At 72.3% G+C, this 115,343-nt stretch carries 89 protein-coding genes and 7 pseudogenes (2 of these 96 only partly in view); 38 read left to right on the forward strand and 58 right to left on the reverse strand.

Annotated elements, in window-relative coordinates:
- From hpnH to BN1555_RS03660, 14 genes and pseudogenes are all read right to left on the reverse strand, one after another.
- Nucleotides 1–648 carry the 5' portion of an adenosyl-hopene transferase HpnH gene (gene hpnH / locus BN1555_RS03595; RefSeq protein WP_093797772.1) on the reverse strand. The gene continues 375 nt to the left of window position 1, outside the view, so the window shows 648 of its 1,023 coding nt (coding positions 1–648); its start codon is at nt 646–648; its stop codon lies off the left edge, out of view.
- 5 nt (nt 649–653) lie between these two features.
- Entirely contained in the window at nt 654–1,307 is a 654-nt protein-coding gene (locus tag BN1555_RS03600) for a phosphorylase family protein (RefSeq protein WP_093797774.1), read from the reverse strand.
- Nucleotides 1,307–3,325 (reverse strand): squalene--hopene cyclase, encoded by a 2,019-nt coding sequence (shc, locus tag BN1555_RS03605; RefSeq protein WP_093797776.1) that lies wholly within the window; start codon nt 3,323–3,325, stop codon nt 1,307–1,309. The genes BN1555_RS03600 and shc overlap by 1 nt, the downstream gene beginning before the upstream one ends.
- Before the next feature lie 112 nt (nt 3,326–3,437).
- Nucleotides 3,438–4,499: a polyprenyl synthetase family protein gene (locus BN1555_RS03610; protein WP_255305856.1), complete on the reverse strand. Its 1,062-nt coding sequence runs from the start codon at nt 4,497–4,499 to the stop codon at nt 3,438–3,440.
- 29 nt (nt 4,500–4,528) lie between these two features.
- Nucleotides 4,529–5,887, reverse strand: a pseudogene (hpnE, locus tag BN1555_RS03615) (hydroxysqualene dehydroxylase HpnE); the annotation flags it as partial.
- A gap of 183 nt (nt 5,888–6,070) precedes the next feature.
- On the reverse strand, nt 6,071–6,991 hold the full coding sequence (hpnD, locus tag BN1555_RS03620; RefSeq protein WP_093803147.1) for a presqualene diphosphate synthase HpnD: 921 nt from the start codon (nt 6,989–6,991) through the stop codon (nt 6,071–6,073).
- 26 nt (nt 6,992–7,017) lie between these two features.
- The gene (hpnC, locus tag BN1555_RS03625; protein ID WP_093797782.1) at nt 7,018–7,938 is read right to left on the reverse strand and encodes a squalene synthase HpnC; all 921 of its coding nucleotides are present in this window, start codon (nt 7,936–7,938) and stop codon (nt 7,018–7,020) included.
- Nucleotides 7,939–8,376: 438 nt separating this feature from the next.
- Nucleotides 8,377–9,162, reverse strand: coding sequence for an ABC transporter ATP-binding protein (locus BN1555_RS03630; RefSeq protein ID WP_093797784.1), 786 nt, complete (start codon nt 9,160–9,162; stop codon nt 8,377–8,379).
- A complete protein-coding gene (locus BN1555_RS03635) occupies nt 9,155–10,090 on the reverse strand; it encodes an ABC transporter permease (RefSeq protein ID WP_093797786.1) in 936 nt (311 codons plus the stop codon). The genes BN1555_RS03630 and BN1555_RS03635 overlap by 8 nt, the downstream gene beginning before the upstream one ends.
- 94 nt (nt 10,091–10,184) lie before the next feature.
- Nucleotides 10,185–11,057: a glycosyltransferase family 2 protein gene (locus BN1555_RS03640; protein WP_093803148.1), complete on the reverse strand. Its 873-nt coding sequence runs from the start codon at nt 11,055–11,057 to the stop codon at nt 10,185–10,187.
- Between the two features lie 17 nt (nt 11,058–11,074).
- Nucleotides 11,075–11,854, reverse strand: a complete 780-nt coding sequence (locus BN1555_RS03645; protein WP_093797788.1) for a CDP-alcohol phosphatidyltransferase family protein — start codon at nt 11,852–11,854, stop codon at nt 11,075–11,077.
- The gene (locus BN1555_RS03650) at nt 11,832–12,893 is read right to left on the reverse strand and encodes an iron-containing alcohol dehydrogenase family protein (protein WP_093797791.1); all 1,062 of its coding nucleotides are present in this window, start codon (nt 12,891–12,893) and stop codon (nt 11,832–11,834) included. Before BN1555_RS03650 ends, BN1555_RS03645 begins: the two co-directional genes overlap by 23 nt.
- Nucleotides 12,881–13,618 carry a phosphocholine cytidylyltransferase family protein gene (locus BN1555_RS03655; RefSeq protein WP_093797793.1) on the reverse strand — a complete coding sequence of 246 codons (738 nt, stop codon included), beginning with the start codon at nt 13,616–13,618 and terminating at the stop codon, nt 12,881–12,883. Before BN1555_RS03655 ends, BN1555_RS03650 begins: the two co-directional genes overlap by 13 nt.
- Nucleotides 13,615–15,135: a DUF5941 domain-containing protein gene (locus BN1555_RS03660; RefSeq protein ID WP_255305859.1), complete on the reverse strand. Its 1,521-nt coding sequence runs from the start codon at nt 15,133–15,135 to the stop codon at nt 13,615–13,617. Before BN1555_RS03660 ends, BN1555_RS03655 begins: the two co-directional genes overlap by 4 nt.
- 90 nt (nt 15,136–15,225) lie before the next feature.
- On the opposite strand from BN1555_RS03660, the gene BN1555_RS40075 reads away from it, so the two are divergent.
- From BN1555_RS40075 to idi, 5 genes and pseudogenes are all read left to right on the forward strand, one after another.
- The gene (locus tag BN1555_RS40075) at nt 15,226–15,468 is read left to right on the forward strand and encodes a hypothetical protein (RefSeq protein WP_255305860.1); all 243 of its coding nucleotides are present in this window, start codon (nt 15,226–15,228) and stop codon (nt 15,466–15,468) included.
- 248 nt (nt 15,469–15,716) lie between these two features.
- A complete protein-coding gene (gene galE, locus BN1555_RS03665; RefSeq protein WP_093797797.1) occupies nt 15,717–16,700 on the forward strand; it encodes a UDP-glucose 4-epimerase GalE in 984 nt (327 codons plus the stop codon).
- A gap of 143 nt (nt 16,701–16,843) precedes the next feature.
- A complete protein-coding gene (locus BN1555_RS03670; RefSeq protein WP_093797799.1) occupies nt 16,844–17,785 on the forward strand; it encodes a cation diffusion facilitator family transporter in 942 nt (313 codons plus the stop codon).
- Between the two features lie 240 nt (nt 17,786–18,025).
- A pseudogene (locus tag BN1555_RS03675) lies at nt 18,026–18,730 on the forward strand (class I SAM-dependent methyltransferase); the annotation flags it as partial.
- 141 nt (nt 18,731–18,871) lie between these two features.
- Nucleotides 18,872–19,465, forward strand: coding sequence for an isopentenyl-diphosphate Delta-isomerase (gene idi, locus BN1555_RS03680; RefSeq protein WP_093803150.1), 594 nt, complete (start codon nt 18,872–18,874; stop codon nt 19,463–19,465).
- Here the strand turns inward: idi and BN1555_RS03685 are convergent.
- Entirely contained in the window at nt 19,431–19,910 is a 480-nt protein-coding gene (locus BN1555_RS03685; RefSeq protein ID WP_093797801.1) for an ATP-binding protein, read from the reverse strand. The genes idi and BN1555_RS03685 overlap by 35 nt on opposite strands.
- A 94-nt stretch (nt 19,911–20,004) precedes the next feature.
- Entirely contained in the window at nt 20,005–20,601 is a 597-nt protein-coding gene (locus tag BN1555_RS03690) for an HdeD family acid-resistance protein (RefSeq protein ID WP_093797803.1), read from the reverse strand.
- 81 nt (nt 20,602–20,682) lie between these two features.
- On the opposite strand from BN1555_RS03690, the gene BN1555_RS03695 reads away from it, so the two are divergent.
- A complete protein-coding gene (locus tag BN1555_RS03695) occupies nt 20,683–21,441 on the forward strand; it encodes an enoyl-CoA hydratase/isomerase family protein (RefSeq protein WP_093797805.1) in 759 nt (252 codons plus the stop codon).
- Here BN1555_RS03695 and BN1555_RS03700 read toward each other — a convergent pair.
- Both BN1555_RS03700 and BN1555_RS03705 read right to left on the reverse strand, forming a co-directional pair.
- The gene (locus tag BN1555_RS03700; RefSeq protein ID WP_093797807.1) at nt 21,428–22,066 is read right to left on the reverse strand and encodes a DJ-1/PfpI family protein; all 639 of its coding nucleotides are present in this window, start codon (nt 22,064–22,066) and stop codon (nt 21,428–21,430) included. The two genes, BN1555_RS03695 and BN1555_RS03700, sit on opposite strands and share 14 nt — an antisense overlap.
- A 46-nt stretch (nt 22,067–22,112) precedes the next feature.
- Nucleotides 22,113–23,111 carry a GlxA family transcriptional regulator gene (locus BN1555_RS03705; protein ID WP_093797809.1) on the reverse strand — a complete coding sequence of 333 codons (999 nt, stop codon included), beginning with the start codon at nt 23,109–23,111 and terminating at the stop codon, nt 22,113–22,115.
- Nucleotides 23,112–23,220: 109 nt separating this feature from the next.
- Between BN1555_RS03705 and BN1555_RS03710 the strand changes: the two genes are divergently transcribed.
- From BN1555_RS03710 to BN1555_RS03715, 3 genes are all read left to right on the forward strand, one after another.
- Complete coding sequence (locus tag BN1555_RS03710; RefSeq protein WP_093797811.1) at nt 23,221–24,081, forward strand: SCO6745 family protein; 861 nt, start codon at nt 23,221–23,223, stop codon at nt 24,079–24,081.
- 103 nt (nt 24,082–24,184) lie between these two features.
- A complete protein-coding gene (locus BN1555_RS40080) occupies nt 24,185–24,331 on the forward strand; it encodes an LPFR motif small protein (RefSeq protein ID WP_255305861.1) in 147 nt (48 codons plus the stop codon).
- Nucleotides 24,332–24,425: 94 nt separating this feature from the next.
- The gene (locus BN1555_RS03715; protein WP_093797813.1) at nt 24,426–26,813 is read left to right on the forward strand and encodes a Tex family protein; all 2,388 of its coding nucleotides are present in this window, start codon (nt 24,426–24,428) and stop codon (nt 26,811–26,813) included.
- 111 nt (nt 26,814–26,924) lie between these two features.
- Here BN1555_RS03715 and BN1555_RS03720 read toward each other — a convergent pair whose 3' ends face one another.
- From BN1555_RS03720 to BN1555_RS03745, 6 genes are all read right to left on the reverse strand, one after another.
- Nucleotides 26,925–28,295 carry an FAD-binding oxidoreductase gene (locus BN1555_RS03720; RefSeq protein WP_093803152.1) on the reverse strand — a complete coding sequence of 457 codons (1,371 nt, stop codon included), beginning with the start codon at nt 28,293–28,295 and terminating at the stop codon, nt 26,925–26,927.
- Nucleotides 28,296–28,504: 209 nt separating this feature from the next.
- A complete protein-coding gene (locus BN1555_RS03725; RefSeq protein ID WP_093797815.1) occupies nt 28,505–30,142 on the reverse strand; it encodes an ABC-F family ATP-binding cassette domain-containing protein in 1,638 nt (545 codons plus the stop codon).
- 85 nt (nt 30,143–30,227) lie between these two features.
- Complete coding sequence (locus tag BN1555_RS03730) at nt 30,228–31,247, reverse strand: oxidoreductase (RefSeq protein WP_093797817.1); 1,020 nt, start codon at nt 31,245–31,247, stop codon at nt 30,228–30,230.
- Nucleotides 31,248–31,495: 248 nt separating this feature from the next.
- Nucleotides 31,496–33,211 (reverse strand): BCCT family transporter, encoded by a 1,716-nt coding sequence (locus BN1555_RS03735; RefSeq protein ID WP_093803153.1) that lies wholly within the window; start codon nt 33,209–33,211, stop codon nt 31,496–31,498.
- Nucleotides 33,212–33,328: 117 nt separating this feature from the next.
- Nucleotides 33,329–34,615 (reverse strand): M14 family metallopeptidase, encoded by a 1,287-nt coding sequence (locus tag BN1555_RS03740; RefSeq protein WP_093797819.1) that lies wholly within the window; start codon nt 34,613–34,615, stop codon nt 33,329–33,331.
- Entirely contained in the window at nt 34,615–36,522 is a 1,908-nt protein-coding gene (locus tag BN1555_RS03745; protein ID WP_255306357.1) for a Xaa-Pro dipeptidyl-peptidase, read from the reverse strand. Before BN1555_RS03745 ends, BN1555_RS03740 begins: the two co-directional genes overlap by 1 nt.
- A gap of 243 nt (nt 36,523–36,765) precedes the next feature.
- Here BN1555_RS03745 and BN1555_RS03750 point away from each other — a divergent pair, with 243 nt between their 5' ends.
- A complete protein-coding gene (locus BN1555_RS03750; RefSeq protein WP_093797823.1) occupies nt 36,766–38,277 on the forward strand; it encodes a M1 family metallopeptidase in 1,512 nt (503 codons plus the stop codon).
- A 143-nt stretch (nt 38,278–38,420) separates the two neighbouring features.
- Nucleotides 38,421–39,452, forward strand: coding sequence for a LacI family DNA-binding transcriptional regulator (locus BN1555_RS03755; protein ID WP_093797825.1), 1,032 nt, complete (start codon nt 38,421–38,423; stop codon nt 39,450–39,452).
- Nucleotides 39,453–39,488: 36 nt separating this feature from the next.
- Here BN1555_RS03755 and BN1555_RS03760 read toward each other — a convergent pair.
- Nucleotides 39,489–42,295: pseudogene (locus tag BN1555_RS03760) on the reverse strand (glycosyl hydrolase).
- Between the two features lie 502 nt (nt 42,296–42,797).
- Between BN1555_RS03760 and BN1555_RS03765 the strand changes: the two are divergent.
- On the forward strand, nt 42,798–43,730 hold the full coding sequence (locus tag BN1555_RS03765; protein ID WP_093797827.1) for a nitroreductase/quinone reductase family protein: 933 nt from the start codon (nt 42,798–42,800) through the stop codon (nt 43,728–43,730).
- A gap of 90 nt (nt 43,731–43,820) precedes the next feature.
- On the opposite strand, the gene BN1555_RS03770 is transcribed toward BN1555_RS03765, so the two are convergent.
- The gene (locus tag BN1555_RS03770) at nt 43,821–44,687 is read right to left on the reverse strand and encodes an oxygenase MpaB family protein (RefSeq protein WP_255305863.1); all 867 of its coding nucleotides are present in this window, start codon (nt 44,685–44,687) and stop codon (nt 43,821–43,823) included.
- A 308-nt stretch (nt 44,688–44,995) separates the two neighbouring features.
- Between BN1555_RS03770 and sph the strand changes: the two genes are divergently transcribed.
- From sph to BN1555_RS03785, 3 genes are all read left to right on the forward strand, one after another.
- On the forward strand, nt 44,996–46,015 hold the full coding sequence (gene sph, locus BN1555_RS03775; RefSeq protein WP_093797829.1) for a sphingomyelin phosphodiesterase: 1,020 nt from the start codon (nt 44,996–44,998) through the stop codon (nt 46,013–46,015).
- Between the two features lie 105 nt (nt 46,016–46,120).
- Nucleotides 46,121–47,305, forward strand: coding sequence for an NAD(P)-binding protein (locus BN1555_RS03780; protein WP_093797831.1), 1,185 nt, complete (start codon nt 46,121–46,123; stop codon nt 47,303–47,305).
- Nucleotides 47,306–47,383: 78 nt separating this feature from the next.
- Complete coding sequence (locus BN1555_RS03785; protein ID WP_093797833.1) at nt 47,384–48,379, forward strand: cation diffusion facilitator family transporter; 996 nt, start codon at nt 47,384–47,386, stop codon at nt 48,377–48,379.
- A 147-nt stretch (nt 48,380–48,526) separates the two neighbouring features.
- Here the strand turns inward: BN1555_RS03785 and BN1555_RS03790 are convergent, their stop codons facing one another.
- On the reverse strand, nt 48,527–50,077 hold the full coding sequence (locus tag BN1555_RS03790) for a PstS family phosphate ABC transporter substrate-binding protein (protein WP_176709942.1): 1,551 nt from the start codon (nt 50,075–50,077) through the stop codon (nt 48,527–48,529).
- Nucleotides 50,078–50,570: 493 nt separating this feature from the next.
- On the reverse strand, nt 50,571–51,050 hold the full coding sequence (locus BN1555_RS03795; protein WP_093797835.1) for a macro domain-containing protein: 480 nt from the start codon (nt 51,048–51,050) through the stop codon (nt 50,571–50,573).
- Nucleotides 51,051–51,171: 121 nt separating this feature from the next.
- On the opposite strand from BN1555_RS03795, the gene BN1555_RS03800 reads away from it, so the two are divergent.
- Nucleotides 51,172–51,900: a MerR family transcriptional regulator gene (locus tag BN1555_RS03800; RefSeq protein WP_093797837.1), complete on the forward strand. Its 729-nt coding sequence runs from the start codon at nt 51,172–51,174 to the stop codon at nt 51,898–51,900.
- 45 nt (nt 51,901–51,945) lie between these two features.
- Here the strand turns inward: BN1555_RS03800 and BN1555_RS03805 are convergent, their stop codons facing one another.
- The 4 genes from BN1555_RS03805 to BN1555_RS03820 form a co-directional block, all read right to left on the reverse strand.
- A complete protein-coding gene (locus tag BN1555_RS03805) occupies nt 51,946–54,120 on the reverse strand; it encodes a 3-hydroxyacyl-CoA dehydrogenase NAD-binding domain-containing protein (RefSeq protein ID WP_093797839.1) in 2,175 nt (724 codons plus the stop codon).
- 35 nt (nt 54,121–54,155) lie between these two features.
- Entirely contained in the window at nt 54,156–55,370 is a 1,215-nt protein-coding gene (locus tag BN1555_RS03810; RefSeq protein ID WP_093797841.1) for an acetyl-CoA C-acetyltransferase, read from the reverse strand.
- A 58-nt stretch (nt 55,371–55,428) separates the two neighbouring features.
- Nucleotides 55,429–56,571, reverse strand: a complete 1,143-nt coding sequence (locus tag BN1555_RS03815; RefSeq protein WP_093797843.1) for an acyl-CoA dehydrogenase family protein — start codon at nt 56,569–56,571, stop codon at nt 55,429–55,431.
- A 125-nt stretch (nt 56,572–56,696) separates the two neighbouring features.
- Nucleotides 56,697–57,842 (reverse strand): CaiB/BaiF CoA transferase family protein, encoded by a 1,146-nt coding sequence (locus tag BN1555_RS03820; protein WP_255305865.1) that lies wholly within the window; start codon nt 57,840–57,842, stop codon nt 56,697–56,699.
- 132 nt (nt 57,843–57,974) lie between these two features.
- Between BN1555_RS03820 and BN1555_RS03825 the strand changes: the two genes are divergently transcribed.
- Nucleotides 57,975–59,201, forward strand: coding sequence for a saccharopine dehydrogenase family protein (locus BN1555_RS03825; RefSeq protein WP_093797847.1), 1,227 nt, complete (start codon nt 57,975–57,977; stop codon nt 59,199–59,201).
- Here the strand turns inward: BN1555_RS03825 and mmpA are convergent.
- Together mmpA and BN1555_RS03830 are read right to left on the reverse strand one after the other, a co-directional pair.
- Complete coding sequence (gene mmpA, locus BN1555_RS38415) at nt 59,188–59,418, reverse strand: morphogenic membrane protein MmpA (protein WP_141662805.1); 231 nt, start codon at nt 59,416–59,418, stop codon at nt 59,188–59,190. The two genes, BN1555_RS03825 and mmpA, sit on opposite strands and share 14 nt — an antisense overlap.
- Nucleotides 59,419–59,469: 51 nt before the next feature.
- Complete coding sequence (locus BN1555_RS03830) at nt 59,470–60,171, reverse strand: endonuclease V (protein ID WP_093797849.1); 702 nt, start codon at nt 60,169–60,171, stop codon at nt 59,470–59,472.
- Nucleotides 60,172–60,204: 33 nt separating this feature from the next.
- Between BN1555_RS03830 and BN1555_RS03835 the strand changes: the two genes are divergently transcribed.
- Nucleotides 60,205–60,504 (forward strand): YciI family protein, encoded by a 300-nt coding sequence (locus tag BN1555_RS03835; RefSeq protein WP_093797851.1) that lies wholly within the window; start codon nt 60,205–60,207, stop codon nt 60,502–60,504.
- Between the two features lie 20 nt (nt 60,505–60,524).
- Here BN1555_RS03835 and BN1555_RS03840 read toward each other — a convergent pair whose 3' ends face one another.
- A complete protein-coding gene (locus BN1555_RS03840; RefSeq protein WP_255305866.1) occupies nt 60,525–61,613 on the reverse strand; it encodes a beta propeller repeat protein in 1,089 nt (362 codons plus the stop codon).
- A gap of 173 nt (nt 61,614–61,786) precedes the next feature.
- Here BN1555_RS03840 and BN1555_RS03845 point away from each other — a divergent pair, with 173 nt between their 5' ends.
- The 3 genes and pseudogenes from BN1555_RS03845 (at nt 61,787) to BN1555_RS03855 (ending at nt 65,378) form a co-directional block, all read left to right on the forward strand.
- Nucleotides 61,787–62,203, forward strand: coding sequence for a spore wall synthesis regulator SsgD (locus tag BN1555_RS03845; protein ID WP_093797855.1), 417 nt, complete (start codon nt 61,787–61,789; stop codon nt 62,201–62,203).
- Nucleotides 62,204–62,525: 322 nt separating this feature from the next.
- Nucleotides 62,526–64,140 (forward strand): annotated as a pseudogene (locus tag BN1555_RS03850) (ABC-F family ATP-binding cassette domain-containing protein).
- 263 nt (nt 64,141–64,403) lie between these two features.
- Nucleotides 64,404–65,378, forward strand: coding sequence for an acyl-ACP desaturase (locus BN1555_RS03855; protein WP_093797857.1), 975 nt, complete (start codon nt 64,404–64,406; stop codon nt 65,376–65,378).
- Nucleotides 65,379–65,575: 197 nt separating this feature from the next.
- Here the strand turns inward: BN1555_RS03855 and BN1555_RS03860 are convergent, their stop codons facing one another.
- The 3 genes from BN1555_RS03860 to BN1555_RS03870 all read right to left on the reverse strand — a co-directional run bounded on the left by BN1555_RS03860 (nt 65,576) and on the right by BN1555_RS03870 (nt 68,563).
- Nucleotides 65,576–67,171: a GMC family oxidoreductase gene (locus BN1555_RS03860; RefSeq protein WP_093803156.1), complete on the reverse strand. Its 1,596-nt coding sequence runs from the start codon at nt 67,169–67,171 to the stop codon at nt 65,576–65,578.
- A gap of 89 nt (nt 67,172–67,260) precedes the next feature.
- Nucleotides 67,261–67,506 (reverse strand): WhiB family transcriptional regulator, encoded by a 246-nt coding sequence (locus BN1555_RS03865; protein WP_093797859.1) that lies wholly within the window; start codon nt 67,504–67,506, stop codon nt 67,261–67,263.
- Nucleotides 67,507–67,573: 67 nt separating this feature from the next.
- Nucleotides 67,574–68,563: a multicopper oxidase domain-containing protein gene (locus tag BN1555_RS03870; RefSeq protein WP_093797861.1), complete on the reverse strand. Its 990-nt coding sequence runs from the start codon at nt 68,561–68,563 to the stop codon at nt 67,574–67,576.
- Nucleotides 68,564–68,736: 173 nt separating this feature from the next.
- On the opposite strand from BN1555_RS03870, the gene BN1555_RS03875 reads away from it, so the two are divergent.
- Nucleotides 68,737–71,226, forward strand: a complete 2,490-nt coding sequence (locus BN1555_RS03875) for a ThuA domain-containing protein (protein WP_093803157.1) — start codon at nt 68,737–68,739, stop codon at nt 71,224–71,226.
- 60 nt (nt 71,227–71,286) lie between these two features.
- Nucleotides 71,287–73,449, forward strand: a complete 2,163-nt coding sequence (locus BN1555_RS03880; RefSeq protein ID WP_093803158.1) for an OmpL47-type beta-barrel domain-containing protein — start codon at nt 71,287–71,289, stop codon at nt 73,447–73,449.
- 21 nt (nt 73,450–73,470) lie between these two features.
- Here the strand turns inward: BN1555_RS03880 and BN1555_RS03885 are convergent, their stop codons facing one another.
- Together BN1555_RS03885 and BN1555_RS03890 are read right to left on the reverse strand one after the other, a co-directional pair.
- The gene (locus tag BN1555_RS03885) at nt 73,471–74,580 is read right to left on the reverse strand and encodes an ABC transporter permease (protein ID WP_093797863.1); all 1,110 of its coding nucleotides are present in this window, start codon (nt 74,578–74,580) and stop codon (nt 73,471–73,473) included.
- Nucleotides 74,581–74,868: 288 nt separating this feature from the next.
- Nucleotides 74,869–76,299, reverse strand: a complete 1,431-nt coding sequence (locus BN1555_RS03890; protein ID WP_093797865.1) for an FAD-dependent oxidoreductase — start codon at nt 76,297–76,299, stop codon at nt 74,869–74,871.
- A gap of 257 nt (nt 76,300–76,556) precedes the next feature.
- On the opposite strand from BN1555_RS03890, the gene BN1555_RS03895 reads away from it, so the two are divergent.
- Entirely contained in the window at nt 76,557–78,524 is a 1,968-nt protein-coding gene (locus BN1555_RS03895; protein ID WP_093803159.1) for a DHA2 family efflux MFS transporter permease subunit, read from the forward strand.
- Between the two features lie 27 nt (nt 78,525–78,551).
- Here the strand turns inward: BN1555_RS03895 and BN1555_RS03900 are convergent, their stop codons facing one another.
- The 3 genes from BN1555_RS03900 to BN1555_RS03910 are packed head-to-tail and all read right to left on the reverse strand — an operon-like array spanning nt 78,552 to nt 81,402.
- On the reverse strand, nt 78,552–79,661 hold the full coding sequence (locus BN1555_RS03900) for an HTTM domain-containing protein (RefSeq protein ID WP_093797867.1): 1,110 nt from the start codon (nt 79,659–79,661) through the stop codon (nt 78,552–78,554).
- Entirely contained in the window at nt 79,658–80,284 is a 627-nt protein-coding gene (locus BN1555_RS38830) for a DUF5819 family protein (RefSeq protein WP_093797869.1), read from the reverse strand. Before BN1555_RS38830 ends, BN1555_RS03900 begins: the two co-directional genes overlap by 4 nt.
- A gap of 59 nt (nt 80,285–80,343) precedes the next feature.
- Nucleotides 80,344–81,402 (reverse strand): PucR family transcriptional regulator, encoded by a 1,059-nt coding sequence (locus BN1555_RS03910; RefSeq protein WP_093797871.1) that lies wholly within the window; start codon nt 81,400–81,402, stop codon nt 80,344–80,346.
- A 197-nt stretch (nt 81,403–81,599) separates the two neighbouring features.
- On the opposite strand from BN1555_RS03910, the gene BN1555_RS40085 reads away from it, so the two are divergent.
- A complete protein-coding gene (locus BN1555_RS40085) occupies nt 81,600–81,734 on the forward strand; it encodes a hypothetical protein (RefSeq protein ID WP_255305867.1) in 135 nt (44 codons plus the stop codon).
- Nucleotides 81,735–81,738: 4 nt separating this feature from the next.
- On the opposite strand, the gene BN1555_RS03915 is transcribed toward BN1555_RS40085, so the two are convergent.
- A complete protein-coding gene (locus tag BN1555_RS03915) occupies nt 81,739–83,703 on the reverse strand; it encodes a potassium channel family protein (protein WP_093797873.1) in 1,965 nt (654 codons plus the stop codon).
- 319 nt (nt 83,704–84,022) lie between these two features.
- Between BN1555_RS03915 and BN1555_RS03920 the strand changes: the two genes are divergently transcribed.
- Complete coding sequence (locus tag BN1555_RS03920) at nt 84,023–84,874, forward strand: hypothetical protein (protein ID WP_255305868.1); 852 nt, start codon at nt 84,023–84,025, stop codon at nt 84,872–84,874.
- 309 nt (nt 84,875–85,183) lie between these two features.
- A complete protein-coding gene (locus tag BN1555_RS03925) occupies nt 85,184–85,801 on the forward strand; it encodes a TOPRIM nucleotidyl transferase/hydrolase domain-containing protein (RefSeq protein WP_093803162.1) in 618 nt (205 codons plus the stop codon).
- Between the two features lie 404 nt (nt 85,802–86,205).
- Here BN1555_RS03925 and BN1555_RS03930 read toward each other — a convergent pair whose 3' ends face one another.
- The 6 genes from BN1555_RS03930 to BN1555_RS03955 form a co-directional block, all read right to left on the reverse strand.
- Complete coding sequence (locus BN1555_RS03930) at nt 86,206–86,469, reverse strand: hypothetical protein (RefSeq protein ID WP_093797875.1); 264 nt, start codon at nt 86,467–86,469, stop codon at nt 86,206–86,208.
- A 228-nt stretch (nt 86,470–86,697) separates the two neighbouring features.
- A complete protein-coding gene (locus BN1555_RS03935) occupies nt 86,698–87,399 on the reverse strand; it encodes an HhH-GDP family DNA glycosylase (RefSeq protein WP_093797877.1) in 702 nt (233 codons plus the stop codon).
- Nucleotides 87,396–87,737 carry a DUF3140 domain-containing protein gene (locus BN1555_RS03940; RefSeq protein WP_093797879.1) on the reverse strand — a complete coding sequence of 114 codons (342 nt, stop codon included), beginning with the start codon at nt 87,735–87,737 and terminating at the stop codon, nt 87,396–87,398. Before BN1555_RS03940 ends, BN1555_RS03935 begins: the two co-directional genes overlap by 4 nt.
- A gap of 155 nt (nt 87,738–87,892) precedes the next feature.
- Nucleotides 87,893–88,345 carry a YchJ family protein gene (locus BN1555_RS03945; protein WP_093797881.1) on the reverse strand — a complete coding sequence of 151 codons (453 nt, stop codon included), beginning with the start codon at nt 88,343–88,345 and terminating at the stop codon, nt 87,893–87,895.
- Between the two features lie 79 nt (nt 88,346–88,424).
- Nucleotides 88,425–92,153: an NACHT domain-containing protein gene (locus tag BN1555_RS03950; protein ID WP_093797883.1), complete on the reverse strand. Its 3,729-nt coding sequence runs from the start codon at nt 92,151–92,153 to the stop codon at nt 88,425–88,427.
- A 60-nt stretch (nt 92,154–92,213) separates the two neighbouring features.
- Nucleotides 92,214–93,206, reverse strand: coding sequence for a helix-turn-helix domain-containing protein (locus BN1555_RS03955; protein WP_093797885.1), 993 nt, complete (start codon nt 93,204–93,206; stop codon nt 92,214–92,216).
- A 52-nt stretch (nt 93,207–93,258) separates the two neighbouring features.
- Here BN1555_RS03955 and BN1555_RS03960 point away from each other — a divergent pair, with 52 nt between their 5' ends.
- From BN1555_RS03960 to BN1555_RS03980, 5 genes and pseudogenes are all read left to right on the forward strand, one after another.
- A complete protein-coding gene (locus BN1555_RS03960) occupies nt 93,259–93,681 on the forward strand; it encodes a cupin domain-containing protein (protein WP_093797887.1) in 423 nt (140 codons plus the stop codon).
- A gap of 56 nt (nt 93,682–93,737) precedes the next feature.
- Complete coding sequence (locus tag BN1555_RS03965) at nt 93,738–95,021, forward strand: VWA domain-containing protein (protein WP_093797889.1); 1,284 nt, start codon at nt 93,738–93,740, stop codon at nt 95,019–95,021.
- The gene (locus tag BN1555_RS03970) at nt 95,021–95,812 is read left to right on the forward strand and encodes a hypothetical protein (protein ID WP_093797891.1); all 792 of its coding nucleotides are present in this window, start codon (nt 95,021–95,023) and stop codon (nt 95,810–95,812) included. The genes BN1555_RS03965 and BN1555_RS03970 overlap by 1 nt, the downstream gene beginning before the upstream one ends.
- 152 nt (nt 95,813–95,964) lie before the next feature.
- Nucleotides 95,965–97,286 (forward strand): annotated as a pseudogene (locus BN1555_RS03975) (MFS transporter).
- Nucleotides 97,287–97,294: 8 nt separating this feature from the next.
- Nucleotides 97,295–98,542: an anhydro-N-acetylmuramic acid kinase gene (locus BN1555_RS03980; protein ID WP_093803163.1), complete on the forward strand. Its 1,248-nt coding sequence runs from the start codon at nt 97,295–97,297 to the stop codon at nt 98,540–98,542.
- Between the two features lie 562 nt (nt 98,543–99,104).
- Here BN1555_RS03980 and ligA read toward each other — a convergent pair.
- Entirely contained in the window at nt 99,105–101,198 is a 2,094-nt protein-coding gene (gene ligA, locus BN1555_RS03985) for an NAD-dependent DNA ligase LigA (protein ID WP_093797893.1), read from the reverse strand.
- A 68-nt stretch (nt 101,199–101,266) separates the two neighbouring features.
- Here ligA and BN1555_RS03990 point away from each other — a divergent pair, with 68 nt between their 5' ends.
- Nucleotides 101,267–102,487 carry an ROK family transcriptional regulator gene (locus tag BN1555_RS03990; protein ID WP_093797895.1) on the forward strand — a complete coding sequence of 407 codons (1,221 nt, stop codon included), beginning with the start codon at nt 101,267–101,269 and terminating at the stop codon, nt 102,485–102,487.
- A 6-nt stretch (nt 102,488–102,493) separates the two neighbouring features.
- Here the strand turns inward: BN1555_RS03990 and xylA are convergent, their stop codons facing one another.
- Nucleotides 102,494–103,666 carry a xylose isomerase gene (gene xylA / locus BN1555_RS03995; RefSeq protein ID WP_093797897.1) on the reverse strand — a complete coding sequence of 391 codons (1,173 nt, stop codon included), beginning with the start codon at nt 103,664–103,666 and terminating at the stop codon, nt 102,494–102,496.
- A 129-nt stretch (nt 103,667–103,795) separates the two neighbouring features.
- On the opposite strand from xylA, the pseudogene xylB reads away from it, so the two are divergent.
- Nucleotides 103,796–105,272: pseudogene (gene xylB, locus BN1555_RS04000) on the forward strand (xylulokinase).
- A gap of 185 nt (nt 105,273–105,457) precedes the next feature.
- On the opposite strand, the pseudogene BN1555_RS04005 reads toward xylB, so the two are convergent.
- The 3 genes and pseudogenes from BN1555_RS04005 to BN1555_RS04015 form a co-directional block, all read right to left on the reverse strand.
- Nucleotides 105,458–106,265 (reverse strand): annotated as a pseudogene (locus BN1555_RS04005) (SAM-dependent methyltransferase).
- 60 nt (nt 106,266–106,325) lie between these two features.
- Nucleotides 106,326–106,562 (reverse strand): DUF397 domain-containing protein, encoded by a 237-nt coding sequence (locus BN1555_RS04010; protein ID WP_028815506.1) that lies wholly within the window; start codon nt 106,560–106,562, stop codon nt 106,326–106,328.
- Entirely contained in the window at nt 106,562–107,422 is an 861-nt protein-coding gene (locus BN1555_RS04015; RefSeq protein ID WP_093797899.1) for a helix-turn-helix domain-containing protein, read from the reverse strand. Before BN1555_RS04015 ends, BN1555_RS04010 begins: the two co-directional genes overlap by 1 nt.
- A 207-nt stretch (nt 107,423–107,629) precedes the next feature.
- On the opposite strand from BN1555_RS04015, the gene BN1555_RS04020 reads away from it, so the two are divergent.
- The 3 genes from BN1555_RS04020 (at nt 107,630) to BN1555_RS04030 (ending at nt 109,909) form a co-directional block, all read left to right on the forward strand.
- A complete protein-coding gene (locus BN1555_RS04020) occupies nt 107,630–108,070 on the forward strand; it encodes an ATP-binding protein (protein ID WP_093797901.1) in 441 nt (146 codons plus the stop codon).
- An 8-nt stretch (nt 108,071–108,078) separates the two neighbouring features.
- On the forward strand, nt 108,079–108,537 hold the full coding sequence (locus tag BN1555_RS04025; RefSeq protein ID WP_255305869.1) for a hypothetical protein: 459 nt from the start codon (nt 108,079–108,081) through the stop codon (nt 108,535–108,537).
- A 121-nt stretch (nt 108,538–108,658) separates the two neighbouring features.
- The gene (locus BN1555_RS04030) at nt 108,659–109,909 is read left to right on the forward strand and encodes an SGNH/GDSL hydrolase family protein (protein WP_093797903.1); all 1,251 of its coding nucleotides are present in this window, start codon (nt 108,659–108,661) and stop codon (nt 109,907–109,909) included.
- A 61-nt stretch (nt 109,910–109,970) separates the two neighbouring features.
- Here BN1555_RS04030 and BN1555_RS04035 read toward each other — a convergent pair whose 3' ends face one another.
- Complete coding sequence (locus BN1555_RS04035; RefSeq protein ID WP_093797905.1) at nt 109,971–110,831, reverse strand: alpha/beta fold hydrolase; 861 nt, start codon at nt 110,829–110,831, stop codon at nt 109,971–109,973.
- 287 nt (nt 110,832–111,118) lie between these two features.
- Here BN1555_RS04035 and BN1555_RS04040 point away from each other — a divergent pair, with 287 nt between their 5' ends.
- A complete protein-coding gene (locus BN1555_RS04040; RefSeq protein WP_093803164.1) occupies nt 111,119–112,393 on the forward strand; it encodes an MFS transporter in 1,275 nt (424 codons plus the stop codon).
- Nucleotides 112,394–112,469: 76 nt separating this feature from the next.
- Here the strand turns inward: BN1555_RS04040 and BN1555_RS04045 are convergent, their stop codons facing one another.
- Nucleotides 112,470–115,097 carry an ATP-binding protein gene (locus BN1555_RS04045; protein WP_093797907.1) on the reverse strand — a complete coding sequence of 876 codons (2,628 nt, stop codon included), beginning with the start codon at nt 115,095–115,097 and terminating at the stop codon, nt 112,470–112,472.
- Between the two features lie 135 nt (nt 115,098–115,232).
- Nucleotides 115,233–115,343, reverse strand: the 3' end of a protein-coding gene (locus BN1555_RS04050) for an MFS transporter (protein ID WP_093797909.1). The gene runs 1,206 nt beyond the window's last position; 111 of the gene's 1,317 nt are visible here — the last part of the coding sequence; the start codon falls outside the window, past its right edge; its stop codon occupies nt 115,233–115,235.

Genomic DNA, 115,343 nt, shown 5'->3' on the forward strand with positions numbered 1-115,343 from the left:
GACACCGAGGAAGTGCTCCTGGTCGGGGGCCTTCTCGTACGCGTAGGCGGGCGAGATCATCATCTCGTCCACCTTCAGGTCGTCATTGAGGTAGTTGAGCACCTCGACGATCGTCTGCGGGGTGTCGGTGTTGAAGAAGGTGGAGTTGGTGGTGACCCGGAAGCCGCGCTTCTTGGCCTCCTTGATCGCTTCCACCGCTTCGTCGAACACGCCTTCCTTGGCCACCGATTCGTCGTGCCGCTCGCGCAGTCCGTCGATGTGCACGGCGAAGGCGAAGTACGGCGAAGGCGTGAACTTCTCGATCTTCTTGCGCAGCAGCATCGCGTTGGTGCAGAGGAACACGTACTTCCTCCTCGCCACCAGCTGCCGCACGATCTCATCGATCTGTGGGTGCATCAGCGGTTCGCCGCCCGCGATGGAGACCATCGGAGCGCCCGATTCGAGTACCGCGCCCACGGCCTGGGCCACGGGCATGCGCTGCTTCAGAACCCCTGCCGGGTGCTGGATCTTGCCACAGCCCTCGCATGCGAGGTTGCAGGCGTAGAGGGGTTCCAGCTCGACGATGAGCGGAAACTTCTCACGCTTGCGGAGCTTCTGTTCTACGAGGTACGTCCCGACCCTGATGGTCTGACGGAGTGGCATGGCCATCTAGCTCACCTCCTGGGGAGCAGCAAAGAACGGTGCCATTCGAAGAAAGCCGGAAGGACTGCGCGAAGAACACGGAAGGCCGATATTCCACCCCGGACCGTCCCCATGCGCACGAGCTCATGTTCCGGAGCGTCCACGACCACTCGTACGGCCGCAACCGGACGCGGCCCCGCCCGCAGCGCGCTCCAGAGCGTGGCGGCGGATTCCATGTCCACCGCGATGGCCCCGGTGGCCCGCAGCCCGGCCCGCTCGTGACCGCGCACGACGTGGTCGGAGCCGGTCAGCGGGCCGGTGTGGACGGTGCGCCCGGGCACCGCCCTGGCCAGCGCCCCGGCCAGCAGCTCCACGCCCGTGCAGGCCGTGCTGCCGCGGGGGCCTCGGGTCTCGTCGGCGACGACCAGGTCCCCGGGGTGCATGCCGGGGGCGAGTCCGGCGCAGAAGCCGGAGGCGATGACGGCGGCGGCCCCGGCCGGGCGGCCGGGGCCGAGCGCCCTGCTGACGGCCGCCTCGGCCGCCCTGGGACCCATGCCCGTACGGAGTACGGTCACGGGCCCCGGGGCCCCCTCCCGGTCGCCGCCGCGCAGCGCGAACCGCTCGATGCCGAGCGCGCAGGCGATCAGCAGCGGCACGGACCCCGGGAGCACCGGGGACCGGCTCATCAGATCCCCTGCCGAAGGCCCGCGAAGCTGGGCTCCCCGTGGACGTACCGCCCGAGAGCGGTGAGCGGGAAGACCTGGCGGTAGAGGTTGTAGTTGATGGAGAAGTCCCAGGGGAACCCGGTGCCCGTGAAGTACGGCTCGTCCCAGGAGCCGTCCTCCCGCTGGGTCCCGGCGAGCCAGGCGACCCCCCGCTCGACGGACCTGCGCTCCCGCTCCCCCGCGGCGAGCAGGGCCAGCAGCGCCCAGGCGGTCTGCGAGGCGGTCGAGACACCGTGCCCGGCCCACCGGGCCTCCCGGTACGACCGCAGGTCCTCGCCCCAGCCGCCGTCGTCGTTCTGGACGGACTCGAGCCAGCCGACGGCACGGCGGATCGCCGGGTGGGCGGCGGGCAGTCCGGCCGCGGTCAGCGCCGGCACCACCGATCCCGTTCCGTACACGTAGTTGACGCCCCAGCGGCCGAACCAGGCGCCGCCGGGTTCCTGTTGCGCCAGCAGCCACTCGATGCCGCGCCGGGTCCGCGCGTCGTACGCCTTGCCCTCGACCGCCAGCATCTCCACCACGTGCGCGGTGACGTCGGCGGACGGCGGGTCGATGACCTCACCGAAGTCGCAGAAGGGCAACCGGTTGGGGAAGGGGCTGGTGTTGTCGGCGTCGAACGCCGCCCAGGCACCGTTCTTCGACTGCATTCCGAGGTTCCAGCGGACGGCGCGCTCGACGGTTGCTTCTATGCGCCCGCGGTCCGGGTGCGCGACGCGACGGAGCGCCAGGACGACCTCGGCGGTGTCGTCGATGTCCGGGTAGTTGTCGTTGTGGAACTCGAACGCCCAGCCGCCCGGCTCCAGTCCGGGCCGGCGTACGGCCCAGTCGCCCGGCCGCACGATCTGCTCCCGCATCATCCAGTCGGCCGCCTTGACGAGCGCCGGGTCGTCGGGGCGCACCCCCGCGTCGGCCAGGGCGATGGTGGCGAGGCAGGTGTCCCAGACCGGCGACTGGCAGGCCTCGATCATGCGGGAGCCGTCCTCGCGCCACACCGTGAACCGGTCGAGCGATGCGAGTCCGGCGCGCATCACCGGATGGTCCAGGTCGTATCCGAGCAGGTGGAGCGCGATCAGGGAGTACACGGCGGGCGGCTGGATGCCGCCCCAGCAGCCGTCGTTCTCCTGCCGCTCGATGATCCAGCGCGCCGCGCTCTTCATCGCGGCGTCGCGCAGTCTGGCGGGCGCGACCTTGCGGTAAACGTGCAGGGCCTTGTCGAGCAGCTGGAAAACACCCTCCCAGCCGGTCGGCGCGGCGAACCCCCTGGGCGGGTTCGGCACCCGCGGGTCGGTGTGCAGCTCGTCGAGCGCGAACGGGGCGGGGCGCACGGGCCGCTTCGCCGAGACCACGGTCAGCGGCACGATGGTCTGCCGGGCCCAGCAGCCGAAGTCGTAGATGTTGAGCGGGAACCACGAGGGGAGGAAGATCAGCTCGGGTGGCAGCTCGGGCAGGTCGTCCCACTTCCACCAGCCGAAGAGCGCGAGCCAGATGCGGGTGAAGACGCGGCTCGCGGCGATGCCGCCGTGGTCCCTGATCCAGGCCGCGGCGCGCGCCATGTGCGGGTCGCCCGGCAGGTCTCCGGCGAGCCGCAGGGCGGCGTACGCCTCGATGGTGGTGGAGAGGTCGCCGGGGCCGCCGTAGAAGGTGGCCCAGGTGCCGTCGTCGCGCTGCTCGCCGCGGATGAAGAGCGCGGCGGCCCGGAGGGTCCTGTCGTCCTCGGTGTCCAGGAAGTGGCGGAGCAGCAGGTCCTCGGCGTCCATGGTCACATTGGTCTCGAGGTCGCCCTTCCACCAGCCCTGGGCGTCCTGCTGGGCGAGCAGGTGCGCGACCGCGCGGTCCGTGGCCCGCCGTGCCGCGTCCAGGACGCCGGACGGGCCGGGGCCGGCACCGGCCCCGGCCCCGGCGGTGTTGTCGGTGAGTTCGCTGGCCGCGGCTGCGCGGGGCTCCACGGCCCCGGTGCTTCCGTCGGTCGTCGCTGTCATGGTTTCCCCTTCGTGCAGTTGGTTTCTCTGCTGTGCTGGGGTCCGACGTCGGCCGGCGCCCGGTTTCCCTGACACCGGCCGGCGACTGCGAGTCATATGAGGCGGATACTGATCATCTCTTCCGTACGACGACGAAGTCCGCGAGCGCGGTGAGCTGCGCACGCACCTGCGGGGGCATGTCGACGCCGTCCAGCGCCTCGATGGCGACGGCGTGCTGCCTGCGGGCTTCCCGCGCCGTCCACTCGCGGCCGCCCGCCTCCTCGATCAGAGCCGCCCTGGTGGCGAACTCCTCCTCGGAGAAGCTGTCGAATTCGTTGCTCTTGGCGTCGGCGGAGAGCAGTTCGCCGAGCCGCTCGGAGGCGGCGCCGCCCGCGGCGAGCGCCGCGACGACGGGCAGGGACTTCTTGCGCTGGCGCAGGTCGCTCCAGGTCTGCTTGCCGGTGGCGTCGGGGTCGCCCCAGATGCCGAGCAGGTCGTCGACGGCCTGGAAGGCGAGACCGAGGTGGTAGCCGTACGCCTCCAGCGTGTCGGCCGTACGGTCGTCCGCCCCGCCGAGCACCGCGCCGATGGAGACGGCGCAGGCGAGCAGCGCGCCCGTCTTGTTGCCCTCCATCTTCAGGCACTCCTCGACGGTGACCCGCTCGCGGTGCTCGAAGGAGATGTCCTGCGCCTGGCCGTCGATGAGCTTGCGGCTCGCGGTGGTGAGCCGGCGCGTGGCGCGCCCCGCCTCGACGGTGCCGAGCTCCAGCAGCACCTCGTTGGCGAGCGCGAAGAGCGCGTCACCGACGAGGATCGCCTGCGCGGGGCCGTGCACCTTCCACACGGTGTCGCGGTGGCGGCGCTGTTCGTCACCGTCCATCAGGTCGTCGTGGAGCAGGGAGAAGTTGTGCACGAGTTCCACGGCGACGGCGCCGGGGACACCGACCTCGGGCGATGCGCCCGCCGCCTCGGCGGACAGCAGCGCGAGCGCCGGGCGCACGGCCTTGCCGCCGTCGCCGTCGGCGGGCCGCCCCTGTGCGTCGATCCACCCGAAGTGGTAGGCCGCGACGGTGTCCATGGGCGGCGCGAGCCGGCCCACGGCGGCCTTCAGCACCGGCGTGGACAGGGTGCGGCCGCGCTCCAGAAGCGCGGCGATGTCCACCGTGGTGTTGTCCACCGGATTCACCGGGGTCACAGGTTCTCCTCTTGTATCAATGCCAGTGCTCATACCGCCTCCTGCAACGGATGTTCATGGGCGCGGCCGAGTTCGCGGAGCGCCGCGCCGGCGGCGGTGATGCCGCTGCGCACGGCACCCTCCATGGTCGCGGGCCATCCGGTGGCGGTCCACGCGCCGGCCAGGTACAGGCCGGGCGCGTGCGTACGGGCGCCGGGGCGCAGCCGTCCGACGCCGGGGGTGGGGGCGAACGTCGCTGTCCGCTCCCGGGTGACGAAGAAGTCGCGCACGCCCGCGCCGCGGGCGGCGGGCAACAGCCGCTCCAGCTCCGGGAGATAGCGCGCGCGCAGCTCGGCCACGGGCGCGTCGATCTCGTCCTGGCAGGCCGACTGGGAGACGGCGAGGTACTGCCCGCCGCCCTTCAGCCCCGAGGACTCCGTACGGTCGAAGACCCACTGGACGGGGGTGCCGAGCGCGGCGAAGAAGGGTCGGCGCAGTACCTTGCGGTCGTACACGACATGGACGTTGAGGATCGGCGCGGTGCCGATGTCCAGCAGCCGGTCGGGGTCGTCGATGACACCTCCGGGCAGCAGGGCGTGCGTCTCGCTCTGGGGCACGGCGAGCACGACGGTGTCGGCCCCGATGCGCTCCCCCGCCGTGTTCACCTCCCAACCCCCGGTCGCCGCACGGGAGATGGCGGTGACCTTGGTCCGCAGCTCTGTCCGCACGCCCGCCGAGTCCAGTGCCTTGCGGGCGAGCGTGTCGTGCAGATCGCCGAGCGGTACGTGTGCCCAGCCGATGTCGGCCGCGCCGGGATCGGAGAGCAGGCCGGTCTTGAAGACCATCGCGGCGAGGCCGAGCGAGGCGTCCGACGCGGTCGCGTTGAGCGTCGCGACGCCGACGAGGTCCCACAGCGCCTCGATGGTGCGCCCGGACTGCCCGTGGCGGCCCAGCCAGGTCGCGAAGTCCACACCGTCCAGGGCGGGATCGGCCGGGTCGAGCTTCTTGAGGGCGAGCGCGGCCCGTCCGACGCCCGCACGCTCGGCGAGGGACAGGTGCGGGTACGCCGCCAGGCCGGCCGCGAGGTGCAGCGGTACGGGCAGCCCGGTGCGGCGCAGCCGTCCGAGCCGGGGCCCGGCACCGCGGCCGACGTCGAGCACGGGTACGTCGAGGCGGCTCTGCAGCGGCGCGAGCCCGGCGCCCCCCACCCGGTCGAGGAACCACCGGTAGGCGGTGCAGCAGCGCAGATAGACGTGCTGGCCGTTGTCGACGGTGAGGTCGCCGCGGCGGAACGAGAACGCGAGGCCGCCCAGGCGCGGGCGCCCTTCGAGCAGCGTCACCCGCATACCGGCGTCGGCCAGCCGGAGCGCGGCCGTGACGCCGGCCAGTCCTCCTCCGACGACGACCGCGTGCGCGGACGGCCCCGCGGGCGCGGGGAGACGGAGCCCGTCGTGCCGCGTGTCATGCGCTCTTCCCCCGGGCCTCGCCGACGGTGTACGGACCGCGGGCCGTTGCGGTCAGGGACGCGCCGGCCCGCCGGGGGGTTGCGCCTTCCTTGTGCGTGTCCGTCCCGCCGACCGCGACGGGCCGCATCAGACACGCCTCCTGGTGTGGAGCCGGGAGACGGTACGGGCGTCGAACCCCGAGAGACCGCGCACGGCGACGTACGCCTTCTCGTGTCCGGGCAGCGAGACCCGGCCGCGCAGCACGGCCCCGGGGTCGCGCTCGATGCGGTCGAGGAGCCGGCGATAGATGCCGGCCATGGCGGCGACGCAGGCGCCGGAACGCCGGTCGAGCAGGGGAAGCAGCCGGTAGCCCTCGGCGAACAGGGCGCGGGCGCGGCGCACTTCGTAGTGGACGAGGCCCGTGAAGTCGGACCCGTCGGGCGGGGTCGCGCCGTGGAAACCGGCCGAGCAGCCGAACTTGGCGAGGTCGTCGGCGGGCAGGTACGTACGGCCGTTCCCGGCGTCCTCGCGGACGTCGCGGAGGATGTTCGTGAGCTGGAGGGCGAGGCCGAGCGTATCGGCGTACTCGGAGGCGCGTTCCGTGGAGAGCGTGCCGGCCTGGGTGCCGAACACACCCAGGGAGAGCCGTCCGATGGCGCCCGCGACGCACCGGCAGTAGGCCTTGAGGTCGTCCCAGGTCTCGTAGGTCTCGCCACGCACGTCCATGAGGACGCCGTCGATGAGTTCGTCGAGACCTTCGAGCGGGATCGGGAAGCGGCGCGCCGTGTCCGCGAGCGCCACGGCGACCGGGTCGGTGTCGTCGTCGACGACGGTGCCCGCCCGGACGCGGTCGAGCAGCGCGCGGGTCTCTTCGAGCCGCACCTGCTTGACCTCGGGCGCGAGCACTCCGTCACCGATGTCGTCCACGCGCCGCGAGAACGCGTACAGCGCGGACATGGCGTTGCGCTTGTCGGTCGGCAGCAGCCTGATGCCGTACGCGAAATTGCGCGCCTGTGCTCCGGTCACTGCCTCGCAGTAGCTGTACGCGGCGAGTACCGGTGCGGACATCTGCGTGAGTCCCTCCACGGGCCGGCTCACCCCTCTCTCCGGTCTCGTCGCAAGACGGCTCCCACTGCGCGCAGCAGACTCAGTCTGGTGGGTTTGGGCGGTCCGGGAAGTACGTCGTAGCCGGCGGCCGAGACCGCCGTGAGGGCGGCGCGTCCACCGCCGACGAAACCGGCGAGCAGCAGCTTGAGCCTGCCGTGGACGCTGCCCACGAGCGGGGCGCCTTCGTCGAGCAGGCACCCGGCGCGTTCCGCTTCGTAGGCGATCAGCGCGCGCACCGAGGCGTTCGCGGACGGTGCCGCCAGGTCGGCCTCCTCGACGTGGAAGCGCGCCATGTCGTCGGCGGGCAGGTAGATCCGGTCGCGGCCGAGGTCCTCGCCGACGTCCTGGAGGTGTTCGACGATCTGCAGGGCGGTGCAGACCGCGTCCGAGCGGCGGATCCGCTCGGGGCTGGCGGTGCCGGTGATCTCCAGGACCAGACGGCCGACGGGGTTGGCGGACAGCTCGCAGTACGCGAGGAGGTCGTCGTACGTCTTGTAGCGCCGTACGAGCTGGTCCTGCCGGTTGGCCTCGACGAGCCCGAGGAAGGGCTCGGGGGTGAGCGAGCGGCGGCGCACGACGGGGGCCAGCGCCCGCAGGATCGGGTGGCGCGGGCCGTCCCCCGAGGCATCGAAGACGCGGCGCAGGTCGGCCTCGAAGGCGTCGAGCACGGCCAGGCGGTCGTCGGCCAGGGCGGGGTCGAGGCCGAGGAGGCGGGCGTCGGCGCCACCGGGGGCGAGGTCGCCGTCACCGATGTCGTCGACGAGACGGGCATAGCCGTAGACGGCCATCAGGTCGTCCCGCCAGGCGCGCGGCAGAAAGAAGGGAGCCACCGGGAAATTCTCGTCGGCGGCCTTGTCGAGGGTGGTGCGCGTGTGGGCGTCGGGGCGCACGTGCCGGGTGCCGGTCATCGCGGACGGCCCGGTGCGGGAACGGCGGAAGCATCTCGGAGCCGGAGAGTTCCCGTAGCCATTGCCGTCACATCTCCCGTTCTACACTGCTGACCCAATACATCCCATTTCGGACACGCCGCCGGTCCGCCGGAGCGATGGACCGTCCACGGGCGAAATCCCGAGGCAGTATCGCCCCACTTGCCGCGAATCAGCACCGGTACAGCTTACGTTGCACAACGCCCGGCCCCGCGCCGGGGTGTGGCACGCATTACAGTAACGCATCAATTCACCCCAACCTCCCCGAAAGTTACGGAAGTTGACGATTCCGGCGTGTTCGCGGAGTACCGCCGCGCCGGGGCGCGTCGACCCTTCCCCGGTACGTCCGCGCACCCGGAGCCCCCGCCGGATTCGGCCGGCGGGGGCTCCGGGTGCGCGGGGAACAGGCAGGCAGGCGGCCTAGCGGCCGGTCTCCTTCTCGTACGCCTTGAGGACCTCGTCCGTGGGACCGTCCATCAGCAGCTCGCCCTTCTCCAGCCACAGGACGCGGTCGCAGGTGTCCCTGATCGACTTGTTGCTGTGGCTGACCAGGAAGACCGTACCGGCCTCCTTGCGCAGCTCACGGATGCGCTGCTCCGAGCGGATCTGGAACTTCCGGTCGCCGGTGGCGAGCGCCTCGTCGATCATGAGTACGTCGTGGTCCTTGGCGGCGGCGATGGAGAAGCGCAGGCGGGCCGCCATGCCGGAGGAGTACGTGCGCATCGGCAGCGTGATGAAGTCGCCCTTCTCGTTGATGCCCGAGAAGTCGACGATCTGCTGGTAGCGCTCGCGGATCTCCTCGCGCGTCATGCCCATCGCCAGGCCGCCGAGGATGACGTTCCGCTCGCCGGTCAGGTCGTTCATCAGCGCGGCGTTCACACCGAGGAGCGAGGGCTGGCCGTCCGTGTAGACCTTGCCCTGCTCGGTCGGCAGGAGACCGGCGATGGCACGGAGCAGGGTCGACTTGCCCGAGCCGTTCGTACCGATCAGGCCGATCGCCTCGCCCCGGTAGGACGTGAAGGAGACACCCTTCACGGCGTGCACCTTGCGTACGCCGGGCGAGTCGCCCTTGCCGCGCTTCATGATGCGGCTCAGTGCGGCGGTGGCACTGCCGCGCCCGCCCGCGCCCGCGTTGACGCGGTACACGATGTGCACGTCGTCGGCGATGACGGTGGGGACGCGCCCCTGGTTCTTGTCCTCAGCCACGGCCGTACCGCTCCTCAGCCTTCCAGAAGTACACGAAGCCCGCGCCGCCGATCAGCAGCGCCCAGCCGAGGGCGACCGCCCAGACGTGCGGGGGCAGGTTCCGGGAGCCGTAGTCCTCGATCAGCGCGAAGCGGACGAGGTCCATGTAGACGGCGGCCGGGTTCCACTGGAGCACGTCCGTGACCCAGGCGGGCAGGTCCTTGTCCTTCAGCATCTCCGGGATGGAGAACATCACGCCGGAGGCGTACATCCACGTACGCATCACGAAGGGCATCAGCTGGGCGAGGTCGGGCGTCCTGCTGCCGAGCCGGGCCATGATCAGCGCCAGGCCGATGTTGAAGACGAACTGGAGGACCAGCGCCGGGAGGACCAGGAGCCAGGAGAGCGCGGGGAGGCTGCCGAAGGCCATTGCGATGATCACCAGCACGATCATCGAGAACATCAGCTGCTGGAGCTGCTGGAGCGCGAAGGAGATCGGCAGTGAGGCGCGTGGGAAGTGCAGCGCTCTCACCAGGCCCAGGTTGCCGGAGATGGACCGGACACCGGCCATCACCGAGCTCTGGGTGAAGGTGAAGACGAACACGCCCGTGACCAGGAACGGGACGTATTCGTCCGGCTCCATGCCCCTGTTGGCCTCCAGGATCAGGCCGAAGATGAGGAAGTACACGAGCGCGTTCAGCAGCGGAGTCGCCACCTGCCACAGCTGGCCGAGCTTGGCCTGGCTGTACTGGGCGGTCAGCTTCGCCTGCGAGAACGCGAGGATGAAGTGGCGCCGGCCCCACAGCTGCCGGACGTACTCGATCAGCCCCGGCCGGGCACCGCTCACCGACAGGCCGTACTTGGCGGCGAGCTCCGCCGGGGTAAGTCCGTCGTCGGGAGATGGCGGGGCGCTCGTCGCGACCGCACCGTCATGGGTTGTGTCACTCACAAGTTGAAACTTTCGTGTTCAAGATGCGCAGGCAGTAAGGCGCAGGATCGGGCTCAGGTCCCGCGTGCACCCGATGCTTTCAGACCCGAGCTTGTCAGATGACAGGAGGTCGGCCCAGCCGGGTCAGGCGCCAGACGGTACGCCATCTCATGGGACGGCGCGGACCCGCGGAGGTCGTCCACCCCTCCTTGAAGCCGCCGAACCATGCCTTGAGCGCGGGTACGGAGGGGCGCCGCGCCAGCGTGAGCAGCAGCCACACGCCGAGGTAGACGGGCACCAGGGGGGCCGGCAGGTTGCGGCGTGCCAGCCACACCCGGTTCCTGGCCACCATGCGGTGGTAGACGGCGTGCCGGGAAGGAGCGGTCGTCGGGTGGTACAGGACCATGTCCGAGCGGTAGTCGATCATCCAGCCGGCGTCGAGCGCCCGCCAGGCCAGATCGGTCTCCTCGTGGGCGTAGAAGAACTCGTCGGGCAGCCCGCCGACCTCGGCGAAGACCTTGGTGCGTACGGCGTTGGCGCCGCCGAGGAAGGTCGTCACGCGCGAGGAGCGCATCGGGTCGGCGGCGCGCAGCCGCGGGACGTGGCGGCGCGCGGTCTCGCCCGTTGCGGGGTCCGCGATCCGGAAGCTGATGATGCCGAGCTTCGGGTCGGCGGCGAAGGCCCGGCGGCACAGCTCGGCCGTGTCGTGGTGGGCCAGCAGACCGTCGTCGTCGAGGAAGAGCAGGATGTCCACCTCGGCGCCGCCGGGGCCGAACGCCTCGATGCCGGCGTTGCGGCCCCCCGGGATGCCGAGGTTCTCGGGCAGCTCGACGGTCCGTACGCCCTCGGGGACGCCGGTGACCGGGGAGCCGTTGCCGACGACCACCACCTCGACCCGGTCGCCGTCCTGCTTGGCGACCGAGTCGAGGAGGGCGCGCAGCTCCTCCGGGCGGTTGCCCATCGTGATGATGACGGCACCCACCTTCATCCCCGCGCCCGCGGCCGTCACTTCAGCCTGCTCGAAGCGAGGATGGACACGAGGTGCAGGAAGGTCTGCACGATCGCGATCCCGGCCAGTACGGCGATCCCCAGGCGGCTGAAGAACAGGTCGCCCTGGACGAAGTCGGCGATCGCGACGACCAGGATGAACAGGCTCGCCTCGATGCCGCCGACGAGGCGGTGGAACTTCAGCGCGGCGGCCAGCCTGCGGGCCAGTGCCAGACCGGAGGAGCGCGGCACGGAGGCCTCGTCCTTCACCGCGGGCAGACCGCTGCGCTGGCGCGCCACGTCGACCAGGTCGGTCTCCGCCTTGATCAGGATCGCCCCGAGCGCGGCGAGCGTTCCGAGGAACGCCCACAGCCACTCGGGCCGCCCGGCGCCGAAGAGGTCCGCGCCGCGCAGCCCGAAGCCCACCAGCAGGGCCGCCTCGCACAGGTAGTGCCCGATGCGGTCCAGGTAGACACCGGTGATCGAGGTCTGCCCCCGCCAGCGGGCGACCTCGCCGTCGACGCAGTCGAGCAGCAGGTAGATCTGGAACAGGACCACCGCGAGGATCGCACCGGTCAGCCCGGGGATCAGCAGGGCCGCGCCGCCCAGGACGCCCACGACGACCATGAGGTACGTGAGCTGGTTGGGCGTGATCCTGGTGTTCACCAGGTACGGGTCGATGTGCAGCGAGATCTCCCGCATGTACATGCGCCCGGCCCAGTGCTCACCGCTGCGCCGGTCCTTCACTCCGTCGGGGTGAACGACCGGACGGAGTTCAGCTACTGATGGTCTTGACATAGTCGGCGTAAGCGTCCCTGATCTGGTCTGCGGACAGGTCGAGGTGCTCCAGGATCGTGAAGCGTCCCGGTCGGGTCTGTGGTGCGTACGTAACGGCCTCGACGAACTCGTCCACACTGAAGCCGATCTCGCCGGGGAGCACCGGCAGGCCGTGCCTGCGCAGTACGTCGGCGAAGAGGCCGGCTTCCTCGGTCGCCCCGCGCAGGTGCATCGCGAAGGCGGCGCCGAGGCCGACCTGCTCGCCGTGCAGCGCGGAGCGCTTGGGGTAGAGCAGGTCGAAGGCGTGGCTGATCTCGTGGCAGGCACCGGACGAGGGGCGGGTGTCTCCGCTGATCGACATGGCGATGCCGGACAGGACGAGGGCCTCGGAGAGGACCGTGAGGAACTCGTCGGTGCCGACGCCGCCGGGGTGGCGCAGTACGGACTCTCCCGCCGTGCGGGCCATCGCGGCGGCGAGGCCGTCGACCTGCTCGCCGTTGACGCGGTGGGACAGCTCCCAGTCCGCGATCGCCGAGATGTTGGAGATCACGTCACCGATGCCGGACCGGACGAAGCGCACCGGTGCGTCGCGGATCACATCGAGGTCGATGACCATGGCGATGGGAGTCGGGACACCGTAGGAGCCGCGGCCGTTGTCGTTGTCCAGGATGGACACCGGCGAGCAGATGCCGTCGTGCGAGAGGTTCGTCGCGACGGCGACCATCGGCAGGCCGACCCGCGCCGCCGCGTACTTCGCGACGTCGATGATCTTGCCACCGCCGAGGCCGACCACGGCGTCGTACCGCTTGCCCTTGATGCCGTCGGCCAGCCGGACCGCCGAATCTATGGTCCCGTCGGCGACGGCGTACCAGTCGGCGCCCGGGAGGACCGGCGCGAGCTTGTCGCGCAGGGCCAGTCCCGAACCGCCACTGGTCGCTATCGCGAGCTTGCCGGAGGCGGAGATCCGCTGGTCGGCCAGGAGGCCGGCCAGATCGCCCATGGCGCCGCAGCTGATGTCGACGACGACCGGGGACGGGATGAGACGTGTCAGTACTGGCACGCGATCTCACGGCCCTTCGCGAGGTCGTCGTGGTTGTCGATCTCGACCCACGTCACTTCCCCGATGGGAGCCACGTCGACGGTGAAGCCACGGTTGACGAGCTCCTGGTAGCCGTCCTCGTAGTACAGGTCGGGGTCGCGCTCGAAGGTCGCCTTCAGCGCGTCGGCGAGCTCCTCGGCGGCCTCGGGCTCGATGAGCGTGACACCGATGTACTCACCGGTGGCCGTCGACGGGTCCATCAGCTTGGTGATCCGCTGGACGCCCTTGCCGTCCTGCGTGATGACCTTCATCTCCTCGTCGGCGAGGTTCTTCACCGTGTCGAGGGCGAGGATTATCTTCTGGCCCTTGCCGCGGGCGTCGAGCAGGGTCTTCTCGACGGAGACCGGGTGGACGGTGTCGCCGTTGGCGAGGATCACACCCTGCTTGAGGACCTCACGCGCACACCACAGGGAGTAGGCGTTGTTCCATTCCTCGGCCTTGTCGTTGTCGACGAGCGTGATCTTGAGCCCGTACTTCGCCTCGAGGGCGTCCTTGCGCGCGTAGACGGCCTCCTTGCGGTAGCCGACGACGATCGCGACCTCGGTCAGGCCGATCTCGGCGAAGTTGCCGAGCGTCAGGTCCAGGATGGTGGTCTCGCCGTCCACGGGCACGAGGGCCTTGGGGAGGGTGTCTGTGTAGGGACGCAGACGCCGTCCGGCGCCGGCTGCCAGTACGAGGCCGATCATGCGGGTTCTCCTTCGTCATGTACTGCGGGTGCTCCGGAGGACACCCAGAAGCGGATGGACTCCACGAGCACCACGAGCGCCACGGCCACAGCGAAGGCCGTGAGCGCCAAGGTGAGGTTTGTGTGCTGCGTCGACGCCGACAGGATGGTGGTGGCTGCCGCCACCACCAGCGTCCGGCCTTCGTGCCCGCCGATCGTCCGCACCAGCCACTGGGGCGGCGCGCCTGTGCCGCCGCGGATGCGGTACACCGTGTCGTAGTGATGGTAGGCGACCGCTCCGACCAGCCCGAAGGCGGCGGGGAGGGCACCGCTCGCGTCGGAGCGGGCGGCGAGGATCAGGATCGTGCCGTACTCGGCGACCCGGAAGAAGGGGGGCACGAGCCAGTCGAGGGAGCCCTTGAGGGGGCGGCCGACCGCGAGGCCCGACGTCACGGCGTACAGCAGGGCCGCGGCCACGGGCCACGGGCCGCCGTAGGGCGCGAAGGCCGCGGTGGCGAGGACGGCCGCACCGCCGAGCAGGGCTGTCGCCGGCGGTACGAACTGCGGGAGGCGGCGTACGGCGTTCTTGGTCACCGCGGCCACGGCCCGGGCCGGCGGCCCGCTGTCGGCGAGGTCGGCGAGGGCCTGGGCCGCCCGGTCGGTGCGCCGCGCCCTGCGGGTCAGCGAGCGCAGGACGCGCCCCGCGGTGGTGTAGAGGGCGGCGAGCGCGCAGCCGGCGAGAAGGGCGTAGAAGACGATCCGCGGGGTGGTGACGGCGGTCAGGACCGCGATCATGGCCCACCGCTCGCCGATCGGCAGGACGATCATCCGCCGCGCCCAGACCGTCCAGCCGACGCTGTCGAGCTTGTCGGAGAGGGCGGCGGTGGGACTGGTGTTGGACTCGGCGTCGTGGTTCGCCTCGTTGAAGGAGAAGTCCACGACATGGCGGCAGGTCTGGAGGACCATCGCGCCGAGCGCCAGCGCCCACACGTCGTCACCGCCCCGGGCGGCGCCGAGGGCGAGGCCCGCGTAGTAGGCGTACTCCTTGGCGCGGTCGAAGGTGGCGTCCAGCCAGGCGCCCATCGTCGAGTACTGCAGCGAGTAGCGGGCCAGCTGCCCGTCGGTGCAGTCCAGGACGAAGGAGAGGAGCAGCAGCGCGCCGGCCGCGACGTAGCCGCCGCGGGTTCCGGTCGCCGCGCAGCCGGCCGCCACCAGCGCGGTGATCAGCGAGGCGGTGGTGACCTGGTTCGGGGTGAAACCGCGGCGGGCGCACCAGCGTGCGATGTAGCGCGAGTACGGGCTGATGAAGAAGGTGGTGAAGAAACCGTCGCGGGACTTCACGGCCGTACGCAGCCGCACGGCCTCCTCGTCGACGGAGGCCACGGCGGAACGGGCCCGCGCTCGCTCGGCCTCGTCCGTGGCGACGACGGCGACCAGCGAGCCGAGCTCGGGCCGCTGCACAGCGGTGCCGCCCGCGTCGAGCGCGGCGGCGACGGCGTCGGGACCGGCCGGTGCGGTGCGCACGGCGTCGGCGAGCACGGCGCGGGCCTCGGGCTGCGCGGTGAGCGCGCCGGGGGCCGCCGCGACCGGGAAGCGCGGGTCCGTCAGCGCGAGCCGCAGGGAGTGGACGTGACCGACGAAACGCGGGTCGACGAGTGCGACCCGCTCACCGGCGGGCGTCGCGTCGAGGATCCGGGCGATCTCGGCGGTGTCGGCGGCACCGGCGGACCGTACGTCGAATCCCAGCGACCGCAGATCGCCCTCGAGCGACGATCCGGGTACCGGCGGACCGGTGAGGATGGCGGTCGACAGACGAACTCACTCCTTGGAGCTGACATGGCTGGCAGGGCCGGCCCGGCGGGCCTCGCGTGACATGCGTCATTCCGGCCCGGCACGGGCAGGTGGGCATGTCGGCAGAGGCTATCGGATGTACGGAAGCAGGAGTTCACGGCCCGTTCACGTGCCGATAAGACCGGTCCGGAACGCGGGCGTCCCGCCGCGATCATCTTGGTCGATCAACGCCCCGCCCCACAAACCGCCCCCGGGGGACCGGGGTGCCCGGCCGGTCTCCGCGGGAGCAAGGGAGCAAAGACCGGCCGGGCACCCCCTAGGCTGGCGGCATGACGTGGCTGATCACAGGTGGGACGGGTTACATCGGCGCGCATGTGGCGCGGACCATGGCGGCGGCGGGTGAGCGGGTGGTCGTGCTGGACGACGTCTCGTCCGGCGTCCCCCGCCGGCTGCCCCCGGAGATCGCGCTCGTGCGCGGCTCCGTTCTCGACCGGGAACTGCTCGACCGCACGCTCGCCGACCACGGCGTCACAGGTGTGGTGCATCTCGCGGCGAAGAAGCAGGTCGGGGAGTCGGTCGAGAAGCCGCTGCTCTACTACCGGGAGAACATGTACGGGCTGACGGTGCTCCTCGAGGCCGTCGCCGCGGCGGGGGTGCGGCAGTTCCTCTTCTCCTCCTCGGCCGCCGTGTACGGGGTGCCCGAGGCGGAGCTCATCTCCGAGGACACCCCCTGCGCGCCGATCAACCCGTACGGCGAGACCAAGCTGGCCGGCGAGTGGCTCGTGCGGGCGGCGGGCCGGGCGCACGGCATCTCGACCGCGTGCCTGCGCTACTTCAATGTGGCGGGTGCGGCGGAGCCGGGGCTGGCCGACACCGGAGTGTTCAACATCATCCCGATGTTCTTCGACCGGATCACGCGCGGCGAGGCCCCGCGGATCTTCGGGGACGACTATCCGACGCCCGACGGCACCTGCATCCGTGACTACATCCACGTCGCCGATCTCGCCGACGCCCACCTGTCGGTCGCGCGGGCGCTGGCCGCCCGGGACGAGGTGACGGACCTGACCTTCAACATCGGCCGCGGCGAGGGGGTCTCCGTGCGTGAGCTCGCCGACCTGGTGGCCGAGATCACCGGCCGCGCGCTCGCCCCGGTGACCGAACCGCGCCGTCCGGGCGACGCCGCGAAGGCCGTCGCCTCGTCCGAGCTGATCGCCAAGGAGCTGGGCTGGACGGCCGGGCGAGGGGTGCGCGAGATGGTCGCCTCGGCGTGGGAGGGCTGGTTGCTCCAGCACCCGGAGGCTGCTCGGGGTTGATCTTGTCAACGCTCTGACCTGCGGTCATTTCCGCAGGTCAGAGCAGATGACAACGGTGTTCAGTCCCGTGTTGCGGATACCCCCCGCCCGTAGTTCACTGTCACCTCGGCCAGATCATTCGCACCACCGGGGAGGCGTCCTTCATGGGGGCTGGGCACGATCACGGGCACACGCACGGCGGGCCGCCGCCCACCGGCACGGCGGCCGCCGCGTACAAGGGGCGGCTGCGTATCGCGCTCGGCATCACCCTGACCGTCATGACGGTCGAGATCGTCGGCGGGCTGCTCGCCAATTCGCTGGCGCTGATCGCGGACGCGGCCCACATGGCGACGGACGCCCTCGGGCTCACCATGGCGCTCCTGGCGATCCACTTCGCCAACCGCCCGGCCACGGCGAAAGCCACCTACGGCTACGCCAGGGCCGAGATCCTCGCCGCGCTCGCCAACTGCCTGCTGCTGCTCGGCGTCGGCGGGTTCCTGCTCTTCGAGGCCGTCGACCGCTTCATCACCCCGGCCGAGACCCGGAGCGGTACGGCGATCGTCTTCGCCCTCGTCGGCCTCGTCGCCAACATGATCTCGCTGTCCCTGCTGATGAAGGGGCAGAAGGACAGCGTCAACGTGCGGGGCGCCTTCCTGGAGGTCCTCGCGGACACCCTGGGCTCGGTCGCCGTGCTGATCTCGGCGGGCGTCATCATGGCGACCGGCTGGCAGGCCGCCGACCCCATCGCGTCCCTGGTGATCGGCCTGATGATCGTGCCGCGCACCTGGAAGCTGCTGCGGGAGACGCTGAGCGTGCTCCTGGAGACCGCCCCCAAGGGCGTGGACATGGCGGAGGTGCGGGAGCACATACTCGATCTGCCCGGCGTCGACGACGTGCACGATCTGCACGCCTGGACGATCACCTCGGGGATGCCGGTGCTGTCCGCGCACGTCGTGGTCAGCCAGGACGCCCTCGACTCGGTCGGGCACGAGAAGATGCTGCACGTCCTCCAGGACTGCCTCGGCGACCACTTCGACGTCGAACACTGCACGTTCCAGCTGGAGCCCGGCGGTCACGCGGCGCACGAAGCGAAGCTCTGTCACTGAGCGACCGGAGCTGTTAGGGTCTCCCCGAGACATTCACGTCTCGGGGACACGATGAGGGGAGCTGAGGTTGATGACCGTCACGGTCGACGCTGCTGCGAGCAGTGTCCGTTCCTTCCTCCGCTCCCGGGCTCTCGGCTGACCCCCTTTTCCGCGTTTCTCGCGTTCTTCGCACGCGTCGGCCGAAGCCCTCACATCAAAGGGTTTCCCACGTTGACCGACAACGCCGTGTTCGAAGCTTTCATGTCCCTGCACCGCGGGCTTCCCCGCCAGGGCCCCGGCTCCGACGCCACCACCCGCCATCTGTTCTCCCTCGCCGGACCGCTGCCGCGCCGTCCGCGCGTGCTCGACCTGGGCTGCGGTCCCGGCCGGGCCTCGCTGCTGCTGGCGGCGGAGTACGACGCCGAGGTGACGGCCGTCGATCTGTACGGGCCGTTCCTCGCCGAGCTGCGGAGCGCCGCCGAAGCGCGCGGGCTGGGCGACTCGGTCCGTGCCGTCGAGGCCGACATGGGTCGGCTCTCCTTCCCCGACGGGTCGTTCGACCTCGTCTGGGCGGAGAGTTCCGCCTACAGCATCGGCTTCGACACCGCGCTGCGTGACTGGCGGCGCCTGATCGCACCCGGCGGCGCCCTCGTGGTCACCGAGTGCGAGTGGACGGTGCGGGAGCCGTCGGCCGGGGCGCGCGCGTTCTGGGACCAGCACTACGCGTTGCGCGGGCGGTCCGGGAACACGGCCGCGGCCGTCGCGGCCGGCTACGACGTCCTCGGGGTGTACGGCCAGCCCGAGAGCGACTGGGACGAGTACTACGTCCCGCTCGGCGCGCGCGCCGACGCGGCGGATCCCGCCGCGCCCGGCATGGACCAGGCCCTCGCCGCGACCCGCGAGGAGATCGCGGTGCGCGCGGAGCACGGCACGGAGTACGGCTACACCGGCTACGTACTGCGGCCGGTCGCCGGCCTGAGCTGACGCGCCGCCCGCTCCCGCCGCCCCCGGGCGGCGGAAGCGGACATGCGGCCGGTCCCGTGAAGTACGGACAAGCCGCTTTTGTACGGCAGACTTGTGAGCCGGGAACCGAAGCGAAGGATGGTCATGCCGAGCACACCAGTCACCGCGGCGAGCAGTTCGTCGAACGGCACAGCGGAAGAGATCCTGCTCGAGCTGGTCGACGAGGACGGCAATACCATCGGCACCGCGGAGAAGCTCTCCGCGCATCAGGCTCCCGGCCGGCTGCACCGCGCCTTCTCGGTGTTCCTCTTCGACGAGTCGGGACGGCTGCTGCTCCAGCGGCGCGCGCTCGGCAAGTACCACTCCCCCGGCGTCTGGTCCAACACCTGCTGCGGGCACCCCTACCCCGGGGAGTCGCCGTTCGCCGCGGCCGCCCGGCGTACGCACGAAGAGCTGGGGATCTCCCCGTCGCTGCTCGCCGAGGCCGGAACCGTCCGCTACAACCACCCGGACCCCGACTCCGGCCTGGTCGAGCAGGAGTACAACCACCTCTTCGTCGGAATGGTGCAGTCCGCGCTGCGCCCCGATCCGGAGGAGGTCGGCGAGACGTCCTTCGTCACTTCGGACGAGCTGGCCGGGCAGCACGCGAAGGCGCCGTTCTCAGCCTGGTTCCTGACGGTGCTGGACGCGGCCCGCCCGGCGATCAGAGAGCTGACGGGCCCGGCCGCGGGCTGGTGAGGGGCGGCCCCGCCAACGGCAGGGCGACCCGGACGACCTTTCCGCCGCTCGTGGTGTGCTCGACGTCGCACACTCCGCCGGCCTCCGCGGTGATCTCCCGCACCAGCAGCAGGCCGCGCCCGCCGGTCCGCGCGTAGTTCCGCTCCAGGGCCTTGGGCCGGTAGGGGTGGTTGTCCTCCACGGAGACCCTGATCCACTCCTTGCCGATCGCCACTTCGACGGCCAGCTCGGGAGAGAGCAGCGCCGCGTGCCGTACGACGTTGGTGACCAGCTCGGAGACGATGAGCAGGAGCCCCTGCGCCAGGTCGTCGTGGACCGGTACGCCCTGCCGTTCGAGCAGATCACGGACGGCGTGCCGGGCCTGCGGTACGGAGGCGTCCGAGGCTGGGGCGGTGAAGCGCCAGACTCCTTCGTACTCTGCCGGGGCGTCCTCTCTCGTCACCACGCTCCGAGTGTTGAGAACGAGTGGGTCCGGGCCCGCCCACTGAACAGAAGTGAGCCATAATCGGCTCCTTCTGATCGCTTTGCCTATAACAGCGTCAGTTGTGCGACTGTTCCTGGTCTTCCGGCGGCGGCGCGACCAGGTCGACCATCTGACGGCCGCCCATGCCGATCGCGATCAGGCCGAGTCCGTCGAAGAGCAGCGCGAGCGAGAAGAAGCAGCCCAGGACGTACAGGCTGCTGTGCGGCCAGTCGAAGAGGACGAGAAGGCCGAGCAGCACGCCGAAGGCGCCCTGCACGAGCGTCCAGCCGAACTGCGGGCCGCGCACCACCACACTGCCGACCAGGCGGAAGACTCCGCCGGTCAGGAAGAGCAGCGCGGCGAACATCGTCAGTGCCTCCGCGGTGCCGACAGGGTTGCGGATGACCACGACTCCGGCCGCCAGGTTCAGCGCGGCGACCACCACACCGAGCCAGAAGAAGTTCGAGCCGCGCGACTGGACCGCCTGGAGCAGGCCGACGAGGCCACCGACCAGCAGCAGCCAGCCGAAGAGGATCATCGAGGTGAGGGTGGCGACGCCGGTGTAGACCAGACCGACGATTCCTCCCAGCACGAGAACCGCGCCGAGGAAGGTCAGCCAGCCGAAACCGCGACGGAGCTTCCTGCTCTCGGGTGTGCCTACGGGACCGGTCATGAACGACTCCTCACGTGGCAGCGTCCGCTTCTCGGCCCCTTCTTGATCATAGGTTCGCACGGTCCGGATAGCATCCGGCGCATGGAGCCGCAGCTTGAGCACGCCGTCGCGGACGGGGTCGCCACCATCGTCATCAGCAACCCCGCCAAGCACAATGCCATGACCGCCGGGATGTGGCGCGCGCTGCCGGGGCTGCTGGGGCGGCTGGCCGCGGACCGGGACGTACGGGCGCTGGTACTGACCGGGGCGGGGGGCACCTTCTGCGCGGGGGCGGACATCTCGTCACTGCTGGAGCCGGGCGAGGAGCCGCAGGGGCTCGCCGTGCGGGCCGAGGAGGCGCTGGCCGCGTTCCCGAAGCCGACGCTCGCCGCCGTGCGCGGGTACTGCGTCGGCGGCGGCAGCCAGCTGGCCGCCGCCTGTGATCTGCGGTTCGCGGAGGAGGGCGCGTCCTTCGGAGTCACGCCCGCGAAGCTCGGGGTCGTCTATCCCTCGTCGTCGACCCGGCGGCTGGCCTCCCTGGTGGGGCCTGCGACGGCCAAGTACCTGCTGTTCTCGGGCGAGTTGATCGACACGCAGCGGGCGCTCGGCACCGGTCTCGTGGACGAGGTGCTGCCGCGCGGCGAACTGGACGAGCGGGTGGCCGGGTTCACCCGGGTGCTGGTGTCGCGCTCGCAGCTGACGCAGGCCGCGGCGAAGGAGTTCGCCGACGGCCGGGAGGACCGGGACGCGCACTGGGCCGCGCAGGCGCGCGGCAGCGGCGACACCGCCGAGGGGGTCGCCGCCTTCCTGGAGCGCCGCACGCCCCGTTTCACGTGGACGCCGGGACCTACCGGAGGATGAACCGGCTCCTGCCGCGGAACTCCTCGACGAGCGCGGCCGGCGCCTTCTGCGGCGAGCCGGCGTCGTACGGCGGCCGGGGGTCGTACTCCGTCAGCAGCTGCACGGCCTGCGCGTGGTCGTCGCCCGCGATCCGGCCGACCAGGGTGAGGCCCATGTCGATGCCCGACGAGACGCCCGCGGCGGTGACGTACTTGCCGTCGGTGACCACACGCTCGCCCGTGGGGTCCGCGCCGAAGGTCTTCAGCGAGTCCAGGGCCAGCCAGTGCGAGGTGGCGCGGCGGCCGTCGAGGAGCCCGGCCGCGGCGAGGAGCAGCGAGCCGGTGCAGACGGAGGCCGTCCAGGTCGTGGCGGCGTCGACGGTACGCAGCCAGGCCAGGAGCGCCTCGTTCTCCATCTGGGCGGCCTGACCGGGGCCGCCCGGCACGAGCACGACGTCGGGGTTCACGACGTCGGCGAAGGTCTTGCCGGCGACGAGGGTCAGCTCGTCCCGGTCGTTGACCACGGGCCCGGTGCGCTCGGCGACGAAGACCGTCTCGGCGCCCGGCAGGCGGCAGAGCATCTCGTACGGGCCGACCGCGTCGAGTGCGGTGAAGCGGTCGAAGAGGGCGATGGCGATCTGCGTCATGGTGTCCGCGTCCCTTTCGTGGGCGGTACTGCGACGGTGGTGGTGCTCAGGAGTGGCCCGCGGGTGCTCGGCGTCCGCCCTGCGGCGCGTCGAGGGGCCGGAAGCGGCGGCGGTACTCGGCGGGGGCCGCGCCGAGGCTCTTCACGAAGGCGCGGCGCATCGCCTCGGGGGTGCCGTAGCCGCAGGTCCGGGAGATCTCCTCGACGCCGTCCGCCGAGTCCTCCAGGAGCCGCCGCGCGTGTTCGAGGCGGACGCGTTCGACGTACCTGCCGGGGGTCGTGCCCGTCTCGGACCGGAAGGCGCGGGCGAAGTGGCGCGGCGACAGGCGGGCGCGGCCGGCCAGCGCCTCGACCGACAGGTCGGCCCCCGGGTTTTCCGTGATCCACTGCTGGACCTCCCGGAGGGGTTCGCGCCGCGCGGTCTGGGCGGCGAGCTGGGCGCTGAACTGCGCCTGGTTCCCCGGACGGCGGAGGAAGACGACGAGGTGTCGGGCGACGGTGAGCGCCGTGTCCCTGCCCAGGTCCTCCTCGACGAGGGCGAGCGCCAGGTCGATGCCCGCCGTGACGCCGGCCGAGGTCGCCACGTTCCCGTCGCGTATGTAGATGGGGTCCGGGTCGACCTCGACGGCCGGGTGGGAGCGGGCCATGTGGTCGGTGAGCGCCCAGTGCGTGGTGGCCCGGCGGCCGTCGAGCAGCCCGGCCCCGGCGAGCAGGAGCGCCCCCGTGCAGACGGAGACCAGGCGCTCGGCGCGCGGGGCGTTCTCGCGCAGCCAGTCGGTCAGGCGCGGGTCGGGGGCGCGGGTGCCCCGGCCGCCGGGGACGAGGAGGGTGTGGGGCGCGGGCTCACCGGCGAGGGCGGCGTCGGGGACGAGCGTGAGCCCGCTGGAGGTGCGGACGGGAGCGCCGTCGAGCGAGGCGGTACGGATGCGGTACGCCCCGGGGTCGCCCGCCTGCACGGCCGCGCCGGCGAAGACCTCGACGGGGCCGGTCACATCGAGGCTCTGGACCTCGTCGAACAGGACGACGAGTACGGATCGCTGCGTCATGCGCCCATCCTTCGGGCCCCCGCGACTGTCCGCAATGACGAGAACCCCACTTTTGCTGCCATGGGGCCCTGGCCTTCCAGACGTACTGACCAGTCGGTAGCGTACGGTCATGACCTCTCTCCCCGCACGCGTCGGCCGCCGTTGCCACAACGCCCTCAATCCGCTGCACTCGACCGTCTACTTTTCCCCCGACTTCACGAAGGAGCTGGCGGGGGTGGGCGTCGAGGACAGCAGCGCCGCCTACTTCGCGGGCCGGGGCGCCGCCCTGGGCGCGGTCGGGGCCGGTGTGATCACCGCCGCGTTCTACAACTTCAATCACGACCTCGTCGCCCGTCACGTGCCCGAGGTGTGGCGCACGGCGTCGCCCGAGGTTGTGCTCGCCGCGCGGCTGCGCGCCGTGGACTCCACGCTGCGCCGGCTGCTCGGGGCGGAGGCCGTCGCCTCCGACGAGATGACGGAGGCCGCCGGGCTCGCGCTGCGCGCCGCCGAGGCGTGCACCCGGCACGCCCGTCCGCTGTACGCCGCCCACGCCGATCTGCCCGTGCCCGAGCAGCCCCACCTCGCGTACTGGCATGCCGCGACGCTGCTGCGCGAGCACCGCGGCGACGGTCACCTGGCCGCGCTGCTCGCCGCGGGGCTCGACCCGGTGGAGGCACTGGTCAGCCACGCGGCGACCGGCAAGGGCATGTCGCCGCGCTGGGCTCTGGCGACCCGCGGCTGGAGCCGTACGGACTGGGAAGCGGCCGCGGGACGGCTGCGGGAGCGCGGACTCCTGGGCGGCGAGGGCCAGTTGACCGAGGCGGGCACGGCGCTGCGCGCCGAGCTGGAGGACACCACGGACCGGTTCGACGCGGCGCCGTACGAACACCTGGGCGCCGAGGGCACCGAGCGGCTCACCGAGCTCGGCCGCGGCTTCCTGGGAGTGGCGCTGGGAGCGGGCGCGTTCCCCTCCGATCTCACCGGCGCGTGACATTGCCCGCCGCGCGGGGCGTTTGCGCCACGTGATGACGGACACTCGAGTTGCGTCGGACACCGGGATGTGTGTCGGACTCCGATACAGCAGGAGGTACAACGTGTTGCGTGCGATTGCAGATGGACTCCGGATGATCGGCTCGGCCGTCGCGACAGTGGTCACCCTGCCCTTCCGACTGGTAGCCAAGCTCTTCGGAGGCGCGTCGAGCACCGCGTCCCGCGGCGGTGGCCGCGCGCGCCGCGCCTGACCGTCCGGCCGGGGCGCGCGCGACACGGCACCCGACGACCCTGCACAATGCAGGCTCAAGCACAGCCCGCAGGAGAAGGCGAGTCGGGAACATCGTGACGACGTCCATCGAAGGCAGGATCGCCGAGGAGCTCGGCGTAAAAGAGCGGCAGGTCCGGGCCGCCGTCGAATTGCTCGACGGCGGCTCGACCGTGCCGTTCATCGCTCGCTACCGCAAGGAAGCGACCGAGATGCTCGACGACGCGCAGCTGCGCACGCTGGAGGAGCGGCTGCGGTATCTGCGGGAGCTGGAGGAGCGGCGGACCGCGGTCCTGGAGTCCGTACGCGAACAGGGCAAGCTGGACACTGCTCTTGAGGCGCGGATCCGGGCCGCCGACACCAAGGCCCGGCTGGAAGACATCTACCTGCCGTTCAAGCCCAAGCGCCGGACGAAGGCGCAGATCGCGCGCGAGGCGGGGCTCGAACCGCTGGCCCGGGGGCTGCTGGCCGACCCGTCGGTGGAGCCGCTCGCGGCCGCAGCCGCGTTCGTGGACGCGGAGAAGGGCGTGGCCGACGCGCAGGCCGCCCTGGACGGTGCGCGGTCGATCCTCACCGAGAACTTCTCGGAGGACGCCGACCTGATCGGTGAGGTGCGGGAGCGCATGTGGTCGCGCGGGCGGCTGGTCGCGAAGGTGCGGGAGGGCAAGGAGGAGGCCGGCGCCAAGTTCGCCGACTACTTCGACTTCTCCGAGCCCTTCACCGCGCTGCCCTCGCACCGGGTGCTCGCCATGCTCCGGGGCGAGAAGGAAGACGTACTGGACCTGGTGCTGGAGCCCGAGGACCCCTCGGAGGCGGCCGCGCCCGGGCCTTCCGCGTACGAGAACATGATCGCCCGGCGCTTCGGCATCTCCGACCGGGGCCGCCCCGGCGACAAATGGCTCGGCGACACCGTGCGCTGGGCGTGGCGGACCCGCATCCTGGTGCACCTGGGGATCGATCTGCGGCTGCGGCTGCGGACCGCCGCGGAGGACGAGGCGGTGCGCGTCTTCGCGGCGAACCTGCGTGACCTGCTGCTGGCGGCGCCGGCCGGGACGCGGTCGACCCTCGGGCTCGACCCCGGTTTCCGTACGGGCGTGAAGGTCGCCGTCGTGGACGCGACCGGCAAGGTCGTCGCGACCGATGTGATCTACCCGCACGTGCCCCGGAACAAGTGGGACGAGTCGCTGGCGACGCTGGCGCGGCTCGCCGAGGAGCACCGCGTCGAGCTCGTCGCCATCGGCAACGGCACGGCGTCCCGGGAGACCGACAAACTCGCCGGTGAGCTGTGCGACAGGCACCCCGAGCTGAAGCTGACGAAGGTCATGGTGTCGGAGGCGGGCGCGTCGGTGTACTCGGCGTCCGCCTTCGCCTCGCAGGAGCTTCCGGACCTGGATGTGTCGCTGCGCGGCGCCGTGTCGATCGCGCGGCGGCTCCAGGATCCGCTCGCGGAACTCGTGAAGATCGACCCGAAGTCGATCGGGGTCGGGCAGTACCAGCACGACCTGGCGGAAGTGAAGCTGTCGCGCTCGCTCGACGCGGTGGTCGAGGACTGCGTCAACGGTGTGGGCGTCGACGTCAACACCGCTTCCGCGCCGCTCCTTTCGCGGGTCTCCGGCATCAGCTCGGGGCTCGCGGAGAACATCGTGGCGCACCGGGACGCGAACGGCCCGTTCCGGTCCCGGAAGGGGCTCAAGGACGTGGCGCGGCTCGGCCCGAAGGCGTACGAGCAGTGTGCGGGCTTCCTGCGCATCCAGGGCGGCGACGATCCGCTGGACGCGTCGAGCGTGCACCCCGAGGCGTACCCGGTGGTGCGGGCGATGGTGAAGGAGACGGGTGGCGGTGTCGGGACGCTCATCGGGAACACGGCGGTGCTGCGGTCGCTGCGGCCCGCCGACTACGTGAACGACACGTTCGGTCTGCCGACCGTGTCGGACATCCTGAAGGAGCTGGAGAAGCCGGGGCGCGACCCGCGGCCCGCGTTCAGGACGGCGACCTTCAAGGAAGGCGTCGAGAAGCTCGGCGACCTGGAGCCCGGGATGGTCCTGGAGGGTGTGGTGACGAACGTCGCCGCGTTCGGCGCCTTCGTGGACGTGGGCGTCCACCAGGACGGGCTCGTGCACGTGTCGGCGCTGTCGAAGACCTTCGTCAAGGACCCGCGGGACGTGGTGAAGCCCGGCGACGTGGTGAAGGTGAAGGTGCTGGAGGTCGACATCGCGCGCAAGCGGATCGCGCTGACGCTCCGGCTCGACGACGAGGCGGCGCCGCGGGCCGGCGGCGGCCGGGGCGAGGGCGGCGGGCGCCGTGACCGTGAGCGCGGTTCCGGCGGCAGGCCCCCGCAGCAGCGGCAGGGCCGGCCGCAGCGGGGCGGCGGCAAGGGCCAGGTCCCGCCGCCGGCGAACAGCGCGATGGCGGACGCGCTGCGCCGTGCGGGACTGACGGACCCCGGAAGCAAGGGGCGGAGCTAGGACGCGGCCGGCGGTACCCGGCGCGGCGGGTACCGCCAAAGCCCGCGGGGCTCGCCGCCGGGCCCGCCGCGCCGGGTCCACCGCGGCCCGGCGCGGGCCCGCACACGCGGGCTAAGGCGTGATGTTCTGGTTCAGGTGGAACAGGTTCTCCGGGTCGTACGCCTTCTTGACCTCGACGAGGCGGTCGTAGTTGCCCCGGTAGTTGGCCCTGATCCGGTCCTGGTCGTCCCCGGCCATGAAGTTGATGTATCCGCCCTCCTCCGAGTGCGGCGCGGTCGCCCGGTAGTAGTCGCGCACCCAGGCGGTGTTGGCCTCGTTGTCGGCGGGGTCGGGCCACATCCCGGCGATGACGGTGGCGAACGAGGCGTCCCGGTAGGCGAAGGCCGTTTCGTGCGGTGCCACCCGGTGGCAGGCGCCGTTGACGGGATAGATGTGGACCGTCGAGTTCACGGCGGGCACCCGTGGCCCGTACTCCAGGTGCGCTTCGATCGCGGCGTCGCTGAGCTCGGTCACGAAGTTGGCCTTCCAGTAGTGCTGGAGGCCGGGCGGCACCAGCGCGTCGAAGGCGCTGTTGAGTGCCGGGTACGGCATGGGACCGACGTGCTCGGCGACCACCGGCGCCAGGTCGTGGAACGGCTGGAGGGCGCGCTGTCCCTGGTCGAGCGGCCCGGCCCAGCACGTCACGAGAAGGATGAAGGTGTCGCCGTGCCGGTTCTCCGGGATGAACGGGAGCGGCGGGGCGATCTGGAAGGCCGGGAACACCCCGAGTTCCTCGGGCGCTTCGGCGATGAGTTCGCGGAAGCCTCTCAGGACGGTGGCGGCGTCTTCCAGTTCGTAGAGGATCGGCCCGCCGTAGATGTCCCCGACGGGAGCGAGCCGGAACTCGAAGGAGGTCACCGCGCCGAAGTTGCCGCCGCCACCGCGCAGGGCCCAGAAGAGGTCGCCGTGCTCCTCCTCGCTCACGACGAGCAGCCGGCCGTCCGCGGTCACCACATCGGCCGAGACCAGGTTGTCGCAGCTCAGGCCGAGCCCGCGGGCCAGGTATCCGATACCGCCGCCGAGGGTGAGCCCTCCGACGCCGGTGGTGGAGATGATCCCGCCGGTCGTGGCCAGACCGAAAGCGTGTGCCGCCGCGTTGAAGTCGCCCCAGGTGGCTCCGCCCTCCGCCCGCGCCGTCCGCCGCACGGGGTCGACGCGGACGCCGTGCATCCGGGACAGGTCGGCCACCACCCCGCCGTCGCAGGTGCCGAAGCCGGGCACGCTGTGCCCGCCGCCCCGCACCGCCAGGTCGAGCTCGTTCTCCTGTGCGAAGCCGACCGCGACCATGACGTCGCCCGCGTTGGCGCAGCGCACGACGGCGGCCGGCCGTTTGTCGATCATGGCGTTGTTGACCCTGCGTGCCTCGTCGTACCCCTCGTCCTCAGGAGTGACGACCGTCCCCCGTACATGTTCGCGCAACTGGTCGGTCGCGTACTTGCCCATGACCATCGCTCCTCGTGCCCTCGCTCATGCTCGGAAGGCGCGGCGCTTCGGGCAGCGGCGTGGAGGCGCGACGGCGTGAGAAGGTACGGCGGTCTCCCCGGGGAGCTCTCCCGCTCGCCTGCCGCAGGACCGGCCTGTTTCCACGCTACGCCGATGAGGTGAAGCCTCAACCCGGGGCCGTGCGGACCGTCCCGGCACGGGAGGCGGCGTCAGAGTTCGGTGACCTTGCCGTCCGCGACCTCGATACGCCGTGTCGTGCTGACCGCGTCCAGCATGCGGCGGTCATGGGTGACCAGCAGCAGCGTGCCCTCGTACGAGGCGAGAGCGGACTCCAGCTGCTCGATCGCGGTCAGGTCGAGGTGGTTCGTCGGCTCGTCGAGGACGAGGAGATTCACGCCCCGGCCCTGGAGCAGGGCGAGTGCCGCGCGGGTGCGTTCCCCCGGGGAGAGCGTGGTGGCGGGGCGCAGGACGTGGTCGGCGCGCAGGCCGAACTTGGCCAGGAGGGTGCGCACCTCCGCCGGCTCCGTGTCGGGGACGGCCGCGCAGAAGGCTTCGAGCAGGGACTCGGAGCCGTAGAACAGGCCGCGGGCCTGGTCGACCTCGCCGACGACGACACCCGGGCCGAGCGCCGCGTACCCCTCGTCCAGCGGGAGGCGGCCGAGGAGGGCGGCGAGCAGCGTGGACTTGCCGGCGCCGTTGGCTCCGGTGATCGCGACGCGGTCGGCCCAGTCGATCTGGAGCGACGCCGGGCCGAAGGAGAAGTCACCACGCCGGACCGTCGCGTCGCGCAGGGTCGCGACGACCGCGCCGGAGCGCGGGGCCGCGGCGATCTCCATGCGCAGCTCCCACTCCTTGCGGGGTTCCTCGACGACGTCGAGGCGCTCGATCATGCGCTGCGTCTGGCGCGCCTTGGCGGCCTGCTTCTCGCTCGCCTCGCTGCGGAGGTTGCGGCCGAGCTTGTCGCTGTCGGTGGCCTTGCGGCGGGCGTTCCTGACGCCCTTGTCCATCCAGCCGCGCTGCATCTGGGCGCGGCCTTCGAGGGCGGCCTTCTTGTCGGCGTACTCGTCGAAGTCCTCGCGGGCGTGGCGGCGCGCCCTCTCGCGCTCCTCCAGGTAGGCCGCGTAGCCGCCGCCGTAGAGCGTGATCTGCTGCTGGGCGAGGTCCAGCTCCAGGACCTTGGTGACCGTGCGGGTGAGGAACTCGCGGTCGTGGCTGATGACGACCGTGCCGGCGCGCAGACCGGAGACGAAGCGTTCGAGGCGCTCCAGGCCGTCCAGGTCAAGGTCGTTCGTGGGCTCGTCGAGGAGGAAGACGTCGTACCGGGAGAGGAGGAGGGAGGCGAGGCCCGCGCGGGCGGCCTGGCCGCCGGAGAGGCCCGTCATGGGGTGGTCGAGGCCGACCGCCAGGCCCAGGGTCGCCGCCACCTCCTCCGCGCGCTCGTCCAGGTCGGCGCCGCCGAGGTCGAGCCAGCGCTCCAGGCTGTCCGAGTACGCGTCGTCCGCGCCCGGGGTCTCGTCGACGAGCGCCTGGGTGGCCTCGTCGAGGGCGCGCTGGGCGGCGGCCACTCCGGTGCGCCGGGCCAGGAAGTCCCGTACCGTCTCGCCCTCGCGGCGCTCGGGCTCCTGCGGGAGGTGTCCGACGGTGGCGGTGGGCGGCGAGAGCCGCAGCTCGCCCTGTTCCGGGGTGTCGAGCCCGGCGAGCAGACGCAGCAGCGTGGACTTGCCCGCGCCGTTGACACCGACGAGACCGATCACGTCGCCGGGCGCGACGACGAGGTCGAGCCCGGAGAAGAGCGGGCGGTCGCCGTGGCCCGCGGCGAGATCTTTGGCGACGAGAGTTGCAGTCATCAGGCCTCAGATCCTACCGAGCGTCCGGAGCGGGCCGACGTGCGCCGGTGGGAGGGCGTGCGGGTGCGGTGCTGCTGTCAGCGGATCACCCGGGCTGCCAGTACGCCCCCCTCGTGCGCGCCACGATGAACGACCGGCCCTTCACCGCCCGCCCCTCCAGCGGGATCCGGTGCTCCCCCGGCTCCAGCACGCCGTCGAAGACCTCGTGGGTGTGCGTCCGGCGCAGCCGGTCCAGGCGGTACGCGATCAGCTGTACCCGGCAGGTGGACGTCACCTCGACCCCCGCCTCGCCCTCCACCGCCACCAGCCGCGTGAGGCGGCGCTGCTCCGGCGGGCTGCGGTCCAGGGCGGCCTCTGTCCGGGCGACCAGCAGGGGGATGATCGGGGCCAGGCCGTCCACGTGGACGACGTCCGCTCCGGCCCGGCCGAACGCCGCCCGGACAGCGGCGCGCCCGCTCTCGTCGACGGCCCTGCCGAAGGTCACCGCTCCGTACGCCCGCAGCTCCTCGGGCGGGATGCCGGCCGCGTCGCGGGTGATGTCCGCACCGATGTCGACCGTGCGCAGGGCCGCGGCGAGCTTCGCCAGTACGTCGACGCGCGCGCCGATCAGCAGGACGCGGCGGCGGGGCGGCGGCTCCTGGCCACCGTCGGCCGGCGGCCGTTCCAGGGCGGTGCGGTACTCCTGGCCACGGAAGCGGAACGGGCCTATCCCGTGGTGGCCGTTCAGGTCCGGGTCCGCGGCCCCGGTCGTCCGCCAGGCGAAGTCCCGCCGGACGAAGTCGTCCCCCGCCCGCTCGGTGACGGCGGTGACCGCGCCGCACTCCAGGCTTTCGCACTCGGGGCAGCCGTAGATGACGTACCGGCCGTCCTCCAGGAGCGCGTCCTCTTCGAGGAGCAGGCCGGGTGCCTGGGCGGTGAAGACGGCGGGCGGTACGTCGGAGGCGAGCGGCGAGACGGCGTCGAGGTCGGAGAGCCGGTGGAGGAGCGGGCGGCCGTCGACGACGAAGTCCGTGAAGTCGCGGTGCGCTCGGTGGTCACCGTTGACGAGAACACCACCCGCGCGCATGGCCGGAGCCAGTCCGAAGGACGCGTAGTCGGCAGACATGCCCTGCGTATTCCCGGCCGCGACGCGATGTGAGCACGCGTCGCGCGTTCCGTCGGCGGGGTGCTGTACTGCCGCCCCTGTGGGGGCGGTGACGTGCCGGGGTGTCCCCTCGGGTGCCGGACGTCCGGGTACGGGGGCCTCCTTCGGGGTGGCCGCGTTCGGCACCCTGCGGGGAGCGCCCCGGTACGCCCCTTGCTACCGCGGCGTGCGAGGCGGGGACGGGTGCGTCCTGCCCCGCGCCGTCGCGGTCAGGGGCGGTTGTCGCGGTCGTCCCGTTCGCCCGTACCGGTCCGGGGGCCGTCGCCGGCCTCGGGTCCCGGGCCGATGCGGATCTCGAACTCGCCGGCGTACTTCTCGTGGCCCGCGATCACGGCGCTCTCCACCGCCTCCTCGGCGATCTCACCGCGGACGATCAGCGGGTCCTGGCGCAGGTCGCGCATGAGGGACAGGCACATGCCCACCATGACCAGCACGAAGGGGGCCGCGACGAGGATGGTGAGGTTCTGGAGCCCGGCGAGCGCGTTGCCCTTGCCGTGGCCGACCAGCAGCATCACGGCCGCCACGGCTCCGGTCACCACGCCCCAGAAGACGACGACGAGCCGGGCCGGTTCGAAGGTGCCCCGCTGGGAGAGCGTGCCCATCACGATCGAGGCGGCGTCGGCCCCGGAGATGAAGAAGATGCCGACCAGGATCATCACCAGCAGGCTCATCACGCCGGCGATCGGGAACTGCTGGAGTACGGCGAAGAGCTGGCCCTCGGGCGTCGGCTCGTCCCCGAGCTGTCCGCGTTCCTGGAGCTTCATCGCCGTACCGCCGAAGACGGCGAACCAGACCAGGCTGACGGTGCTGGGGACGAGGATGACGCCGCCCACGAACTGGCGGATCGTACGTCCGCGGCTGATGCGGGCGATGAACATGCCGACGAACGGCGTCCAGGAGATCCACCAGGCCCAGTAGAAGACCGTCCAGCTGCTCAGCCAGTCGGCGACGTCGCCGCCGCCGGTCGCCGCCTCGGTACGGCCGGCCAGCTGCGGCAGCTCGTCGGCGTAGGAGGCGAGCGAGGTGGGCAGCAGGTCGAGGACGATGATGGTCGGGCCTGCGACGAAGACGAAGACCGTGAGGACCACGGCGAGGACCATGTTGGTGTTGGACAGCCACTGGATGCCCTTCTCGACGCCGGAGACGGCCGAGAAGACGAAGGCGACGGTGAGGACTCCGATGATGGAGATCAGGAGTCCGGTGCCGGCCCTCTCCATCCAGCCCAGCTCGCGGAATCCGCTGCCGATCTGGAGGGCGCCCAGGCCGAGGGAGGTCGCGGAGCCGAAGAGGGTGGCGAAGATGGCGAGGATGTCGATCACCCGGCCGGGGATGCCGTCGGCGCGCTTCTTGCCGATCAGCGGCTCGAAGACGGCGCTGATGGTCTGTCGCCTGCGGCGCCGGAAGGTGCTGTACGCGATGGCGAGCCCGACCACCGCGTAGATCGCCCAGGGGTGGAGGGTCCAGTGGAAGAGGGTGGTGGCCAGGGCCGTCTGCATGGCGTCCGCCGAGTCGGCGGGGACGGTGCCGGGCGGCGGGGTGGTGTAGTGCGCGAGCGGCTCGCTGACGCCGTAGAACATCAGGCCGATGCCCATGCCCGCGCTGAACATCATCGCGACCCAGGAGACCGTACTGAATTCGGGCCCTTCGTGCTCCTGGCCGAGCGGGATCCTGCCGTAGCGGCTGACGGCGAGCCAGAGAGCGAAGACGACGAATCCGGAGGCGGCCAGGACGAAGGCCCAGCCGCCGTTGTGGATCAGGCCGCTCAGCATCTTGTCGGAGACGGTCTCCAGCGTCTTGGTGAAGACAGAGCCCCAGACCACGAAGGCGAGGGTGAGAACGGCCGTCACACCGAACACCACCCGGTCGGTCCGGGGCGTCTCGTCCTCGTGCGGATGGCGGCCGGGGAGAGCCGCCCTGACCGGCAGCCGCAGCCGTTGAGCCGGTTTCTGTTCGTGCGACACAAGCGGCACCTTTCAGGGATTCACGGAGCCTTTTTTCGCTCTCCCGTACCCCCTACCACATGTGTCGCACGTCACAGCCGCCTAACAGGTGGTGTCGGGCCGCCCGGCGGTGAGGTGGTAGGCCGCCCGCTCGTCGAGCAGGAGGACGGCCAGGTCCCGCCGGGACTGGCGGAGGGGCACGTACGCCCCCTCGTCGTCCGGCCGGGACACGACCCCGTGCAGGGACAGCTCATCCCTCACGTCCGCGTACTGCGCCGCGGAGAGGCGGTAGCCGCAGGGCGGGTCCTGGATGGTCTCGGCGGGCTCGGCCGGATCGTTGTCGGCGCCGCCCAGATGAACGGGGCCCCGGTCCGCGAAGCCCGCGAGACGCGCCTGGGCGGTGGCTGCCCCGATGCGGCCGCGCCGCTCGTGCGCATAGGCGAACGCGCTGTCCAGAGCCGCCAGTTGGGTGCCGACGCGGCGCTTGTTGTTGTGTGCGGGGTCCTTCTTCTCCGCTTCGGTGAGGGGGTCGACGCGGGTCTCCACCAGGAGCCCCACGGAGTGCTTGACGCCCGCCGTGTTGCGCAGGATGCGCTCCTGGCCGTCGCCCGCCACCTGCTTGACGGGCTCGCCCGTCACCGGGTCGGTCCAGATGCCGTAGACGCCGCTGCTGAATCCGGCGTCCTCGGTACCGGGGCGCACGTACGACTCGGAGAGGGTGCGCGCTTCGGCGTGCACCCGGCCGGCCGTGTTGAGGTTGCGGGGCCAGAGTGCGAGCAGGTCCTTGTCGTAGTACGGCGGGGTGGCGCCGTACTCGTGCAGGTCGTAGACGATGTCGGGTCGGTGGTCGCGGATGACGGCGGCCATCGCCCGGCCCTCGGCGGTCCTGAGGGCGATGTGGTCGCGGTTGATGTCGACACGGTCGGAGTTGCCCCGGGTGCCGGCGGCGCGGCCGTCGGGGTTGGCGGTGGGGATGACGAGGACCGTGGTGCGGGCGAGGAAGTCGAGGGTCTTCCTGTCCTTGGCGTACGCGAGGTCCCGGACGGTGGTCAGGCAGGCTTCCCGTCCCGACGGTTCGTCACCGTGCTGGGAGCAGATCAGCAGCACGGTGTTCTCGGTGCGCTGCCGCTCCGCGATGCGTACGAGCTGGAGCGGGCGGCCCTGCTTCGTGGTGCCGATGCCGGACATCGTGACGCGCTCGCTGCCCCGGTCGACGGCGGCCAGCAGGGCTTGCTCCTCGGGCTGGGTGGTCCAGCGCGCGCCGCCGGACACCTCGAAGCCGGTACGGGGCGGAGCCGACGCCGCCCGGGCGGGCGCCGTGAGGACGACGGGAGCGGCCAGGGTCGCCGCTGCGGCACCGAGTGCGAGTGCGCGGACATGTGCGTGCATCAGCGGGTGCCTCCTGGGACCGGGCGGATGGGGCGCGGCTCGGCCACCCCGTCGAGGCGGGCGCCCGACGGGGCGGACCAGCGGGAGCCCGCGGTGGCGGTGGCGAACGCCTTGGCGCCGCCGACCACGGGCAGCTCGGCGTTCGTACGGGGCAGGTCGACCCTGAGGGTGGGGGTGGTGGAGGGCGGGTCGATGAGGCCCGCGTCGGTGCCGCCGACGATCAGCGCGAGACGGTGTCCGGCGGGGACGACGTGGTCGCTCGCGTGGAGGTCGAGGGTGATCGTGTACCGCTTGCCCGGCGTGAGCGGGCGGCCGCGGTCGGCGTCGGCATACGTGCCGAGGTCGGCCCAGCCCCGGCTGAAGACGGTGTAGTCGACGTTCGCGGTACGGGCCTTGGTCTCCTTGAAGCAGGAACTGTCACCGGTGGTGCTCGGGCCCCAGCAGGTGCGGTCGGTGAGGGTGGTGATGCCTTCGCCGGACGCGGTGTAGTCGCGGATCGTGTCGGGGCCGAGGTCCACGAGGACCGCGGAGAGGTGCGCGGTGGAGGTGGAAGGCGTCGCGGTGACGGTCACCCGGGAGGAGCCGGACAGGCGCAGGTCGCGGGTGAGCGGCTTGGTGGTGAAGCCGGCCTTGGCGGGGGTGGACGTGTCGATCCGCGCGGCCCAGTCGGTCTCGCTGAGCCCGGGGTCGTCCGTGAAGGTCTCGGTGGCGCCGCGGGCGGCGGGCTTCAGGGAGAGCGTGCCGACGCCGGGTGCGGAGCCCTTGCCGGGGCGCAGGGTGGTGGCGTCGGTGGAGCGGGGCGGCCAGACCTTGTCCGTGGACCACTGGCCGGGGGCGCGCTCGATGTCGGCCATCGGCTCGCGGTCGATGCCGTTGTCGTAGCCGAGGAGCTCGTGGTCGAACCAGCGGTGCAGGGTCTTGACCCAGTCGGCCCGGCGGAAGTCGAACGGATCGACGTGGCCGGTCTGCGAGAGCCAGATCTTGCGGTCCACACCGGCGTCGGCGAGGGCGTCCCACCACTGGCCGAAGTGCTTGGCTCGGACGTTGAGGTCCTGCATGCCGTGTATGGCGAAGACGCTGGCCCTGACCTTGTCCGCGTCCGGTACGTAGTCGCGCTCGGCCCACAGGCGGGTGAAGTCGCCGTTGCGCGGGGCCTCGTCGACGAGGCGCTTCTGGACGGCCTGGCAGCGGGCGCGGGCTTCGGGGCTCTCGACGTAGTCGGAGAGCCACTCGGGGCCGCTGTCGTAGAGCGGAGCGCCCTGGGCGAAGTAGTAGTCGTACCAGGAGGAGATGGCGCCGATCGGGACGATGGTCCTGAGGCCCTCGACACCGGTGGCCGCGACGCCGTTGGCGACGGTGCCGTCGTAGCTCTTGCCGATCATGCCGGTGTTGCCGGTGGACCAGTCCGCCTTGGCGCGCTCACCGCCGGTACGGCTGGTGTACGCCTTGCCGCGGCCGTTCAGCCAGTCGACGACCGCCTTGGCCGACTGGACGTCGGAGCGGCCTCCCACGTCGACACAGCCGTCGGAGCGGTTGGTTCCGGCGAGGTCGACGGCGACGAAGGCATAGCCGCGGGGCACGAAGTAGTTGTCGTAATAGAGGGGGAACTGGACGGGGTCGCCGTCCGCGTCGTACGTCTTCTTCTGGCTCTCGTTGCCGCGCCCGCAACAGGAGTAGTACGGGCTGGCGTCCATGACGACGGGTATCTTCCGGCCCTGCCGGGCGGGCTCCCGGGGGCGGACGATGTCGACGGCGACCCGGTCGGTCCTGCCGTCCGCGTCGCCGTCGATCCTGGTGTCCACCCATACGGCTTCGCGGATCGCGTCGTCGTAGGAGTAGACGGGTCTGCTCTCCTCGGGGCCGGCCGCCGCGGACTGGGCGCCCGTCGGGGTCAGCACGACCGCCATCAGGGCGGCCGCGGCCGCCGGTACGAACCTTCGCCACTTCACGTGGGGTCTCCGCGCAGGTATCGGCATGGGCCGGAAGGTACCCCGGCCAACTCCTGCGCAAAAGGGGGCCGCAGCGCGCAGTTGTGAGCAGCATGATGGCCGGATGTCAGTCGCGTGACAGCAGCGACCATGGACATGACTGGTGGCACAGGGGCTGAATAGGCTTCAAGCGATCCTTCGGACTGACCATTTGGAGCATCCGTGCACCGCAGATTCATCGCCCCCGGCGTACTGACGGCCTCACTCCTGCTGGCGATCCCGGCATCGGCCGCGGACTTCTCGCCGGGCGCCCCGGGCATCGGCGACCCCTACTACCCGGCCAGCGGCAACGGCGGATACGACGTGTCGCACTACGACCTCCGCCTCAAGTACCAGTCCAGGACGGACCTGCTGGAGGGCACGGCGACGATCCTCGCCACCACCACACAGAACCTCTCGCGCTTCAACCTCGACTTCGGTCTGGGGGTGAGCGAGGTGCGGGTCGACGGGAAGAAGGCGAAGTTCGCCAAGGAGGGGGACCAGGAGCTCGTCGTCACCCCCGCGGCCCCGCTGGAGAAGGGCCGGGCCGCCTCGGTCGTCGTCCGGTACGCCGGAAAGCCGTCCGAGCTGAAGATCGGCGGCTACACCGCCTGGCACCGTACCCCGGACGGCGGTGTAGCCGCCCAGGAGCCCGATTCGGCCGTCTGGTGGTTCCCGAGCAACGACCACCCGCTGGACAAGGCGACGTACGACGTCTCCGTCTCGGTGCCGGACGGCACCCAGGCCATCAGCAACGGCGTGCTCCAGTCACAGAGCTCGAAGCTCGGGTGGACCCGCTACAACTGGCGTTCGAACAAGCCGCAGGCCAGTTATCTCGCCACGCTCGCGGTCGGCAGGTTCGACATCACGACCGGCAGGACGGCGGACGGCCTGCCGGTGCTCAACGCGTACAGCAAGGACCTCGGCGACAACGCCGGGGCGGCGCGCGCCAGCATCGAGCGGACCACCGAGGTCGCCGAGTACCTGACCGGGATCTTCGGCCCGTACCCCTTCGACGCGCTCGGCGGTTACGTCCCGAACGTGACCAGCGGGTACGCGCTGGAGACGCAGACCCGGCCGTTCTACAGCCCGCGGCAGTTCGCCAACGGCGCGAACGTCTCGGTCGTCGTCCACGAGCTGGCCCACCAGTGGTACGGCGACAGCGTCGCCGTCAAGGGCTGGAAGGACATCTGGATCAACGAGGGCTTCGCCCGTTACAGCCAGTGGCTGTGGTCCGAGAAGGAGGGCGAGGGCACGGCGCAGGAGCTCGCCGACTACGTGTACGAGACGCGCGCGGCCGACGACCCCTTCTGGACGGTCGAGCCGGGCGACCCGGGGCCGGACGACCAGTTCCACATCGCCGTGTACGACCGTGGCGCGCTCGCCGTGCAGGCGCTGCGCAACGAGGTCGGCGACGAGGACTTCTTCAGGATCCTGAAGGGGTGGCCGGCCAAGTTCGCGCACGGGAACGCGAGCGTGGGCGACTTCGTGGAGTACGCCGAGAGGATTTCGGGCAAGCCGCTCGCCGAGCTCTTCGACACCTGGCTGTACGAGCCGTCGAAGCCGGGTGCCCCGGCCGCGGCCGAGTCCCGTATCGCACGTTCGCACACCGGTGGAAGCGGTGAGCCCGTGCAACCCACGTCGTGGAAGAAGATCGCCGCGACGAACACGGTCCACGAGCACGGGCACCGCTGACCGGCGGTACTCCGCGCCGCCGCCCCGCGCGAGGGGGCGGCGGTGTCTCGGGCGAACGGCTGGAAGCGCTCTCACGGGGAGGCGGCGGCGGATACCCTCCCTCCCAGGAGCCCTTTCCCCCGACCCGTCGAGGAGCGCCCGCCTTGCTCGAACAGCCCGCCGGTTCCCGCCCCACGCTGGAAGCCGTCGCGGCCCGCGCCGGAGTCTCCCGGGCCACGGCCTCCCGGGTCGTCAACGGCGGCGCGGGCGTGCGGCAGCCGCTGGCCGACAAGGTCCGGGAAGCGGTCGAGGAGCTGGGGTACGTCCCGAACCAGGCGGCCAGGTCCCTCGTCACGCGGCAGAGCGGCGCGGTCGCCGTGATCATCGCCGAGCCCGAGTTCAGGGTCTTTTCCGACCCCTTCTTCGAGCAGCAGGTGCGCGGCATCGGCAGGGAACTGACGGCGCACGACTCCCAGTTGGTGCTGCTGTGGGTGGAGGGGCCCGGCGACCACGACCGGATCGCCCGCTACCTCGGAGGCGGCCACATCGACGGCGCACTCGCCTTCTCGCTGCACCACGACGACGGGCTGCCCGCCCTCATCCGCGGTTCCAGGGTCCCGGCGGTCTTCGGCGGCCGGCCCGGGGCCGGGGCCGGAACGGTCCCGTACGTCGACTGCGACAACCGGGGCGGCGCCCGCAGCGCCGTACGCCATCTCGCCGGCCTGGGGCGGGAGCGCATCGCGCACATCGCGGGACCCCGCGACCAGACCTCCGCCGCCGACCGCGCCGACGGTTACCGCGACGTGCTCTTCGACGCCGATCCCGCCCTGACCGCCCAGGGCGGCTTCACCGTGGACAGCGGTGCTCGCGCGATGGCGGAACTGCTGGACCGCCGGCCGGACCTGGACGCCGTCTTCGCCGCCAACGACCTGATGGCCGCCGGTGCGCTGCGGGTCCTGCGGGAGAGGGGGCGCCGGGTGCCGGAGGATGTCGCGCTCGTCGGGTTCGACGATGTGGCGGGCGTCGCCGAGGCGGTCGATCCCCCGCTGACGACGGTCCGCCAGGACATCGAGGGGATGGGCCGGCTGATGGTCAGGCTGCTGATGCGCGTCCTGAGCGAGGGCGACGGCCGGGAAGCGGGTGCTCCGGCCTCGGTGATCATGCCGACCGAACTGGTGCGGCGGGCCTCGGCCTGAGCGGCCGGGGCCCGCCGTGTGGAGGGTGCGTGCCGGTCACTGGAAGGGAATCACCAGGACCGAGTCCGCCGTGCCGGTGCGGAGTTTCGCCGTGCCGTTGCCGATGGCGCTCCACACTTCGAGGCGTACGGTGCCGCCCCTGAGATCACCGGGCGTGCCGGTGGCCGAGGCGAGGCCGCGGGCCTGGGTGTACTCCTCCCAGCCGGTCACCGGGTCGGTCGCGAAGTACCGGTACGTCTCCGTCCGGTCGTACGTGCCGTCACCGGTCAGGTCGTAGCTGACGCGCGCCTGCTGGCCGAGGCCGACCGTCGTGCCCGCGTCGACCTGGAGGCGGAAGGCCGTCGGCGTACCGGGCTTGAGCGTGCCGTTGACGCCCTTGGCCGTGTACGTCAGCGGCTGGTGCGGGGTGCCGTCGTGGTTGGCGCCGCCCGCCGAGGCGATGGTGTCGGTGGCGGCCGCGGTGCCGGTGGCGGTGGTGAGGGCGCCCCCGGTGCGGAGCTGGAAGGTGTTGCCGGTGGGCGGTTCGGGGTCGGGGTCGGGGCCTCCGGTGCCGGTGCCGGTCGCGGTCGAGCGGGCGGGGACGGTGAGTTTCGCGCCGTCCGAGAAGGTCACGGTGCGGGTGGTGGCGGAGTGGTTGTGGGCGGCGTACGTCCGTACCGTGCCCTTGGTGAAGACCGCGGACGTCGGGATGTCGCCGCTCACGGTCGCGTCGGGGGCGCCGAGCGTGTCGAGCGTGCTGATCCAGTGGTACGTGTGCGCCTTCGACTCGCCCTGCTCGGGGGTGTAGGCGGCGTGGCCCGCGTCCCACTTGGCCTTGGCGGCGGCCGGGTCGGCCAGCGACTGGAACTCCCAGAGGATGTCGCGCCATTCGACGGCCGGTCCGCCGTTCTCGCGTTCCATCTCGGCGAGGTTGCGACGGACGGCGGCCTTCTCGCCGCCCAGGTGCAGTGAACCGCCGGTGACCGGAAGGACGTTGATGCCGTGGATCTCCTCCGGGTTGGCCGTCCACCAGGTGGCGTACGCGCCGCCGCTCCCCCACACCATGCCGACCGTGTCGTGGCCGAAGGAGGACGGGAAGACCTGCTCGTCGGCGTCGAACCAGTACTGCGCGATCGCCTCGGACTCGGTGGTCAGCAGATACGTGCCGAGATCGCGCAGGGCGGTGTCGCCGGTCGCCGCGCCCCACAGGACGAGACCGGCGCTGAGGTTGGTGGACTCCGACGAGGACTCCTGGTTGTTGCCGGCCGCGAATCCCTGGTGGCCCGACGCCCAGCTGTGTCCGGCGTACACGTCGAAGCCGCGCAGGAAGGGGAAGGCGGTGTCGGTGCGGCTGGGGTTGGCGGCGTCCCGTACGAGCGTTTTGACCATGCCGCCCACGCGGAGTCGGCGGCCCAGGCCGGGTCGTACTGGGCGACGATCGCGGCGGCGTAGACGTAGTAGCTGTAGTGGAAGTGGTGGTCGTTGAGCTCGGTGTCGCTTCCGTACGACGCCGGGTAACCGGTCAGCGTCTTCCAGGACTTGTCGTACGAGAACTCGTTGGCGCCGCCGGCCGTGAACCAGTCCTGGAGGCGGCCCTTCATCAGGCCGAGCAGTTTGTCGCGGACGGCGGTCTCGCCGATCTGGTCGGCGACGGGCACGAGCTGGGCGAGGCGGCCCAGCGCCTTGCCGGTCCAGTAGGTGTCGGTGGCGCCCGAGAAGGGGTCGGAGGCGTTCGCGGCCTCGTTCAGATAGCCCCTGAGCCTCGCCTTGTCGACGCCGGCCGACTGCGGCAGCGCGGGCAGCACGGCGGAGGCCCGCTGGCTGGTGGTGAAGGACGCGCCCTCGCGGACCTTCATCGTGCCGCGCGGCGAGACGTAGGTGTACGGGGTGAGCGGGTCGGAGGTGTGCAGCCACTGGTGGCGGTAGAGGGCCTGGAGCGTGCCCGTCTCGCCGCCCTCCTTCGCCTCGGTGGTGAGGGCGTACGTCGCCTTCACCGTGCCGCCGGTGGAGCTCCAGCTCGCCTTCGATCCGGTGACGAAGCTGTACGCGTACTTCTTGTACGTCGCGAGGGCGTCGGTGGAGGGCAGTACGGCGAGCGAGAAGTAGTCCTTGGCGCCGAGGCCGGCGGTGAGGGTGGATCCGGCGATGTTCCAGTCGCTGCCGGTCGGCGCGAAGAGGGCGTAGTGGTGGCCGGCGACGGTGATGCCGAGGACGTTGCCCTGGTCGGCGAAGACGGTGGGCGCGGCGGCGGTGGTGATCTGGGCGCTGCCGCCCGAGCCCTTGGCGTACACGAAGGGCAGGCCGTGGCCGATGGTGGTGCGCAGGGTGCGGGCGCCGTCGGACCAGTAGGGGGTGACGGTCCAGTCGGACCAGTCGTCGGCCTTGGTGTCGGGCGAGTTGAGACCGGTCAGGCCGAGCGTGAGGTCGCGCTTGTGGGCGTACTCGTACTGGCGGCCGTCGCCGACGACGGCGGGGGTCGTCGGGTAGCCGACTTCGAGGCCGGCGGCGGTGGCCTGGTAGGTGAGCGGGTGCCCGTACATGGGAGTGGAGTGCGGGTTGTCGCCGTACCGCTGGAAGGCGAGGGAGGACCACCAGTCGTTGGTGGGGAGCGGCCGGTCCTTCGCGGCCGGGGTGAGCTTGGGGGTGACGGGCGTGCCGGTGTTGGTGGTGGGGCCGGAGGTTCCGGCGGGGCGTACGTCGGAGTAACTGCCCGAGCCGACGGGGATGGTGGCCGCGGCCGCCGGGGCGGCGGCGGTGCCGAGGCCGAGGGCGGTCAGGGCGGAGACGAGGATCAGCGCGGACGCGGATCTGGCGAACTTGGGAGATCTGGGGGATTTGGCGGATCTGAACGGGGGAGCTGACATGGACGGCACCTCGAAGTCGTGGGGGAAGGGCGTCCGAGAGCGCTCTCAGATGTCAGGGAACGTAAAACTTCTGAAATGCAAGTGTCAATACGTGTGACACAGACGGCAGTTGGAGATGCGGCGGGTCACCACGCGTTCAACTGTTGACGGGACGGACAGGCGGGTGGCGCGGCACAGGTGCGCGGGCTTCCACGTTGACAGGCGACCGCCGGGTACGTGTAATGGAGCCGGTGTCGCGTGACTCCGGCCAAAGAGCAGTGGGCCGGCCGGTGACCGGGCGAACACCCTTCCCCGAGGGGCCCGCCATGAGTTCATACTCCGCGCCCTGCACATGACGTAGCGCAGCCGCACGTCGTCTTCCGTCTTTCACTTCGCGCGCCTCCCGGCACCGCCACGCGTGCCGTGTGCCGTGTGCCGTGCGGTCGCCCCGCCCTGCGCGCATCACCATCGGCCACTCCCGCAGCCACTGCGGGCACCTGCATATCCGGAGACACAGAACCGTATGCCCACGCCTTTCGACCAGTCCGTCATCGAGGAGTTCCGCGCCAACGGGGGGAAGGTCGGCGGCCCCTTCGCGGGCGAGGACCTGCTCCTGCTGACCACCACCGACGCGAAGTCGGGGAAGGAGACCACCACTCCCCTCGGTTACGTCCGCCACGGCGATTCGCTGGTGATCGTCGGGTCCCGTCCCGGCGCCCCGCGCCATCCCGGCTGGTACCACAACCTGCTCGCCCACCCCGTGGTACGGGTGGAGACCGGCACCCGGACCTTCGAGGCCCTGGCGGTTCCCGCCGAGGGGACGCGGCGCGAGGAACTGTTCGAGCACGTCGTGCGCGTGGCGCCCGGATACGGCGACCACCAGGCCCGGACCACCCGGCCCCTGCCGGTCGTCGTGCTGGAGCGCGCCGAGCCCGACGGCTGGGAGGAGCCCGTCGAGGTCAGGAGCCTCGCCGACAAGCTCATGGAGGTCCACACCTGGCTGCGGGGCCAGTTGCGCCAGGTGAGGGCGGAGGTCGACGCCCACTTCGCCGCACGCGCGGCCCACCACGGCCCCGGTGAGCCGCCGGCCCCGGGTCTCGGGCTGCAGATCCGGCAGCGCTGCCTGGCGTTCTGCCAGGCCCTGGAGTTCCACCACACCAGTGAGGACGCGCACCTGCTCCCCGGAATCGCCCGTTACCACCCGCACTTGACCGACACCTTCGACCGGCTCCGCGACGAGCACCGCACGGTCGCGCGCGTCCAGGGCGAGCTGGTGACCCTGCTGGCCGGCATCGGCATCGCCGACCCCCGGCGTTTCCGCTCCGAACTGGACCGGATGTCGACGGAGCTGAACGCGCACCTCGACTACGAGGAGGAGTCGCTTCTCCCCCTCCTGGCCGGGGTTCCGTGGCCTCCGGCTCCTCCCGTGGGCACGGCCGGGAACAGCAGCGGCTGACCGGGGCGCGCGGGGCTGCGACGGTCCGGCCCGGTTCCTCCGGCGTCACAGCCCCCGCGGCTCGCCCGGCCGGAACTTCCGGGAGCGCTCTCAGCGGCCGCGGGCGGCGGCGCGGTGCCGCGCCCGGGCCTCCCGCGCCAGGGGCAGACAGCGCAGCCGCTCGGGCAGCAGCGGAACCAGGGTGCGTACGACGCGGCTGAACCGGCGCAGCCTGCGCTCCTGCGCGTCGCTCCACTCCAGCCCGAGGGCCCGGCGCGCGTCCGGCGGCAGGTAACCGACGGTGAGGAACACCCTGAAGCGGGCCAGCGGCGGCAGCAGGACCGGCCACAGGGCGCGCAGGGCGAGGCGTACCGGCAGCGGGCCGCGGTCGGGGGCGGGGATCCGGGCGTCGGTGGCGAACAGCTCGCACACCACCGCGGTCGCTTCCAGTTCGTCGGCCAGCATCTTGCGGTAGTACGGCCAGAACTCCTCGACGGTCTGCGGCATGTCCCGGTCGTCGATGCCGAGAACCCGGCCGACCTGGAGCCACTCCGCGTACAGCTGCCGCTCCTCGGCCCCGGTCAGCGGCCGGAAGAGGTAGCGCAGTGCGTGCTGGTAGCACGGGAAGCCGGTGGCGTGGACCCAGGAGTAGTGCGCGGGGTCCAGGGCGTGGTAGCGGCGGCCGTGCGCGTCGGTCCCCCGGATCGTCTTGTGGAGCCGCCGGAGCCTGCGGCCCTCCTCGGCGGCCGCCTCTCCCCCGTACACCCACAGCTGCACGGAGCGCAGCGACCGCTCGCCGCGCCCCCACGGGTCCGTGCGGAAGACGGAGTGCTGGTCGACGCCCGCGCCGACGGCCGGGTGCGCGACCTGGAGGGTGAGCGCGGCGGGCAGCATGAGCAGCGTGCGTACGTCCCCGGCGACCGACCACAGGATGCCGCCGGGCGGGGGTGGCACGGGGTCCTGCCTGCCCTTCCTCACTCCTCCAGTATGCGATCCCGGCCCCGTCCCGGGTGGCACGGGGTGCGGGCGGTTGCGGTACGCACGGCAAGGAGCGGTCCTGCCGTCCTGGAAGCGCTCTCAGGCACACCGCACGGAGGGGTCGCCGAGGCCGTCACGGCCGGGAGGGGCATGCCGTACGACGGGCGCACCGGCACCGCCGGCAACGGAAGTTGGCCAGATCGTGCGCAACCGTCCGGCCATTCGCCGCCAAATGGCTACCGATAAGTAACTCCGGCTGATTTGATGTGCGGCGCTGATCGTCACCCCCACCCGAAACGGGAGTTCCAGTGCCGCACTCCGTGCTCCGCCGTACCCCTGGCGCAGCCCTGGCCACCGCACTCGCGGCCGCCGCACTTGCCGCGACCGCCCCGTCCGCCTCCGCCGCCCCGAGGGTTCCGGCGGCCCCGGCGGCTCCGGCCGCCACCGAGGTGCCGTCGCTGAAGGTGCTGTCGTACAACGCCTTCCTCTTCAGCAAGAACCTCTACCCCAACTGGGGCCAGGACCACCGGGCGAAGGCCATCCCGGCGGCCTCCTTCTTCCAGGGCAACGACGTCGTCGTCGTCCAGGAGGCCTTCGACAACGGCGCCTCGGACGCGCTGAAGAGCAACGCCGCCGCACAGTACCCGTACCAGACACCGGTGATGGGCCGCAGCAAGGACGGCTGGGACGCGACCGGCGGGTCCTACTCCGCCACGACTCCGGAGGACGGCGGGGTCGCGGTGCTCAGCAAGTGGCCGGTCGTGCGCAAGGAGCAGTACGTCTACAAGGACGCGTGCGGCGCCGACTGGTACTCCAACAAGGGCTTCGTGTACGCCGTGCTGAACGTGAACGGCGCGTCGGTCCACGTCGTCGGCACGCACGCCCAGTCGACCGACCCGGGCTGCGGCGCGGGCGAGGCCGCCCTGATGCGCAGCCGGCAGTTCAAGGCGATCGACGCCTTCCTCGACGGCAAGAACATCCCCGCGTCCGAGCAGGTGATCGTGGCGGGCGACTTCAACGTCGACTCGCACAGCCCCGAGTACGCCACGATGCTCGCCGACGGCGGCCTGAGCGACTCCGACGCGCGCACCGGGCACCCGTACTCCTTCGACACCGCCGACAACTCGATCGCGTCCGAGCGCTACCCGGACGACCCGCGCGAGGACCTCGACCACGTCCTGCACCGCGCCGGACACGCCAGGCCGCAGGGCTGGACGAACGAGGTGATCAAGGAACGGAGCACGCCCTGGACCGTCTCCAGCTGGGGCAAGCAGTACACGTACACCAATCTGAGCGACCACTACCCGGTCGTGGCGGGCAGCCGCTGACCGCACCCCTGCGGCCACGTCCCCGCGGGCCGATGTCACATTCCGCGCCGTCCCGTCCGTCCCGGTGAGCAGAGGACCGGAACGGACGGGACGAAGGAGAAGGACATGCCCGGGGACGGAAAGGTGACCGTGATCGGCGGCGGAGTGGCGGGGCTGGTCTCCGCCGTCGCCTGCGCCGAGGCGGGCGTGCGCGTGGACCTGTACGAGGCACACGGATCGCTCGGCGGGCGAGGGAGGGCCACGCCCGCGCCGTACGTCGCCCATGAGGGCCCGCACGTCTTCTACAGCGATCTGCCGCACTGGAAGTGGCTCACCGGTCGCGGTCTGACCGGGCCGGTCGTGCTGCCGCCGCTGCGGCGGGTCAAGGCCGGATTCGTGCGCGACGGACGGCTGCGGCTCGTGCCGCCCGCCGGGCTGGCGCGGATGGTGCTGCCGGGCCGCCCGCGCACCGCGCCGGTCGACGAGACCTTCCACGACTGGGCGTCCCGGCGGTACGGCGAGAGCACCGCGCGGACGGCGGCCAACGCGCTCGGCGTGGTGACGTACGACGCCGGCACCGGGCGGCTGTCGGCCGCCTTCGTGTGGGAGCTGTTCCGGCGGGTGTACGCGCCGACGGTGCCGACCGTGCGGTGGGTGGCCGGCGGCTGGCAGGGCGTCGTCGACCGCATGGAGGCGCGGGCGCGGGATCTCGGCGTACGGATCCGTACGGGGGCACGGCTGACCGGGCTGCCGGGCGGGGGGCCGGTGATCGTCGCCACGGAACTCTCCTCGGCGCGCCGGCTGCTGGGCGACGAGTCGCTGCGCTGGGAGAGCGGGCACTGCGTGATGCGTGATCTGGCGGTGCGCAGCGACCGGCGGGACCGGCTGGTGGCGGTCGACCTCGACGCGGGCGGCTTCCACGAGTCGTACTCGATGCAGGACGCGTCGATCGCGCCGCGCGGGGAGTCCCTGTTCCAGCTGGACATGCCGGTACGGGCGGACGAGAGCACCGGCGCGGCACGGGAGCGGCTCGACGCGTTCACCGATCTGACGGTGCCGGGGTGGCGGGAGCGGACGACCTGGCAGCGTACGGCCACGGCGAAGGGCCGGACCGGGGCGCTCGACCTGCCGGGGGCGACCTGGCGGGACCGTCCGGCGATCGACCGGGGCGACGGGGTGTTCCTGGCGGGGGACATGGTGGCCGCGCCCGGTATGCGCGGGGAGATCGCGATCCTCAGCGGGATCCGGGCGGCGGAGGGCGCGGTACGGGCGGTGCGGACGGCCCGCGCGGCGCGTTCCGGAGCGGCGTAGTCGCGAGGGGTTCGCACCTGGTCACGGGCGGTTGTTCGGCAGTGGCTGCAAGGGAATCGGTGTGCCACTGTGAGGTGCATGACGGGTCACGGACACGGACACGGACACCATCATCACCATGGCCATCAGGACCGGGTCGACTCCGCGCTCGAAGGGTCGTCGGCCGGGCTGCGGACCCTCTGGTTCTCCTTCGCCGTGCTCGCGGCGACCACCGTCGCCCAGGCCGTGGTCGCCGCCCTCTCGGGGTCGGTCGCGCTGCTCGGCGACACCGTCCACAACGCCACCGACGCCCTGACCGCCGTGCCCCTCGCCGTCGCCTTCCTGCTGGGGCGGCGTGCGGCGACCCGCCGCTACACCTACGGCTTCGGGCGGGCCGAGGACCTGGCGGGCGTGTTCGTGGTGCTGGTGATCGCGGCCTCCGCGGTGTTCGCCGGGTACGAGGCGGTGCGGCGCCTCCTCGAACCGCAGGAGGTCGGCCACCTCCCCGCCGTCGCCGCGGCCGGTCTGATCGGCTTCGCGGGCAACGAGTGGGTGGCGCGGGCCCGTATCCGTACCGGCAGGAGGATCGGCTCCGCCGCGCTGGTCGCCGACGGGATGCACGCCCGCACCGACGGGTTCACCTCCCTCGCCGTACTGCTGGGCGCGGGCTGTTCGGCTCTCGGCTGGCGCTACGCCGACCCGTTGATCGGGCTTGTGATCATGGTCGCGATCGTGCTGGTGCTGCGGGGTACGGCCCGGGAGATCTGGCACCGGCTGATGGACGCGGTCGATCCGGCGCTGGTGGACGGGGCCGAGCACGCGCTCTCCCATGTCGGGGGCGTACGCGCGGTGGGGGCCGTCCGCATGCGGTGGCTCGGCCACAGCCTGCGCGCCGAGACGTCCGTGGTGGTCGATCCGGACCTGACGGTGGTCCAGGCGCACGCGGTGGCGGTGGCCGCGGAACACGCGCTGCTGCACGCGGTGGAGCGGCTGGCCTGCGCCACGGTGCACGTGGACCACGCCCCGCAGGCTGCGGCTCCCGACCCGCACGCCGCCCTGGCCCACCATTTCGCCCCGGCCGTGCCCTCCCGGTGACGCGTGCGGCGGCAAACGCGCCCGTGCGGCTCCGTCACCCACGGAGCCGAGGACGGACAGCGGCGCCCGGAACGGCAACAGCGGCGGCGGTGTACGGATCGCGCCGGGGTCGGACGGCGGGCGCCCCCCTCTTGAAGCGCCCTTCTGCTAGGTCGGGCGGCAGAGCAGCGGCTTCGCCAGTTCGGAGCAGGGCCGGTGCCCGTGGGAGCGGAGGACGTCCTTGCCGACCTCGTTGGCCAGGTAGCGCAGGAACCCGGCGGCGATGGAGTCGGCGGGCGGCTCTCCGTAGGTGTACGCGAACTCGGTCTGCCAGTACGGGTACGCGCCCTCGTCGGCGCCTTCCAGCGTGGCCGAATACCCGTCGATACGTACCTGCCGGAGGCCGTCGTGCGTGAGCGCGGCGCCGACCTCGCTGTGACCGAGGGCTCCGGGGGTCGTGGACACGGTGTTCAGGAGGGTGCGGGTGTCGTCGACCTCGCAGCGGCCCGGCCTGTTCTCCTCCATGGCCGCGCAGTCGCCCTCGGTGACCTTCATCGGTTCCTCGCCGTCCAGGACCTGTTGGACGAGCGTGGCCCGGGTGCCGGAGCCGGGGTTGCGGCTGACGAGGTGGATGGGGAGGGGGTTGCCGTTCACCTGGCTCCAGTTGGTGATCTTCCCGGCGTAGATCTGCCGGACCTGCTTCAGGGACAGGTCCTGGATTCCGGCGTCCTTGTTGACGACCAGGGTGAACAGGGACAACGCGACGGGTCTGGGCAGCAGTTGCGGGCGGCGGTCACTCTTGGCCCCGTCGGTGAACGCCAGCCGGTCGGGGAGCCCGTGGCCGCCCGGGTCCTTCGCGTCCTTGCCCGCGGTGGCGAGCGCGTCGAGTCCGGCGACACTGCCCTTGAACGAGTTCTCCGTAATGGGGATACGGGCGTCCGGACACGTCTTCTCGTACTGCTTCGCGGCCTGCCGGAGCACGGGCTCGAAAGCGGTGGAGCCGGCGAGTGTCAATGTGCCCTTGGCGCAGTCCAGAGGGGCGGCCTGGACGTTTCCCCTGGTGAACGTGGTGAAGGACTGGGCGGCTGCCACGAGGACCAGGAGTGCGATGAACACCATGACCGGCTTCGAGGCGAACGTGTGGCTCGCGGTCCTCTTGATCCTCCCGCCGCGCACCCCGCCCTTGACGCCCGCCACGATCACCGGGTCGGGGAACTCCTGCCCCGCAGCGGACGCCGGGTCGCGTTCCAGGACGGCGAGGACCTTGTAGTGGGCGCCGCGGTTGAGGGGAACCCTGGGCAGCTCGATGAGGCCGTCGCTGGTCCGCAGGCCGGCGGCTCCCTCGAAGCAGGGGCCCAGGTAGTCGTGGCTGAGTTCGGTCACGACCATGCCGACGACGCGGCGGCCCGGGAAACTGGCCCGTACGCCGACCTGGTCGTCGTCGCGTACGACGTAGTCGCCCGCGTCGATCAGGGTCCAGCCGCTGTTCTGGATGCGCAGCAGCACGAACGACGGGTCGAGCAGCGGGGTGTCGTTCCGCCGCATCTGCTGCAGCACTCCGGCGTACGGGGAGTTGGCCGCGTCCGTCGCGGTGGTGTCCATCTGCACCCGGTAACCGAGCCTCTTGCGGCCGACGAGCGCGAACTCCCACGTGGCCGCGAGCACGGGGATCGCCAGGCCGAGGACGGCGATCGCTGACTCCCAGGGGAAACCGTCCACCGCCGACTCCCGATGATTCGATGCCTGATGGCTGAACGCTTTGGTGCGGAGTGGTCAAAGTTACGAGTGCGGTCGTGAGGCGGCCAGGCGTACCGAGGTCCTCCAGAGCAAGTTCACCGAGGTGTCATCCGGGGAGGCGGCCGTTCGCCCGCTGTTGGCCCGTCCGTGGTTGTGGGCGTGCGCACGTGGGGACGTGCGTGGCTGCGGGCGCCCGCAGGTGTGGGCGTACACGGCTGTGGGCGTACACGGCTGCGGGCGCCCGAAGTCGGGGCGTGCGCGCCCGGACCCCGTCGGGCAGGGCGGGGAACGCCACGGGCATCCAGCCTCGGCGCGCACCGCGGCCGTCGGCCGGCCGGGCGACGGCCGCGCAGGCTTCCGGCACCACGCGCGGACAGCCGTACTGCCCGACCGGCGCGCCGTCGTGGCCGGACCCCGGCGCACCGGACCCGCCGTACGGCGTCCGGCCGGGGCCCCGGCCACCCCCTCGGGCCGCTCAGTCGTGGTCGTAGACCGTGACCACGATGCCCCGCCCCACCAGCCGCTCCTCTATCAGCGGTTCGATCCGCGACCACTTCCCGCCCGCCAGGCCGCAGCCGATGCGCGGCATGTGGACCGAGGCGCCCAGCTCGGCCGCCTTGACCGCCACCGCCTCCAGCGCCGTGTCGATCGCGTCGTAGCGGACCGGCACCCCCTTGCTGCCGGTCCGCATGCCGCGCTGGCCGACCATGTTGGCCACCCAGGTGTACGGCGGCTCGGCCTGCACGAACTGCACCGCGCCCAGGCCGAAGTCGTTGGCGGCCCGCTCCCGGTGCCAGCGCCGGTACGCCGCCTCCGGCTCGGACCAGCGGCGGGACACCGCCACCACGAAACCCTTGCCCCAGCCGCCCAGGTCGTTGCAGACATGCGCGATGATCTTGACGCCCTTGCCCTGCGGCGCGGTGGCGTCCCCCCGTACGTAACAGATCCCGGACATGGCACCACCGTACGGGCCACCACTGACAGTCGGGCCGCAAAGCTTTCACAACACTGGTGAGACAGCAATACTGTTGCACCGCATCACCGCACGGCAGTGGGACGGGAAGCGAGGCGCAGACATGACGACGGACACCGAGGAGCCGACGCTCACGGTAGACGAACTGGCCGCACGGGCCGGCGTCACGGTGCGCACGGTCCGCTTCTACAGCACGCGCGGCCTGCTCCCGCCGCCCGTGATCGGTCCGCGCCGCGTCGGCCGTTACGGGCCCGCCCACCTGTCCCGGCTGGCGCTCATCGAGGAGCTCCAGCACCACGGCATGACGCTCGCCGCGATCGAGCGCTACCTGGAGCAGCTGCCGCCCGGCCTGAGCGCGCACGACCTCGCGATCCACCGCGCGCTGGTGGCGACCTGGGCGCCCGACTCGGCGGAGGACGCCACCCGCGCGGAGCTGGACCGCCGCGCGGGCCGCTCCCTGACGGAGGAGGACATCGACCGGCTCGCCGCGATGAACGTCCTGGAACGCACGGACACGCCCGGCACCTTCCGCGTCGATCCGGGGCTGCTGGCGCTCGGCATACAACTGCTCGACGTACCGATAGCGCACGAGACGATACTCGCCGCCCGCACGGTCCTGATGGAGCACACCCGCTCGGCGGCGCACGCGCTGGCGCGGCTCTTCAAAGACGAGGTGTGGAGCCCGTACCGCGAGCGCGAGTCGGATCCGGAGCACGTGAGGGCGATGAAGTCGCTGTCGGCGCACATGCAGCCGATGGTGGTGCAGGCGCTGGTCACGACGTTCCAGCGGTCGCTGAAGGAGGAGTTGCGGGCGGCGTTCGACGCGGAGTGACCGGGGCACGGGGCCCCGCGAGGGGACCCCGGCACCCGCAGGCGGTCACGCGTCGCCGAACGTCTCCCCCCGTTCCGCCTTCTCGACCAGCAGCGCCGGCGGCGTGAAGCGCTCGCCGTACGTGGCCGCCAGCTCGCGCGCGCGGGCCACGAAGCCGGGCAGGCCGCCCTCGTACCCGTTGATGTACTGGATCGCGCCGCCCGTCCAGGCCGGGAAGCCGATGCCCATGATGGAGCCGATGTTGGCGTCCGCGACCGACGTCAGCACGCCTTCCTCGAAGCAGCGGACCGTGTCCAGCGCCTCGGAGAAGAGCATCCGCTCCTTCATGTCGGTGAAGGGGATCCCGGCGCCCGGCTTCGTGAAGTGCTCGCGCAGGCCCGGCCACAGGCGGGTGCGCTTTCCGTCCTCGCCGTACTCGTAGAAGCCCGCCCCGCCGCTGCGGCCCGTACGCCCGAACTCGTCGACCATGCGGTCGATCACCGCGTCCGACGGGTGCCCCGGCCAGGTGCCGCCCGCCTCCTCGACCGCCCGCTTCGTCTCGCGCCGGATCTTGCGCGGGAGGGTGAGGGTCAGTTCGTCCATCAGGGAGAGGACCTTCGCCGGATAACCGGCCTGGGCCGCCGCCTGCTCGACGGACGCGGGCTCGATGCCCTCGCCGACCATCGCGACGCCCTCGTTGATGAACTGGCCGATGACGCGCGAGGTGAAGAAGCCGCGCGAGTCGTTGACGACGATCGGGGTCTTCTTGATCCGGCGTACGAGGTCGAAGGCGCGCGCCAGCGCCTCGTCGCCGGTCCGTTCCCCCTTGATGATCTCGACCAGCGGCATCTTGTCGACCGGTGAGAAGAAGTGCAGACCGATGAAGTCGGCGGGACGCGCGACACCCTGGGCGAGACCGGTGATGGGAAGCGTCGAGGTGTTGGAGCAGAGCAGCGCGTCCGGCTCGACGATGTCCTGGATCTCCTGGAACACCTTGTGCTTGAGCGAGGTGTCCTCGAAGACCGCCTCGATCACGGCGTCGCAGCCCGCCAGGCCGGCCGAGTCGGCGGTCGGCGTGATGCGGGCGAGGAGCGCGTCCCGCTCGGCCTCGGTCGTACGGCCGCGCGAGAGCGCCTTGGCGAGCAGTTTCTCGGAGTACGCCTTGCCCTTGGCGGCGGCTTCGGGCGTCACGTCCTTGAGGACGACCTCGATGCCGGCCCTGGCACAGGAGTACGCGATGCCCGCGCCCATCATCCCGGCGCCGAGGACCGCGACCTTGCGGACGGGGCGGGGCTCGACGCCCTTCGGGCGGTTGGCGCCGGAGTTGACGGCCTGGAGGTCGAAGAAGAACGCCTGGATCATGTTCTTGGCGATCTGCCCGGTGACCAGCTCGGTGAAGTACCGGGCCTCGATGGTCAGTGCGGTCTCGAAGTCGACCTGCGCGCCTTCCACGGCCGCCGCGAGGATGTTGCGCGGGGCGGGGTAGGAGGCGCCCGCCGTCTGCTTCTTGAGGTTGGCGGGGAAGGCGGGGAGGTTCGCGGCGAAGCGCGGGTTGGACGGCGTGCCGCCGGGGATCTTGTAGCCCTTGACGTCCCAGGGCTGTTGGGACTCGGGGTTGGCGTCGATGAAGGCGCGGGCCTTGGCGAGCATCTCGTCGGGCGTGGCGGCGAGTTCGTGGATCAGGCCGTTCTCCAGAGCGCGCCGCGGGCTGTACTGGGTGCCCTGGAGGAGCACCTTCAGCAGCGCGTCGGCGATGCCCATCAGCCGCACGGTACGGGTGACGCCGCCGCTCGCCGGGAGGAGACCGAGCGTGACCTCGGGCAGGCCGATCTTGGAGCCGGGCGCGTCGAGGGCGACGCGGTGGTGGCAGGCGAGCGCGATCTCGTAACCGCCGCCGAGGGCCGCTCCGTTGATGGCGGCGACGACGGGCTTGCCGAGGGTCTCGATGCGGCGCAGGGACGCCTTGATCGCCATACCGGCGTCGAATGCCTGCTGGGCGTTCTCCGGACCGACCTTGATCATGTCCTTGAGGTCGCCGCCCGCGAAGAAGGTCTTCTTGGCGGAGGTGAAGATGATGCCCCTGATCGAGTCCTTCTCGGCCTCCGCGCGGTCGGCGATGGCCGCGACGGAGGACTTGAAGGCCGCGTTCATGGTGTTCGCGGACTGGTTCGGATCGTCGAGGACGAGGGTGACGACACCGGTCTCGTCCTGTTCCCAGCGGATGGTGGTGCTCTCGCTCATGAGTTTTCTTCTCCGTAAGGGGTGGGACGGGACGGTCAGAGGCGCTCGACGACGGTGGCGATGCCCATGCCGCCGCCGACGCACAGCGTGGCCAGGCCGTACCGCTGGTCACGGCGTTCCAGCTCGTCGATGAGCGTGCCGAGGATCATCGCGCCGGTGGCACCCAGGGGGTGGCCCATGGCGATGGCGCCGCCGTTGACGTTGACCTTGTCGAGGGAGAGGCCCATGTCCTTGACGAAGCGCAGCACGACGCCCGCGAAGGCCTCGTTGATCTCGACCAGGTCGATGTCGTCGATGGTCAGGCCCGCCTTGGCGAGTGCCTTGCGGGTGGCGGGCGCGGGGCCGGTCAGCATGATCGTCGGCTCGGAGCCGGAGACGGCCGCCGAGACGATACGGGCGCGGGGGGTGAGGCCGTAGCGCTCGCCGACCGCCTGCGAGCCGATGGCGACGAGAGCCGCGCCGTCCACGATGCCGGACGAGTTGCCCGCGTGGTGCACGTGGTCGATCTCCTCGACCCAGTGGTACTTCTGCAGCGCGACGGCGTCGAAGCCGCCGTGCTCGCCGATCGTCGCGAAGGACGGCTTGAGCGCGCCGAGCGACTCGGCGGTGGTACCGGGGCGCATGTGCTCGTCGTGGTCGAGGACGACCAGGCCGTTGCGGTCCAGGACGGGGACGACGGAACGCCCGAAGCGGCCGTCCTTCCACGCCTCGGCGGCCCGCTCCTGCGACAGCGCGGCGTACGAGTCGACGTCGTGGCGCGTGAAGCCCTCGATGGTGGCGATGAGGTCGGCGCCGATGCCCTGGGGCGCGAAGCCGGTGTCCCAGTTGGTCATCGGGTCCATGGCCCAGGCACCGCCGTCGGAGCCCATGGGGACGCGTGACATCGACTCGACACCGCCCGCCAGCACGAGGTCCTCCCAGCCGGAACGGACCTTCGCCGCCGCCATGTTGACGGCTTCCAGACCCGAGGCGCAGAAGCGGTTCTCCTGTACGCCGGCGACGGTGTCGGGCAGCCCGGCCGCGACGGCCGCGGTGCGTGCGATGTCGGAGCCCTGGTCGCCGAGGGGGCTGACGACGCCGAGGACGATGTCGTCGACCGCGGCCGGGTCGAGGCCGGGGAAGCGGCGGCGGACTTCGTGGATGAGGCCGACGACGAGGTCGATCGGCTTGGTGCCGTGCAGGGCGCCATTGGCCTTGCCGCGCCCGCGCGGGGTGCGGATCGCGTCGTACACAAACGCTTCGGTACTCAAGACAGCAGCCTTTCGAGGGGTACGTGACAGAAGCCGGCCGGACGAGAACCGGGCGGGGTCAGGCGAGGAGCGAGCGGCCGATGATCTCCTTCATGATTTCGGTCGTGCCGCCGTAGATCGTCTGGATGCGGCCGTCGGTGAAGGCCCGGGCGACGCGGTACTCGGTCATGTAGCCGTAGCCGCCGTGCAGTTGCAGGCAGCGGTCGGCGACGCGCTTCTGGAGTTCGGTGGCCCACCACTTGGCCATCGACGCGTGGACGGCGTCGAGTTCGCCGTTCGAGTGATCGACGATGCAGCGGTCGAGGAAGGTGCGGGTGACGGCGCACTCGGTGGCCATCTCCGCGATCTCGAAGCGGATGTGCTGGAGCTTGGACAGCGGCCGTCCGAACGCCTCGCGCTCCTTGACGTACGCCGTGGTGATCTCCAGCAGGTACTCGGCTGCGGCGATCCCGGCGACCGCGATGCCCATGCGCTCCTGCGCCAGGTTGGTCATCAGGTGGACGAAGGCTCCGTCGAGGTCCCCGAGCAGGTTCTCCTTGGGGACGCGTACACCGTCGAAGAAGAGCTCGGCGGTGTCCTGGGACTTCTGGCCGATCTTGTCGAGGTTGCGTCCGCGCCCGAAGCCCTCCGCGCCGCGCTCCACGACGAGCAGGGACAGGCCCTTGGCGCCGCCCTCGGGAGACGTCTTCGCGACGACGACCACCAGGTCGGCGAGGATGCCGTTGGAGATGAAGGTCTTCGAGCCGTTGAGCACCCAGTGGTCGCCCCGGTCCTCGGCCGTCGTGCGGATGCCCTGGAGGTCGGAGCCCGCGCCCGGCTCGGTCATCGCGATGGCGGTGATCGTCTCACCGGTGCAGAAGCCGGGCAGCCAGCGCCGCTTCTGCTCGTCGGTGGCGAGCCCGGTGAGGTACGGGCCGATGATGTCGTTGTGCAGGCCGAGCGCGAGCCCGGACGCGCCGGCCCGGGTGAACTCCTCGGCGAGTACGGCGCTGTAGCGGAAGTCGGGGTTCCCGCCGCCCCCGTACTCCTCCGGTACGGCGAGACCGAGCAGGCCCTGCCTTCCGGCCGCCAGCCACGCCTCCCGGCTGACGATGCCGTCCTTCTCCCACTGCTCGTAGTACGGCGTCACCTCCTTCGCCAGGAAGGTGCGTACGGTCTTCCGGAAGGCTTCGTGCTCCGCGGTGAAGATCTGACGCTTCAACTGTGCCTCCTACGGCCGGCCCTTGAGTGTTTTGAGGGCCTTGAGGATTTCGATCGGCCCGGCCGGCCCGGGACCGGCGGGAACGACGTGGAGGACCGCGCGGCTCAGCGGTACGCGGCGCCCCATCAGGCGCCGCCGTCCCCGGTGAGCTCCGGCAGGTCCCAGTCCCGCGCCACCTCGGCGGCGCCGGCCCCGGGCCGGGCGGGGCCCCGCCGTACGGACCCGGGCGTGGCGGAGAACCGGGGCGCGGGGGCCGGCTGGGTGATCCCGCCGTGGTCGGTGAACGTGGAGCGCGCGGCCAGGTGCGGGTGGGCGGGTGCCTCGCGCAGCGAGAGGACGGGCGCGACGCAGGCGTCCGAGCCCTCGAAGACGGCGGTCCACTCGTCGCGGGTCTTCGCCTTGAAGCGGGTGGCGATCGCTTCGCGCAGCTCGCCCCAGCGGGCCATGTCGTCGCGGGCCCGCGCCTCCTCCGCCCCCAGGCCGAGGAGCTCGGTGAACTCGGCGTAGAACTGCTGCTCCAGCGCGCCGACCGCCATGTACCGGCCGTCGGAGGTCTCGTAGGTGCCGTAGAAGGGGCAGCCGCCGTCGAGCAGGTTGGCCGACCGCCGGTCCTGCCAGCCGCCGGCCGCCAGCATGCCGTGGATCATCGTGGCGAGGTGGGCGGCGCCGTCGACGATCGCGGCGTCGACGACCTGCCCGGTGCCGCCCTCCGTGCGGGCGTGCTGAAGCGCGGCGAGGACGCCGATGACGAGGTAGAGCGAGCCGCCCGCGTAGTCGCCGACGAGGTTCGCGGGGACGGTGGGCGGCTCGTCCGCCCTGCCGGACATGCCGAGGGTGCCGGTGAGGGCGATGTACGCGATGTCGTGCCCGGCGCGCCGCGCGAGCGGGCCCTCCTGGCCCCAGCCCGTCATCCGCCCGTACACGAGCCGCGGGTTGCGGGCCAGACAGGCGTCGGGGCCGACGCCGAGACGTTCGGCGACGCCGGGGCGGTAGCCCTCGATGAGGACGTCGGCGCGCTCGGCCAGACCGAGGACCCGGGCCGGTCCCGCGGCGGACTTGAGGTCGACGATCACCGAACGCTTGTTGCGGTTGGTGAGGTCGTACGCCGGGTCGACGCCCAGCCCCGCACCGCCGGGGCGGTCCACGCGGACCACGTCGGCGCCGAGGTCCGCGAGGAACATGGCGGCGAACGGGCCGGGGCCGATTCCCGCCAGTTCCACCACGCGCACCCCGTCCAGGGGTCCGCGCGGGCCGTTCCCTGTGCCTGCCATCAAGCCCCCAGCCCTGTGACACAACTGATGTAACATCAATGATGCTAAGAACGCGTTCCACTCAGCACAAGCCTCTGAGGCAAGCAAGCGCTTAGTTCTTTTTACTCCCCGTTGCCGCTAGCCTCTGCCCCCATGAGCGAAACAGTGCCAGGCAGTGACAGCACGGGGCGCGCGTACGACATCGTGCTCTTCGGGGCGACGGGCTTCGTCGGGGAGCTCACCGCGCGGTACCTCGCCGTCCACGCGCCCGCCGGCTGCCGCTGGGCCGTCGCCGGGCGTGACCGCGCGAAGCTGGAGAAGCTGCGCGAGCGGCTCGTGGCGGTCGATCCGGCCTGTGCGACGCTCCCCCTCCTGCACGCCGACGCGTCCGATCCCGCCTCGCTGCGCGAACTCGCCGCGAGCACCCGGGTCCTGGCCACGACGGTGGGCCCCTACATCCAGCACGGCGAGGAGCTCGTCGCCGCCTGCGCGGACGCGGGCACGGACTACGCGGACCTGACGGGCGAGCCGGAGTTCGCCGACCGGATGTACCTCCGGTACGACGCGCGGGCCCGCAGGAGCGGGGCACGGATCGTGCACGCCTGCGGGTTCGATTCGGTCCCGCACGACCTCGGGGTGTACTTCACCGTCAAGCAGCTGCCCGAGGGCGTACCGCTGCGCGTCGACGGATTCGTCCGCTCCCGCGCGATGTTCTCGGGCGGCACCTTCGCCTCCGCGATCACCGCACTGGGGCGGGGACGGCAGACGCTGCGGGCCGCGAAGGAGCGGCGGCTGTCCGAGCCGGGGCCCGTGGGGCGGCGGGCGCGGTCTCCGCTCGGCGGGCCGCGGCGCAGCCGCGAGACGGGGACCTGGGCGCTGCCGCTGGCGACCATCGACCCGCAGGTGGTGGTCCGTTCGGCGGCCGCGCTGGAGCGGTACGGACCGGATTTCCGCTACCGGCACTACGCGTCGGTGAAGTGGCTGCCGGTCGCGGCCGGCTCGGTGGCCGCGGTGGGGGCCGTCCTCACGCTCGCCCAGTTCCCGGCGGCGCGCGCGTGGCTCATGGGCCGGTACGCGGCGGGCTCGGGCCCCGACGAGGAGCGCAGGGCCAGAAGCTGGTTCACCGTGCGCTTCGTGGGTGAGGGCGGCGGGCGCCGGGTGTTCACCGAGGTGTCGGGCGGTGACCCGGGCTACGACGAGACGGCGAAGATGCTGGCCGAGTCGGTGCTGTGCCTGGCCTTCGACGAGCTCCCCCCGACGTTGGGGCAGGTGACGACGGCGGTGGCGATGGGTGACGCGCTGCTGGAGCGGCTGACGGCGGCCGGGCTGGGGTTCCGGGTCGCGGACGTGCGGGAAACCGCCGGGGTCACTGGCCGGTGACCCAGCCCGCGATGGTGTAGATCATCCCGCCGGTCCAGCCCAGCGCGGCCAGGCCGCCGAGCAGAATGCCCACGTTCGTACGGCGTCCCGCGCGGTGCAGCGTCACGGACTCGGCCGACCGGGGAGGCCGGGGGTACGTGGGGTGTTCCGGGTGCGCGTGCGGATGCGGGTGCCCCTCGGGGCTCGGGCTCGGGCTCGGGTTCGGGTAGGGGCTCATACGATCACCCTGTCCCATCGCCGCGGTTCAAACATCCGTACAGGTACTCAGTCACGCGCTTGTTCCGAAACCGGCACCGACCGCCTCGCGCAGGGCCCGGCGGCACAGGGCGTCCGCCCTGCGGGTCGACTCCGGGAGCCGGAAGCCGGGTGCCAGGCGCAGCGTGTGCGCGCAGGCGTTGTCCAGGCTCACCCGGTGGCCGACGGAGACGAAGACCGGCTTCACACCGTCCTGGGTACGCACCGCACGGCCCACCTCCTCGCCCGCCCCGTCCAGCAGCGGGGACATGGCGCCACGGTGGGGGCCCGGCTGCTCGTACGTGAAGGTGAAGGGATTCTTGGCGACGCCGACGGCCGCGAGCCCCGTCACGACGCCGAGGTGACTGGCGAGGCCGAAGCGGCGCGGGTGGGCCCGCCCGTACCCGTCGCAGACCACGAGCCCCGGGTCCGCCGACAGCGACGCGAGGGCGGCGAGCACCGTGGGCAGTTCCCGGAACGCGAGCAGGCCGGGGACGTACGGAAAGGCGACGCGGCCCACCGCCGTGGCCTCCTCCACCACGGCGAGCGTCGCGGCGTCGAGGACGACGGCCGCCGCGGCGACGATGTCGCGCGCGTCGTCGTACGCCACGTCGACGCCCGTCACCAGGCCGGTGCCGGGGGGCGGCCCCGGCTCGTCGAGCACCACGCGGGCGCGCAGTTCGTCCTGGATCGCTCGGGCTTCGGCTTCGTCGGCGGGGGAACTCGGGCTCTTCATAGTGATCAGAAGGGTACGGGTAGCCTGACGATCATGTTTGTACTGGAGCTGACCTACACCGCCCCCGTCGAGCGCGCCGACGAACTGCTCGAAGCGCACATGGCCTGGCTGGACGCGCAGTACGAGGCGGGGGTGTTCGTCGCCTCGGGGCGCAAGGTGCCGCGTGACGGCGGGGTGATCCTCGCCGTCGGGGACGACCGGGCGCGGATCGAGAAGATCGCGGCGGCCGACCCGTTCACGGCGGCGGGGGTGTGCGTGTACCGGATCACCGAGTTCGTGGTGACGAAGGCGGCGCCGGGGCTCGCGCCGTACCGGGAGCAGCCGCCCGCGTAGGGGGCAGCCGCTCCCGGCCGTCAGAACTCCAGGCGCGCCACGCGGCCCTTCTCGCCCGACGCCCAGCAGCCGAAGTCCGGCGCGCAGTCGACCGTGTCGTACGAACCGGTGTCGACCGTCCGCCAGTTGCGGCCGCCGTCCAGCGTGAGGTCCGTGCCCGTGGGGCCGACCGCCAGCGCGCCGGACCTGGTGTGCGGCAGCCAGGCCACGCCCGAGCGGTACGCCGGCGACGGGGTCTTCGACCCCTGCCAGCTACGGCCGCCGTCGCCGGTGACCGCCGCCGCCCGCGGCGACGCCTCACCGGCGCGGTAGTCGCCGCCGACCGCGATGCCGTGGTCGCGGTCGCGGAAGGCGAGGCCGAAGACGCCCCGCGCCGGATCGCCCGCCGGGATCGCCGTCTCGGCCGCGGTCCAGGTCAGGCCGCGGTCCGCGGAGTGCAGCACCCGGCCGGCCGCTCCGCCTCCCGTGGCGAGCCATACGTCCCGCGGACCGGAGCTGACCAGGCACTGGCCGCTCGCCGCGAAGCCCGCCTCGCCACTCTGCGCCGCGGGCATGCCCGCGCTCGGCAGGACCTTCCACGACGTGCCGCCGTCGCCGGTGGACAGGATGCGGTACTTGCCGTCGACCGGGTCGCTCATCGCGAGGCCGTTGCGGCTGTCGAAGAAGGTGACGCAGTCGTAGAACGCCTTGGGGTCGGTGTTGCGGAAGCTCTCGGTCCAGCTCGCGCCGCCGTCCCCGGTGCGGAAGATCCGGGACGCCTCGCCCTCGCCGATGGCCAGCACCACCGCGCGCCGGCCGTCGAAGGCCTCGATGTCGCGGAACTCCATCTCCCCCGCGCCCGGCGGCGAGACGTCGCGCCAGCTCCGGCCGCCGTCGGCCGTGCGCAGCACCGTGCCCTTGGACCCGGCGACCCACGCGGTCCTCCGGCTGACCGCCGCCAGGCCCCGCAGCCGCACGTCCTCGCCGGTGTCCTTCAGCTGCCAGCCGGGACCGCTCCACGGTGACCGCGCCTGTACGTCCGCCTGCGCCGGGGCGGCCAGGGCGGCGGCCAGCGCCGTCCCGCACAGCCCCACCGACACCATCCGCCTCGTCTTCCCCGTACCCCTCATGGCGGTGGAAGCTAGTCCACGCCACCGGCGCCGTCCAGGGCGCGTCTCCCGCCCACGCCCCGGAGGGGAGCTGGTGACGCAGGTCACATCCCCGCCGCATGCACGGAATCGCGTGTTCCTACGTCTGTCCCTGTGACAGGACACATCGACCGAACCGTGAGAGGGGGCAGGCCTTGTCTCCCGTGATCGAGCAAGCCGTACAGGCCCGTCTGATCTCGTCCGCGCCCCGGATGGAGACGGTCCCCGCGACCTTGCGGTACGACCGCGCGGAGCCCTTCGCCGTACGCATGGCCTTCCCGCCGCCCGCGACCCTGGAGGGTGTCGAGGTGTCCTGGATGTTCGCCCGCGATCTCCTGGCCACCGGCGTGGACACGCGGGCCGGTCTGGGCGACGTACGGGTGCGGCCGTACGGCTACGGGCGGACCGTACTGGAATTCCACGCCGCCGAGGGCACCGCGATGATCCACGTCCGCACCGCCGACCTGCACCGCTTCCTCCGGCGCACGCACGCACTCGTGCCCGTGGGCGACGAGCACCTGCACCTGGACGTCGACCACGACCTGGCCGAACTGCTGCGCGACGCGCTGTGACGAGAGAGCCGGATTAATCGGTTGGCGCCTTCGGAGCCATGACGTACTTTGGTTGTGGCCCTGTCGTCGTCGATCGGAGTGGACGTTGCTCGCCTGAGGTTCTGAGACACCGTGCCGCACGGCTTCTGCCGGTGCGTGCCGCGTGCGACCTCGGCACTTGAGCCGTCCCTTCCCGGACCGGGCCTTTTTGCAGTTCTGCGTTCTGCGTTCTGCGTTCTGCGTTCTGCGCGAAGATCCCTCGCTCCTTTCCGGCCGTACGTCGCCCACGCCCCGGTGTCTCCACCCGTCGCCCCTGCTCGTTTCCAGCAACCGGGAGGCACTCTTGTCCACCTTCCCCGCTCATCTCACCTGTTCCGCGCTCTCCTTCGGCTGGCCGGACGGGAGTCCCGTGTTCGACGACTTCCAGCTGGCGGTCGGCCCCGGGAGGACTGGTCTGATCGGTCTCAACGGATCAGGGAAGTCAACCCTGTTGCGGCTGATGGCCGGTGAGCTCGCCCCCACCCGCGGGAAGGTCCGGGTGGCCGGCGAGATCGGCTACCTCCCGCAGAACCTGGTCCTCGACACCACGCTGCGCGTGGACGAGGCCCTCGGCATCGCCGGGACGCGCACCGCCCTGCACGCGATCGAGGCGGGCGAGGCGACCGGGGAGAACTTCACGGCCGTCGGTGACGACTGGGACGTCGAGGAGCGCGCCCGCGCCACCCTCGACCAGCTCGGGCTCGTCCGGATCGGCCTCGACCGGACCATCGGCGAGGTGTCGGGCGGCGAGTCGGTGCTGCTGCGGCTGGCCGCGCTGCTGCTGCGCCGCCCCGCCGTCCTCCTCCTCGACGAGCCGACGAACAACCTGGACCGGCGGGCTCGCGAACACCTGTACACCGCGGTCGAGGCCTGGTCCGGCGTGATGGTCGTGGTCAGCCACGACCGTGAACTGCTGGAGCGCGTCGACCAGATCGCCGAGCTGCGCGAGGGCGAAGTCCGCTGGTACGGCGGGAACTTCTCGGCGTACGAGGAAGCGCTCGCCGTCGAGCAGGAGGCGGCCGAACGCATGGTGCGGGTCGCCGAGGCCGATGTGCACCGGCAGAAGAAGGAGCTGGCCGACGCACAGGTGAAACTGGCCCGCCGGAAGCGGTACGGGCAGAAGATGTACGACAGCAAGCGCGAGCCGAAGATCGTCATGAACGCCCGCAAGCGCGCCGCGCAGGAGTCGGCGGGCAGGCACCGCATCATGCACACCGAGAAGCTGGCGGAGGCGAAGGAGCGGCTGAGCGGGGCGGTGGAGGCGGTGCGCGACGACGACGAGATCAACGTCGTACTGCCGCACACGACCGTGCATCCGGGGCTCAGGGTGCTGACGCTGCGCGATCTCCACCTGCGGTACGGGGCGCGGATCGGCGGCGAGTTCGAGGTGCGCGGTCCCGAGCGGATCGCGCTGACCGGGCGCAACGGTGCGGGCAAGACGACGCTGCTGCGCACGGTCACCGGAGAGCTGGAGCCGGTCTCGGGCGAGGCGGTCGCGCACGTGCCGCTGCGTTTCCTGCCCCAGCGGCTCGACGTACTGGACGACGGGCTGACGGTGGCCGAGAACGTGGCGAAGTTCGCGCCCTCGGCGACCAACAACGCCATCAGGGCGCGGCTGGCGCGCTTCCTGTTCAAGGGGTCGCGGGCGGACCAGCGGGCGGGGACGCTGTCCGGCGGAGAGCGGTTCCGGGCGACGCTGGCGGCGCTGCTGCTGGCGGAGCCGGCGCCGCAGTTGCTGCTGCTGGACGAGCCGACGAACAACCTGGACATGGCGAGCGTGCGCCGGCTGGTCCAGGCTCTGGAGTCGTACGGGGGGCGCGCTGGTCGTGTCGAGCCACGACGAGCCGTTCCTGGAGTCGATCGGGATCACCCGGCGGCTGGAACTGGGACGGGAGCCCGGGCCGGACGGCGACTCCTGAGGGGCGCTGCCCGCTGGGCCGGGGGCCGCCGAGTCGTCCGCAGGACCGGGGCGCGAACCGGTTCTGGTTGAAACCGGAGAGTACGGGAATCCGGGAGGTGACATGCCTCCTGGTACACCCGCCTGACCTGTGCACATAACTGACTGTAACGGGACATCGCACACCAAGACTTGGCTCAGCTCTTACGACCCCCTTAACCTACGGTCACGTAACCTACGAAGCCGTAGGTACTTCTCCCCTCGTCCCCGTCCCCAGGAGCACCCGTGACGATCACCTCTCCCCAACTCGGCAGTTCGGACGCGTGGACCGACGCCCGGCTGCTGTACGCGCTGGAAGAGGTGGTGGAAAAGGAACTGAACCGCCATCTCAAGGTCGCCAAGGACTGGATGCCGCACGAGTACGTCCCGTTCTCCGACGGCCGTAACTTCCCCGGCATCTTCGACGACGGCCAGGCCTGGGAGCCCGGGCAGTCGAAGGTCACCGACATCGGCAAGATCGCGCTCGTCGTGAACCTGCTGACCGAGGACAACCTCCCCAGCTACCACCACGAGATCGCCTCCCTCTTCGGCCGCGACGGCGCCTGGGGCACCTGGGTGCACCGCTGGACCGCGGAGGAGGGCCGGCACGGCATCGTGATGCGCGACTACCTGCTCACCTCGCGCGCCGTCGACCCGGACAAGCTCGAGGCGTTCCGCATGCAGCACATGTCGGAGGGCTTCGAGTCCGACAACCGCCACTCGATGCTGCACTCCGTGGCGTACGTGGCCTTCCAGGAGCTCGCGACGCGCGTCTCGCACCGCAACACCGGACACCAGTCGGGCGACCCCGTCTGCGACCGCATGCTGGCGCGGATCGCGACCGACGAGAACCTGCACATGGTCTTCTACCGCAACCTGCTGGGTGCGGCCTTCGAGATCGCACCCGACCTGACGATGCAGTCGGTGCGCGACGTCGTCGTGAACTTCCGGATGCCCGGACACGGCATGCCGGGCTTCGAGCGGGCCGCCGCGCAGATGGCGATCGGCGAGATCTACAACATGCGCATCCACCACGACGACGTGCTCCAGCCGGTCCTGCGCTACCTGAAGGTCCTGGAGATCGACGGGCTCGGCCCCGAGGGGCTCAAGGCGCAGGAGGAGCTCGGCCTGTACATGAACGGGCTGGACTCCGAAGCCAGCAAGTTCGACGAGAAGCTGGCCACGCGCAAGGCCCGGATGGCTGCCCGCGCCGCCTCCTGACCACCCCCGGTCACCAGCCGTACGCCGCCACCACGGCACAGGCCGCGTCACGGACGCCCTGTACCGGGTGGCGGCGCGGCCGTTCCAGCAGGTCGCGCCGGGGCCCGGCCCGGTCGGTGCGCCCGCCTCCGCGCCACGGGACGCTGCCCGCACGCGCCGCGTCCGGGCAGGGCCCGGGACCCTGACGTCCGCGGGCCCTACTTCCGCGCGTCCTCACGGATCAGCTCCGCGGCCTTCTCCGCTATCGCCACCGTGGGGGCCTGCGTGTTTCCCCGGGTGATCCGGGGCATCACCGAGGCGTCCACCACCCGGAGCCCCCGCACCCCTCTGACCCGCAGCCGCGGATCGGTCACCGACGCGTCGTCGGCGCCCATGCGGCAGGTGCCCACCGGGTGGTAGAGCGTCTCGGAGGAGTCACGGACCGCCCGGGCCAGGGCCTCGTCGTCGACGACGCCCGGGTACGGAGCCATCGGGCCCGCCGTGTACGGCGCGAACGCGGGGTCGGCGAAGAGGGCTTCGGCCCGGCGGACGCCCGCCGCCAGGCGGCGCAGGTCGGACTCGTCCGTCAGGTAGCCCGGATCGATGCGCGGCGCCGAGGTGGCCCGGTCGTCGGTGAGGGTGATGCGGCCCTCGCTCGCCGGCTGGAGCAGGATCACGCCGATCGTGACGCCGTGCTCGGTGGGCGGCGTCAGGCCGTGCTCGACGAACGGCACCGGGGCGTAGATCAATTCGATGTCCGGGGCGGCCAGTTCCGGTGTACTGCGGACGAAGGCGACGGCCTCGCCGACGTTCGAGGTGAGCGGTCCGCGCCCGGCGAGGAGGAAGCGGCCGATGTTGGCGAGCGTGTCCGCGCCGGTCAGGGTGACCGGGAGCGGGCAGCGCATCGTGACCACCGCGGACAGGTGGTCCTGGAGGTGGCGGCCCACGTCGGGGGAGGCCGCCCGCAGGTCTATGCCGGTCTCGCGCAGGTGGTCCGGGTCGCCGATGCCCGAGAGCATGAGCAGCTGCGGGGACCCGACGGCGCCCGCGCTGAGGATCACCTCGCGGCGGGCGCGCAGCACCTTCCCCGCGTCCGCCACCACCCCCGTCGCGCGCGTGCCCTCGAAGGACAGCCGACGCACCCGGGCATCCGTGACGACGTCCAGGTTCCGGCGGCGCGCCGCCGGCTTGAGGTACCCGTCGGCGGTGCTCCAGCGGCGGCCGGCCCGCTGGTTGACCGGGGTCAGGGAGAAGCCGCTGGGGTCGGGGACGTTCAGTTCGGGGAGTTCGGCCAGCCCCGCTGCGCGGCAGGCCTCCAGGAAGGCCGCCGTGGTCGGGTTGGGGTCGCGCGGCGGCGAGATGGCCAGCGGCCCCCGGGTCCCGTACACCGAGCGGCCCGCCGTGCTGCCCGTCCACCGCTCCGCCCGCCGGAAGTACGGCACGATCGCGTCGTACGACCACTCGGAGCCCGCCGCCTCGCCCCAGGCGTCGTAGTCGTCGCGGTGACCGCGCACCCACATCATCGCGTTGACCGAGGAACAGCCGCCCAGTGTGTGACCGCGCGGCCAGTACAGCTCGCGGCCGCCCAGTCCGGGCTGCTCGGCGGTGCTGAAGTTCCAGTCGTACGGCGTCTTGAAGAGTTTGGGGAAGGCCGCGGGGATCCGTATCTCGGCCTTGCGGTCCCGGCCGCCCGACTCGACGAGCGCGACCCGCACCGTCGGGTCCTCCGACAGCCGGGCGGCGAGCACACAGCCCGCCGAACCCGCTCCCACGATGACGTAGTCGTACTCGGCCGTTGCCTGCCTGCTGCTCAACACGTCCCCCCGGGCGGTTCGCCGATGGTGCGGAGCTCAGCATGGCGGGTGGGGGACACCCGTGCCAGAGGGCGTGCGGAAGCAGCGCGTCAGCGTGGTCCGCGCCTGAGGCGGAGCCTTTCCTTCTCGGAGAGTCCGCCCCAGACGCCGAACCGCTCGTCGTTCGAGAGGGCGTACTCCAGGCAGGCCACCCGCCCTTCGCAGGCGCCGCAGAGCTGCTTGGCCTCGCGGGTGGAGCTGCCGGGGGCCGGGAAGAAGAACTCGGGTCCGGCCTGGGCGCACAGCGCTGTCTCCTGCCAGGAGAGTTCACGTTCAGTGGTGGTGTTGATCGGCATGCGGCACATCCTGCCCCGGAAGAATCAACATCCGCTGAACGTCCCGTCAACGCGGTCCGCCCGCCGGTCAGTGGGCGTGCTCCGCCGGATGGTGCGGCTCGTACCCGGGGATCGTGCCGTCGGCCTTGGCCACCAGGAAGAGCCCGGCCATCCCCATGTCGGAGTGGCTCTGGACGTGGCAGTGGTACATCCAGGCGCCCGCGCCGACGTGTTCGCCCGCGATGATCTGGAAGCCGAAGGAGTCCGCCGGGCCCGTGATCTTGTTGTCGACGATGCGGCTGGGGTCGTCGGGGCCGGTCAGCAGGCCGGTCCTGTTGTCGGCCCAGCGGTGACCGTGGATGTGGAACGTGTGGTAGAACTCGCCGTGCGTGATCATGACGATCTCCACACGATCGCCCACCGTGGCCTCGAAATCGGGGCTCTGGTGTCCCGGCCTGTTGTTGATGGTCATGTCGTTGAAGACGATGGTGAAGGTCTTGTCCGGGAGGATGTCGCCCTTGCGGCGTACGATCACGCCGCCGTAGAGGCCCTTGCGGATGCCGCCCGTGCCGTGGTCCGTGCCCACCACGTGGTCGTGGTAGTGCCAGTAACCCGCGCTGCCGGACCGCCAGGTGCCGTCCTTGCGCCGGCCGGGGACGTGTGTGCGCCAGGTGTACGTCCGGGTCCCGCCGGGCTCGACGTGGCTCTTGCTGAGCTTGGTGCCGTCGCTCCCGATCTCGTAGTCCACGCCGTGCACATGGAGGCTGACCGGCACGTCCAGGGTGTTCTCGAACTCGATGTGGACGGTGTCGCCCTCGATCAGTTCGATCAGCGGGCCCGGCACCGACGCCTTGCCCCTCTCGAAGCCGTAGCCCAGCTGCCCGTCGGGCAGTTTCTCGGCGTACATCTTCAGCCGATGGATCCGGCCGCCGGCCGGAGCGGTCCTCGGCGGGCTCTCGGCCGAGGGAGCCGCCGCGGCGGGGGGCGCGGACTCCGCCGCGAGTGACAACGATGTCGCCCCGGTCGCCGCGACCGCCCCGCCCGCCAGGATCCGTCGGTTGAAGCTACGTCGGTCCATGCCCAACTCCCCACTCGGTACGGAGATTGACGGCCACACCGTAGCGGGGACGACCGAGTTCATCCACACCAAGGACAAAGTTCGCGGTATTCCGGTCATACCTCTTGGCGTATGGCGAAAAGAGGTCTAGCTTCATCGGCTGTTCCTGTGACCACTGAGGGATGGGTGAATACATGCATCGCACACCACATCACCGGTCAAGACGCCGACGCGGACTGGCAGCCGCTCTGACAGCCGGAGTTGTCGCATCCGGCCTGCTCGGCGGCGCCGCGGCCTCCGCCCGGCCGTACCCAGAACCTCCGCCCACGACAACGTTGTCCCTCCCCTCGCTGCCGTCTCCGCCCGGCGGCGCGAACGTCCGCGTGCTCGTCTTCCACGGCTCGGCGGGCGCCGACGAGTCGCCGACCGTCAACGCCGGCATCGAGGCTATCGAGAAGATCGGCCAGTCCGGCCCCGCAGCCCAGCGCTTCCGCGTGGAGGCCACGGACGACGCCTCCGTCTTCACCACGGCAAGGCTCGGCAGGTTCAACGCCGTCGTCTTCCTGACCGGTGGCGGCGATGTGCTGGACCCGGAGCAGGAGGCGGGCCTGGAGGCGTACATGGAAGCCGGCGGCGGCTTCCTCGGCATCCACGACGCGGCACGCACCGAGCCGTACTCCGACTGGTTCGGCGGCCTGATCGGCGCCCGGCCCGCCGCGGGCGGACCCACGAACGTACAGCGCGCGACCGTGGAGGTCGGCGACCGGGGGCACCCGGCCACCAAGAACCTGCCGCTCCAGTGGAAGCGGCCCGACAAGTGGCTCAACTGGACGAAGAACCCGTCCGGTGACGTGCACACCGTGGCGCGGGTACGGGAAGCCACGTACAAGCCGGGAGCGAGCGCCAACGGCTGGGACCACCCGGTCTCCTGGTGCCGCGACTACGACGGCGGCCGGTCCTTCTACACCGGCATGGGCGGCACGGCCGACTCCTTCCGGGAGACGGACTTCCGCGACCACCTGCGGGGCGCCCTCCAGTGGACGACGCGCATCGCGCGCGCCGACTGCAAGGCGAGCATCGACGCCCACTACACGGCCGAGCGGATCACCGCGCCCAACCAGCCGGGCCAGTCCGACCAGATCGGCGAACCGCACGGCCTGGTGACCGCGGAGGACGGCCGGGTCATCTACATCGGCCGGGGCGGTGGCGACGGCAACGCGCCCGTGATCACCGACTGGAACAACCCGGACATCGGCAAGGGCCAGGGCCAGATCCACGTCTACGACCCGAAGACGAAGAAGGTGACGCTCGCGGGCGCGCTGGCGGTCTTCGGCAACAAGGGCGGCGGCGACGAGCTGGTCAAGAACGAGGAGGGCCTCCTCGGCGTCGAGACCGACCCGGACTTCCTCACCAACGGGTGGGTGTACCTGCACTACACGCCCCACTCGGAGATCGACCGGGACACGCACATGGCCGAGCGCCGCGTCTCCCGCTTCACCCTCGACCTCGCCACCAACAGGCTGGACCTCGCCTCCGAGAAGGTCCTGCTCACGTGGCCGGTCCAGATCCACAGCTGCTGCCACGCGGGCGGCGGCATGGCCTGGGACTCCGAGCAGAACCTGTACATCGCGACGGGTGACAACAACTCCTCGGGATTCAGCGGGGGTTACTCCGGCAACAACCCGGAGCCGAACTTCAAGGGCGTGTCCTTCGCGGACGCCCGCCGCACCGCGGGCAACACCAACAACCTCAACGGCAAGATCCTGCGGATCCACCCCGAGGACGACGGTACGTACACCCTGCCCGAAGGCAACCTCTTCACCGGCGAGGAGCCGGACGAGGGCGGCGGCAAGACGCGCGGCGAGATCTACGTGATGGGCGTGCGCAACCCGGCCCGCATCGCCGTCGACCCGAAGACCGACACCCTGTACGCCGGATGGGTCGGCCCCGACGCGGGGGCGCCGAGCACCACCTGGGGTCCGGCGAAGTACGACACGTTCGCCGCGATCACCAAGCCGGGCAACCACGGCTGGCCGTACTGCATGGGCAACAACCAGCCCTACCGCGACCGCAATCTGCCCGACCCGAGCAAGCCGCTCGGCTGGTACGACTGCGACGCGCCGAAGAACGAGTCGCCCCACAACGACGGCCTGGTGAACCTGCCGCCCGTCACGCCCAACACCATCTGGTACTCGCCGCAGGGCGGCGGCGTGGACTACCCGCGCGACGCGAACGGCGTGCCCAGCTACAAGCAGGAGGAGCAGAAGCTGCTGCTGCCGTGGCTCAGGGGCGGCGGCCAGGCGACCATGAACGGCCCGGTCTACCGCTACGACGAGGCGAACGGCAGCAAGGACAAGTGGCCCGCGTACTGGGACGGCAAGTGGTTCGTCGGTGACTTCTACGACGGCGACCAGCCCCGCCACGCGGTGCTGACCGACCCGAAGACCGTCGGCAACGGCGGACTGCCCACGCACGCCGAGTCCCTCAAGAAGATCATCCCGGTGGGCGCGAACGGCATCCGCAACCTCATGGACTGGAAGTTCGCGCCGGACGGCTCGCTCTACGTCCTCGACTACGGGCGCGGTTTCTTCACCTCGGACTCCAAGTCGGCGCTGTGGCGCGTGGCGTACAAGGGCGGCGGGCCGACACCGGCCGCCGGGGACCTGGCCAGGAAGGCGGAGTAGGCAGTGAAGCTGAAACGGAGAACTCCCCAGCTGTGGACGGCGCTGGCGGCCGCCCTGCTGATGGTCCTCGGACTGACGTCGACGGCGGCGTACGGTCGCGAGGACGACGGGGCGGGGACAGCGGCCGCCCCCGTCCAGACGCTCACCTGGACCGCCGGCGACCCGATCGACCGCTACCTGGCGTTCCCGAAGACGGCGGTGGCGGGCGAGACGACGATCGTCTTCGAGAACAGCGCGGCGACCGGCAACACGACCGGGATGCCGCACACGCTGACGTTCGGCGTGTCCGACCCCGAGTACAACGACGACGTACAGCTGAACATCCTCGCCAACCCCAACGACGACCAGGGCGGCAGGCACACCGCCACGGTCACCCTCACGCCCGGCCGGTACTTCTACCACTGCACCATCCCCGGCCACGGCTCCATGCAGGGCACCCTGACCGTCACCGAGGCAGGCGGCGAGGACACCACCGCGCCGGAGACCTCGGCGAAGGCCGAGGGCGAGAAGAACGCCGACGGCGCGTACATCGGGTACGCCTCGGTGACCGTCGAGGCCACCGACGCGGGCTCGGGCGTCGAGCGGATCGAGTACGCGATCGGGGCGGACGGCACCTGGACCCCGTACACCGCGCCCCTCATGGTCCACGAGGTCGGCACGCACACGATCCGCTACCGGGCCACCGACAAGGCGGGCAACACCTCCGCCGAGAAGGCCGTCGACTTCACGGTCGTCGCACCACCGACGGACGACAAGGCCCCGCCGGAGACCTCGGCGACGGTGAGCGGCGAGAGGAACGCCGAGGGCCAGTACCTGGACATGGCGACGGTCACGGTGACCGCCTCCGACACCGGCTCGGGCGTCAACACCATCGAGTACGCGATCGGGGCGACCGGCGCCTGGACGGCGTACGCGGGACCGGTCATGGTCCACGAGACCGGCACGCACACGGTCCGCTACCGGGCCACCGACCGGGCCGGGAACACCTCCGCCGAGAAGGCCGTCGACTTCACGGTCGTCGCACCGCCGGCCGGGGACACCACCCCGCCGGAGACCACCGCGACCGTCAGCGGCGACAGGAACGCCGACGGCGCGTACATCACCAGCGCCAAGGTGACGCTGACCGCGACGGACACGGGCGGCTCGGGTGTCGACAAGATCGAGTACTCGCTCGACGGCGGCCCCTACCTGGCGTACACCACACCGGTGATCGTCGACCGGGTGGGCCGGCACACCGTCGACCACCGCGCCACCGACAAGGCGGGCAACACCTCCGCCGCCCGGCAGGTGGTGATCCAGGTCGCGGAGGGCGGCGGCGTCCCCGCGCCGAACTGCCCCGAGCACGACGAGCGGCTGACGGTCATCGTCGGCACGGTCGACACCGGCGTGCCGAACCGCGTCACGAACAGCCGCTGCACCATCAACGAGCTGATCGAGGACGAGCGGGAGTGGACCTCCCAGGCGCTCTTCCTCAAGCACGTCGACAAGGTCCTCGACAAGCTGCTGTACGACGGGGTCATCGACGACCGCGAGCACCGGAAGATCTACCGCGCGGCCAGGCAGTCCGGGATCGGCAGGCCGGGCCAGACGGCCGGCTACCGCAACCTGTTCGACGGTACGCAGTCCTCCTTCGCCAAGTGGCAGCAGGTGGGCGGCGGTTCGTTCGGCCTGAACGCGGACGGCTCGATGACCAGCTCCACCACGGCGCCGGGCATGGGCATGCTGTGGTTCCCGGAGCGGAAGTACGAGGACTTCTCGCTCAAGCTCCAGTGGCGCGACGACGCACCGGGCACGGGCAACGCCAACGCCGGTGTCTTCGTGCGCTTCCCGCAGGTCCACGACCACCCGGAGGAGACGCGCCCGGAGTGGGTCGCCATCAAGTACGGGCACGAGGTGCAGATCCTGGACCGCCCGGACGGCGACATGTACAAGACGGGCTCGGTCTACGGCTTCGACCGCGTGGGCCTGGGCGGTGCGGGCGTCACGCCCAAGGGCACCTGGAACGACTACGAGATCCGGGTGGAGGGCCAGCACTACTCGGTCTTCCGCAACGGTGTCCTGGTCAACGAGTTCGACAACAACGGCGGGCAGGACTTCTACCCGCCGCGCGGTGACGACCCGGGGACGGACGGCCGGCGGTACGCCTCCGGCTACATCGGCCTCCAGGTCCACGGGACCACCGATGTGATCTCGTACCGCGACATCCGCATCAAGCAGCTGTAGCGGGATCCGGTCCGGCCGGTCTCAGGCCCCGGCGGGTGCGGCCGCGTGCGCAGGCGCGCGGCCGCGTCCGCCGGGGTGGCGGTGCCGGTACACCCAGAAGACCGCGCAGGAGACGAGCGCCCAGGCGGCCAGCACCAGGAAGGGGAAGAGGTGCTGGTGGCCCTCGAAGTAGACGGCCGTGTGCTGGGCGTTGACCGAGGCGCCCGGGGGCAGCCACTGGCCGACGTGGCCGAGTACGGACGGCAGCAGCGGCCAGGACACCGCGCCGCCCGACGACGGGTTGCCGAGGAGCACCATCAGGCCCCAGGTGGGGAGCATCGCCCAGCGGCCCATGAGGGTGTTGAACATCGTGAAGACCATGCCCGAGGTGAACATCGTCAGCGCCAGGATCAGCCACGACTCGGTGAACGGCAGGTCGAGCGCGCCGAGCAGCCAGTCCACGACGGCGGCGATGGCGAACGCGCCCAGGAGCGAGTAGGCGACGGTGAAGGCGATCCGCTCGGCGGGGTTGAGCCCGCGGGCGTGGATGCTCAGCTGGATGGCGCCGACGAAGCCGATGATGACGGCGGCGAGCGAGATGTAGAAGAGGGCGAGCCCGCGTGGATCGCCCTCCTGGAGCGGCTCGATGTCCCTGACCACGACCGGCACGCCGGTCCGCGCACCGACCTGCGCGGCGGTCTCGGCGAGCACCTGCGCGACCGAGGCGCCCGACGCGCCCGCCACGTCGAGTTCCACGCCGTCGCCCCTGATCCGCACGATCGCGAACTCCTCCTGCTCGTTCACGGCCTCGCGCGCCTCGGCGGCGGTGTCGTAAGGGGTCAGGACGAGCGAGGCGTTGAGTGCCTCCTCCATGCCGGTGACGAACGTCCGCGCGGGCGGCGCCCCGGTGCCGCCGACCACGGCGACGGGGACCCGGCGCGGGGTGGGGTCGGCCATCGTGTACGTGTAGGAGCCGGCGAAGAGCCCGGCCGCGAGGGCCAGGATGAACACCAGCACGAGGGCGGGCAGGAACGGCGAGTCCTTGAAGGCCGCCCATTTCTCGGCGGCCGTCGGCGGCCTGCCGTGCGCGCCGTGCGAGGGTCGCTCCTCGCCGGCGTCCTGCGTGTCCCGCGCTCCCGGTCCCTCGGTCATACGGCGCTCACACGCCCTCGTGCTTCGCCCGGTCCGGCGGGTACGGCAGGTCTTCCGGGCCGTGGTCGTGATCGTCCATGTCCGTCACGCTAAGCCGGTCGGACCCGGGCCGCACACCGGACCGGCCCGGGCGCGCCGCCGGGGACAGCCGCCGGACCGGCCCCCGGGCCCGCCGGTGATGCCGGGCGCGGGACCGTGAGCGCGGTCCCGCGCGTGCGCGGACCCTACGCCCAGTCGGAGGAGCGGGTGGGCCGCGGCCCCGCGGGCGTCCTCGGGGCTCGGTGATCGTCAGGGCGCGGTGATCTTCTCCCACTTCCTGCGGTCGGGGCTCACCCCGCTCGGTACGTAGTCGGGGTGAGCCGCCAGCCAGGCCGCCACCCTCGCCCTGATCTCCGGGGCTCCGTACGCCTCGGCCGGGAACGCCGCGAGGTGCCGGACCCTGGCGCGCGCCCGCATCACCTCCGGGTCCTCCCGGGCGCACTCGAAGAGCGCCGCCATCTGCCGGGCGGGGCCGGTCGTGAACTCCCGGGCGATGAAGCGTTCGCCGATCGCGCGGTCGGTCACGACCTGGAAGTCGAACCAGGGCCTGAGGGTCCGCAGCGCCCAGGCGTAGTGCTCGGCGACGAAGTCCGGCGAACCCGGGGCGGGGCGCGGGCCCTGGCGCGGCCCCTGGTCCCGGTCCGTCTCCTGGGCGATCCGGCGGGCCGCCCACAGGGCGAGCGACATGCCCTGCCCGATGGTCGGGTTGGTGTGGGTGACGGCGTCCCCGACACCGACCATGCCCGTGACGACGGGCCCCTGCTCGTCGACGAGCGCGCTCCAGCGGTTGTCGAGTGCGGCGGTCGCGAGAACCGGGGAGAGGGGCCGCGCCCCCAGCTCCAGCCACGCCTCCCCCGGCGGGAACGTGCGGGCCGCCGCCTCGAAGACGGCCGGGTCGCGCAGCGCGCCGCGCGTCGGGTCATCGGTGTGGACGAAGAGCGTGACCGCGAACAGCCCGTTGTCGGCGGGGAAGACGGCGCAGCCGGCGAAGGTTCCGCCGGACACGGTCCAGGGCCGGGCGGGGCCGTCGAGACGCCCGTCCGGCAACCGGTACCAGCGGCAGAAGTACGCGATGCCGGTACGGTGCCGCTCCACCACCGGGGGGCGGCAGCCGGCCCCGGTCAGCCACTCCCCCGACGCGCACCGGCGGCCGCCCGCGTCGATCACCAGTTCGGCTTCGTACGCTCCCCGTTCCGTCCGCACGCCGTGGACCCGGGGCGGGGCCGCCGACGGGTCGACGAGGAGTCCGGTGACGGGCTCGCCGTAGCGCAGGGCTGCTCGCGGCTCGGCCCGCAGCGCCTCGGTGAGCGCCGTCTCGACGACGATGCGCCGGGCCTGGACCGTCACCAGGTCCTCGTCGCCGGGCCGGACCGGGGGCCGTTCCTCGAACCAGTCCAGCTCGTGCCGTTCGCGGGCGCCGAGCCGGATGACCGCCTCGTAGACGTCGGGCGCCTCGGCGCGGAGCACCGCGCGGGCGGCACCGAGCATGAGGTGGGGCTGGGCGGCCTGCGGTACGCCGGGCCGCCGCCGGCCGAAGAAGTCCTCGTCGAGGCTGGAGGCGGAACCGCCCGGGGCACGGGGGTCGCGCTCGAAGACCGTCACCCGGTGGCCGCGCCGGGTGGCGAAGAGCGCTGTTGCCAGCCCGCCTATTCCGCCGCCGATCACCGCGAAGTCCGCCATGCCGTCCCCCTCAGCCCACAGTGCCCGTCGCTGGATTCTGCCCAGTGCGGGGCGGCCCGACCCGGGCGGCGGGCCCCGCGGGGCGGCCGCTACGGCGTACGGACGTCACCGCATGCGCGGCGCCCGCGCCGGTGTGAGGGTGCAAGGGTGACCACCACCCGCGAGACCAGCCCGGCCACGGCCCCGACCCCGCGCGGGCACCCTCCGCGCCGCCCGTGCTCGACAGACGGCAGCGGAACATCGTCTTCGGGACGATCATGCTCGGCATGCTGCTGGCCGCTCTGGACCAGACGATCGTCGGCACCGCCCTGCCGACGATCGTCTCGGAGCTCGGCGGCGCCGAGCACATGTCGTGGGTGGTCACGGCCTACCTCCTGGCCGAGACCGTCGCCACCGTCCTCGTCGGCAAGTTCGGTGACCTCTTCGGCCGCAAGCTGGTCTTCCAGGTCTCGGCGGTCGTCTTCATCACCGGCTCGTTCCTGTGCGGCCTGTCGGCCAACATGACGCTGCTGATCGCCTGGCGCGCGCTCCAGGGCATCGGCGCAGGCGGCCTGATGGTCACCTCGATGGCGCTGATCGCCGACGTCATCCCGTTGCGCGAGCGCGGCAAGTACCAGGGCGCCATCGGGGCGGTCTTCGGTGTCGCCACCGTGATCGGCCCGCTGCTCGGCGGCCTCTTCACGGACCACCTGACCTGGCGCTGGGCGTTCTACGTCAACGTCCCGCTCGCGATCTTCGTGGTCCTCGCCGCCGCCCGCACCATCCCCTCCGTACGCTCCGCGGGCCGCCCCGTCATCGACTACCTCGGCATCGCGCTCGTCACGGTCGGCGCGAGCGCGCTGATCCTGGGGACGAGCTGGGGCGGCAACGAGTACGCCTGGGGCTCGGGCGTCATCATCGGGCTCTTCGCGAGCGGTCTGATCGCGCTCGCGCTGTTCTGTTACGCCGAGACGCGCGCCGTCGAGCCGATGCTCCCGATGCGGCTGTTCTCCAATCCCGTCTTCACCGTCTGCTCGATCCTCAGTTTCGTCGTCGGTTTCGCGATGCTCGGCGCGATGATCTTCCTGCCGACGTACCTCCAGTACGTCGACGGGGACTCCGCGACGGTCTCGGGCGTGCGGACGCTCCCGATGATCGTGGGCCTGCTCATCGCGTCCGTCTTCAGCGGCAGCGTCGTCAGCAGGACGGGCAGGTACCGGATCTTCCCGGTCGTCGGCTCACTGGTGATGGGCGTCGGCCTGTTCCTGCTCTCCCTGATGGGGACGGGGACCAGCGCCTGGCCGGAGTCGCTCTACATGTTCGTGCTCGGTACCGGCATCGGCCTGTGCATGCAGGTCCTGACGATCGCCGTGCAGAACACCGTGGAGTACGCCGACCTCGGCACGTCCACCTCCGGTGTCACCTTCTTCCGTACGCTCGGCATGTCGTTCGGCACGGCGGTCTTCGGCACCATCTACGCCAACTCGCTGCGTCCCAACCTCGCCTCGGGCATCGCCGAGGCCGCCCGCGGCGGGGCGGACCCCGCGACCCTGACGCGGGTGGCGCAGAGTCCGGAGGGCCTGCACACGCTGCCGCCCGCGCAGGCCGAGCCGATCGTCCAGGCGTACGCGGACTCGCTGCACACGGTGTTCCTGTGGACGGTCCCGGTCGCGGTCGTGGGCTTCCTGGTGTCGCTGTTCCTCAAGCAGGTCAAGCTGCGCGACACCGCCCGCGCGGGCTCGACCGACATGGGCGAGGGGTTCGCGTCCCCCGGCATCGGTGACTCGGCCGGCCTGCTCGAACTGTCCGTCGCGCAGATCCTCCGGACCAAGGGCCCCGACACGGCACGGTGGATCGTCAGCGGCTCCGACACCCGTCTCGACATCGCGGGCGCCTGGGCGGTCATGCAGGTCGCGCTGCTCACCCGCCTCGTCGGACATGCCAGCCTCGGGCTGATCGCCGCCCGCCGCAACGTCCCGCCGGAGGTGCTGCTGCCGGTCTTCGACCGGATGGTGGACGAGGGCTACCTCACCCGCGACGGCAGCCTGCTCTCCCACACCCCGGCGGGCGCGCGCGAGGCCGAAGTGATCACCGCGGCGTGGGCGCGGTGGCTCGGCGACCAGCTGGAGATGGACGGCGGGCGGCCGGACAGCGAGGAACTGCGGGCCGCCGTCGACGCGATCGCCAAGCGGCTGCTCGCCGAGGACCTGGCACAGGGCGAACTCCTGCCGGCCGGCCGCCGCTGAGCGTCGTGAGGCCGGCCGGTCACAGGGTCACGTCGATGAACCGGCCTCGGCGTCCACCGCTTCCCGGGGTGGCGCAGCCGGTGCGTCCGGCGTCTTCTCCGGAGCCGCCCGCGCCGTCCGCACCAGCCGGGCCGCGGCGAGCCAGAAGGTGGTCGGCAGGAACACCAGGTCGCCGACGATCGTGACGGCGGAGAACATCGGCAGGGCCATCAGGACGCCGATGCCGACGTGCGTGCCGAGCATGAGGACGAGGATGCAGTACTTGAGCCGCCGGTTGAACACCAGTGCGGGGAACAGCATCTGCGAGAACACGGTGACGTACGCCATGAGCGCCGCGAAGGTTCCGTGGCCCGCGACCCAGGCCGAGAGTTCGGGCCAGGTCGAGAAGTCGTCGTACATCATCGAGTAATAGAGGGCCGTGCCGTTGCGCCACGACTCGCCCTGGATCTTGTACATGGCCGCGGAACCGTAGATGACCATGACCTGGAGCGCGATCATCGCCATGCCGGCGTTGTGCAGGACGGTGACCAGGCGCCGGCGGAGTTCTTCCGTCTCCGCACCCCGGAAGACCGGCTTCGGCGACGTCGCGCCGCCCGCCTGCGCCCTGCGGGCGCGGCGGCGCGCGTCGAGCGACCAGTGACGGCCCGACGCGACGAAGAGCAGGTAATTGGCGAACAGCAGACTCAGCAGCGCCCAGCCGCTGTTGGCCATGGATCCGCGCAGGTAGAAGGCCACCACGAGGAACCAGAAGACCACGGCCGTGGCGCGGGTGCGCCAGCCGAGCATCAGCAGCGCGCTGGCCACGATCGCGAGCCCGTACCAGGCCCAGAAGACGAGCACGCTGTCGGTGGCGAGGAGCGAGTACCACCAGGAGAAGGCGCCGTCCAGGCCGCGGGCCTTCAGGGTCTGGTCGAAGAGGTCGGGGGTGAACGGTGAGCCCGGCCCCCAGATGCGGTCGGCGCGCACCGACTCGCGGAGCAGGTGGATCAGGTACAGGCCGCCGAGGCCGATGCGTATCGCGGCCGCGCTGTAGGGGGCGAGCGGTTGGAGGGTCAGCTTCCGGGCCGCGCCCGCGACGCGGCGGCCGAGGCCGTCGGCGGAGTCCAGGCCCAGGGCGAGCGCCGCGCGTACGGTCATGAGCGGACCTTCCAGTATCCGAGGGTCTGATACTGCGGCCGCGTCACGACGGCGCCGGGCCGGGAGCCGGGCGCCGGTATGCGGGTGCTCTTCAGGCGGAGTTGCACGGCCTGTCCCGGTTCCTCCCCCATGTCGTCGAGCCTGACCAGAACCACGTTGAGCAGGTAACGCGCCGAACGGCCGGTGGCCGCGGTGGCGTTCTCGCGCGCCGCGTTCGTCCGGTACTGCGACACGGCCCGGCGCAGTACCAGCTGGTCCTCGATACTGGGGAGCAGCTCGCCCCGGTACGCCGCGTTGTCGTGCGCGGTGAGGTCGACCCACGGGCCGAACTTCCCGTCGGTGTTCGCCCGCACCTCGAGGTGCTGGTTGAACTTGGAGGGTTCCGGCGCGAAGATGCTCCAGTCCTGCGGGAAGAGCGGCCGCATCCACTCGTTGACCTGCTCCCGGTAGCTCTTGGAGAGCGGGAAGTCCGTGGCGACGTAGAGCAGCAGCATGCTGGAGTGGACCAGGGCCATGAACGCGACGAAAGCGGCGAACCATCGGACGATCGCGCGCCGCGACGCTCCGAGGGGCGTGCCGCTGGGAGCCAGCGGGTCGGGCGGCGGTATGACGGACTCGGCCACGCTTGTTCTCCTCATGGTGCCCTGCATCACAACGGCGCCCAGGGTATCCACCCGCCGCGTCAGATCCCCTTGGCGGGCCATTCCAGCAGCCGTGCGCCGATCACCGCGGTCTGGAGCGTGTAGCGGTGCATCGGGTCGGCCGGGTCGGATCCGGTGAGCTGGTGGATGCGCCGCAGCCGGTAGGTCAGCGCCCGTACGCTCAGGCTGAGCCGCCGGGCGGCCTCCGCCGACACGCAGCCGGCGTCGAAGTACACGCTCAGCGTCTCCAGCAGCGGCTCGGCGCCGCCGCGGGCCTGTCTGAGCGGGCCCAGCGCGCTGAGCACCAGGTCGGCCATCGCCTGGCGGTCGCGGGTGAGGACGGGGAAGACCAGCAGTTCGGCGGCGTGCAGCACGGGAGCGTCGAGTGCCATGCGGTCGGCCAGTTCGAGGGCGCTGAGGGCTTCTTCGTACGAGTGGACCACACCGCCCGCGCCCGGGTGCGCGCGGCCGATCGCCACGCGGCCGCCGTCCGTGGCGGCGTGCGCCTGCTTGGCGAAGTGGGTGAGCACCTCGGTCTGGTCCCCGGGCACGATGCAGATCAGCCGGCCGTCCTTGGTGGCGAGCAGGATGCGGCGGTCGCCGAAGCGGCCGATGAGTTCGTGGTCCACCCGGCGGGTGACGTGGTCGGTGTCCTCGTACGTCTCGGCACCCTCGGCCACCGCGACGGCGTGGGCCTGGGAGAGCCGCAGGCCGAAGCGCTCGGCGCGGGCGGCGAGCCGGCCCAGGTTGCTGCGCCCGTGGAGGAGGTCGTCGATGAACTCGCGCCGGGCCGCCTCCTCCTGGCGTACGGCCAGCCGCTGGGCCCGCTCGTACCCCTCGGCGAAGGCGTCGACGGCCTGTTCCACGGCGGCCAGGACCCGGTCCGGCGCCGCGGACGTGCCGGGCCAGGCGGCGCGGGTGGCCGCCAGGTGGAGGCCGACGAGGGCGCGCAGGCCGTGCCCCGCCTCGGCCGCCTGTTCTCCGAGCGCGCGGCGCGAGTCCAGTTCGTCCCGCGTGAGGCGGCGTCCGGTGGCGGAGACTTCCACCAGGATCCGGGCATAGCCATCCAGATAGTCCTCGGACATCTCGCGCTCTGTCACGCACTTCCCCGGATTCCCGGCGCTTCCTGACGCGCCGTCGACGACTCCTTGACGTGGCCCTCGGGCACGGACAGAGCATAAAGATTGCCGGAACACGGCAATACACCGGGAGTTGCCCGCCTGGAACGATGGGCGGGCCCGGAGTTGCCGTACAGGGGGCGGCAGCTCCGGGACGTCAGGTCGTATGCTGGGCTGCCATGGGAGACGACACTCCGCACGGAGCCGGCACGTGGCGCCAGGGACGCAACCCGCGGCGACGGAAGATCGGGGTGCTCGGCTGGGCGCTGCTGGTCCTGCTCGTCGTCGCGCTGTTCGTCCTGGGGCCGCGCTGACGCCTCAGCCCGCCGACGCGTCGGTGCGCGACGCGGGCGTACGGCCGAGGAGTTCGGCGAGGCCGCGGCGGGTGGCCGCGAGGACCACGCGGTCGTCGGAGCGCAGTACGTAGCCGGGGTGCAGGTCCCAGACCAGGCGGGGCGGGCGCCCCGCGCCCCTGCCGCGGCCGGCGCCGTCATCGTCGGCCCGGGTCGCGCTCAGGTCGCTGCGGCGGTCCTCGGTGGCGGTGTCCAGGGCGAGGAGGCGCCACGCGCCGGAGCTGAAGGCCTCGGCGACGGTACGCCCTTCGAGCTGCGGCAGGCCCGCCACCTGGACGGCGGCGAAGAGCAGCACCGTGCGCTCGACCGGTATGGCGCCCAGGATCTGCCGTCCCATCATCGCCCCGGCGAAGGCGGGCGCGGCGAGGTGGGAGACGCTGCGGCTGCGGGTCAGGGCGCGGGGGTGGGCGGCGCGCAGGGTGCGGTAGACGGCGGTGGCGAAGTCGTCGTCGTACAGGCGCAGGGCCACGCGCAGGTCCGGCTTGATCGAGCGGCCGTACAGGGCGGCTTCGAGGTTGGTGGTGTCGGCGCTGGTGAGGGCGAGCATGGCGTGCGCGCGGTGGATCTTGGCGGCTTCGAGTACGCCTTCCTGTGTCACGTCGCCGATCACGGTCGGTACGCGCAGGCGGCGGGCGAGCGGGATGCCGCGCGCCTCGGGGTCCTCCTCCACGCACACCACGGGGATGTCGAGTTCGCGCAGCCGGGCCAGTACGCGTGTGCCGATCTTGCCGAGACCGAGCAGCACGACGTGGCCGGAGAGGCCGCGCGGCGGACGGCGCAGTCCGGAGGCGCTGCGCAGGGCGCCGAGGGCCTGGAGCACGGCGGCGACGAGCACGGGAAGCAGCAGCATCCCGGCGAGTCCCGCGAGGAGTTGGAGGATCTGACGCTCGATCGACGCGTCGACCGCGGGGTCGTTGATCGCGAAGAGGTCGAGCAGGGTGACGTAGGCGGCGTGCAGCGGGGGGTCGTCGGTGGTGACCCAGGTCGCGACCGCGAGACCGAGCACGGCGGTCGCGATGCCGGCGATCGCCCACCGCAGGCGGCGGGAGAAGAGCTCGGCGAGCGGCAGGCCGCGGCCCGCGAGCCGGCCGGGCGGCGGCGCCGTACCCGTGTGGGAGATCGCTTCGAGCACGATGGTGCCCCGGCCGGTGGCTTCGGCGACGCTGCGGTCGTCGGGCAGCAGGCGCGGCGCTTCCGCGCCTCCGCGGTCCGAGCCCTCGGCGCCGGCCGGGTTGCTGGTGGTGGAGGAGAGCAGCGCGAGCGTGCAGAGTCCGGAGTCGGCGACCTCGCCGTCGGCGGGCGGGGTGCGTTCGACGGCGCGCAGCAGCAGCCCGTCGGCCTGGACGACCTTGCTGGTGCCCGCGACGGCGGTGGCGGCCAGGGCGGGAGCGGCGGTGTCGGCGTCCGAGAGCACGGTGGTCGACGCGTCCAGGACGGCGGGGTCGAGTCCGGGGGAGGCGAGGGCGGCGGCCTGGTCGAGGAGCTCTTCGAGGTGGAGGCCGAGCTTGCGGTTGTAGAGGCGGATGACCAGCCGCAGACGGGGGTTGAGCCGGCGGGCGGTCAGCGCGGCGCGGATGTTGGCCTCGTCGTCGTCGTGCACGAGGGCGAGCGCGGCGGCCCGCTCCACGCCCGCCTGGGCCAGGGCGAGGTCGTCGAGTTCCCAGGCCTCCACGACGCGCACGGTGTCGGCGGGCCGGCCGTCGGCGCCCGGGGCGGGGGTGCCCGCGGGCGTGGCGGCGGTGCGGTTCATGACGGCGGACACCCGCCCGAAGAGCGCGGACGCCCTGCCGGGGCCGCGGCCCGCGAGGGGCTCGGGAGGGCGGCGCGATTCGTGGGCGGGTGGCACGACGAGGGTCACCTCCTCCCCGTACACCTCGCGCAGTTCGGCGGCCAGCCGGTGGGCGAGTGCGTCGTCGCCACTGACGATCATGTGGTGCTCGCGGGGGCCGTGCCGACCCTGGTGGGGAAGTGAGGTCACGCCCTTAGGGTGCCTTGCCGGCTCCGGCCCCGGCGTCCGGCCTCAGGAGGACGTGGCGGGGAGGCCGTGGGACGGCGCCCGGCCCCCGCACGCGTCACGGACCTTCGGCGGAGCCGGGCCACCGTTCGGGCGGCGGGCCCGGGCGCCCTGCCGCGCGAGGGGCGCCGCCCCCGCCCGACCGGCCCTGAGAGGCGGCGCCCCTGATGATCTACAGTGCGTGCGGCGGGCACAGGCCCGTCGCGCACATTCACCATTATTTCAGGGGTGGGGATTGAACACTTCGGTATCCGCCGTTCCTTCGGAGCGGCACAGGCCTTCGGCTCTGCGGCGCGCGGCCGCCGTCGCGACGGCCGGGGGCATAGCGCTCGCGGGCGTGGGACTCACGGCGCCGGCCGCGCACGCGGCCGACAGTGACATCACGTTCTCGAACGTCGTGTTCAACAAGGGCAATCCCATCGTCGTCGGCATCAGCGCCGAGGTCGAGGCTCCTTTGACGTACACGGTCAAGAGCAACGTGGCGCTCGACAGCTGGTGGGTCGACGCGTACCGGGGCACCTACGGGACCAACGAGTACAAGCTCTCGGGCCTCACGACCCGATGGGGCTGCGGCCAGTCCTCCGCGGGCGGCTACACGTTCCGCGACTGCAACGAGACGATCACCGTGGACCCCGACAACATGCCGGGCGGAAACGGCAACAACCTCGTCAACAGCGACGCCACCGCCTGGAAGACCTTCGGCACGGCCATCAAGAAGGGCGGCGGCTACGACGACGACCTGCTCTCCGTGACGGTCCGCCTCCAGCGCGCCTCGCGCATCGTGAAGATGAACGCCTCCCCGGAGCCCGTCGCCAAGGGCAAGCCGATCACCGTCACCGGCACCGTGCAGCGCGCCAACTGGAGCCTGCACCGCTACGACAACTACGGCGGCCGACTGGTGAAGCTGCAGTTCAAGCCCGCGGGATCCAGCACGTACACCACGGTCAAGAAGGTCACCGCGAGCAGTACCGGTTACCTGAAGACCACGGTGACCGCCTCCCGGGACGGTTCGTGGCGCTGGCGCTACAGCGGCAACACCACATCGGGCCCCAGCAACTCCTCCGGTGACTACGTAGACGTGAACTAAGGGGTCGCTTTTGCCACCCGTGCCGTGTTTTCCGCGTGTGTTTGTGATGCGGGACCGCGGTGCGGGTGGGGCTGAGGCAACGAGTACGGAGGCCGAGCGTGCCGACCGGAGCATCCCGGCCGGCACGCTCGGCCTGCTGCTTCCCGTCCTGGCCGCCGCGGCCGGTGTCCAGGACGGGGAATCGGTGAACGCGGTGAACACGGTGAACGGACGGCGAGTGGTGTCGGCGCCGACGGCGGCCCTGGTGGTGTCCACGGGGCCGCCGAATAATCCCGCGCCATGCCCTCGGCGGAGGTGCAGACTCGCTCCATGGCGGACATGCGGGCGTTCCTGGACGAGGTGAATGGCTGGGCGGCCGGTGGTCCCGGCGGGCCGGCGGGTGATCTGGCCGTGCGGCTGGGGGTGCGGACAGCGGTGCTGCTGGAAGGGCCGAGCGACCTCGCCGCCGTTGAGGCGCTGGCCGCACGGCGTGGCCGGGACCTGGCCGCCGAGGGGGTGTGCGTCGTGTCGATGGGCGGGGCGATGAGCGTCGGCCGCTACACCGAGCTCCTCGGACCGCCCGGCCTCGGACTGCACCTGGCAGGACTGTGCGACGAGGGCGAGCAGCGCTTCTACTACCGCGGCCTGGAGCGGGCACGGGCGTCGCGCCGGGGCTTCTTCGTGTGCGTGACGGACCTGGAGGACGAGCTCATCCGCGCGCTGGGCACAGCAAGGGTCGAGGAGATCGTCCGGACCGGGGGCGACCTCCGTGCCTGGCAGACCTTCCTGCACCAGCCCGCACACCACGGCCGGCCCCGGCAGCAGCAGCTACGGCGCTTCCTCGGCACGAAGAAGGGCCGCAAGATCCGCTACGGCCGCCTCCTCGTCGAAGCCCTCGGCCCCGGGCAGACACCGGCCCCGCTCGACGGCCTCCTCACGTGCCTGTGACGTGGTGGACGAGGAGGGTGTGGTGACGGCAGTGGCCGAGCGCGGGGGCGTCAATGGGTTGACCGGGCGGCGCCGTCTGGGCAGGCTCCGGCTCTGACCTGGACGAAAGCTTTCCCGCTGGTGGAGCGCCCTGCCCGATCGGCGGGCCGGGACCGGCCGGGTGGTGATGGCCGGTCCCGGCGGCCACGAGTGCTGTGTACTGACCCCCGGTGACGCGAGCGGTCCGGAGGCGAGGACCCTCCTCACGACGGGGCGGGCCGTGGCCGTTCGGCTCACCCGCGTTGCTGAGAACGCCGGGCGCCGGGCCCGGGGTTCCGAACCCCGGAAGGGCCACGAAGGCCCCCTCGGCCCGGCATCCGCCACGACGGGACCGTACAGATCGTTTGACGGTCTGACGGCAGGCCCTAGGGGCCGCCCCGCTTCTTCTGCTCCCGTACGGCGTCGCGGTCTCCCGCCGCGCCACCCGTCGGCGGATCGACCTCCACCGGGGGGTGCCACGGCCCGCGCTCGACCCGCTCCCCGGGCTGGATGCCCTCGACGGGCCCCTCGGCGATCTCGGGCTGCTGCACGTCGCTGCCCGCGACGGCGTCCGTTTCGCCCTTGCCGATCCGGGGCCGCGGTCCGCGCCGTTCCTCGCGGGCGTCGTCGTCGCGTTCCTGGCGTCTCATCGCTGCGCTCCTCTCCTGCGGCTCCGCCCGTGCGGACCACCGGCCTGGAGGTTCTCGTCTGCGTGCCGGCCGGGTACGCCGCTGTCCTCGGCCGCCTTCCGCAGCCGGGCCCGCCGGGTGGCGTACTTCCCGCCGCCTGGCCGGGGCCCGTACTCACCTCTCCCGTAGGTCCCCGGACTCGTCCCGTACCCCGCGCGCCTCGGCCGTAACAGCGCGCCCGCTGCGGGCTCAGCCGGTGTGCCCCTCCCCCGAGACGTCCCGCGGTCCGTCCCGCAGCGCGTCCGCGCCGCGCCGGTCGAGTGAGACCCGTACCAGCGCCGCCGCCAGCGGGGCGTGCTCTCCCTCGCCGACGAGCCGGGACAGCTCGGCCGGGTCGGCCGGGAGGCCGAGGCGTTCCGCGCCCTGGAGGGCCTTCCCGTCCAGGTACGGCGCGACCTGGGGCCACACCGCCTGCGCTTCGCGCAGAAAGATGTCCGCGCCGGCGGGCCCGATCCCCGGCACCTCCCGCAGCAGGCTTCGCAGCGCCTCCGTGTCGCCGCCGGCGGCCTCGCGCATGCGGCGCAGGTCGCCGCCGTACCTGTCGAGCACCAGCCGGGCCCCTTCACCGAGCTGGGTGGCGGTCCGTTCGTCGTAGCGGCGGTAGCCGCCCGCGCCGAGGGCGTCGACGCGCTGCTGCCACGTGGCGGTCTCCATGCGGCGCGCGTCGCGCAGCCCCGCGTCGTGGAGCGCGCGGGCGGCCGCCACGGCGGTGGAGGCCCGGATCCGGGCGCTCAGCAGGCAGGACAGGACGAGGAGGCGGTAGAGCGGCTGCGGGGTGTCGCGCAGCCGGATGCCCGCCTCGGCGGCGTACGTCCGTCCGTACGCGTCGAGGAGTGCCCGCACCGTGCGTTCGTCCTGGGAACGGTCGCGGGTCCGGGCCCCGGAGGTCATGCCGGCTTGAGCGGGTCGTGTCCCAGCCGCATCAGCCGGTACCGCCAGGCCTGATCACCGGCCGTCGGCTCCAGATCCTCGCGCCGCTGCGCGGTGACGGTGTCCACCACCTGCCGCATGACCGCGATGTCGGCGTCGGTCAGGTCCGTGCGCCGCTTGCTCAGGATCGAGAGCACGTGCCGTCCCGCCTCGGTCCCGGCGTGCTCGGGCAGCGGCTCGGCGTCCTCGTCCGCGTCGCTGGTCCGGAGCCAGGTGGCCAATTCCTGTGACGTCATGTTCACCACACGGTGGAATGCGTCCCAGAGCGTTTCGAGTTCCGGCTCGGTGAGGTCGTCCATGGTGTGCCTTCCGGGCGGTTCGGGGGCGGTTGCCGTGTACGTCGGATGTGGATCGGGCGGCATGGTCCCGAGCCCCGCGATCCCGTCCGCAGTACCCCGCCCGCCGCGACACGAAACAGCACGTGAGGGGAGGAACCGGGCGCCTCTGCGTGGTCTCAGCGCGTGAAGACCGCGTCCAGGTAGGCCCACGCGCCCTCGTGACGGGCGAAGCGGCTCTGCTCGTGAAGGTCGCCCGGCTCGCCCCGGTGGATGTAGTGGGCGCGGAAGGTGACCGTTCCCGTGGTGTGGAAGGCGCTGCCTTCCGTGGTCGCCAGGATGTCCAGGCCCTGCCAGCGCATGTCCGCGTCGAGGTCGAGGGTCCGCGGCCTGGTGCCGGGATGCCACGAGCGCAGCAGGTACGCCGCGTCCTGGACGGCGAAGGCGCTGTAGCGGGAGCGCATGAGGAGCTCGGCGGTGGGCGCGGCGGCCGCGGCGGAGTGGAAGCGTCCGCAGCACGCGCCGTAGGCGGCGGGGAGGCCGCAGGGGCAGGGCGATGCGGCGGAGAGGGGCCCGGGAAGGGACCGGCTCCGGGGACGGCGGCTCGTAGCGCGTGAACTGCGTCGGGACATGTCCCCATTGTGCCTGCGCCCGGCGGGGCCCTTTCGCGCTGCTGATGCGGGGTGCCGGACGGCCGGTGCGGGGCGCCGGTCAGGGCGGGCCGCCGGGTGAGCCCCGGTCGTGCGCGGCGATCAGGTCGCGCAGCCGGACCAGGGTCTCCGGCTCCACGTCGCGCAACTGGTGCCCGTTCATCCAGTCCAGCATCGGACGGACGACGGCAGCGAACCACCCGCTCACCCGGTACGACGCGCCGGTCCGAATCCAGAGAGCCAGGACACGGTCGAAGGCGCGCCGCCCCAGGAGGGCTTCGACAGCCAGCTCCCAGTGGGCCCGGAGATCGTCGCCGTCCTCGCCGGTGGCACCCGACTCCAGTGCCGCCGACGCGGACCGCACCACCAGTTCCAGCATGGAGGGGTCGAGGATCTCCAGGGTCAGCGCGTCCAGCACGCTCTTCACCACGGACGCCGGCAACCGGGTGGCGTCCTGGGCCAGTTGCCCCAGGAGCAGCCGGGCCGCGCGGTCCCGGGTGTCGTGATCGAGACGGGAGAACGGCTCCAGGAACGCCGCGCAGTGCTCGTACAGGGCGGCCAGGTCGCCGTCCGGGGCTCCGAGACCGCCGGCCAGCCACAGGTCCGCCAGACTGTGCGCGACCGAAGTGGCGCTGCCCCCGGGCGTACCGAAGAACGTGGTCACGGCGGACCCCATCCGGCGGAAGACCGGGTCCACCGCGTGCAGGACGACCGCGTCGTTGGTCCCGCCGGACACCGCCATCTTGTGCCGGATCTGGTCCGGGTACGGGCGGGACCAGCAGACCCGGCCGGCGCGGTCCGAGTGGCCCGGCGGACGGCCGTACAGCCAGTACGCGTCGACCGGTTCGGGAACGGGGACATCCTCCGCCGGCCGGATGGCCAGGTCGCGCCGGTCGCCGTTCCAGATGTGGCTGAGGTCGAGGGCGATCGCGAAGTCCGTCCACTCCGGTTCGGTGAGGGCCGACCGCCACAACAGCACGTGCCGGTGCCAGGTCCCGGCCGGGTCGGCGTCGCCGGGGAACGCTTCGCTCGCCTTGACTCCGTCCCTGACCAGCACCGTCAGCATCATGAGGTTCGCGCCGTAGAGGCCGTGCCGTGACGAGGTCGCGCGGACGGCCGGCCGGTACCCGGGGAACCGGTGCTCGGTGCGGTTGCGGTGGTCGGCCATCACGGTGAAGAGGAGTTCGCCGAGCCGCTCACGGTCCTGTGGGGCGATGTGGCGGATCCGGGCGCCGACGAAGCGCAGCATCTGGCGTGACGACAGCGGCGCGTACGACAGCAGGACGTACAGCAGGTCGTCGTCCGTGCCCGCCCTGCCGAGGGAGAGCGCCGGGCGCTGGTCGAGCAGGCCCGCGAGCAGCTGTACGGCGAGGCGGGCGGCCAGGTACTCACCGAAGGTGGCGTGCAGGAACTCGTACGTCGCCAGCCGCTGCCCGTCGCGGAGCGCCTGGGCCCGCTGGACGAAGAAGAACCGGCCGAGCGCGATCTCCGCCTGGTCGAGCGGCGCGTGGAAGCCGGTGGCGTGCGGCTCCCTGGGGTGGCCGAGCAGCGCGGTCAGGTCCTGCTCCAGCTCGGTGGCGGTGATCCACTGCCGGTGCCGGTTGAGCATGCCGAAGGAGATCAGGGAGAGCCGCTGGAGTTCCTGCTCGACGCGGCCGGCCAGTTGCTGCCCGGTCAGTGCCGGGGTGGACTTCCCGACCTCCCGGACGGCGAAGGACGCCAGCAGTTCCTCGTACAGTTCGGCCTCGTCCAGGGGATCGTCGTCCTGGGCTCCGCACTGCAGCGCGTTCCCCGTCGCGTCGTACAGGGCGAGCATCAGCAGGAGCAGCGGCTGGGAGGCCAGGGCCTGGTGGCGGGCCGCGACGGCGGGGAGCAGGGGGCGCAGCCCGTTCGCGGTGAAGTACGGCTCGTTGAGGTGGTTCCACAGGCCGAGCCAGCGCTCGACCTGCTGCTCCCTGAAGGGTTCGAGGCGCAGCGCCACCGCGCCCTCGGGGTAGCGCGCACGGTCGGCGACGGCGGTGCGGCTGGTGACCAGCGCGAGCACGGGCCGTCCCTGGTCCGCCTCGCGCCGCTGGAAGCGGGCCACCCGTACCAGGTAGTCGGACTGGCTGACGCCGGTGGCCTGGAGCAGCTCGTCGAAACCGTCGAAGAGGAGGACGGGGACGGCCCCTTCCGCCGCCCGGATCAGCTCCGGCCAGGAGATCCGCTCGCCGGTCGTGGCGCGCACGGCGTACTCGATCTGGTCCTGTACGTCGGCGTCGGCGGGCACTTCGCGCAGGACGATCCGGACGGGCAGGAAGCCGGCCTCGGGTAACCGGGCCGCGAGGATCTTGGTCAGCACGGACTTCCCCGCGCCCGGCTGGCCGAGGACGACCAGGGGCGCGGCGGTGGAGGCGACCGAGGTGAGGGCGCCCGCGAGGTACTCGGTGAGGTCGGACCGTACGGGCACCGCGTCCCACCACTCCTCTTCGGCCGGCCCGTGCGGATCCCCGGTCACGGCCCGGACCCGGAAGTCCGGGTCGACGTAGCCCTCGCCGAGGGTGGGCAGGTACACGCCCGTCGGCGCGTCCCCCTCGGCCAGGATCGGGCGGGGCAGGGCCGCCCGGTAGCCGGTGGCGAGGGCGGCGGCGACGTGGGTGAGCGGGCGTACCGGGGTCAGACCCGCCAGGGCGGTCCCGATGCCGGTGAGCGCCTGGCGGATGCCGGCGCGGGTGGCCTGGTGCTCGGTCTGTCCGGACCAGAATCCGAACTCCGGGACTTCCATGGCCAGTCGGGCGTACAAGTCCTGATACCGCTCGATCGCCGCCGGATTCAGCCTGTCGGCCAGCGCGTCCAGGGTCGCGCGCCGCTGCGCCCCGTCCAGGCGGTCCCACACGGCGAGCCCGGTGAGGAAGCGGTGCAGCCGGTCGGTGAGGCCCGTGTACCAGTACCGGAGTGCGCCGAGGACCTGTTCGTAGGGCTGGTGCGGGGCGGGCTGAGGGATGGCGGTCGCGGCCAGCTCGCGCACGAAGCCGTGCCCGCTGTCCGGCCCGCCCGCGAGGCCGGTCTGCTCGCGCCGCGTCAACTGCAACTCGCTGAACCGGAAGGGGAGTTCGAGCTCTCCGAGTGCTTCGAAGTACGCCGTGACCACGAGCACCGCGTGCGCCGCCGCGATCCGTTCCGTACGTTCCGCCCGCTCCGCGGACCCCAGCCGCTCGCGCAGCCCCGTCGTCAGGTCGCGCCCGAGCCCGAGCACCCCGCCCCGCGCCTCGAACAGGTTGAGCACCACGCTGCTCGCCCCGCCCGTCGCCATCGACAGCGCCCCGCCGAGCGCCCGGTCGGCCGCGGCCAGGGCGGCGCTGTCGCCGCCGAGAATCGCCACCGCGTCGCCGTAACTGAGAAGTCGTCGTCCCCGCACCGTTCCGGTGTACCACCACAAGCGCTCACGGACGTCCGGCTTCGACGATCCGCCGCGGAAGCGGGCCGCCACGCGCCGGGAGGGCCGGGAGGAGGGACGGACCCGCCGCCGGCCCACCGGCCCGGAAGACCTCGCGACGTACACCGAACAGGCCGGCGTGAGCGCCGCGCCGCCGAGCAGCGCAAGGCCGGTGGTGACACCGGCCGGACGCAGGGCGGGGACGCCGAAGAAGCCGGTGTACGCCGCCGGGGCACGCAGCTCCTCCTGCGCCGGGCGCGGCTGCCGGGGGCCCGGGCCGCGGGGCGCAGCCGGTGACGGCCGCGACGGCCGTCGCGAGCGGTGCGAGGGCGGGCGTGCGGCGGGGCTCGCCGGCAGGGCGCAGGGCGGGAGCATGACAGAGGGATCCCGGAACGTTTCCGCACGGTGTTGCGGAGGGGGCGGATTCCGGCCGGTTCAGGCACCCGGTGCGAAGCGCTCGCGGTAGGCGCCGGGTGTGAGCCCGGTACGGCGGCGGAGCTGGGCGCGGAGGTTGGCGGCCGTACCGAGGCCGCTCGCCCGGGCCACGGACTCGACGGCGGGATCGCCGCGTTCCATCAGGCGGCAGGCCAGCGCGACGCGCTCGGCGGTGAGCCAGGCCAGGGGCGTGGTGCCGAGCTGGGAGCGGAACCTGCGGTGGAGCGTGGCCGGGCTGACGGCCGCGTGCGCGGCGAGCGCGGCGACGGTCAGCGGCGTACCGAGGCGTTCCCTGGCCCATTCCAGGAGCGGGCCGAGCGAGATGCCGGCGGAAGCGGCGGCGGAGGGGATCGGGTGCTCGACGAACTGGCGCTGGCCGCCGTCGCGGTGGACGGCGAAGACGAGGCGGCGGCTGACCGAGACGGCGGCCTCCACGCCGTGGTCGCGGCGTACCAGGTGCAGCCCGAGGTCGAGGGCGGCCGCGCTGCCGGCGGCGGTCAGGATGTCGCCGTCGTCGACGAACAGCACGTCCGGTTCGAGCCGGACGGCGGGGAAGCGCGCCCGGAAGTCGTCCGCCCACTGCCAGTGCGCGGTGGCGCGGCGCCCGTCGAGCACGCCCGCCTCGGCCATGGTGAAGGCGCCGCTGCAGAAACCCACCAGCCGGGCGCCCCGCGCGTGCGCCCGCCGGACGGCGTCGAGCACCTCCGGGCGGCGCGGCACGTCGGTGTCCGGCCGGTTGGGCACGATCAGGGTGTCGGCGGTGTCGGCCGCCGCCAGGTCCGCGACTCCGGTGAGCGTGAAGAACCCGTCCCTCATGAGGGTGCGGGGCTCGGGGGAGCAGAGGGCGAAGTCGTAGAGCTCTCGGCCGAGTTCGGGCCTGCGCAGGCCGAAGACCTCGGTGGCGCAGCCGAGTTCGAAGGGGTTGGAGTTCTCGTCGACGATCACGACGACGCGGTGGAGCCGGGGCGGGGTGTGCGAGTTTCCTTGCGGCATGTGCGATTCCTAGCACTCGCGGTGGTCCGGCGCCAGGGGCGACGATGGGGCCATGACTACGAACGAACCGCGCGGACGGCAGGGATCCCCCGTCGCGCTCGCCGATGCCCTCGGCTCCTTCGACGCGCTGTGGAGTCCGCGCATCGTGACGCGCGTCAACGACTACGACGTACGCGTGGCGAAGGTCGCGGGGGAACACGTCTGGCACGTGCACGAGGACACGGACGAGTTCTTCCAGGTGCTGGACGGCGAGCTGACGATCGCGCTGCGGGACCGGGAGGACGACGACGGGGAGCGGTCCGTGGTCCTGCCCACCGGGTCGGTGTACGTCGTGCCGCGCGGCACCTGGCACAAGCCGTCGGCGGCGGCCGGCGCGTCGCTTCTGCTGTTCGAGCCGACGGGTACGTCCTCGGTGGGCGACCGCCACGACCCCGTCCCGGCGCACGTGGACGCGACCACCGGCCACGCCCTCTGAGGGAGTCCGCCCTCCGCGTTTTGGGGACCGGAGACGATCTTCAATAGGATCCGGCGATGATCACAAGAAAACGGCTGACGGCCGGGGCGTTCGGCCTGCTCGTCGCCCTGGCCGCCGGGCTCGTTCCGGCCGGCGCCGCAGCTGCCGCCGACGAACCGGACGAGCGGGACACCCCCAAGGTCGAGCTGGTCCTCGACGTCAGCGGTTCGATGCGGGCCAAGGACATCGACGGCCAGTCCCGCATGGCCGCCGCGAAGCAGGCGTTCAACGACGTGCTGGACGCGGTGCCGGACGAGGTGCGGCTCGGCATACGCACGCTCGGCGCCGACTACCCCGGCGACGACCGCAGGACCGGCTGCAAGGACACCCGGCAGCTGTACCCGGTCGGCCCGCTGGACAGGACCGAGGCGAAGACCGCCGTCGCCACGCTCGCGCCCACCGGCTGGACCCCGATCGGCCCCGCCCTCCTCGGCGCGGCCGACGACCTCGAAGGCGGCGACGGCACCCGCAGGATCGTCCTCATCACCGACGGCGAGGACACCTGCGGCCCCCTCGACCCGTGCGAGGTCGCTCGCGAGATCGCCGCCAAGGGCACCCACCTGGTCGTCGACACGCTCGGCCTGGTCCCGAACGCGAAGATCCGCCAACAGCTGACGTGCATCGCGGAGGCCACCGGCGGTACGTACACCGCCGTACAGCACACCGACGAACTGTCCCGCCGTGTCAAGCAGTTGGTGGACCGCGCCGCCGAGCCCGCCGTCCAGCCCGTGGCGACCGAGGGCGCGGCCGCGTGCGCGGACGCGCCGGTGCTCGAGGCCGGCCTCTACACCGACCGCGAGAAGTTCTCCGAGCACCGCTGGTACCGGGTCGACGTACTTCCGGGACAGGAGCTGCGGGCCTCGGTCAGCATCGGCGCCGACCGCGCCGTCGACCGCGACTACGGCGTACTCCTGCGGGCGGTGACCCGGCACGGCCGGGAGATCGTGCGCGGCTCGGAGGCGGGCGACGGCCGTACGGACGTGATCTCGACCGGACTGCGCTATCCGAAGGCCCCCCTGGACGACGACACGGCGGAGGACGTCGAGCCGACGGCGGAGAGCGTGTGCCTCCAGGTCAGCAACTCCTTCTCCGCTCCCGCGTCCGTCAAGACCACGCCGGGCCTGCCCGTCGAGCTGACCATCGACCTGGTGGACGGGCCCGACGAGGCGTCGGACGTCGCGTCCTTCGGTCTCGGACACGGCTGGTGGCTGCTCGGCGTACTCGCCCTGACCGGTCTGTTCGCCGGTCTGCTGTGGGGCTGGATCTCGCGCTGGCGCTTCGCCGTATGGAGGACCAACTGATGCGTACGACCACACGCGTGCTGGCCGGTGCCGTGCTGGCGGGCACCGCGCTCTTCGCCGCGGCCGCTCCCGTCCTCGCGGACCCGACGCCACCGCCGGGCGCCGGCCGGGGCGGGGAGGAAGCCGCGCCGACCGAGGCGGGCACCACGTTCCGTACGGCGACGAAGATCCGGCAGGACCAGCGGGCCACCGCCGACGCGTCCACCGGTGACTACCTGTACTGGACCTTCGACGCCGACGCGGGGCGCACCGCCACCGTGAAGGCCACGGTGGAGCTGCCGGAGGCCGCCGCCCGGCACGGCGCGGCCACCTGGCGGCTCGACGTCTACGACGGACTGCGCCGGCGCCAGGCGTGCGTCCACGGCAGCCAGACCAGGACGGCGCCGCGGGACGCCGCCTCGGCCGGCCTCTCCTGCACCCTGCGCACGGTCAGGGCGTGGGCGGAGCCGTGGGCCGATGATCCGCTGCCGGGGAGCTACTACGTACGCCTGACGGTCGTCGGCCTGCCCCAGGAGGACCTCGGCCTGCCGGTGCGCGCGGAGGTCGTGGCGACGACGGCGGACGCGGGCGGCTCGTGGGCGGTGGACGGCGCGCTGTCGGTCCCGCTGGTGCCCGGCGCGTCCGGCGCGGACGTGGCGGAGGCCGCCGACGAGGAGTTCTCGTCGGGATGGTGGTCCTCGCGCTGGCTGTGGACGACGGGCGGGGGCGTCCTCGGGGCGGCCGCGGCCATCGCCGGGTACCACGTGACGCGCGGTTCCGGCCGCCCTTCGCGGGTTCCGCCGGGCGTCTGAGCTCCTCCGCGCCGCATCGGCCCCGCTGGCGGACAGCCGGCCCCGTCCCGCCTCCGCGGGGCGGGGCCGGCTGCCGTACGCGGGCAGGTCACTCAGGTGACAGGCGGCGCACGGTACTTGTGGTGCGGCCGCCGGGTCAGCACCCTTTCCCCATGACCACCCCCGTCCATGGTCCAGCCCCCGTCCCCGTGGCAGCCGCCCGGCCGGCCCGCTCGCGCCGGGCGCTGGTGGCGGGGTCCGTCGGCAACTTCATCGAGTGGTACGAGTTCGGCGTCTACGGCTACTTCGCCACCATCATCGCCGCGCACTTCTTCACCCCCGAGGGCGGCAGCGACGTCGAGGGGCTCGTCAAGACGTACGCGTCCTTCGCCCTGGCCTTCTTCTTCCGCCCGGTCGGCGCCGCGGTCTTCGGGCGGATCGGGGACAGGATCGGCCGGCGGCCCACGCTGATCCTGGTGATCTGCCTGATGACCGGCGCGACGGCCCTGATCGGCGTACTGCCGACGTACGCCACCATCGGCGCGGCCGCGCCGTGGCTGCTGACACTGCTGCGGATCCTGCAAGGGCTGTCGGCGGGCGGGGAGTTCGGCGGCGCGGTGTCGGTCATGACGGAGTTCGCGCCGCCGGGGCGGCGGGGCCGGTACGGGGCGTGGCAGTCGTTCACCGTGGCGCTCGGCCTGCTCGGGGGCGCCGGAGCGGCGGCGCTCCTGGCGAGCGTACTGAGCGAGGCGCAGCTGACCGGATGGGGGTGGCGGGTGCCCTTCCTGCTGACGCTGCCGCTCGGGCTCGTCGCGCTGTGGCTGCGGCTGCGCCTGGACGAGACGCCCGCCTTCGCGTCGGCCGTCGCCGGCAGGAGCGTGCCCGTGCGGCCGCCGCCCGCCGGCGGGACGGCCAGGGCGATCGCGCTGGGCGCCGGTCGGCTGATGGGCTGGTCCGCGGCCGGTTACACCTTCCTGGTCGTCCTGCCCTCGTACCTCCAGAGCACGCTGGACGCGACGTTCCAGCAGGCGCTGATCGCCACGGTTCTGGCCAATCTCGGGTTCGCGGCGTCGATCCTGCCGGCGGGCGCGGCCAGCGACCGGGTGGGGCGTCGGACGGTGATGCTGGCCGGGCGCTGCTGGTCGCCGTGCTCGCGCTGCCGCTGCTGAACCTGGTGCAGGACCCGGGCGCTTCGGCGTACGCGAAGGGGGCGGCGCTCTTCGGCGCGGGGGCCGCCGTCGGGCTGATGGCGGGGCCGGGGCCGGCGATGCTGGCCGAGATGTTCCCGACCACGGTGCGCTACACGGGGCTCGGCCTGGCGTACTCGCTGTCCAATGCCGTGTTCTCGGGCTGCGCGGGGCTCATCATCACCGAAGTCGTGGAACGGACCGGTGACGTCGACATCCCCGCCTACTACGCGGCGGCGACCTGCGCGGTCAGTGTCCTGGCGCTGCTGACGCTGCGCGGCGACGACCACCGGCGGGCACTGCGGTGAGCGGCGGCATGCGGGTCATCGGTCTGATGTCCGGCACGTCGTACGACGCCGTCGACGCCGCTGCCGCCGATCTCACCCTCGACGGGGACACCCTGGTGCTCACCCCGCTGGGCATGATCAGCACGGTGTACGACGACGGTCTGCGGGCGGCGCTGGCCGAGGCGCTGCCGCCCGCCGGGACCACCCTGGCCGCCGTGTGCCGGCTCGACACGCGCATCGGGCAGGCCTTCGCCGGGGCGGCGGTCCGGGCCGACCGCGAACTGTGCGGCGGGCGGGCCGACCTGATCGCCTCGCACGGGCAGACCGTCTACCACTGGGCCGGGGACGGCCGGGTGCACGGCACGCTCCAGATCGGTGAGGCCGCCTGGATCGCCGAGGCCACGGCCCGCCCCGTCGTCTCCGGCTTCCGTCCGCGCGACGTCGCCGCCGGGGGCCAGGGCGCGCCGCTGGTGAGCGTCGTCGACGTCATGTGGCTGCGCGGGCGGCCGGGTGTCCCGGTGGCGCTGAACCTCGGGGGCATCGCCAACATCACCGTGGCCGGCGAAAGCCCGGACGAACCGTTGGCCTTCGACACCGGGCCCGCCAACGCGCTGATCGACGCGGCGGTGCGGGACCTGGCGGGCGGCGGGGCGGCGCACCCCTTCGACCGGGACGGCGCCCTCGCCGCCCGGGGCAGCGTCTGCGCGCCGCTGCTGCGACGGCTGCTGGACGAGCCGTACTACGCCGCGACGGCGCCGAAGACGACGGGCAAGGAGCTGTTCCACCTGCCCTATCTGCGCGCCGCGCTGGCCGGTTTCGGTTCGCTGTCCACAGAGGACGTCGTCGCGACCCTGACCCGGCTCACGGCACGGACCGTCGCCGACGCCGTCCGGCCCTTCGGGGCGACCGAGGTGATCGCGTCGGGCGGCGGCACCCGCAATCCGGTGCTGATGAAGTGGCTGCGCGAGGAGCTCGGCGGCGGGGCCGGCGTACCGCTGCGGACGTCGGACGAGTTCGGGCTGGCGTCGGCCGCCAAGGAGGCGTACGCCTTCGCCGTCCTGGGCTGGCTGACCGCGCACGGCCTGCCCGGCACGGTCCCTTCGTGCACCGGTGCCCGCCGCCCGAGCGTTCTCGGCTCCCTCACGCCCGGCGGGCCCGGCCTGCGCCTGCCGGAACCGGTGGCGACGGCGCCCCTACGGCTCACCGTCTCCCCCACGGACAACCCGGTGCCTTCCACGCCGCGTCGACCGCGCCCGTACGCTCCCGCCACCACGTGATCACCCGTCGTGCGGCGGCAAGCCGGGCCCGCCGCGTGTCGTGCCGTGGGACGGCCGGGGCCGAAGCGGTCGGTGGCGAGTCCGGTCATCAGCTCGTCCAGCAGCGGGACCAGCGGAAGCGACCGGTCGGTCGTGCCTTCCCGGCGGGCCGCCACCGAACCGTTCACCGGCTCGGCGTCGATACAGGCGTGGGGTACCCAGGACCGGTGGCCGGGCGCCTCCAGCCGCTCCTTGAGGACGGGGAGGAAGTCGTTCGGACCCCGCTCGCGCACCGGGCAGACCAACGGCAGTGGGTGCTCGCCCCGTACCTCGTCGTCCGAGGTCCCGGCCAGGAACCGGCACCGCTGGGTCGACTCCCTGATCGTGGAGAGCAGTTCGCGCGCACCGGTGAAAGCCGTCCCCGTCTCCGGCATGCCAGGCAGGCTGCCCGCGCCCATCACGTCCGACAAGGGTTTTCCTCAGGACGCGCATGGTGCACGCGTGGCACCGGCCGGCCCCGCGGAAACGCTCCCGACCGGCGCGGAGGCGCTCGCGGGGTCCGCGGCCTCCCGGGGCGGAACGTCTAGGCCCCCGGCAGCAGGTCCGCGACCATCGCCGCGAACTCGTCCGGGGTGGCGATGCGTACGCCGAGGTCCTCGGCCTTCGCACGCTTGGACCCGGCGTTCTCGCCCGCCACCACCAACGCCGTGCGCTTCGAGACGCTGGACGACGCCTTGCCTCCGGCGCGTTCGATGACCTCGTTCACCTGGTTGCGGCTGAGTTTCTCCAGCGGTCCGGTCATCGCACCGGTGACGACGACCGTCATACCGCCGAGCGGCCCCGCGGGCACGTCCTGTTCCGCCTGTTCCCGCGCGTCCGCGTCCTTGGCCGGCGGCGTCGCCCCGGGCTCCGTCATGTTCACGCCCGCGGCGACGAGCCTGCCGATCAGCGGCCCCAGCTCGGCGAGCTCGGCGACGATCACCGGCGCCTTCTCCACCCCGATGCCCTCCACCCGCTGCACCGCCTCCGCGTCGGCGGCCCGCAGACGGTCCATCGTCGCGAAGTGCCGCGCGATGCGGCGGGACATGGAGCGGCCCGTGCCCCGCACGCCGAGCGCCGCCAGGACACGGGACAGCGGCCGGGCCCTGGCCCGCTCGATACCGGCCAGCAGGTTGTCGGCGCTGGTCTCCCCCATCCGGTCCAGGGTCAGGAGCTGCTCACGCGTGAGAACGAACAGGTCGGCGAAGTCGGCGACCAGCCCCGCGTCCACGAGCTGGACGACGCGCGTCGCACCGAGGCCCTCGATGTCGAGCTGGTCGCGCCCGACGGCGTACGCGATGGACGCCACCACCCGGCAGTCGCGGCCGCGCACGCAGCGCCAGCGCTGCTCGCCGGCGTCGATCTCCGAGCCGCACTGCGGGCACGCCTCGGGGAAGGCGATCGGCTGTTCGTCGCCGGTCCGCAGGTGGACGACCGGCGCCTCGATGCGCGGGATGATGTCACCGGCCTTGTAGACCATCACCTGGTCGCCGAGGCGCAGGCCGCGGCGGGTGATGTCGGCCGGGTTGTGCAGTGTGGCGTACGTGACGGTGGACCCGTCGATCTCCACCGGTTCGAGGACGGCGCGCGGCGCGATGATCCCGGTCCGCCCGACGTTCCACTCCACGGCGACGAGACGGGTGACCTTCTCCACGGCGGGCAGTTTGTACGCGATGGCCCACCGGGGCGCACGCGAACCGGCCCCCGCCTCCCGCTGGTCGGCCGCGGAGTCGGCCTTGACCACGATCCCGTCGATGCCGAACGGCAGCTCGGGGCGCAGGGCTGCGATCTCCTCGACCCGGGCCTGCACCTCCTCGACGGTGGCCGCCGTGCGCGGCGGCACCGCGGTGCCGGCCGCGGTGCGCACGCCGAGCGCGGCGACGCGCCGCAGGATCTCGCTGTGCGGCCATTCCCCCAGCCCCTCGCCGAGTTCGCCCGAGCCGGCCAGCGGCAGGGCGCCGTACGCGAAGAACGTCATCTCCACGGTGTACGGGCGGTCCTTGGCCCGCAGTGTGCCCGCCGCGCCGTTGCGCGGATTGGCGAACGGCTCGCCGCCGTGCTCCGTGCGCACCGCGTTCGCCTTCTCGAACTGCTCGGTCGTCATGAGGACTTCGCCGCGCACCTCGAAGGTGGCCGGCTCGGTCAGCTCGTCGGGCAGGCCGACGACGGTGCCCTTCGCGTGCGACACGTCCTCGCCCGCCGTGCCGTCTCCGCGCGTGATGAGCTGGACCAGCCTGCCGTGCCGGTAGCGGGCGGCGACGGCGAGGCCGTCGAGTTTGGGCTCGACGCTCCACCGCTCCACCGGCCGGCCGAGTCTGCGCTCCAGGGAGGCCGTCCAGCCGGCGAACTGCTCGGCGGAGAACACGTTGTCCAGCGACAGCATCGCCGCGGTGTGCGGCACGTCCCCGACCGCGGCGCCGCCGGCCACCTTCCCGGTCGGGGAGTCCGGCAGCACTTCGTCCGGACGGGCCTGCTCGTACCCCTCGATCGCCCGCACCAGCCGGTCGTACGCGTCGTCGTCCAGGGCGCTGTCGCCCCGGCCGTAGTAGGCGGCGGCCGCGCGCGTCGCGGTCTGCACCGCCTCGGCGTACGCGGCGGTGTCCTCGAGAACGGCTGATGTGTTCGTCATGCCCTGCATCCTGCCTCCCACCACTGACAACGCCCGGGGGCCGCCCGCCGCGCGGCGTCGCCTAGGCTCTCGGTGCCATGAGGAGCAACCCCCCGCGGCTGGAACCCAAGGCCGACAAGGACACCGTGCGCCGGCACAACCTGAGCCTGGTGCTGCGCGCCGTCCACGACGGGGGCGAGGTGACGCGTGCCGCCGTCGCGGCCCGGGTGGGACTGACGCGGGCCGCCGTCTCCTCGCTGGTCGAGCAGTTGCTGGCCGGCGGGTTCCTCACCGAGTCGGGGAAGGCGTTCAGCGGGCAGGCGGGGCGGCCCGGCACCGTCCTGGAGGTGGCGCGCACCGGCGTGGCCGGACTGGGCGTCGAGGTCAACATCGACTACGTGTCGGTGTGCGTGACGGACCTGTCGGGAAGCGACCGGGTACGGCTCACCGAGCACACCGACAACCGCGGCGCCGAGCCCGCCGAAGTCCTGGCACGCGCCGCCCTGATCGCGTCACGGGCGTGGGAGTCGGCGGCCGGACTCGACCTGCGGCCGGTCGGCGTGCAGCTGGCACTGCCCGGCCTGGTCTCCGGCGGCACGGTCCGCCAGGCGCCCAACCTGGGGTGGAACGGGGTCGCGGCCGAGGACGTCTTCGCGCGGGCGCTGGCGGAGCTGCTGCCCGGGCGGCGGGCGCTTCCGGTCGGCTCCGACAACGAGGCGAACCTGGCGGCGCTGGCCGAGCTGTGGTTCGGCGATCTCGGCCGCGAGCGGACGTTCCTCTACCTCAGCGGGGAGATCGGCGTCGGCGGCGCGCTCGTCCTCGGCGGCGAACTGCTGCGCGGCGCGCACGGGTTCGCCGGCGAGATCGGGCACGTGGTGGTGGACCCGGAGGGACCCGAGTGCCGCTGCGGATCGCGGGGCTGTCTGGAGCAGTACGCCGGCCAGCGCGCGGTGCTGCGGGCGGCGGGCATCGACGAGAGTGCCGGGCTGCCGGGGGTGACGGAGCTCGAATCCCGGGCGCGCGCGGACGACGCGCGGGCCGTGGCCGCGATCCGGCAGGCCGGGGCCATGCTGGGGCTCGTGCTGTCCGGCGCGGTGAATCTCTTCGATCCGGACGCGGTGGTGCTCGGCGGGATCTACCGGACGCTGATGCCGTGGCTGTCGCCCCCCGCCGGCCGGGAACTGAGCCGCCGGGTGGTGTCCGGCCTGTGGTCCGGGCCCGACGGCCGGCTGCGCGCCGCGTCCCTGACGGGGGACGCGGCGCGCGGCGCGGCGGCGCTGGTGGTACGGGACGTACTGGCCGACCCGGCGGCGTACTGACCCCGGTTACGGGCGTACGCCCAGCAGGTGGTCCAGTGCCAGCTGGTCCAGCGTCTCGAAGGCCATGCTCCGCTCGGCCGCCTCCGTGACGTCGAAGTCCTCGTAGGCCCCGCGGTCCGCGAGGAGGGCCGCGAGGCCGTCCTCGGCGGTGGGCTCGGCGAGTTCGTCGAGCCGGGAGGCGCGCAGGGCGTCCTGGACCGCCGGGTCGGCGCGGAAGGCGGCGGCCCGCTCCTTGAGGATGAGGTAGTTGCGCATGCAGCCGGCGGCGGAGGCCCACACCCCGTCGATGCCGTCGGTGCGCACCGGCTTGAAGTCGAAGTGGCGGGGGCCTTCGTAGCCGGCCGTCTCCAGCAGGTCGACGAGCCAGAAGGCCTGACGCAGGTCGCCGGCGCCGAAGCGGAAGTCCTGGTCGTACTTGATGCCGGTCTGGCCGTTGAGGTCGATGTGGAAGAGCTTGCCCGCCCACAGGGCCTGGGCGATGCCGTGCGGGAAGTTGAGCCCGGCCATCTGCTCGTGGCCGGTCTCGGGGTTCACACCGACCATTTCGGGGCGTTCCAGGCGCTCGATGAACGCGAGCGCGTGGCCGATCGTGGGGAGCAGGATGTCGCCGCGCGGCTCGTTGGGCTTGGGCTCGATGGCGAAGCGCAGGTCGTAGCCCTGCTCGGTGACGTACTCGCCGAGGAGGTCGAAGGCTTCCTTCATGCGGTCGAGGGCGACGCGCACGTCCTTGGCGGCGCCGGACTCGGCGCCCTCGCGGCCGCCCCAGGCGACGTAGGTGGTGGCGCCGAGCTCGACGGCGAGATCGATGTTGCGGATCGTCTTGCGCAGGGCGTAGCGGCGTACGTCACGGTCGTTGGCGGTGAACGCGCCGTCCTTGAAGACGGGGTGGGTGAAGAGGTTGGTGGTGGCCATCGGCACCTTCATGCCGGTGTCGTCCAGTGCCTGGCGGAACCGCTTGACGTGCGCCTCGCGCTCGGCGTCCGTGGAGCCGAAGGGGATGAGGTCGTCGTCGTGGAAGGTGACGCCGTGGGCGCCGAGCTCGGCGAGGCGCCGGACGGACTCGACCGGGTCGAGAGCGGGGCGGGTCGCCGTACCGAAGGGGTCGGCGCCCTGCCAGCCGACGGTCCACAGACCGAAGGTGAACTTGTCGTCAGGGGTGGGGGTGAAGCGCTCCGACATGTGACCGACCTCCATTTGTTTGTTGACATGACTAATACTGCACGACCAACCTGTCCCACAGAAGACCAAGAAGGCCGAGAAGGCGCGGAAACCGTGAGAAGACACGCAGCCGAGGAAGTGAGGGGTCCCATGCAGCCGAGCAGGGTCGTCATCGGAGTGGACAGTTCCACGCAGTCCACGAAGGCGGCGTTCACCGATGCCGCCACCGGCCGGCTGCTGGCCGTCGGGCGCGCGCCGCACCGGGTCACGGGCGAGGGGGGCGCGCGAGAGAGCGACCCGGAGGAGTGGTGGCGGGCCCTGGTCGCCGCCGTCGCCGCCGGGCTCCGCGAGTCCGGCGTACCGGCCTCCGCCGTCACCGGCATCGCGGTCGCCGGCCAGCAGCACGGCCTGGTCGTCCTCGACGGCGCCGGGCGCCCGCTGCGGCCCGCCCTGCTGTGGAACGACACCCGTTCGGCCCCGCAGGCCGCCGCCCTCACCGAGGCGCTCGGCGGCCCGGCGGCGTGGACGGCGCGCACCGGATCCGTGCCCGTCGCCTCCATGACGGCCGCCAAGTGGCGGTGGCTGCGCGAGAACGAGCCGTACGCCGCCGAGTCGGCCGCCGCCGTACGCCTCCCCACGACTTCCTCACCGAGCGCCTCGCCGGGGTGGCCGCGACCGACCCGGGCGACGCCTCGGGCACCTGCTGGTACTCCACCGCCACCGGCGCGTACGACCCGCAGCTCCTCGGCCTGGCCGGCCTGGACGAGAAGCTGCTGCCGCCCGTGGCTCCCACCGGAGCCACCCGCATCGGCTCCCTCACGGACACGGCGGCCGGACAGCTCGGCCTGCCCGCCGGGATCGCCGTCGCGGCGGGCACGGGCGACAACATGGCCGCGGCGGTGGGGCTGGGCCTCGGCGGCGCCGGGCTGCTGGACCATCCGGTGCTCAGCCTGGGCACGTCCGGCACGGTGTTCGCGGCGACCCGCGCCCGGCCGGACTCGCCCGCGCTGGCCGGTTTCGCCGCCGCCGACGGCGGCTACCTGCCACTGGCCTGCACCCTGAACTGCACCCTCGCCGTCGACAAGGTCGCCGCCCTCCTGGGCCTGGACCGCGACGACGCCGCGCCGGGCGGCGAGGCGGTACTCCTCCCCTACCTCGACGGCGAACGCACCCCCGACCTGCCCGCCGCCTCCGGCCTCCTGACCGGCCTGCGCCACCACACCACCCCGCAGCAGCTCCTGGGCGCCGCCTACGAGGGCGCGGCGGTGACCGTGCTGCGGGCCCTGGACGAGGTACTGCGCGCCTGCGGCCTCGACCCCGCCGATCCGGCGGTGGCGTCGCGTCCGCTGCGACTGGTCGGGGGCGGAGCCCGGGACGTACGTGGGTGGAGACCGTACGACGCCTCTCCGGGCGCCCGCTGCTGATCCCCGAGGCCGGCGAACTGGTCGCACTCGGCGCGGCGGCGCTCGCCGCGGGGGCGGCGAGCGGGCGGGACGCGGTGGCGATCGCGGCGGAGTGGGGTGCCGGGAGCGGCGTGGAAATCTCGCCCCTGGAGCGCGATTTCGCCACATGGACCCGGGTCACGTCGGTACTCGACGGCCTCACCGGCGCCGGATCCCCCGGCTAGGGCGGGCGGGCCGCCTTCCCCACGAGCCTGTTCCCCTGCCCGTCCCTTCCCACTGCGACACTCTGCGGCTCCGCCGCGCGGGGGTTCCGCCCCGGACCCCGCTCCTCAAGCGCCGGAGGGCGTCCAGGGGTCCGGGGGCTTGGCCCCGGACCGGGAAGGGGCGGACAGCAGGGGGCAGGCCGTCGTCAGAGCTTGCGGGCCACGCCCGTGTAGCCCGGGATCGGGTCGTCGCCCGCGGTTTCGATGACTTCGCCGAGCTCGGGATGCCAGTCGGCGGCCAGCGAGACGCCCGGCTCGACCAGCTCGAAGCCGTTGAAGAACGCGGCGAACTCCTCACGCGAGCGCGGCCGCAGCGTGAGGCCCCTCGCGGAGTACATCGCGGACGCCTTCGCCGCACCCTCGGGTCGAAGTCCCCGGTGACGTGGGAAAGGACCAGGTAGCTGCCGGACGGCAGCCGGTCCATGAGGCGGTTCACCAGCGCGTGCGCACCGTCCTCGTCGCCCACGAAGTGCAGCAGCGCGACGAGGGACAGCGCGACCGGCTGGGTGAAGTCGAGCGTCTTGCCGGCCCGTTCCAGGATGAGATCGGGTTCTCGGGCGTCGGCCTGGATGTACTCGGTGGCACCCTCGGGGTGGAGCGCAGCAGCGCCTCCGCGTGGGCGAGCACGATCGGGTCGTTGTCGCAGTAGACGACGCGCGCGTCGGGCGCGGTCCGCTGGGCGACCTGGTGGAGGTTCGGCTCGGTCGGTATGCCCGTGCCGATGTCGAGGAACTGGCGTAGGCCGTTCTCGGCGAGCCAGCGCGTGGCACGGTGCATGAACGCCCGGTTGACCCGCGCCATGTCGCGCCCCCGGGAGTCGAGGGCCAGGAGCTGGCGCGCCATCTCCTCGTCCACCGGGTAGTTGTCCTTGCCGCCCAGGAACCAGTCGTACATGCGCGCCGGGTGCGGTTTGCTGGTGTCGATCTCGACGGCTGTGCGGTCTTGCCCGGTCATACGGCGCTCCGTGGGTAGCGGTGGACGGCGAACGGTGAGGAACGGGGGCGGCGCGGTGGTTCAGGTGAGCAGGAAGTCCGCCTGGCCGGCCTTGGCTCCCTGGATGAAGGCGGCGATCTCACCGGGGGTGTAGATCAGCGCGGGGCCCTCGGGGTCGGCGGACTGGCGGACCGCGACCCTGCCGTCGGCCAGCTTCATGGCCTCGATGCAGTTGCCGCCGTTGCCGCCGCTCCACGGCTTGTACCAGCCCTCCGCGGGCAGGTCGTTCGCGGGCATGCCGTTGTATATCCGGTCCATCACAGCTCCTTGCGGAGATCCTTGAGGACCTCCTTCGTGCGTTGTGCAGTCGCGGCCTGGGCCGCCATGCGATCCATGACTTCGAGGTGGGACGCCACCTCGGGGCGCGAGTCGAGATAGACCGCGCCGGTCAGGTACTCGCTGTAGACCATGTCCGGGAGTTCCGGCACGGCGAAGCGGAAGAGGACGAAGGGGCCGTAGGTTCCGGGGTGGTGTCCCGTCGCGAACTCGGCGATCTGCAAGGTGACGTTGGGCATGTCGGCGGCCTCCAGGAGGCGGTCGATCTGCTCCCCCATCACGTCCGGGCTGCCGACGGGCCGGCGCAGGACCGTCTCGTCCATGACGACCCACAGCCTCGGGGCGTCGGGGCGGGTGAGGAGGCTCTGGCGTTCCATGCGCAGGGCCACGTGCCGCTCGATGGCGTCGGGCCTGGTCTGGCCGACGGCTCCGCCGCGCATGATGGCGCGGGCGTAATCCTCGGTCTGCAGGAGACCCGGTACGAACTGCGGTTCGTACGCCCTGATGAGTGACGCGGCGCCCTCCAGGCTGACGTACATGCTGAACCAGTCGGGCAGGATGCCGTGGAACCGCTGCCACCAGCCGGGCCTGTTCGCCTCCTCGGCCAGTTCGACGAAGGAGGCGACCTCCTCCCCGGGGAGCCCGTACGCCTGCAGCAGGAGCTGTACGTAAGGGATTTTGAGCGCGACCTCGGCCGTCTCCATCCTGCGGACGGTGGCCGGGGTGACGCGGAGCACCCTGGCGGCCTCTTCGCGGCTCAGGCCGGCTCTCTCGCGCAGGTCCAGCAGCCGCTTGCCGAGGACGACCTGTCCCACCGTCGGGGCGGACCGCGGTTCACTCACTTCAGACCTCCCCATGGGCTGTTGCGAGCAGTGTGCCACGCGGCCGCGAGCAAAGAAACGACACTCTGCAATTTTCACAGTGCCCCTTGCCAAGTGTCAGATTCAGGAGGAGAGTTGAGTGGCGAACCAGTTCACGCGGATGCCGCACGCCGCCCCCGGGGGGGAGGCAGTTGTCCGGCGCTGCCCCCACACCGTGAGGAAACGCTCGTGGCACCAGGCACTGCGCTCGTCCCCCAGCTCATGGACCTATGCCGGGGGACAGCCATACGCCGGTACGGATTCGAATTACCCGCACGAACGGAATGCGTGTCCGCCGCCCGGCGCCTGACCAGGCAGCAGCTCACGCAGTGGGGCGTCGACGAGGACGCCTGCGACACGGCGGCTCTGATCGTCACCGAACTGTTCACCAATGCCGTGCTGCACACCGCGAGCGAGCACGTCGCGTGCGAACTGCGCGACAGCGACGGCCGGCTGCGTGTCGCCGTGAAGGACCAGGGAATGCGTCCCACCGGTCCGCAGCTGCGCCAGGCCGGCTACGAGGAACACGGGCGCGGACTGCAGCTCGTCGACGCCCTGAGCAGCTTCTGGGGAACGCGCGACGTCGTGGACGGCCCTGGCCGGATCGTCTGGGCGGAGCTTCCTTGCTGAGGTCCGTGATGACCAACCTGCCGGCCGCCCGCCTTTCGCGCGCCCGCCGCCGTGCGAACCTCGGGCACGGCGAACACAGTGAGCACGGCGGACCCAGCAGGCACGGCGACGGGCGGGTCCGGCTGCCCGTTCCGCCCGGCCTCTCCGTACCGCTCGGCTGCGACGCGGTGGGCCTTCCCGCGCGGCACGGATTCCGGATGATGGCGCACCTGTCACGGCCCGGCTGCGTCTTCGCCGACACCGACTGGTGGTGGTGGGTCGTGCCGGCCGAGTCCGACGACGGTCTCCTCTGGCCGCAGCCGGCCCAGTACGTCCCCGGGGTGTACGTACCCGCGACGCGTCCGCGCCTGATCCACTCGCCGGAAGGCAACTCGCCGTACACGCCGCCGATTCCGCTCTACCTGATGGCGTGCCGCGTCGCGGACACCGCTCCGGCGTGGTCCACTGTGCCGCACCAGGGGTCCTGACCCCCTTCGCGCGGGCCACCGCTGCCGGTTTCGCACCCTGGACAACACGTGCCGTGCCGGGAGTCAATTCCCTGAGTGCCGTTTCCGGCATGCCCATGCCCAGGGGAGGGACCTCCACGCCATGAACAGACCCGTGTTGCGCACATACGCCCCGCGCTCCCTGGCGGCCGTCGCCGTCACGATCGGGACGCTCCTCGCCTCCGGGCCGCCGTCCACCGCCGCCCCGTCCCCCGGGGCCTCCGCCGCGCGCGGCACCACCCCCGTCGTCACCTGGGCCGCCAGTACGGACCGGCTGTCCACCGCGGGCGCGGCCCCCGAACGTACGTACCGGCTCGTCGTGCACACGAGCGCGGGCGGCAGCGGGCTGCGGATCCGGCTCTCCAACGCCTTCGGCGACCAGCCGGTGACGTTCGGCCGCGCCTACGCCGGACTGCGCGCCACCGGCGCCGCGCTGGTGCCGGGCACCAACCGGCCGCTGACCTTCGCCGGATCGCCCTCGGTCACCGTCCCGCCCGGCGGGTCCGTCCACAGCGACCCGCTGCCCGGCACGGTCCGGCCGCGGTCGGACCTGGCCGTCAGCGTGTACGTACGGCAGGCGGGCGGCGCCGCGACCGGTCACAAGATGGCCCTGCAGACCTCGTACATCGCGCCCGCCGGAGACCACGCCGCGGACGGCTCCGCCACGCCCTACACCCAGAAGATCACCTCGTGGTTCTACCTCGACGCGGTGACGGTCGACGCCCGGCGCGGCACCGGCGCCGTGGCGACGCTCGGCGACTCGATCACCGACGGCGCCATCTCGACCCGCGACACCAACCGCCGCTGGCCGGACTTCCTGGCCCGCCGGCTGGACGCCGACCCCGGCTCGCGCATCAAGGGCGTCGCCAACGAGGGCATCTCCGGCAACAAGGTCCTCAAGGACGGCGCCGGCGAGAGCGCGCTCAAACGCCTCGACCGGGACGTGCTCTCGCAGCGGGGCGTGCGCACCATGGTCCTGCTCGAAGGGGTCAACGACATCAAGGCCGTGCCCGCGCCGACGGCCGCCGACCTGATCGCCGGTTACCGGCAGCTCGTCGACAGGTCGCACGCCGCGGGGGTGTGCGTCGTCGGGGCGACCGTCATGCCGTACGAGGGCTGGCGGGAGTGGACACCGGCGGGAGAGGCCGTACGGCAGGAGGTCAACGCCTTCGTCCGCGACAGCGGTGTGTTCGACGCGGTCGTCGACTTCGACGGGGCGCTCAAGGACCCGGCCGCGCCGTCACGGATCCTTCCGGCGTACGACAGCGGCGACCACCTCCACCCCAACGACCTGGGGATGCGGACGATGAGCGACGCCGTCGACCTGAAGAGCCTGCGCTGCTCCAGGCGTTAGCGCCCCGGCCGGACCTCCCGAGCCGGGCGGGAGGCGGCCGGGGCGGTCGTTCCCGCCCGGGTCAGCCGCCGAAGAAGTCTCCCAGGGAGGCGGCAAGCGCGTCCGGGGCCTCTTCGGCCACGTGGTGCCCGGAGTCGATGCCGTGGCCGCGTGCGTCGGGCGCCCAGCGCCGCCAGATCTCCAAGGGGTCTCCGTAGAGCTCTTCGAGGTCGTCCCGGAGCGACCACAGGATCAGTGCGGGGCACCGGACCCGTGTCCCGCCGGCCCGGTCGGCCTCTTCGTGGTGCCTGTCGACGGTGAGGCCGGCCCGGTAGTCCTCCAGCATCGCCCGCACCACGTCGGGGTTCCTCGTGGCCTCCCGCCACTCGTCGTAGTTCTCCTGCCCCATGCTCCGCGGGTCGCCGGGGTACCAGCTGTCCGGGTCCGCGTTGATGACCCGATCGGGTACGTCCGGCTGGGCGAAGAAGAACCAGTGCCACCACTGCGTGGCGAACTCGGCGGTGATGCGGGACAGGTGCTCGGTGACGGGCAGGCAGTCGATGAACGCCGCCCGGGACACCGCGTGGGGGTGATCGAGGGCGAGACGTAACGCGACGGCGCCCCCGCGGTCGTGTCCGGCGAGCGCGAACCGGGCATGCCCGAGGGAACGCATCACCGCCACCATGTCGCCGGCGACGGCACGTTTGGAATGACCCGAGTGGTCCGCGGTGGGCGCCGGACCACGGGACCGGCCGTACCCCCGCAGGTCGGGGCAGACGACCGTGAAGCCCCGTTCGACGAGCAGCGGGGCGACGCGGTGCCAGGTCGCGGAGGTCCGGGGGTGGCCGTGCAGCAACAGTGCCGGCGGGCCCTCTCCGCCGTGGCGGACGAAGACGGATGCCTCACCGGTCTGGACCTGCTCGGTTTTGAAGCCTTCGAACATCGTTTCAGCCTCCTTCGCACGTGCACCAGGAGGCTGCCCCTTCGACCGGCCGGCCAAAAAGTCCCGCGGACGACGCTCGCGAGGGTCACGCGCCGGCGGACGCCGCCGGCGGCATCAGGCCAGTACCTCCCGCGGCCAGGACTGTCCGCGCGGCCGACGGCGCGGGCGATGACGAGCACGCCCCGGCGGTACGGGGCGGCGGGGAAGCGGCCGGCACCTCCGGGGGCCGGGCGCCGGCGCCGCGGCGGGGCGGTTGACACCGCTTCCACCGGGGGAAGGTCATGATCATGACACAAACCCTCGCCCCCGCGCGCCGCCCCGCCCGGCAGTTGCTCGCGGCCTCCGTGGGCAATGCCGTCGAGTGGTACGACTGGTACGCGTACACCTTCCTCGCCACCTACATCGCCGGCCAGATCTTTCCCCCGGGCGCCGGGAACTCCCTCGTCCCCCTGCTCTCCACCTTCGCCGTCTTCGCCGTCGGCTTCTTCATGCGGCCGGTCGGCGGCCTGCTGATGGGCGCCGTGGCGGACCGGCACGGGCGGCGTACCGCGCTCACCGTCACCATTCTCCTGATGGGCGGCAGCAGCCTGCTGGTCGGCCTGACACCGACGTACGCGTCCGCGGGGATCCTCGCCCCTGTGGTGCTGGTCGGCGCCCGGCTGCTCCAAGGGCTTTCCGTCGGCGGCGAGTTCGCCGCCTCGACCACCTTCCTGGTGGAGTCCGCCGGACCCGGCAGGCGCGGTCTCTTCTCCAGCTTCCAGTACGTCTCGACCACCGTGGGCCAGCTCGCCGCGTCCGGCATCGCCGCCGCGCTCGTCGCCGGTCTCGGCGAGGGGGCGATGGAGGGCTGGGGGTGGCGCGTTCCGTTCGTCGTGGGCGCGGCACTCAGCCTGGTCGGGTTCTGGATCCGCCGCGGGGCCCAGGAGACGCTCGCCACCGAGCATGTGCGCAAGCCCCGTCCGGGCCTCTTCGACGCCCTGCGCCACCACCCGCGCCAGTCACTGCTGATCTGCGGCATCACGGCGGGCGGCACGATCGCGTACTACACGTGGACGTCCTACCTGCCGACGTACGCCGAACTGAACGCGGGCATCGCCAAGTCCGACGCGCTGCTCGCGGGCACCGTCTCACTGGCCTTCTTCGCGCTGCTCCAGCCGGTCGGCGGGCTGCTCTCCGACCGTTACGGCCGCAAGCCGCTGCTGCTGTTCTTCGGTATCGGCTTCGCGCTGCTGAGCGTGCCGCTGCTGCGCTCCGTCAACGGCTCCTTCATGTCGCTGCTGCTCGTGCAGTGCGCGGGAATGGTCCTGCTCACCGGCTTCACCTCGATCTCGGCGGCGGTCAACGCGGAGATCTTCCCGGCCAGGGTGCGTGCCGCCGGCATCGGTTTCCCGTACTCCCTCACGGTCGCGCTCTTCGGCGGGACGGCGCCGTACGTGGGCACGCTGTTCAAGGAGCTGGGCCGTCCGGGGCTGTTCCCGTGGTACGTCGCCGCGCTCTGCCTGGTGTCCACCGCGGTGTACTTCCGGCTTCCCGAGAGCGCGCACAAGGAGCTGGAGCGCTGATCCCGGGGAACGGCCCGAAGCGCTCCCGAACAGGCCGGGACAAGTCAGAGCAGGCCGGGACAGGCCGGAGCGGGCTTCAGAGCGAACTCAGCGCCTCCCCGGCCCGCGCCACCAGTCCGTCGGCGCTGCACTTCTCCGCGAGGGCCAGGCCCCGGGCCAGCTCGTCCTCGCAGCGCGCGGCGATGCCGTACTCGACGCGGGCCAGGGCGTGCTCGTACGCGCAGGGGGAGTTTTCGAGGAACGCGACCGCCTTGGCCAGCAGTTCCACGGCCCGCTCCCCCTCCTCCAGGGCCGCCGCGCAGCGCAGTGATTCCCCGATGGCGGTGTCCGTGCCGAAGCGCTCCGCGCGGTCGCGCACGTAGGCGGCGAGGGCGGCCGCGCGGCCGGGGTCGTCGGCGGCCACCGCGCGGGCGAGGTCGCCCGCCCAGGGGGCCATGACACCGTTGTGCCGGCCGCGCGCCGTCAACGCCTGCCCGGCGGCTTCGAGTTCGACGACGGCTTCCTCGGTGCGGCCCTGGGCCAGCAGCAGCCTTCCGCGTACGCACCGCGCGTCGGGGACGACGATCGACGACGGGTACGGCGGGGCGAACCCGTGGCGGTCGGCCGCTTCCTGGGCCTCTTCGGTCCTGCCCCGCGCGAGCAGCGTGTCGATGAGCATGCAGGCGGCGTCCCAGTGCATCGGCAGGCCGTTGCCGACGCGCTGGGCCAGGCGCAGGCTCTCGCGCAGGTGCGCCTCGGCCTCGGCGAGCCTGCCGCGCCTGCGCTGGAGGTAGCCGACGAGGGCGTGCGCGAAGGCCAGGTGGCCGCCGCTCCAGCCGGAGATCTCGAAGTCGCGCAGCGCCTCGTCGAAGAGGCTCTCCGCCCGGTCGAGGCGGTCGGCGAAGGCGTACGCGAGGCCGAGCAGGGCCGGGGGCTCGAAGCCCCATTCGGTGTTGGTCCAGCCGAGGCCCGGCGCGAGCCGGCCGTCCAGCAGTGCGCGGTCGCAGATCTGGACGATCTCCTCCGCGTTCTCCCCGCGCGCGGCCGCGTCGAAGGCCCTCAGTATGAGCAGTGCGCGTTCGGAGTTGTCGCGCCCCTGGAGGCCGTCGGTCGTCTCGGCGAGGCGCCGGGAGCGTCCGGGGCCGTCGTCCTCGGCCGCCTGTACACCCTCCCACAGGAAGTGCACGGCCTGGAGGCGCATCCTGGCGGGGCCCGGGGCGGTTCTGGCGGCCTCGGCGGCCACGACCTGCGCCGCCTCCCGCGTCTGGTTGTTGTGGGTGAGGGCCTGGGACAGCCGGAAGACCGCGTCCACGCGCCGGCCGGCGTCGAGACCGCGCATGCCGAGGGCTGCCGTCAGGTGGCCGACGGTGGTGGCGGGTGAGGTCAGCAGGGTGGCGCAGCCCAGTTCGTACAGGACTTTCGCGTGCTCTTCGGGCAGCGGCGGCTCCAGGAGGGCGCGCTCCAGACAGCGCCTGGCGGCGTCCGGGGCGCCGACGGCGAGGTGCTCGGCGGCGGCCTCGCGCAGTTGGGCGACCAGTTCCGGGTCGTCGTCCGGGTGGACTTCGAGGAGGTGCCTGGCGGCGGCAGCGGCGCCCAGGCCGGCCCGGGTGAGTGTCCAGGCGGCCCGGCCGTGCATGGCGGTGCGGGTGGCCGGCGGCATGGCGCGGTAGACGGCGCCCGCGATGAGCGGGTGGACGAACTCCATCGGGTCACTGCCCGCCAGGATGCGGGCCGCGCGCAGCCGCTGTGCGCAGTCGGCGGCCTGGTCGCGGTCCAGGCTCGCGAGCGATGCGGCGAGGTCCAGTGAGATCTCGGTGCCGAGGATGGCGGCCGCCCAGGCGAACCTGGTGGCCGCGGTGCCCAGTTCTTCGAGTCTGGCGATCAGGCCGGTGCCGCGCGCGGACGCGCCGAGGGCGCGCAGGGCGCCGGCGGAACCCTCCACGGGGTCCAGGTTCTCGTCGCGCACCTTGGCGACGAGCTCCACGGTCTCGTAGAGGTTGCCGCCGGTGACCGCCCACACCTCACGGCAGAACGAGTCGTCCGCGTACTGCCCGAGCGCGGCCCGTGCGAGACCGGCCACGGCTTCGGGGGTGAGTGCCCGCAGGCGGACGCACTGGCGGGCGACAGCCTCCACCGCCCGGATGAACTCCGCCGTGTCGCCGGTGGGTTCCTCGGGGCGGTACGCGATGACGACGAGCACCGGGAGGTCCTCGCGCTGGACGAAGGACGCCAGCCAGCCGAGCGTTTCCAGATCGGACCAGTGCGCGTCGTCGACCACCAGGACCAGCGGCCGGTGCGTGGCCGCCAGCCGCAGGACGAGGGCGTCCAGACCGTCACGGACGCCCTGCGGATCCGCCCGCCCGTCGGGCGGAGCCACGCCGAGCGCGGGCCCGATGATCTCGTACCCGCCGCCTAGCAGCTCCCTGGCGTCCACGGCGCCGGACAGGGCGAGGGCGGGCTGCAGCAGTTGCCGTACGACGTGGAAGGGGACGGAGGTGACGGCCTCGCCTCCGCGCGCGGACCACACCGTGCACCGCCCGGCGGCGAGCCGCCGGATCTCGGACAGCAGCGCTGTCTTGCCCAGGCCGGCCTCGCCGCTGCAGACCAGGACTCCACCGGCCGGCGTGTCCGCGCAGAGCGCTTCGACGGCGCGCGTGGCGGCGGCGAGTTCCGTCTCTCGTTCCAGCAGCGGGACGGTGGCCGGGTGCTCCGGGACGGGCACCATCATCCCTCCCCAAAAGGTGGTGGAACCCGAGCGTAGCCCGGCAGCACCGCGGTGCGGAATCGATCGGCGCACTTTGATCCAGGACGAGTGAACGGCCGTTACCCGCGGGCCCGGTCACCGGCCGGGACCCGCCGGTCAGGCGGTCGCCGTCGCGGCCGCGGCGCCGGCTCCGCTCCGCTTGCTCCGACGGGCCGTCAGCGGCACCAGCGAGATGGCCGCGGCTCCGCAGAGCCCGGCCACCGCGAA

It is taken from the genome of Streptomyces sp. Wb2n-11 (genome assembly GCF_001049855.1).
Lineage (GTDB): Bacteria > Actinomycetota > Actinomycetes > Streptomycetales > Streptomycetaceae > Streptomyces > Streptomyces altiplanensis.

What these genes read in the sequence shown, in the direction of transcription:
- BN1555_RS03870 (WP_093797861.1), bottom strand. Translation starts at nt 68,563, where the DNA reads ATGGACCGACGTAGCTTCAACCGACGGATCCTGGCGGGCGGGGCGGTC.
- BN1555_RS03875 (WP_093803157.1), top strand. Translation starts at nt 68,737, where the DNA reads ATGCATCGCACACCACATCACCGGTCAAGACGCCGACGCGGACTGGCA.
- BN1555_RS03780 (WP_093797831.1), top strand. Translation starts at nt 46,121, where the DNA reads ATGCCCGGGGACGGAAAGGTGACCGTGATCGGCGGCGGAGTGGCGGGG.
- BN1555_RS03645 (WP_093797788.1), bottom strand. Translation starts at nt 11,854, where the DNA reads ATGTCAAGACCATCAGTAGCTGAACTCCGTCCGGTCGTTCACCCCGAC.
- BN1555_RS03980 (WP_093803163.1), top strand. Translation starts at nt 97,295, where the DNA reads ATGCGGGTCATCGGTCTGATGTCCGGCACGTCGTACGACGCCGTCGAC.
- BN1555_RS03940 (WP_093797879.1), bottom strand. Translation starts at nt 87,737, where the DNA reads ATGGACGACCTCACCGAGCCGGAACTCGAAACGCTCTGGGACGCATTC.
- BN1555_RS03800 (WP_093797837.1), top strand. Translation starts at nt 51,172, where the DNA reads ATGACGACGGACACCGAGGAGCCGACGCTCACGGTAGACGAACTGGCC.
- BN1555_RS03925 (WP_093803162.1), top strand. Translation starts at nt 85,184, where the DNA reads ATGGCGGACATGCGGGCGTTCCTGGACGAGGTGAATGGCTGGGCGGCC.
- xylA (WP_093797897.1), bottom strand. Translation starts at nt 103,666, where the DNA reads ATGTCGGAGCGCTTCACCCCCACCCCTGACGACAAGTTCACCTTCGGT.
- BN1555_RS03655 (WP_093797793.1), bottom strand. Translation starts at nt 13,618, where the DNA reads ATGATCGGCCTCGTACTGGCAGCCGGCGCCGGACGGCGTCTGCGTCCC.
- BN1555_RS03730 (WP_093797817.1), bottom strand. Translation starts at nt 31,247, where the DNA reads ATGTCTGCCGACTACGCGTCCTTCGGACTGGCTCCGGCCATGCGCGCG.
- BN1555_RS03700 (WP_093797807.1), bottom strand. Translation starts at nt 22,066, where the DNA reads ATGACGCAGATCGCCATCGCCCTCTTCGACCGCTTCACCGCACTCGAC.
- BN1555_RS03955 (WP_093797885.1), bottom strand. Translation starts at nt 93,206, where the DNA reads ATGCCGCAAGGAAACTCGCACACCCCGCCCCGGCTCCACCGCGTCGTC.
- BN1555_RS03820 (WP_255305865.1), bottom strand. Translation starts at nt 57,842, where the DNA reads ATGGCAGGCACAGGGAACGGCCCGCGCGGACCCCTGGACGGGGTGCGC.
- shc (WP_093797776.1), bottom strand. Translation starts at nt 3,325, where the DNA reads ATGACAGCGACGACCGACGGAAGCACCGGGGCCGTGGAGCCCCGCGCA.
- BN1555_RS03690 (WP_093797803.1), bottom strand. Translation starts at nt 20,601, where the DNA reads ATGACCGGTCCCGTAGGCACACCCGAGAGCAGGAAGCTCCGTCGCGGT.
- BN1555_RS03900 (WP_093797867.1), bottom strand. Translation starts at nt 79,661, where the DNA reads ATGACCGTACGCGCGGCGCTCGCCCTGGGCCTGGACTCCGCCGACGGC.
- BN1555_RS03950 (WP_093797883.1), bottom strand. Translation starts at nt 92,153, where the DNA reads ATGCTCCCGCCCTGCGCCCTGCCGGCGAGCCCCGCCGCACGCCCGCCC.
- BN1555_RS03865 (WP_093797859.1), bottom strand. Translation starts at nt 67,506, where the DNA reads ATGCCGATCAACACCACCACTGAACGTGAACTCTCCTGGCAGGAGACA.
- BN1555_RS04045 (WP_093797907.1), bottom strand. Translation starts at nt 115,097, where the DNA reads ATGGTGCCCGTCCCGGAGCACCCGGCCACCGTCCCGCTGCTGGAACGA.
- galE (WP_093797797.1), top strand. Translation starts at nt 15,717, where the DNA reads ATGACGTGGCTGATCACAGGTGGGACGGGTTACATCGGCGCGCATGTG.
- BN1555_RS04040 (WP_093803164.1), top strand. Translation starts at nt 111,119, where the DNA reads ATGACACAAACCCTCGCCCCCGCGCGCCGCCCCGCCCGGCAGTTGCTC.
- BN1555_RS04025 (WP_255305869.1), top strand. Translation starts at nt 108,079, where the DNA reads ATGACCAACCTGCCGGCCGCCCGCCTTTCGCGCGCCCGCCGCCGTGCG.
- BN1555_RS03795 (WP_093797835.1), bottom strand. Translation starts at nt 51,050, where the DNA reads ATGTCCGGGATCTGTTACGTACGGGGGGACGCCACCGCGCCGCAGGGC.
- BN1555_RS03785 (WP_093797833.1), top strand. Translation starts at nt 47,384, where the DNA reads ATGACGGGTCACGGACACGGACACGGACACCATCATCACCATGGCCAT.
- BN1555_RS03740 (WP_093797819.1), bottom strand. Translation starts at nt 34,615, where the DNA reads ATGCACGCACATGTCCGCGCACTCGCACTCGGTGCCGCAGCGGCGACC.
- BN1555_RS04030 (WP_093797903.1), top strand. Translation starts at nt 108,659, where the DNA reads ATGAACAGACCCGTGTTGCGCACATACGCCCCGCGCTCCCTGGCGGCC.
- BN1555_RS03990 (WP_093797895.1), top strand. Translation starts at nt 101,267, where the DNA reads ATGAGGAGCAACCCCCCGCGGCTGGAACCCAAGGCCGACAAGGACACC.
- BN1555_RS03600 (WP_093797774.1), bottom strand. Translation starts at nt 1,307, where the DNA reads ATGAGCCGGTCCCCGGTGCTCCCGGGGTCCGTGCCGCTGCTGATCGCC.
- BN1555_RS04035 (WP_093797905.1), bottom strand. Translation starts at nt 110,831, where the DNA reads ATGTTCGAAGGCTTCAAAACCGAGCAGGTCCAGACCGGTGAGGCATCC.
- BN1555_RS03765 (WP_093797827.1), top strand. Translation starts at nt 42,798, where the DNA reads ATGCCCACGCCTTTCGACCAGTCCGTCATCGAGGAGTTCCGCGCCAAC.
- BN1555_RS03880 (WP_093803158.1), top strand. Translation starts at nt 71,287, where the DNA reads ATGGTCCTCGGACTGACGTCGACGGCGGCGTACGGTCGCGAGGACGAC.
- BN1555_RS03725 (WP_093797815.1), bottom strand. Translation starts at nt 30,142, where the DNA reads ATGACTGCAACTCTCGTCGCCAAAGATCTCGCCGCGGGCCACGGCGAC.
- BN1555_RS03935 (WP_093797877.1), bottom strand. Translation starts at nt 87,399, where the DNA reads ATGACCTCCGGGGCCCGGACCCGCGACCGTTCCCAGGACGAACGCACG.
- BN1555_RS03640 (WP_093803148.1), bottom strand. Translation starts at nt 11,057, where the DNA reads ATGAAGGTGGGTGCCGTCATCATCACGATGGGCAACCGCCCGGAGGAG.
- BN1555_RS03835 (WP_093797851.1), top strand. Translation starts at nt 60,205, where the DNA reads ATGTTTGTACTGGAGCTGACCTACACCGCCCCCGTCGAGCGCGCCGAC.
- BN1555_RS03830 (WP_093797849.1), bottom strand. Translation starts at nt 60,171, where the DNA reads ATGAAGAGCCCGAGTTCCCCCGCCGACGAAGCCGAAGCCCGAGCGATC.
- BN1555_RS03840 (WP_255305866.1), bottom strand. Translation starts at nt 61,613, where the DNA reads ATGAGGGGTACGGGGAAGACGAGGCGGATGGTGTCGGTGGGGCTGTGC.
- BN1555_RS03695 (WP_093797805.1), top strand. Translation starts at nt 20,683, where the DNA reads ATGGAGCCGCAGCTTGAGCACGCCGTCGCGGACGGGGTCGCCACCATC.
- hpnD (WP_093803147.1), bottom strand. Translation starts at nt 6,991, where the DNA reads ATGTCCGCACCGGTACTCGCCGCGTACAGCTACTGCGAGGCAGTGACC.
- BN1555_RS03720 (WP_093803152.1), bottom strand. Translation starts at nt 28,295, where the DNA reads ATGGGCAAGTACGCGACCGACCAGTTGCGCGAACATGTACGGGGGACG.
- BN1555_RS03970 (WP_093797891.1), top strand. Translation starts at nt 95,021, where the DNA reads ATGCGTACGACCACACGCGTGCTGGCCGGTGCCGTGCTGGCGGGCACC.
- BN1555_RS03825 (WP_093797847.1), top strand. Translation starts at nt 57,975, where the DNA reads ATGAGCGAAACAGTGCCAGGCAGTGACAGCACGGGGCGCGCGTACGAC.
- BN1555_RS40085 (WP_255305867.1), top strand. Translation starts at nt 81,600, where the DNA reads ATGGGAGACGACACTCCGCACGGAGCCGGCACGTGGCGCCAGGGACGC.
- BN1555_RS03895 (WP_093803159.1), top strand. Translation starts at nt 76,557, where the DNA reads ATGCTCGGCATGCTGCTGGCCGCTCTGGACCAGACGATCGTCGGCACC.
- BN1555_RS03705 (WP_093797809.1), bottom strand. Translation starts at nt 23,111, where the DNA reads ATGACGCAGCGATCCGTACTCGTCGTCCTGTTCGACGAGGTCCAGAGC.
- BN1555_RS03745 (WP_255306357.1), bottom strand. Translation starts at nt 36,522, where the DNA reads ATGGCGGTCGTGCTGACCCCGACGGGCGCCCAGTCCGCGGCGGCCGGC.
- BN1555_RS03885 (WP_093797863.1), bottom strand. Translation starts at nt 74,580, where the DNA reads ATGACCGAGGGACCGGGAGCGCGGGACACGCAGGACGCCGGCGAGGAG.
- BN1555_RS03890 (WP_093797865.1), bottom strand. Translation starts at nt 76,299, where the DNA reads ATGGCGGACTTCGCGGTGATCGGCGGCGGAATAGGCGGGCTGGCAACA.
- BN1555_RS03915 (WP_093797873.1), bottom strand. Translation starts at nt 83,703, where the DNA reads ATGATCGTCAGTGGCGACGACGCACTCGCCCACCGGCTGGCCGCCGAA.
- BN1555_RS03945 (WP_093797881.1), bottom strand. Translation starts at nt 88,345, where the DNA reads ATGTCCCGACGCAGTTCACGCGCTACGAGCCGCCGTCCCCGGAGCCGG.
- BN1555_RS03930 (WP_093797875.1), bottom strand. Translation starts at nt 86,469, where the DNA reads ATGAGACGCCAGGAACGCGACGACGACGCCCGCGAGGAACGGCGCGGA.
- idi (WP_093803150.1), top strand. Translation starts at nt 18,872, where the DNA reads ATGCCGAGCACACCAGTCACCGCGGCGAGCAGTTCGTCGAACGGCACA.
- mmpA (WP_141662805.1), bottom strand. Translation starts at nt 59,418, where the DNA reads ATGAGCCCCTACCCGAACCCGAGCCCGAGCCCGAGCCCCGAGGGGCAC.
- BN1555_RS03805 (WP_093797839.1), bottom strand. Translation starts at nt 54,120, where the DNA reads ATGAGCGAGAGCACCACCATCCGCTGGGAACAGGACGAGACCGGTGTC.
- BN1555_RS03710 (WP_093797811.1), top strand. Translation starts at nt 23,221, where the DNA reads ATGACCTCTCTCCCCGCACGCGTCGGCCGCCGTTGCCACAACGCCCTC.
- BN1555_RS03670 (WP_093797799.1), top strand. Translation starts at nt 16,844, where the DNA reads ATGGGGGCTGGGCACGATCACGGGCACACGCACGGCGGGCCGCCGCCC.
- BN1555_RS03965 (WP_093797889.1), top strand. Translation starts at nt 93,738, where the DNA reads ATGATCACAAGAAAACGGCTGACGGCCGGGGCGTTCGGCCTGCTCGTC.
- BN1555_RS03960 (WP_093797887.1), top strand. Translation starts at nt 93,259, where the DNA reads ATGACTACGAACGAACCGCGCGGACGGCAGGGATCCCCCGTCGCGCTC.
- BN1555_RS04010 (WP_028815506.1), bottom strand. Translation starts at nt 106,562, where the DNA reads ATGGACCGGATATACAACGGCATGCCCGCGAACGACCTGCCCGCGGAG.
- ligA (WP_093797893.1), bottom strand. Translation starts at nt 101,198, where the DNA reads ATGCAGGGCATGACGAACACATCAGCCGTTCTCGAGGACACCGCCGCG.
- hpnC (WP_093797782.1), bottom strand. Translation starts at nt 7,938, where the DNA reads ATGACCGGCACCCGGCACGTGCGCCCCGACGCCCACACGCGCACCACC.